This window comes from Billgrantia antri (assembly GCF_019430905.1).
GTDB lineage: Bacteria > Pseudomonadota > Gammaproteobacteria > Pseudomonadales > Halomonadaceae > Halomonas > Halomonas antri.
The window spans coordinates 112,498-226,782 of sequence record NZ_JAHYCA010000006.1 but is presented as its reverse complement, the minus strand read 5'-3'; the positions used below and the strand labels follow the sequence as shown (position 1 = coordinate 226,782).

Annotated in this window: 102 protein-coding genes (2 of these 102 cut by a window edge); 24 read left to right on the top strand and 78 right to left on the bottom strand. The window is 65.8% G+C overall.

The genetic code is table 11. The features are described from left to right. The 8 genes from KPL81_RS16390 to KPL81_RS16355 form a co-directional block, all read right to left on the bottom strand. A protein-coding gene (locus KPL81_RS16390) for a prolyl oligopeptidase family serine peptidase (protein ID WP_219793090.1) crosses the window boundary here: on the bottom strand, positions 1–1,159 show its 5' portion. Its footprint begins 896 nt before the window's first position; the window shows 1,159 of its 2,055 coding nt (coding positions 1–1,159); its start codon is at positions 1,157–1,159; its stop codon lies off the left edge, out of view. A gap of 66 nt (positions 1,160–1,225) precedes the next feature. Beyond that, a complete protein-coding gene (gene purU / locus KPL81_RS16385) occupies positions 1,226–2,092 on the bottom strand; it encodes a formyltetrahydrofolate deformylase (RefSeq protein WP_219793089.1) in 867 nt (288 codons plus the stop codon). Positions 2,093–2,186: 94 nt separating this feature from the next. After that, positions 2,187–2,837 carry a sarcosine oxidase subunit gamma gene (locus KPL81_RS16380; RefSeq protein WP_219793088.1) on the bottom strand — a complete coding sequence of 217 codons (651 nt, stop codon included), beginning with the start codon at positions 2,835–2,837 and terminating at the stop codon, positions 2,187–2,189. Beyond that, a complete protein-coding gene (locus KPL81_RS16375) occupies positions 2,830–5,880 on the bottom strand; it encodes a sarcosine oxidase subunit alpha (RefSeq protein ID WP_219793087.1) in 3,051 nt (1,016 codons plus the stop codon). Before KPL81_RS16375 ends, KPL81_RS16380 begins: the two co-directional genes overlap by 8 nt. Continuing rightward, a complete protein-coding gene (locus KPL81_RS16370; protein WP_219793086.1) occupies positions 5,877–6,269 on the bottom strand; it encodes a sarcosine oxidase subunit delta in 393 nt (130 codons plus the stop codon). The genes KPL81_RS16375 and KPL81_RS16370 overlap by 4 nt, the downstream gene beginning before the upstream one ends. Before the next feature lie 12 nt (positions 6,270–6,281). Continuing rightward, positions 6,282–7,532, bottom strand: coding sequence for a sarcosine oxidase subunit beta family protein (locus tag KPL81_RS16365; RefSeq protein WP_209475539.1), 1,251 nt, complete (start codon positions 7,530–7,532; stop codon positions 6,282–6,284). 50 nt (positions 7,533–7,582) lie between these two features. Beyond that, entirely contained in the window at positions 7,583–8,884 is a 1,302-nt protein-coding gene (gene glyA / locus KPL81_RS16360) for a serine hydroxymethyltransferase (protein WP_209475537.1), read from the bottom strand. A 294-nt stretch (positions 8,885–9,178) separates the two neighbouring features. Then, a complete protein-coding gene (locus KPL81_RS16355) occupies positions 9,179–10,216 on the bottom strand; it encodes a GlxA family transcriptional regulator (protein ID WP_219793085.1) in 1,038 nt (345 codons plus the stop codon). A 204-nt stretch (positions 10,217–10,420) separates the two neighbouring features. On the opposite strand from KPL81_RS16355, the gene KPL81_RS16350 reads away from it, so the two are divergent. After that, entirely contained in the window at positions 10,421–11,284 is an 864-nt protein-coding gene (locus tag KPL81_RS16350) for a LysR family transcriptional regulator (protein ID WP_219793084.1), read from the top strand. A 41-nt stretch (positions 11,285–11,325) separates the two neighbouring features. On the opposite strand, the gene KPL81_RS16345 is transcribed toward KPL81_RS16350, so the two are convergent. The 15 genes from KPL81_RS16345 to KPL81_RS16275 form a co-directional block, all read right to left on the bottom strand. Further along, complete coding sequence (locus tag KPL81_RS16345; RefSeq protein WP_240549334.1) at positions 11,326–12,084, bottom strand: creatininase; 759 nt, start codon at positions 12,082–12,084, stop codon at positions 11,326–11,328. Further along, a complete protein-coding gene (locus KPL81_RS16340) occupies positions 12,084–13,679 on the bottom strand; it encodes a BCCT family transporter (protein WP_219793083.1) in 1,596 nt (531 codons plus the stop codon). Before KPL81_RS16340 ends, KPL81_RS16345 begins: the two co-directional genes overlap by 1 nt. A gap of 62 nt (positions 13,680–13,741) precedes the next feature. Next, entirely contained in the window at positions 13,742–14,950 is a 1,209-nt protein-coding gene (locus KPL81_RS16335) for a M24 family metallopeptidase (RefSeq protein WP_219793082.1), read from the bottom strand. A gap of 19 nt (positions 14,951–14,969) precedes the next feature. Beyond that, positions 14,970–15,281, bottom strand: coding sequence for a hypothetical protein (locus KPL81_RS16330; RefSeq protein WP_209475528.1), 312 nt, complete (start codon positions 15,279–15,281; stop codon positions 14,970–14,972). Positions 15,282–15,501: 220 nt separating this feature from the next. Further along, on the bottom strand, positions 15,502–16,488 hold the full coding sequence (gene moaA / locus KPL81_RS16325) for a GTP 3',8-cyclase MoaA (protein ID WP_219793081.1): 987 nt from the start codon (positions 16,486–16,488) through the stop codon (positions 15,502–15,504). Then, complete coding sequence (locus KPL81_RS16320; RefSeq protein ID WP_219793080.1) at positions 16,485–16,904, bottom strand: putative zinc-binding protein; 420 nt, start codon at positions 16,902–16,904, stop codon at positions 16,485–16,487. Before KPL81_RS16320 ends, moaA begins: the two co-directional genes overlap by 4 nt. Before the next feature lie 52 nt (positions 16,905–16,956). Further along, positions 16,957–17,700, bottom strand: a complete 744-nt coding sequence (locus KPL81_RS16315; protein WP_209475522.1) for a Crp/Fnr family transcriptional regulator — start codon at positions 17,698–17,700, stop codon at positions 16,957–16,959. Continuing rightward, complete coding sequence (locus tag KPL81_RS16310) at positions 17,660–18,901, bottom strand: molybdopterin molybdotransferase MoeA (protein WP_219793079.1); 1,242 nt, start codon at positions 18,899–18,901, stop codon at positions 17,660–17,662. Before KPL81_RS16310 ends, KPL81_RS16315 begins: the two co-directional genes overlap by 41 nt. Continuing rightward, positions 18,898–19,482: a molybdenum cofactor biosynthesis protein B gene (gene moaB / locus KPL81_RS16305; protein WP_219793078.1), complete on the bottom strand. Its 585-nt coding sequence runs from the start codon at positions 19,480–19,482 to the stop codon at positions 18,898–18,900. The genes KPL81_RS16310 and moaB overlap by 4 nt, the downstream gene beginning before the upstream one ends. Positions 19,483–19,491: 9 nt before the next feature. After that, complete coding sequence (locus tag KPL81_RS16300) at positions 19,492–20,310, bottom strand: peptidylprolyl isomerase (RefSeq protein WP_219793077.1); 819 nt, start codon at positions 20,308–20,310, stop codon at positions 19,492–19,494. A 71-nt stretch (positions 20,311–20,381) separates the two neighbouring features. Then, positions 20,382–21,068 (bottom strand): respiratory nitrate reductase subunit gamma, encoded by a 687-nt coding sequence (gene narI / locus KPL81_RS16295; protein WP_219793201.1) that lies wholly within the window; start codon positions 21,066–21,068, stop codon positions 20,382–20,384. Between the two features lie 24 nt (positions 21,069–21,092). Further along, positions 21,093–21,881 (bottom strand): nitrate reductase molybdenum cofactor assembly chaperone, encoded by a 789-nt coding sequence (narJ, locus tag KPL81_RS16290; protein ID WP_219793076.1) that lies wholly within the window; start codon positions 21,879–21,881, stop codon positions 21,093–21,095. Beyond that, positions 21,874–23,436: a nitrate reductase subunit beta gene (gene narH / locus KPL81_RS16285; protein ID WP_209475512.1), complete on the bottom strand. Its 1,563-nt coding sequence runs from the start codon at positions 23,434–23,436 to the stop codon at positions 21,874–21,876. The genes narJ and narH overlap by 8 nt, the downstream gene beginning before the upstream one ends. After that, positions 23,433–27,176: a nitrate reductase subunit alpha gene (locus tag KPL81_RS16280; protein ID WP_219793075.1), complete on the bottom strand. Its 3,744-nt coding sequence runs from the start codon at positions 27,174–27,176 to the stop codon at positions 23,433–23,435. Before KPL81_RS16280 ends, narH begins: the two co-directional genes overlap by 4 nt. 197 nt (positions 27,177–27,373) lie before the next feature. Further along, positions 27,374–28,651 (bottom strand): MFS transporter, encoded by a 1,278-nt coding sequence (locus KPL81_RS16275; protein ID WP_219793074.1) that lies wholly within the window; start codon positions 28,649–28,651, stop codon positions 27,374–27,376. A 170-nt stretch (positions 28,652–28,821) separates the two neighbouring features. On the opposite strand from KPL81_RS16275, the gene KPL81_RS16270 reads away from it, so the two are divergent. From KPL81_RS16270 to KPL81_RS16250, 5 genes are all read left to right on the top strand, one after another. Further along, positions 28,822–30,714 carry a histidine kinase gene (locus KPL81_RS16270; protein ID WP_209475505.1) on the top strand — a complete coding sequence of 631 codons (1,893 nt, stop codon included), beginning with the start codon at positions 28,822–28,824 and terminating at the stop codon, positions 30,712–30,714. A 6-nt stretch (positions 30,715–30,720) separates the two neighbouring features. Further along, positions 30,721–31,389, top strand: coding sequence for a two-component system response regulator NarL (gene narL / locus KPL81_RS16265; protein WP_209475503.1), 669 nt, complete (start codon positions 30,721–30,723; stop codon positions 31,387–31,389). A gap of 285 nt (positions 31,390–31,674) precedes the next feature. Continuing rightward, positions 31,675–33,306 carry an MFS transporter gene (locus KPL81_RS16260; protein WP_219793073.1) on the top strand — a complete coding sequence of 544 codons (1,632 nt, stop codon included), beginning with the start codon at positions 31,675–31,677 and terminating at the stop codon, positions 33,304–33,306. Positions 33,307–33,375: 69 nt separating this feature from the next. After that, the gene (locus KPL81_RS16255) at positions 33,376–33,834 is read left to right on the top strand and encodes a universal stress protein (RefSeq protein ID WP_167115854.1); all 459 of its coding nucleotides are present in this window, start codon (positions 33,376–33,378) and stop codon (positions 33,832–33,834) included. 55 nt (positions 33,835–33,889) lie between these two features. Further along, positions 33,890–35,398, top strand: a complete 1,509-nt coding sequence (locus KPL81_RS16250) for an MFS transporter (RefSeq protein ID WP_209475500.1) — start codon at positions 33,890–33,892, stop codon at positions 35,396–35,398. An 81-nt stretch (positions 35,399–35,479) separates the two neighbouring features. Here KPL81_RS16250 and KPL81_RS16245 read toward each other — a convergent pair whose 3' ends face one another. The 7 genes from KPL81_RS16245 to KPL81_RS16215 all read right to left on the bottom strand — a co-directional run bounded on the left by KPL81_RS16245 (position 35,480) and on the right by KPL81_RS16215 (position 46,956). After that, the gene (locus KPL81_RS16245; protein WP_086510540.1) at positions 35,480–35,893 is read right to left on the bottom strand and encodes a type II toxin-antitoxin system HicB family antitoxin; all 414 of its coding nucleotides are present in this window, start codon (positions 35,891–35,893) and stop codon (positions 35,480–35,482) included. A 36-nt stretch (positions 35,894–35,929) separates the two neighbouring features. Continuing rightward, positions 35,930–36,112 (bottom strand): type II toxin-antitoxin system HicA family toxin, encoded by a 183-nt coding sequence (locus tag KPL81_RS16240; protein ID WP_209475496.1) that lies wholly within the window; start codon positions 36,110–36,112, stop codon positions 35,930–35,932. A 217-nt stretch (positions 36,113–36,329) separates the two neighbouring features. Then, positions 36,330–36,779 (bottom strand): hypothetical protein, encoded by a 450-nt coding sequence (locus KPL81_RS16235; RefSeq protein ID WP_219793072.1) that lies wholly within the window; start codon positions 36,777–36,779, stop codon positions 36,330–36,332. 164 nt (positions 36,780–36,943) lie between these two features. Continuing rightward, on the bottom strand, positions 36,944–37,129 hold the full coding sequence (locus tag KPL81_RS16230; protein WP_219793071.1) for a hypothetical protein: 186 nt from the start codon (positions 37,127–37,129) through the stop codon (positions 36,944–36,946). A 102-nt stretch (positions 37,130–37,231) separates the two neighbouring features. Further along, positions 37,232–37,717: a hypothetical protein gene (locus tag KPL81_RS16225; RefSeq protein WP_219793070.1), complete on the bottom strand. Its 486-nt coding sequence runs from the start codon at positions 37,715–37,717 to the stop codon at positions 37,232–37,234. Beyond that, positions 37,714–45,159 (bottom strand): two-partner secretion domain-containing protein, encoded by a 7,446-nt coding sequence (locus tag KPL81_RS16220; RefSeq protein WP_219793069.1) that lies wholly within the window; start codon positions 45,157–45,159, stop codon positions 37,714–37,716. The genes KPL81_RS16225 and KPL81_RS16220 overlap by 4 nt, the downstream gene beginning before the upstream one ends. A gap of 33 nt (positions 45,160–45,192) precedes the next feature. Further along, a complete protein-coding gene (locus tag KPL81_RS16215; RefSeq protein WP_219793068.1) occupies positions 45,193–46,956 on the bottom strand; it encodes a ShlB/FhaC/HecB family hemolysin secretion/activation protein in 1,764 nt (587 codons plus the stop codon). Between the two features lie 285 nt (positions 46,957–47,241). On the opposite strand from KPL81_RS16215, the gene KPL81_RS16210 reads away from it, so the two are divergent. From KPL81_RS16210 to KPL81_RS16200, 3 genes are read left to right on the top strand one after another with little or no spacing between them, the layout of a single operon-like run. Beyond that, positions 47,242–47,679, top strand: coding sequence for a DUF4870 family protein (locus KPL81_RS16210; RefSeq protein ID WP_209475485.1), 438 nt, complete (start codon positions 47,242–47,244; stop codon positions 47,677–47,679). Beyond that, a complete protein-coding gene (locus KPL81_RS16205; protein WP_219793067.1) occupies positions 47,672–48,253 on the top strand; it encodes a cytochrome c oxidase subunit 3 family protein in 582 nt (193 codons plus the stop codon). The genes KPL81_RS16210 and KPL81_RS16205 overlap by 8 nt, the downstream gene beginning before the upstream one ends. Before the next feature lie 40 nt (positions 48,254–48,293). Next, entirely contained in the window at positions 48,294–48,584 is a 291-nt protein-coding gene (locus KPL81_RS16200; RefSeq protein ID WP_219793066.1) for a hypothetical protein, read from the top strand. Positions 48,585–48,649: 65 nt separating this feature from the next. On the opposite strand, the gene KPL81_RS16195 is transcribed toward KPL81_RS16200, so the two are convergent. The 15 genes from KPL81_RS16195 to KPL81_RS16125 all read right to left on the bottom strand — a co-directional run bounded on the left by KPL81_RS16195 (position 48,650) and on the right by KPL81_RS16125 (position 62,030). Beyond that, on the bottom strand, positions 48,650–48,880 hold the full coding sequence (locus KPL81_RS16195) for a hypothetical protein (protein ID WP_209475480.1): 231 nt from the start codon (positions 48,878–48,880) through the stop codon (positions 48,650–48,652). Between the two features lie 12 nt (positions 48,881–48,892). After that, positions 48,893–50,836 (bottom strand): nitric oxide reductase activation protein NorD, encoded by a 1,944-nt coding sequence (locus KPL81_RS16190; protein ID WP_219793065.1) that lies wholly within the window; start codon positions 50,834–50,836, stop codon positions 48,893–48,895. Between the two features lie 48 nt (positions 50,837–50,884). Next, positions 50,885–51,700 carry a CbbQ/NirQ/NorQ/GpvN family protein gene (locus KPL81_RS16185; protein ID WP_219793064.1) on the bottom strand — a complete coding sequence of 272 codons (816 nt, stop codon included), beginning with the start codon at positions 51,698–51,700 and terminating at the stop codon, positions 50,885–50,887. A gap of 57 nt (positions 51,701–51,757) precedes the next feature. Further along, positions 51,758–53,104, bottom strand: coding sequence for a cbb3-type cytochrome c oxidase subunit I (locus tag KPL81_RS16180; protein ID WP_209475474.1), 1,347 nt, complete (start codon positions 53,102–53,104; stop codon positions 51,758–51,760). 37 nt (positions 53,105–53,141) lie between these two features. After that, positions 53,142–53,594 (bottom strand): c-type cytochrome, encoded by a 453-nt coding sequence (locus KPL81_RS16175; RefSeq protein WP_209475472.1) that lies wholly within the window; start codon positions 53,592–53,594, stop codon positions 53,142–53,144. A 437-nt stretch (positions 53,595–54,031) separates the two neighbouring features. Further along, on the bottom strand, positions 54,032–54,355 hold the full coding sequence (locus KPL81_RS16170) for a carboxymuconolactone decarboxylase family protein (RefSeq protein ID WP_209475470.1): 324 nt from the start codon (positions 54,353–54,355) through the stop codon (positions 54,032–54,034). A gap of 100 nt (positions 54,356–54,455) precedes the next feature. Beyond that, positions 54,456–54,848: a SirB2 family protein gene (locus KPL81_RS16165; RefSeq protein WP_219793063.1), complete on the bottom strand. Its 393-nt coding sequence runs from the start codon at positions 54,846–54,848 to the stop codon at positions 54,456–54,458. A 13-nt stretch (positions 54,849–54,861) separates the two neighbouring features. Beyond that, on the bottom strand, positions 54,862–56,064 hold the full coding sequence (locus KPL81_RS16160) for an NnrS family protein (RefSeq protein WP_219793062.1): 1,203 nt from the start codon (positions 56,062–56,064) through the stop codon (positions 54,862–54,864). A gap of 249 nt (positions 56,065–56,313) precedes the next feature. Beyond that, complete coding sequence (locus tag KPL81_RS16155) at positions 56,314–57,801, bottom strand: nitrite reductase (protein ID WP_219793061.1); 1,488 nt, start codon at positions 57,799–57,801, stop codon at positions 56,314–56,316. Between the two features lie 35 nt (positions 57,802–57,836). Next, positions 57,837–58,697: a uroporphyrinogen-III C-methyltransferase gene (gene cobA, locus KPL81_RS16150; protein ID WP_209475463.1), complete on the bottom strand. Its 861-nt coding sequence runs from the start codon at positions 58,695–58,697 to the stop codon at positions 57,837–57,839. 81 nt (positions 58,698–58,778) lie between these two features. Then, positions 58,779–59,978, bottom strand: coding sequence for a heme d1 biosynthesis radical SAM protein NirJ (gene nirJ / locus KPL81_RS16145; RefSeq protein WP_219793060.1), 1,200 nt, complete (start codon positions 59,976–59,978; stop codon positions 58,779–58,781). Positions 59,979–60,006: 28 nt separating this feature from the next. After that, a complete protein-coding gene (gene ahbB, locus KPL81_RS16140) occupies positions 60,007–60,540 on the bottom strand; it encodes a siroheme decarboxylase subunit beta (RefSeq protein WP_219793059.1) in 534 nt (177 codons plus the stop codon). Further along, a complete protein-coding gene (locus tag KPL81_RS16135) occupies positions 60,515–60,997 on the bottom strand; it encodes an Lrp/AsnC family transcriptional regulator (RefSeq protein ID WP_219793058.1) in 483 nt (160 codons plus the stop codon). The genes ahbB (KPL81_RS16140) and KPL81_RS16135 overlap by 26 nt, the downstream gene beginning before the upstream one ends. After that, positions 60,994–61,515, bottom strand: coding sequence for a siroheme decarboxylase subunit beta (ahbB, locus tag KPL81_RS16130; RefSeq protein WP_219793057.1), 522 nt, complete (start codon positions 61,513–61,515; stop codon positions 60,994–60,996). The genes KPL81_RS16135 and ahbB (KPL81_RS16130) overlap by 4 nt, the downstream gene beginning before the upstream one ends. After that, a complete protein-coding gene (locus KPL81_RS16125; RefSeq protein ID WP_219793056.1) occupies positions 61,512–62,030 on the bottom strand; it encodes an Lrp/AsnC family transcriptional regulator in 519 nt (172 codons plus the stop codon). Before KPL81_RS16125 ends, ahbB (KPL81_RS16130) begins: the two co-directional genes overlap by 4 nt. Before the next feature lie 228 nt (positions 62,031–62,258). Between KPL81_RS16125 and KPL81_RS16120 the strand changes: the two genes are divergently transcribed. The 3 genes from KPL81_RS16120 (at position 62,259) to KPL81_RS16110 (ending at position 64,603) form a co-directional block, all read left to right on the top strand. Continuing rightward, positions 62,259–62,603 carry a c-type cytochrome gene (locus tag KPL81_RS16120; protein ID WP_219793055.1) on the top strand — a complete coding sequence of 115 codons (345 nt, stop codon included), beginning with the start codon at positions 62,259–62,261 and terminating at the stop codon, positions 62,601–62,603. Between the two features lie 14 nt (positions 62,604–62,617). Further along, positions 62,618–63,835: a cytochrome D1 domain-containing protein gene (locus tag KPL81_RS16115; protein WP_209475450.1), complete on the top strand. Its 1,218-nt coding sequence runs from the start codon at positions 62,618–62,620 to the stop codon at positions 63,833–63,835. Positions 63,836–64,039: 204 nt separating this feature from the next. After that, positions 64,040–64,603, top strand: a complete 564-nt coding sequence (locus tag KPL81_RS16110) for a YIP1 family protein (protein ID WP_219793054.1) — start codon at positions 64,040–64,042, stop codon at positions 64,601–64,603. Here KPL81_RS16110 and KPL81_RS16105 read toward each other — a convergent pair. Genes KPL81_RS16105 through KPL81_RS16095 form a run of 3 tightly spaced genes read right to left on the bottom strand, consistent with a single transcriptional unit; the run spans position 64,545 to position 69,669 of the window. Continuing rightward, positions 64,545–67,691 carry an efflux RND transporter permease subunit gene (locus KPL81_RS16105; protein ID WP_219793053.1) on the bottom strand — a complete coding sequence of 1,049 codons (3,147 nt, stop codon included), beginning with the start codon at positions 67,689–67,691 and terminating at the stop codon, positions 64,545–64,547. The two genes, KPL81_RS16110 and KPL81_RS16105, sit on opposite strands and share 59 nt — an antisense overlap. Further along, positions 67,688–69,055 carry an efflux RND transporter periplasmic adaptor subunit gene (locus KPL81_RS16100; protein ID WP_219793052.1) on the bottom strand — a complete coding sequence of 456 codons (1,368 nt, stop codon included), beginning with the start codon at positions 69,053–69,055 and terminating at the stop codon, positions 67,688–67,690. Before KPL81_RS16100 ends, KPL81_RS16105 begins: the two co-directional genes overlap by 4 nt. Next, positions 69,052–69,669, bottom strand: a complete 618-nt coding sequence (locus KPL81_RS16095; RefSeq protein WP_219793051.1) for a TetR/AcrR family transcriptional regulator — start codon at positions 69,667–69,669, stop codon at positions 69,052–69,054. The genes KPL81_RS16100 and KPL81_RS16095 overlap by 4 nt, the downstream gene beginning before the upstream one ends. A gap of 153 nt (positions 69,670–69,822) precedes the next feature. Here KPL81_RS16095 and ubiU point away from each other — a divergent pair, with 153 nt between their 5' ends. The 6 genes from ubiU (at position 69,823) to KPL81_RS16065 (ending at position 75,062) form a co-directional block, all read left to right on the top strand. Then, on the top strand, positions 69,823–70,818 hold the full coding sequence (gene ubiU / locus KPL81_RS16090) for a ubiquinone anaerobic biosynthesis protein UbiU (RefSeq protein WP_209475441.1): 996 nt from the start codon (positions 69,823–69,825) through the stop codon (positions 70,816–70,818). Between the two features lie 8 nt (positions 70,819–70,826). After that, complete coding sequence (locus KPL81_RS16085) at positions 70,827–71,741, top strand: U32 family peptidase (protein WP_219793050.1); 915 nt, start codon at positions 70,827–70,829, stop codon at positions 71,739–71,741. Positions 71,742–71,931: 190 nt separating this feature from the next. Further along, positions 71,932–73,662 (top strand): ribonucleoside triphosphate reductase, encoded by a 1,731-nt coding sequence (locus KPL81_RS16080; protein WP_219793049.1) that lies wholly within the window; start codon positions 71,932–71,934, stop codon positions 73,660–73,662. Positions 73,663–73,725: 63 nt separating this feature from the next. After that, positions 73,726–73,890, top strand: coding sequence for an anaerobic ribonucleoside-triphosphate reductase (gene nrdD, locus KPL81_RS16075; RefSeq protein ID WP_209475436.1), 165 nt, complete (start codon positions 73,726–73,728; stop codon positions 73,888–73,890). A 57-nt stretch (positions 73,891–73,947) separates the two neighbouring features. Further along, the gene (locus tag KPL81_RS16070; RefSeq protein WP_219793048.1) at positions 73,948–74,697 is read left to right on the top strand and encodes an anaerobic ribonucleoside-triphosphate reductase activating protein; all 750 of its coding nucleotides are present in this window, start codon (positions 73,948–73,950) and stop codon (positions 74,695–74,697) included. A gap of 119 nt (positions 74,698–74,816) precedes the next feature. Then, positions 74,817–75,062 (top strand): hypothetical protein, encoded by a 246-nt coding sequence (locus KPL81_RS16065; RefSeq protein ID WP_219793047.1) that lies wholly within the window; start codon positions 74,817–74,819, stop codon positions 75,060–75,062. Between the two features lie 3 nt (positions 75,063–75,065). On the opposite strand, the gene cdd is transcribed toward KPL81_RS16065, so the two are convergent. From cdd to KPL81_RS15945, 24 genes are all read right to left on the bottom strand, one after another. Continuing rightward, positions 75,066–75,473: a cytidine deaminase gene (cdd, locus tag KPL81_RS16060; protein WP_219793046.1), complete on the bottom strand. Its 408-nt coding sequence runs from the start codon at positions 75,471–75,473 to the stop codon at positions 75,066–75,068. Next, positions 75,470–76,198: a purine-nucleoside phosphorylase gene (gene deoD, locus KPL81_RS16055; protein WP_219793045.1), complete on the bottom strand. Its 729-nt coding sequence runs from the start codon at positions 76,196–76,198 to the stop codon at positions 75,470–75,472. The genes cdd and deoD overlap by 4 nt, the downstream gene beginning before the upstream one ends. 10 nt (positions 76,199–76,208) lie before the next feature. After that, a complete protein-coding gene (locus KPL81_RS16050; RefSeq protein ID WP_219793044.1) occupies positions 76,209–77,459 on the bottom strand; it encodes a phosphopentomutase in 1,251 nt (416 codons plus the stop codon). Then, entirely contained in the window at positions 77,456–78,817 is a 1,362-nt protein-coding gene (gene deoA, locus KPL81_RS16045) for a thymidine phosphorylase (RefSeq protein WP_219793043.1), read from the bottom strand. Before deoA ends, KPL81_RS16050 begins: the two co-directional genes overlap by 4 nt. Further along, a complete protein-coding gene (gene deoC, locus KPL81_RS16040; protein ID WP_219793042.1) occupies positions 78,817–79,590 on the bottom strand; it encodes a deoxyribose-phosphate aldolase in 774 nt (257 codons plus the stop codon). The genes deoA and deoC overlap by 1 nt, the downstream gene beginning before the upstream one ends. A 40-nt stretch (positions 79,591–79,630) precedes the next feature. After that, the gene (locus KPL81_RS16035) at positions 79,631–80,902 is read right to left on the bottom strand and encodes a NupC/NupG family nucleoside CNT transporter (RefSeq protein WP_209475421.1); all 1,272 of its coding nucleotides are present in this window, start codon (positions 80,900–80,902) and stop codon (positions 79,631–79,633) included. A gap of 229 nt (positions 80,903–81,131) precedes the next feature. Further along, a complete protein-coding gene (locus KPL81_RS16030; RefSeq protein ID WP_219793041.1) occupies positions 81,132–82,136 on the bottom strand; it encodes a hypothetical protein in 1,005 nt (334 codons plus the stop codon). Beyond that, complete coding sequence (locus KPL81_RS16025; RefSeq protein ID WP_219793040.1) at positions 82,042–83,298, bottom strand: DegT/DnrJ/EryC1/StrS family aminotransferase; 1,257 nt, start codon at positions 83,296–83,298, stop codon at positions 82,042–82,044. The genes KPL81_RS16030 and KPL81_RS16025 overlap by 95 nt, the downstream gene beginning before the upstream one ends. Then, positions 83,295–83,972: a sugar transferase gene (locus tag KPL81_RS16020; RefSeq protein ID WP_219793039.1), complete on the bottom strand. Its 678-nt coding sequence runs from the start codon at positions 83,970–83,972 to the stop codon at positions 83,295–83,297. The genes KPL81_RS16025 and KPL81_RS16020 overlap by 4 nt, the downstream gene beginning before the upstream one ends. A gap of 1 nt (position 83,973) precedes the next feature. Next, a complete protein-coding gene (locus KPL81_RS16015) occupies positions 83,974–85,173 on the bottom strand; it encodes a carboxylate--amine ligase (RefSeq protein ID WP_219793038.1) in 1,200 nt (399 codons plus the stop codon). A 14-nt stretch (positions 85,174–85,187) separates the two neighbouring features. Further along, entirely contained in the window at positions 85,188–86,360 is a 1,173-nt protein-coding gene (locus tag KPL81_RS16010) for a glycosyltransferase family 4 protein (protein WP_219793037.1), read from the bottom strand. Continuing rightward, on the bottom strand, positions 86,357–87,070 hold the full coding sequence (locus KPL81_RS16005; protein ID WP_209475395.1) for a class I SAM-dependent methyltransferase: 714 nt from the start codon (positions 87,068–87,070) through the stop codon (positions 86,357–86,359). Before KPL81_RS16005 ends, KPL81_RS16010 begins: the two co-directional genes overlap by 4 nt. Positions 87,071–87,115: 45 nt before the next feature. Beyond that, on the bottom strand, positions 87,116–88,333 hold the full coding sequence (locus KPL81_RS16000) for a CDP-glycerol glycerophosphotransferase family protein (RefSeq protein ID WP_219793036.1): 1,218 nt from the start codon (positions 88,331–88,333) through the stop codon (positions 87,116–87,118). Between the two features lie 37 nt (positions 88,334–88,370). Continuing rightward, positions 88,371–88,832, bottom strand: coding sequence for an adenylyltransferase/cytidyltransferase family protein (locus KPL81_RS15995; protein ID WP_209475391.1), 462 nt, complete (start codon positions 88,830–88,832; stop codon positions 88,371–88,373). 36 nt (positions 88,833–88,868) lie between these two features. Then, positions 88,869–89,789, bottom strand: coding sequence for a glycosyltransferase family 2 protein (locus tag KPL81_RS15990; RefSeq protein WP_219793035.1), 921 nt, complete (start codon positions 89,787–89,789; stop codon positions 88,869–88,871). Between the two features lie 40 nt (positions 89,790–89,829). Next, positions 89,830–90,723: a glycosyltransferase family A protein gene (locus KPL81_RS15985; protein WP_219793034.1), complete on the bottom strand. Its 894-nt coding sequence runs from the start codon at positions 90,721–90,723 to the stop codon at positions 89,830–89,832. 90 nt (positions 90,724–90,813) lie between these two features. Next, positions 90,814–92,043 (bottom strand): hypothetical protein, encoded by a 1,230-nt coding sequence (locus tag KPL81_RS15980; protein ID WP_219793033.1) that lies wholly within the window; start codon positions 92,041–92,043, stop codon positions 90,814–90,816. Continuing rightward, positions 92,030–93,934: a polysaccharide biosynthesis protein gene (locus KPL81_RS15975; RefSeq protein ID WP_219793032.1), complete on the bottom strand. Its 1,905-nt coding sequence runs from the start codon at positions 93,932–93,934 to the stop codon at positions 92,030–92,032. The genes KPL81_RS15980 and KPL81_RS15975 overlap by 14 nt, the downstream gene beginning before the upstream one ends. 29 nt (positions 93,935–93,963) lie before the next feature. Then, positions 93,964–95,007, bottom strand: a complete 1,044-nt coding sequence (locus tag KPL81_RS15970; protein WP_219793031.1) for a phytase — start codon at positions 95,005–95,007, stop codon at positions 93,964–93,966. Between the two features lie 3 nt (positions 95,008–95,010). After that, positions 95,011–96,168: a hypothetical protein gene (locus tag KPL81_RS15965; protein ID WP_219793030.1), complete on the bottom strand. Its 1,158-nt coding sequence runs from the start codon at positions 96,166–96,168 to the stop codon at positions 95,011–95,013. 17 nt (positions 96,169–96,185) lie between these two features. Continuing rightward, positions 96,186–97,982 carry an ABC transporter ATP-binding protein gene (locus KPL81_RS15960; RefSeq protein ID WP_219793029.1) on the bottom strand — a complete coding sequence of 599 codons (1,797 nt, stop codon included), beginning with the start codon at positions 97,980–97,982 and terminating at the stop codon, positions 96,186–96,188. Positions 97,983–97,988: 6 nt separating this feature from the next. Beyond that, a complete protein-coding gene (locus KPL81_RS15955) occupies positions 97,989–100,244 on the bottom strand; it encodes a polysaccharide biosynthesis tyrosine autokinase (protein ID WP_219793028.1) in 2,256 nt (751 codons plus the stop codon). A gap of 39 nt (positions 100,245–100,283) precedes the next feature. Beyond that, positions 100,284–101,399, bottom strand: coding sequence for a polysaccharide export protein (locus KPL81_RS15950; protein WP_479688651.1), 1,116 nt, complete (start codon positions 101,397–101,399; stop codon positions 100,284–100,286). 465 nt (positions 101,400–101,864) lie between these two features. Then, positions 101,865–102,302 (bottom strand): low molecular weight protein-tyrosine-phosphatase, encoded by a 438-nt coding sequence (locus KPL81_RS15945; protein ID WP_219793026.1) that lies wholly within the window; start codon positions 102,300–102,302, stop codon positions 101,865–101,867. Positions 102,303–102,448: 146 nt separating this feature from the next. Between KPL81_RS15945 and KPL81_RS15940 the strand changes: the two genes are divergently transcribed. Further along, a complete protein-coding gene (locus KPL81_RS15940) occupies positions 102,449–103,204 on the top strand; it encodes a DeoR/GlpR family DNA-binding transcription regulator (protein WP_219793025.1) in 756 nt (251 codons plus the stop codon). Between the two features lie 85 nt (positions 103,205–103,289). Here the strand turns inward: KPL81_RS15940 and KPL81_RS15935 are convergent, their stop codons facing one another. The 4 genes from KPL81_RS15935 to norR all read right to left on the bottom strand — a co-directional run bounded on the left by KPL81_RS15935 (position 103,290) and on the right by norR (position 108,606). Then, complete coding sequence (locus KPL81_RS15935) at positions 103,290–104,045, bottom strand: ribonucleoside-diphosphate reductase (protein ID WP_219793024.1); 756 nt, start codon at positions 104,043–104,045, stop codon at positions 103,290–103,292. Positions 104,046–104,228: 183 nt separating this feature from the next. Next, the gene (locus tag KPL81_RS15930) at positions 104,229–106,340 is read right to left on the bottom strand and encodes an adenosylcobalamin-dependent ribonucleoside-diphosphate reductase (RefSeq protein ID WP_209475365.1); all 2,112 of its coding nucleotides are present in this window, start codon (positions 106,338–106,340) and stop codon (positions 104,229–104,231) included. Positions 106,341–106,377: 37 nt separating this feature from the next. Continuing rightward, positions 106,378–106,860 (bottom strand): ubiquinone anaerobic biosynthesis accessory factor UbiT, encoded by a 483-nt coding sequence (ubiT, locus tag KPL81_RS15925; protein ID WP_219793023.1) that lies wholly within the window; start codon positions 106,858–106,860, stop codon positions 106,378–106,380. A gap of 216 nt (positions 106,861–107,076) precedes the next feature. Continuing rightward, complete coding sequence (norR, locus tag KPL81_RS15920; RefSeq protein ID WP_219793022.1) at positions 107,077–108,606, bottom strand: nitric oxide reductase transcriptional regulator NorR; 1,530 nt, start codon at positions 108,604–108,606, stop codon at positions 107,077–107,079. Positions 108,607–108,754: 148 nt separating this feature from the next. Here norR and ytfE point away from each other — a divergent pair, with 148 nt between their 5' ends. Beyond that, entirely contained in the window at positions 108,755–109,411 is a 657-nt protein-coding gene (ytfE, locus tag KPL81_RS15915; protein ID WP_219793021.1) for an iron-sulfur cluster repair protein YtfE, read from the top strand. A 98-nt stretch (positions 109,412–109,509) separates the two neighbouring features. On the opposite strand, the gene hemN is transcribed toward ytfE, so the two are convergent. Both hemN and KPL81_RS15905 read right to left on the bottom strand, forming a co-directional pair. Next, positions 109,510–110,895, bottom strand: coding sequence for an oxygen-independent coproporphyrinogen III oxidase (gene hemN / locus KPL81_RS15910; RefSeq protein ID WP_219793020.1), 1,386 nt, complete (start codon positions 110,893–110,895; stop codon positions 109,510–109,512). 69 nt (positions 110,896–110,964) lie between these two features. Next, positions 110,965–112,176, bottom strand: coding sequence for an NnrS family protein (locus tag KPL81_RS15905; protein ID WP_219793019.1), 1,212 nt, complete (start codon positions 112,174–112,176; stop codon positions 110,965–110,967). Between the two features lie 51 nt (positions 112,177–112,227). On the opposite strand from KPL81_RS15905, the gene KPL81_RS15900 reads away from it, so the two are divergent. The 4 genes from KPL81_RS15900 to nosR all read left to right on the top strand — a co-directional run. After that, positions 112,228–112,650, top strand: a complete 423-nt coding sequence (locus KPL81_RS15900) for a YbaN family protein (RefSeq protein WP_219793018.1) — start codon at positions 112,228–112,230, stop codon at positions 112,648–112,650. Positions 112,651–112,692: 42 nt separating this feature from the next. Then, a complete protein-coding gene (locus KPL81_RS15895) occupies positions 112,693–113,139 on the top strand; it encodes an Rrf2 family transcriptional regulator (protein ID WP_209475352.1) in 447 nt (148 codons plus the stop codon). A gap of 160 nt (positions 113,140–113,299) precedes the next feature. After that, positions 113,300–113,611 (top strand): c-type cytochrome, encoded by a 312-nt coding sequence (locus KPL81_RS15890; RefSeq protein ID WP_240549332.1) that lies wholly within the window; start codon positions 113,300–113,302, stop codon positions 113,609–113,611. 342 nt (positions 113,612–113,953) lie between these two features. Continuing rightward, positions 113,954–114,285 carry the 5' portion of a transcriptional regulator NosR gene (nosR, locus tag KPL81_RS15885; protein ID WP_219793017.1) on the top strand. It continues 1,804 nt past the right edge of the window, so only the first 332 of its 2,136 coding nucleotides appear in the window; it begins with the start codon at positions 113,954–113,956; its stop codon lies beyond the right edge, outside the window.

Here is a 114,285-nt window from a genome sequence, read left to right as displayed (position 1 = left end):
ACACCTCGTCGCTCTCCTCGTCGTCCACCGCGCTCACGCTGACGCTACCCAGCGTCGGCACGCCGGGCAGCGGCTCGGGCTGCCACTGGCCTTCACTCGGGGTGAGCACGTAGAGCCGGTGCTTGACGTCGTCGAGCACGTTGAGGATCAGGTGGCGGCGGGTCCAGGTGACGTCGGAGAGCGAGGTGCGCTCGGTGGGGGTGAACAGCACGCGTAGCTCGCGTTGGCCGTTCATGTAGGCCTCGAAGTCGGCGATCAGCAACGCGCCGGCGGGATGGGTGGTTCCCGCCACCTCCCAGGGCTCGCGCAGTTCGATCATCAGCCACTCGCGGTGGACATGTTTTTGCGCCGAGTTGGGCACCTCGATGCGGGTGAGGCTACCGTCGGCTTTACGCAGATAGAGCTCGTTGTCGTAGAAGGCCCGGGCGCGGCTGACGAAGTCGCGCTCGAATCCCGGCGTCGAGTCGTGCCCCGCGCCTACGGCCATATCGTCGGGCTCGCCCTCGAACACCGTCTCGGCCTCGGCCAGCGGCGTGCCGCGCCGCCACTGCTTGACGATTCGCGGATAGCCGGAACTGGTCATCGAGCCTTCGCCGAAGTCGGTCTGGACGAAGACCGTGTCGCGGTCGATCCAGCCCAGGCCGCCCTTGGCCTCGGGACGGTAGAAGCCCTGCTCGACCCAGCGCCTCTCCACCAGATCGAACTCGCGGGTAACATCGGCGTCGGCGCCGCCACGCGAGAGCGAGATCAGGCAGTGGCGCCAAGGTTCGTCGGGCGATTCGGGACGCAGGCAGTGGGCGCCGTGCCACACCCAGTTCTCGCCCTCCTCGGCATTGAGTGCGTCGAGGTCTATCAGCACCTCCCACTCGGGCCGCGCCTTGCGGTACTCCTCGAGCGTGGTGCGCCGCCACAGCCCGCGGGGGTGGTCGCGGTCCTGCCAGAAGTTGTAGAAGTGCTCGCCGCGCTTGACCACGAAGGGGATGCGGTCGTCGGCCTCGAGGATCGCCTGCAGATCGTCGCGAAGCTCGGTGAAGCCCGGCACATCGGCGAGCCTGGCCTGGCTTTCGGCATTGCGCTGCTCGACCCAGGTCAGGGCGTGTTCGCCCTCGACCTCCTCCAGCCACAGGTAAGGGTCGTGATCTTCGAAGGGGGCAGCCATGCGGTTCTCCTGGTGGACCGTCGATTGCCCACCAAGCTAGCCTGCCCCGGTCGCGGACTCAATGTGTCAACGTTGGAATACCACGGTACGGTTCCTATTCAGGAACACCCGCCGCTCCACGTGCAGCGCCACCGCCCGGGCCAGGGTCAGGCACTCGATGTCGCGACCCTTGGCAACCAGGTCCTCCGGGTAGTCGGCATGGCTGACCGGCTCGACGCCCTGAGTGATGATCGGCCCCTCGTCGAGGTCATCGTTGATATAGTGCGCCGTGGCGCCGACCAGCTTGACCCCTTTTTCGTAGGCCTGATGGTAGGGCTTGGCGCCCTTGAAGCCGGGCAGCAGGGAGTGATGGATGTTGATCGCGCGGCCGGAGAGCCTGGCACACATCTCGCTCGACAATACCTGCATGTAGCGCGCCAGGATGACGAGCTCGGCACCGCTCTCCTCCACCACCCGCCACACCTGGGCCTCCTGCTCGGGCTTGGTCTCGGCGGTGATGGGGAAGTGGTGATAGGGAATGCCGTGCCACTCCGACAGCGACGCCAGGTCGGGGTGATTGGAGACGATGGCGCGGATATCGATGGGCAACTGCCCGGTGCGGTAGCGGTAGAGCAGGTCGTTGAGGCAGTGGTCGGCCTTGGAGACCATGATCACTACTGGCATCAAGCGTCCCGGCGGCGTGAGCTCGGAGCTCATCTCGAACTCGGCGGCCCGCTCGGCGAAGGCCGCCTGGAAGGCAGCGGCGTCGAAGCCGGCCTCCTCGGGGCGAAATTCGGTGCGAATGAAGAAGCGACCGCTCAGACGGTCGTCGAAGGATTGCTGCTCGGTAATGTAGCAGCGCCGCTCCTTGAGAAAGCGGGTCACCACGTCGACGGTCCCCAGGCGACTGGGACACTGCGCGGCCATGATCCAGATATCATCGTGTCGGTTCATGCTGCTCCCTCCGGCGGCTGGTGCCAAAGGGCACCATATGGAAAAAGGGCCGGGGAGACCCCGGCCAAACGCGCCTGGCAAACGAGACGCCGAGTCACTTCTCCACGCCGATGGCGTACTCCGCGCCGGCATCGAGCAGCCAGCGGTAGCAGTAGTCGGCGAAGCTGCGGCGCAGCACCAGCTCCCAGCGGGTCTCCGTGGGGCGGCGCAGAATCAGGTTGGCCTTGGCGAACACCGTGGTGACGCCCTTGCCGACCGGGAAGGCGTCGGGGTGCACGTCGTAGGGCGTCGACTTCATCAGCAGCTCGCGCGCCTTGTCGCCCTCGAGCTCGAGCAGGGTCTGGCCGCCGCTGACGTTGACGATGGCGTAGTGGGCATCGCCCAGGGCCTCGCGCAGCTGGCGCTCCAGGGTGAACTCCTCGCCACCGGGCACGATGACGAGCCACTCGTCGGGCGATAGCCACTGGATCGAGCGCGCGCCGTCATCGCTCAGGCTGAGGGTATTGGGCCGCGCCGGCAGGCCGAAGCCGAGCACACCGCGCACCGCCTCGTCGAGCACGATGGCGCCGCCGCGCAGGATCATATGCCCGGCCATGGCGCGCTCGCGCAGCACCACGCGGCTCTTCTGGCTGACACTCGGGCGGCCGCTGGTGTGGTAGGACCAGGCCAGCGGGGATTCCGCCGGCACCTCGGTCTTGGGGCGCACGTCGTAGACGTTGGCCCGGGTCGCTGTGGAATCAGACATTCTGGCGCTCTCCCTTGGGATCGTAGAAGATCGTGCCGACGATTTCCGCGGCGTGGGTCTTGCCGTCGGCCATGGGCAGGTAGACGGTCTCGCCCATGCGCTGATGGCCGCCCTTGACCACCGCCAGGGCGAAGCCGCTGCCCAGCGTCGGGCTGTAGTAGCTCGAGGTCACGTGGCCGACCATGGGCATGGGGATGGCGTGATCCGGATCGAAGACGATCTGAGCGCCCTCCTCCAGCACCACCGTGGGGTCCTTGGGCTTGAGACCCACCAGCTGCTTGCGGTCCGTACGACGGGTGTCGGAGCGCGACAGCGCGCGCTTGCCGATCCACGAGTATGGCTTGTCGTAGCCGACGGCCCACTGCATGCCGAGGTCCTCGGGCGTCACCGAACCATCGCTGTCCTGGCCGGCGATGATGAAGCCCTTCTCGGCCCGCAGCACGTGCATGGTCTCGGTGCCGTAGGGCGTCAGGCCGTACTTGTCGCCGTGCTCGAACAGGGTCTTCCACACGTGCATGGCGTAGTTGGCCTGGACGTTGATCTCGTAGGCCAGCTCCCCGGTGAAGGAGATACGGAACACCCGCGCCGGCACGCCGGCGACGTTGCCCTCGCGCCAGTCCATGAACTTGAAGGCACTGCGGTCGAGATCGATGTCGGTGATCTCGGCCAGCAGCTTGCGCGCCTCGGGGCCCGTCACCGTCATGGTGGCCCAGTGGTCGGTCACCGAGGTGAAGGTCACGTCCAGCTCGGGCCACTCGGTCTGGTGCCACAGTTCCAGCCACTCCAGTACGCCGGCGGCGCCACCGGTGGTGGTGGTCATCAGGAAATGGTTCTCGCCCAGGCAGCTGGTGGTGCCGTCGTCCATCAGCATGCCGTCGTCCTTGCACATCAGGCCGTAGCGCACGCGGCCCACCTCGAGCTTCAACCATTTGTTGGTGTAGACGCGGTTGAGGAACTCGCGGGCATCCGGGCCCTGGATGTCGATCTTGCCAAGGGTGGAGGCATCGAGGATGCCGACCTTCTCGCGCACCGCCAGGCACTCGCGGGCCACCGCCTCGTGCATGCTCTCCTTCTTGCCGTTGACCGTCTGCGGGAAGTACCAGGGGCGCTTCCACTGGCCGACGTCCTCGAACTCGGCGCCGTTCTCCACGTGCCACTGATGCAGCGCAGTGTAGCGCTCGGGGTCGAACAGCTCACGGCAGTGGCGGCCGACGATGGCGCCGAAGGTGACCGGCGTGTAGTTGGGCCGGAACACCGTGGTGCCGACCTCGGGGATCGACCGGTTAAGGCAGCGCGCGGCGATGGCCATGCCGTTGATGTTGCCGAGCTTGCCCTGGTCGGTGCCGAAGCCCATGGCGGTGTAGCGCTTGACGTGCTCGATCGATTCGAAGCCCTCGCGCGTTGCCAGCTCGATGCCTGCCGCGGTCACGTCGTTCTGCAGATCGACGAACTGCTTGGGCGCGCGCAGGGTCGGCTTCTCGTGGGGAATCTGGTAGAGCGCACAGGCCGCTCCCTCGCGCCGGGCCTCGACCTGCGGCAGCTCGATTGCCTGCACGGGACGGTTCAGGGCCTCCAGCGCCTGGGCGGCCATGGCGACCCCGTCGGCCATGCCGGCGGCCAGGTCGTGGATGCCGCGCGCGCTGCCAGCAGCGTGCACGCCCTTGACCAGGCTGGGGACGAAACCGAGGATCTCCTCGTTCCAGGTCGGCCGCGCCCCGGTGTGCGAGGCCAGGTGGATTACCGGGCTGTAGCCGCCGGAGCTGGCGATAGTGTCGCAGTCCAGCGTCTCGGCCTGACCGGTGACCTTGAAGGCGCCGGCATCGATGGTGGCGACACGCGCCCCGTTGACGCGGCTAGCTCCCTTGGCCTCGAGCACGGCGGCCCCTTCGATGATACGGATACCGCGGGCGCGGGCCTGCTCGACCCACTCGCCGTTCGGCGCCGGGCGGGCATCGACGATGGCCACCACTTCGCGGCCGGCGTCGAGCCAGTCGAGCGCGGCGCGGTAGGCGTAATCGTTGCTGGTGGAGAGCACCAGCTTGTGGCCGGGCACCACGCCGTAGCGACGAATGTAGGTGGAGACCGCACCGGCCAGCAGGTTGCCCGGCAGATCGTTGTTGCCGTAGACCAGCGGCCGCTCGTGGGCGCCGGTGGCCAGCAGCACCTGGCCGGCACGCACGCGGTGCATGCGCGAGCGCGAGGGACGGTGGCCGTTCACCAGCGGTGCCGTCTCGCCCAGGTGCTCGGTGCGCCGCTCGTGCAGCGTCACGAAATGGTGGTCGTGGTAGCCGTTGGCGGTGGTGCGGGCCAGCAGGGTGACGTTGTCCAGCCCCGCGAGCTCCTTCAGCACGCGCTCCGCCCACTGGGCGGCCGGCTGGTTGTCGACCAGCTCGCGACTGTCGAGCAGCGAGCCACCCATCTCCTCCTGCTCGTCGGCCAGGATCACCCGGGCGCCGCTGCGCGCAGCGGTCAGTGCCGCCGCCAGGCCGGCGGGGCCGGCACCGATCACCAGCAGGTCGCAGTGCTGGTTGAGGTGATCATAGCTGTCGGGATCGCGCTCCATGGGGCTGCGACCCAGGCCGGCGCTCTTGCGGATGTACTTCTCGTAGGTCATCCACATGGAGGCCGGAGCCATGAAGGTCTTGTAGTAGAAGCCCGGCGGCATGAAGCGGCCACCCACCTTGCCCACCCAGCCCATGAGGTCGTGCTGCACGTTGGGCCAGCCGTTGGTGCTGCGCGCGACGAGCCCGTCGAACAGCGCCTGCTGGGTGGCACGCACGTTGGGTACCTGGGCCGCCTCGGTGCTGCCCAGCTGGATCAGCGCATTGGGCTCCTCGGCGCCGGCGGCGACGATGCCGCGCGGGCGCGAGTACTTGAAGCTGCGATTGACGATGTCCACCCCGTTGGCCAGCAGCGCCGAGGCGAGGGTGTCGCCGGCATGGCCCTGGTAGCGCTGGCCGTTGAAGGTGAAGCTCAGCTTGCGCGAGCGGTCGATGCGCCCGCCCTCTTTGAGACGATTCGGCTGTTTCAAGGACTTGCTCATGCCCGCTCTCCCTTGACCGATGCCACGGCGGCGCCGCTGGCACCCACGGTCTGTTGTCCGCCGCTGGCGACCTGCACGTTGCCTTGTTTGTCCCCGCCCGCCAAATGCTCGGCGGTGACCGTCGGCCGTTCGCCGATCTTGTAGGTCTCGAGGATCTCGTAGGTCACGGTATTGCGCGTGACGTTGAAGAACTTGCGACAGCCGACCGCGTGAACCCACAGCTCGTGGTGGATACCGCGCGGGTTGTCACGGAAGAACAGGTAGTCGCCCCACTCCTCGTCCGTGCAGGCCTCGGGATCCTTGGGCCGCACGATGTGCGCCTCACCCTTGGGATGAAACTCCTCTTCCTCGCGGAGCTCCTCGCAGTAGGGGCAGTAGATATGAAACATGGAAGTGCCTCCTCAGTGAGCAACGCCGGCCGCACCGTGCTCGTCTACCAGAGCACCGGTATGGAAACGGTCGATGGAGAACGGGGCTGCGAGCGGGTGGGCCTGGTTCTTGGCCAGGGTCCAGGCGAATACGTGGCCCGAGCCCGGGGTGGCCTTGAAGCCGCCGGTGCCCCAGCCGCAGTTGAAGAACAGGCCCTTCACCGGCGTGGCCGAGAGAATCGGGCAGGCGTCCGGACAGGTGTCGACGATGCCGCCCCACTGCCGGTTCATGCGTACCCGCGAGAAGATCGGGAACATCTCGACGATGGCCTGCAGGGTGTGCTCCACGGTGGGATAACTGCCGCGCTGGCCATAGCCGTTGTAGCCGTCGATACCGGCACCGATGACCAGGTCGCCCTTGTCGCTCTGGCTGATGTAGCCGTGCACGTGGTTGGACATCACCACGGTGTCCAGAATCGGCTTGAGCGGCTCGGAAACCAGCGCCTGCAGCGGGTGCGACTCCAGCGGCAGACGGAAGCCGGCCATCTTCGCCAGCACACCCGAGTTGCCCGCCGCCACGCAGCCGACGGTCTTGGCCTCGATGTCGCCACGGTTGGTGTGCACGCCGTAGATGCGGCCGTCGCGGATCTTGAAGCCGGTGACCTCGGTGTTCTGCAACAGGTCGACGCCCAGCGCGTCAGCGGCGCGAGCATAGCCCCAGGCCACGGCGTCGTGGCGCGCCACGCCCGCCCGCGGCTGCCAGGACGCCCCCATGATCGGGTAACGTGCGTTCTTCGAGCAGTCCATGATCGGCACGATCTCCTGGATCTGCTCCGGGGTGAGCACTTCGCTGTCGATGCCGTTCAGACGGTTGGCGTTGACCCGGCGCTGGATGTCACGCATGTCCTGCAGCGTGTGGCCCAGGTTCATCACCCCACGCTGGGAGAACATCACGTTGTAGTTGAGATCCTGCGACAGTCCCTCCCACAGCTTCATGGCATGTTCGTAAAGCGCCGCGGCTTCGTCCCACAGGTAATTGGAGCGCACGATGGTGGTGTTGCGCGCGGTGTTGCCGCCGCCCAGCCAGCCCTTCTCCAGCACCGCCACGTTCTTGATGCCGTGCTCCTTGGCCAGATAGTAGGCAGTGGCCAGGCCGTGGCCGCCGCCGCCGACGATGATCACGTCGTACTGCTTCTTGGGCGTGGGGTTGCGCCACTGGCGCTCCCAGTTCTCGTGGTGGCTCAGGGCGTGCTTGGCCAGCCCGAATCCTGAATAGCGTTGCATCTTCTCTCTCCTCGACCGGCCCCGCCGAGCGGGGCCGGTGACAAACGGGTTCAGGCGGTGGCGGTTTCCTGGGTCGCGGCCGGAGCGGCGGCGCCGTAGACCGGATGCCGTTCGCACAGCTCGGCGACCTTCGCGCGCACCTCGGCCTCCACGGCCTCGCTGTCGTCACCCTCGGCCAGCACATCGAGGATGTCGCAGATCCACCCGGCGAGCGCCTGGCAGTCGGCCACGTCGAAGCCGCGTGAAGTCACCGCCGGCGTGCCGATGCGCAGGCCGGAGGTAACGAAGGGGCTCTGCGGATCGTTGGGCACGGCGTTCTTGTTGACGGTGATGTGGGCACGCCCCAGCGCCGCATCGGCGTCCTTGCCGGTCACACCCTGGCGGATCAGCGAGACCAGGAAGAGGTGATCGTCGGTACCGCCGGAGACCACGTCGAAGCCGCGCTCGAGGAACACCTCGGCCATGGCCTGGGCGTTATCGATCACGCGCTGCTGGTACTGCACGAAGTTCTGGCTCATGGCCTCCTTGAAGGCCACCGCCTTGGCCGCGATCACGTGCATCAGCGGGCCACCCTGCTGACCGGGGAACACCGCCCCGTTGAGCTTCTTGTACAGCTCCTGGTCGCCGTGGGCCGAGAGAATCAGGCCGCCACGCGGGCCACGCAGGGTCTTGTGGGTGGTGGTGGTGACCACATGGGCGTAGGGAATCGGGCTCGGATAGAGTCCGGCGGCGACCAGCCCCGCCACGTGGGCCATGTCGACCATCAGCCACGCCCCCACTTCGTCGGCGATGTTGCGGAAGCGCCGCCAGTCGACCACACGGGAGTAGGCGGAGAAGCCGGCGATGATCAGCTTGGGCTTGTGACCACGCGCCAGACGCTCGACTTCCTCGTAGTCGATCTCGCCGGTCTCGGGGTTCAGGCCGTACTGCACGGCGTGGTAGTGCTTGCCGGAGAAATTGGGCGCTGCGCCGTGGGTCAGGTGGCCGCCGTGGGCCAGGCTCATGCCGAGCACGGTGTCGCCCGGCTTGACCAGCGCCATGAAGGCAGCGGCGTTGGCCTGCGCCCCGGAGTGGGGCTGGACGTTGGCGTAATCGGCGCCGAACAGGCTGCAGGCACGCTCGATGGCAAGCTTCTCGACCACGTCGACGTGCTCGCAGCCGCCGTAGTAGCGCTTGCCCGGGTAGCCTTCGGCATACTTGTTGGTGAGCTGGGTGCCCTGGGCCTCCATGACCGCGCGGCTGGCATAGTTTTCCGAGGCGATCAGCTCGACGTGTGCCTCCTGACGCGCCACTTCTTCGGCGATGGCGGCGGCGATCTGGGAATCGAATGATGCGAGTCCGGCTTGGTTCATGACTGACTCCGTTGTTATGGCTGTTGATTCAGGGCTGGGTGCGTTTTAGCAATCTATCGACAACCCGGCGGCGCTTAAAATTTGAAATCCTTATGCGCGGATAACCAGCGCAAAGGGTATTCGGCCCATGCGTCGATTAAAGGCGCACGAGAGAGAGAAAGATTGAATAAATGCGACAGCTTTGCTGAATGACAGGTACCGCCGAGCTCGGCCTACCACTTTTGGCGAACGTTGCGCGCGGGGCATGGGCATATGCCTGGAGCACCCGTGAGGCGGGAGATAGCGTTATAACAGTCAGACCGCCGGACGGGATTCGATATGCAGGAAGAAAGGGTCGACCCGGTCGCTTCCCGGTTCTTCGGCACGCTTGCGCATCTCCGACGGCGGCATACCGAAAGCGCTGCGGAAATGGCGCGAAAAATGGGCCGTATCGGCGAAGCCGCAGCGCTCACCGATCTCGGTGACGCTTTTGCCTGTGTAGTGCAGCAGCCACAGCCCATAGCGCAGGCGAAGGTCGCGAGCGAATTTCTGCGGACCGACGCCCAGCGTCTCGCGGAAGCGGCGCTCCAGGTTACGCCGCGAGGTTCCGACGCGCTCGGCCAGCGCATCCATCGAGATCGGTTCACCCAGGTGCTGCTCAAGCACGGCGATGGAACGCCGCACCAGACGATCCTCGATCTTGCCGAATACCACCGGCTGCGGCTGCGGGTGAGCGCCTGCCCGGGCTTCATCGAGCAGCATGATACGTAGGCTCTTCATCGCCCACGCCTTGCCCAGGTGTCGCTCGACCAGATAGGCGGCGAGGTCCGCCCCCGCCGTACCGCCAGCACAGGTGAGGCGGTCGCCGTCATCGACGAACAGCCGATCGGCTACCGGCTCGATGGTGGGAAAGCGCTGGATCATGTCGCGGTGGTGATACCAACTGACGCAGCAGCGTCGCCCATTCATCAGGCCGGCCTGAATGAGGGCGAAGGCACCGGTGCACAGCCCGACCAGGGGCACCTGGGCATTTGCCGCCCGACGCAGGTAAGCCAGTGCCGTGGTATCGGCCCGGTCGGCATCGTCCAGCACGCCGCCGATCACCACGATATAGTCGAACTCCTGCGGGTCCCGGAAGGGCTGGCAAGGCGTGATGGACGCCCCGCAGCTGGAGGCCGCCGGTTCGCCGGTGCTGGTCATGAAGGTCCAGTGGCAGCGCAGCTGGCGGCTGCGATCCCCCTCATCGGCCGCCAGGCGCAGGCAATCGACGAAGGCGGCGAAAGGCAGCAGGGTGAAACGGTGCAGCAGGACGAAGCCGACCGAGAGGGGCTCGCCCCTGAGAGGAAGATTCATGACGGCTCCTGCGTCGCGAAGAATGCTGCCGGGCGAACGAGGCCCATCGCCTCGACTCTATCGCATTCTGCAAAGTAGGCAAGAGGCTGTGCGGCGCCCGGGAAAGTAAGGCAAGCTAGTCGCAGGCATACCGAGACGAGCCGTTAGTCGCGATCCGCCAAGTTGCCTCCCCAGGGCGATACCCGACATGACCATGGCAAGCCAATGACCAACATACCCACCGATCTTCTGCGCACCTTCGTCACCATCAAGGACCTGGGCGGTTTCACCAGTGCAGGCGAGCTGCTGGGTCGCTCGCAGCCGGCTATCAGCCTGCAGGTCAAGAAACTCGAGGAGCTGCTGAACACCAAGATCTTCCTGCGCGGTTCCAGCCTGGAGCTGACGGAGGATGGCGAGTATCTCTACGAGGCCGCACGCCAGATGCTCGAGATCAACGACCAGATCATTGCCAGGGTCAGGGGCGACAACGTTTCCGGCAAGGTCAGGCTCGGCATACCCAACGACTTCGAACTGGCATTTCTGCCCAAGGCGCTGAGGAACCTCTCGCGCGTCTACCCCAACATCGTGGTCGAAGTCGACTGCGAGATCAGCAAGGTCATCCTGCAGCGCTATCAGAAGGGGCACTATGATCTTGCCCTGGCCATGGAGTACGCCAAGGAGGACGAGGACCGGGACGCGCGCGACTACCGGCTGGAGGGCCTGGAGTGGGTCTACAAGGACAGCCGGCTCATCAATGGCTATGACGACCCCATACCGCTGATCGCCTACCCTCAAGGCTGTGTCTATCGCTCCCTGATGGAAGAGGCTCTGCAATCGCAGCAGCACCCCTTCCGCTTCATGTACACGAGCACCAGCCTGCTCGGCATCTTCTCGGCTGTGGAAGAGGGGCTGGGTATCACGGCAATGGCGAAATCGGTGATTCCCGAGCACCTGAAGCATGCCGAGAGTTCCCGGAGCCTTCCGGCACTGGGTCGGGTCTGCATCGGCCTGTATTACAAGGAGAGGGAACTCAACATCGCCTCTCGCCATGTACTCGACTTCTTGCGTTCCGGACTCGCCAACATGTAACTGAGGCATTGCCGGCCCCTTGGGCCGGCAATGCCGCCGCCTCACCCAAAGGTCCCGGCAATCTTCTCGATGCACTCGTCGAGAATCCACTCTCCCTTCTGCACCGTGGCCTTGGCCGGCGATGACAGCGTGCCCGAACTCGCCACCCAACTGGGATCCGGCGGGAAGACGTCATAGGGCGGAAACTCGGCGGGAGGAACCTCGACCACCTTCGCCATATCCACCAGCTCAGGATGGATCTTCAGCATGATCGAGGTTTCCAGCACGCCGCCGTGTTCGACCGCCCAGCCCGAGAAACCGTCCGGGAAGACCTTCTCGATGGTGGCCTCGCTGATGAAATCCCAGTAGGAGAGCAGCACAACCCGTATCTCCTTGCCGGACAGCCTGGCGTGCTTCACGACTCGATCGGCCGCCTCGACCAGGAACATCGAGTTCTCGAAATGGCCGTTGATCAGCACGAACTCCCGGTTGCCATGCGCCGCGTAGGCGAGGATCACGTCATAGGCGTACTCCTCCAGAGCGCGACCGCTGACGCAGGTGGTGCCGGGGAAGAAGTTGCCGCCTCCCGATTTCACCTGCGACTTGTAGCCGTAGGCAATGGGCGGCGCGACCAGCATGTTGCCGCTGCGCTCGGCCACGCGACAGGCGATGTATTCCGGTATCAGCACGTCCGGGTTCAACGACATGTGCGGCCCGTGCTGCTCGATGGCTCCCACCGGCAGCAGGATTCGGCAGCCGCCATCCTGCACCCGGTCGCGGTAGGTCATCCAGTCCAGCTCCGCCAGCTTGACGCTATTCATCAGGTTTTTCCCTCCGTCATGGTCTTCAGCGAGTATTCGCGTCGAAAGGCGCTATCCTGCTGCACGGCGCGCACGATCGAGAAGGCCATCAGCGCCATGATCAGGGAGAAGGGTAGCGCCGAGAGAATGGCGGCCGTCTGCAGGGTCGACAGCGCCCAGGCCCCGCCCACCAGCAGCAGCACGGCCGCGACGGCCCCCTCCATGACGCCCCAGAAGACACGATGCCGGGAAAGCGGATGCGGGTCACCCTCGCTGAGGATGGTGGTGATGACCAGGGTTCCCGAATCGGATGAGGTAATGAAGTAGGTCGCGACCAGCAGCGTGCCGAAGAACCCGGCCACTACGCCAATGACGCCGACATCCATGGCGGAGAAGGTCGCATAGAGCGCCAGCGAGACGTCCTTGGACACCGCTTCGGAGATGCCGCCACTGCCGAACAGCTCCTCGTACAGCGCGGTGCCGCCATAGGCGGAGAGCCAGACGAAGGAGAGCAGCGAGGACACACCCACCACACCGAAGATGAACTCGCGGATGGTACGCCCACGAGAGACGCGAGCGACGAAGACCCCCACGAACGGTGCCCACGACATCCACCAGCCCCAGTAGAAGACGGTCCACCAGCCCTGCCAGGAGTCCTGCCATGACGTGGCACCGTTGGCCGCCGTCGCGTTGCTGCCCGTGTAGAAGCTCAGAGGAATCACCGAACGCAGGTAATCGCCCGTTGATTCAAGCAGCCCGCCGATGATGTAGCGTGTCGGCCCGAAGGCGAAGAAGAAGGCCAGAAGCAAGAAGGTCAGCCACATATTGGCTTGTGAAAGATACTTGATGCCGCGCTTGAGCCCGGTCAGCACGGAGATCAGGGCCAGTACGGTAATCACGCCGATCAGCGCCACCTGTACCAGGCTATTGACAGGCACGTCCCAAAGATAATTAAGGCCGGAATTGATTTGCTGAACGCCCAGGCCCAGGGAAGTGGCAATACCAAAGAGGGTGGCAAAGACAGCAATGATATCGATGAGGTTACCAATCCAGCCATTGACCTTCTCCCCCAGCAAGGGATAGAGCGTATAGCGGATGCTCAACGGCTTGCCGTAGCGGTAGGCCATCAAGGCAAGGCCGAGGGCGACGATGCAGTAGATGGCCCAGGCGTTCAGGCCCCAGTGGAAATAGGCCAGCCGCATGGCGATGTCGGCGGCTTCGGCGTTGTCTACCGCCGAGGAAAAGGGCGTCCCCTGGGAGAGGTGCATGATCGGCTCGGCGATCGACCAGAAGATGATGCCGATGCCCTGGCCGGCGGCATAGAGCATGGCAAACCAGGTGAAGTAGCCGAACTCCGGCTTTTCGTGCTCCTCCCCGAGCTTGAGGCGTCCGTACTTGCTGAATGCCAGGGCCAGCAGAAAGATCAGGAAACTCGCCGCCAGGCCGACGTACCACCAGTTGAAATAGAAGGTCACGAAGGTCCTTCCCCTGTCGATCAGCGCCGTGGTGGCTTGCGGGAAGAGAATGGCCAGCGCGATGAACGCCGCCATGACGATGACCGATACCAGGGTCACCAGTGGGTTTACCCCTTTGAAGGGGCCCGAGTGCAGGACCATAGCCGTCCTCCTCTGTCGTTTGTTCTTATATGCAGAAAGGGGGCGCAGCGCCCCCTCGATACCTACTTGATGATGTTGTGCTCCGGCCCGTACGGGAAGCCGGTGATGTTCTCGGCGTCGTGTTCATTCACGACGAGGATATCGTGCTCACGGTAGCCGCCGGCCCCCGGGCGCCCTTCCGGCACCATGATCATCGGCTCCATGGAGACCACCATATTGGGCTCGAGCACGGTCTCGATGTCCTCGCGCAGTTCAAGGCCGGCCTCGCGGCCGTAGTAGTGGCTAAGGGTGCCGAAGGAGTGGCCGTAGCCGAAGGTGCGGTATTGCAGCAGGTCGTGCTTGGCGAAGATCTCGTTGAGCTCGTGGGCGATGTCGCAGCAGCGTACGCCGGGCTTGATCAGCTCCTGGCCGCGCCGGTGCACCTCGCAGTTGACCTCCCACAGGCGCAGGTGCTCGTCGGAGGCGTGCTCGCAGAACAGGGTGCGCTCCAGTGCGGTGTAGTAGCCCGAGATCATCGGGAAGGTGTTGAGGCTCAGGATGTCGCCGGGCTGCACGCGCCGGCTGGTCACCGGATTATGAGCGCCGTCGGTGTTGATGCCCGACTGGAACCAGACCCAGGTGTCCATCAGCTCGCTGTTCGGGTAGGTCTTGGCGATCTCGCGCACCATGGCGGCCTGACCGGCCAGGGCCACTTCGTACTCCGGCATGCCGGCCTTGATCGCATCGCGCACGGCCACGCCGCCAACGTCGGCGATGCGCGCGCCCTGGCGGATCAGGGCGATCTCCTCGACCGACTTGATCATGCGCATCTTCATGGTCGGCACGCCGATATCGGTGAGCTCCACCTCGCCGAGCGCGGAGAGCAGCTTCTGCTGGTTCTGCAGCGTGAGGTGGTCGAACTCGACACCCACGCGCCGCTTGCCTTCACAGAGCTGTTTTACCGCCTTGAAGAAGTTGTCCTTCTGCCAGTCGGTGTAGACGATATTATCGCCCAGGCGATTGCGCCGATAGGGCTGGCCGCCGTCGATATTGGCGGTGACGGTGGTAAAGCGATCCTGGGTCACGACCAGGCCGTAATCGCGCCCGAACTTGCAGTAAACGAAATCGCTGAAATAGTTGATATTGTGATAAGAAGTCAACACGACAGCGTCGACGTCATTGGCCGCCATGTACTCCCGCAGCCGCTTCAGTCGCCCGTGCATCTCGGCATCGGAAAAGGTCGGCGTAACCTTGTCACCGTTCGGAATTTCAATCAATGAGGGAAGCTTCATGTTGTTGTCTCCTTCGTTATCACGCGACATATGTCGCAGGTTGGCAACCGACCTTTATCGTCACACTGGGCTCATCGATTTCGGCCAGTTCACTGAACTGCATGACGGAAAGTCGGTATCGTTCTTCGATAATCCTGATCATCCGCATGACATGGTTGAATTCGTCATCCTTGGCATAAAAGTCGATACCGAATAGCGGAATGCCAAGGCACTGCACTTCGTAGGTTTCGACGACACGCAAGAAGTTGGCGACATTGCGTTTCAGCGCAGCGGCATCTTGTAATGCACCGGAATTCGAGACGCTGCGCAGCACTAACCGCCAAGTTTTCATGATCTGCTCTCCTGCTGTCTGGAGAGACTATGGCCAGCGCTGATCGGCAACACCAATGACTAGTGCAAATAGGGGCATTGGCGTCAGCAATGCCAACACAGAGAGGGCCGCGGCAAGCCAGATCCCGGCGTGAGTGGAAGCAAAGTTCGGGGAAGACCGCCAGGCGCGGCGGCCTGACGGCCGCCGCGTCAGCGAGAGACGAGGGAGAGCGGAGCCGGGGTCAGCCCCCGGTCATGTTCATGAAGCGCACCACCTGAACGTCACCGTCGGTGGTGAAGTGGTGGCGTTCGGGCTTGTTCTGCATGGCGGCGACGATGGCGGCCTTGAGCCGCTCGAGGTCGCCGGGGTGGCGGCGCATCACGCCACGCAGGTCGACAGAGTGCTCGTTGCCCAGGCACAGCAGCAGGCGGCCCTCGGCAGTGACGCGCACGCGGTTGCAGGCGGCGCAGAAGTTGTGGCTGTGCGGCGAGATGAAGCCGATCCGGATGTTCGAGTCGCGCATCCGAAAATAGCGCGACGGCCCCAGGGTGGTCTCGGTAGTAGGCAGCAGCGGATGGCGCGCCTCGATAGCGGCACGCACCGTATCGCTTCCACAGAAGGTTTCGGCGCGGTCGTGGCCGATGGCCTGGCCCAGCGGCATCTCCTCGATGAAGCTTATATCCACCCGCTCCCGCCGCGCGAACTCGACCAGGTCGAGAATCTCGTCGTCGTTGCGCCCCTTGAGGATCACCGCATTGAGCTTGATGCGCTCGAAGCCGGCGTCGCGGGCGGCACGGATGCCGTCGATGACCCGGGCCAGGTCGCCGGTACGGGTCAGGGCGCGGAAGCGCGCGGGGTCGAGCGAGTCGAGGCTGACGTTGAGCCGCTTGAGCCCGCCTTGATAGAGGGCACGCGCGTGCTTGGCGAGCCCGGCGCCGTTGGTGGTCATGCCGAAGTCACGCAGGCCCGGCAGCGCGCCGAGCTCGGCCACCAGGTCCTCGATGCCGCGGCGCACCAGCGGCTCACCGCCGGTCAGACGAATCTTCTCGACGCCAAGCTCGACGAAGGCGCGCGACAGCGCGGCGATCTCTTCCAGCGTGAGCAGTTTGGCGCGAGGCAGAAAGGTCATTTCCTCGGCCATGCAGTAGACGCAGCGAAAGTCGCAGCGGTCGGTGACCGACAGGCGAACGTAGCGCACGGTGCGGCCGAAGCCGTCGATCAGGTTCATGCGTTTTCCTCGACGCTTCCCTCGACATGGGCCGGGGCGTCCATCGGCAAGCGGGCGATCAGACCGCCGATCTGCTCGGCCACTTCACTGACGACCTCATCGTCGAAGCGCTGGCCGCGGCGCTTGCGAAAGCCCTTCTCGTAGAGCTTGACGTGTTCGGTGGCCGTCACGCCGGCGCGGGCCAGGCAGTGGGTCACGCAGTGCATCTGGCAGCCGTCGATGGCCACGATCGGCCGGCCGGCACGGGCGATGCGTACCAGGCCGGGTACGCCTCCACCGACGCCGGAAATGCACGACATCTCGGCCACACCGCTATGGTCGAGCCTTACGGCGACGTCGTTGGCCAGCTGCGCCACGTCCGAGCAGCCGGAGCAGGAGTAGACCAGGGTGTTGGGTTTCTGCTTGGTTCGGGACATACCGCCTCCCTAGGTACGACTGTACGACCGGATGGCGCGCCGAGGCGACGACTCAGTCGTCCGCCAGCATGGCGTCGCGCAGCTTCTGTTCGTCGAGCACCGTCAGGCGCTGGCGGTCGATGCCAATCACGCCGCTGTCGCGCAGCTTGGCCAGCAGCCGCGACAGGGTTTCCGGTGTCATGGCCAACTGGGCGGCGAGCCAGCGCTTGGGGATCGACAAACGCACCACCCGCGGACTTCTGCTGCGGCCCGGCGGCAACTGGCGCAGCACGTAGCTGACCAACCGCGACATGGCATCGGCCTGGGTCAGCAGCGCCAGGTCCTCGAGACGTTCGGTGAGCTCAAGCGCCAGACGACTCATGAACTCCGCACGGCAGGCGGGCTGGCGATCCATGATCTCGCGGCAGCGCCGGGCAGGTATCGCCAGTACGTGGGTGCGCCGCAGCGCCTCTGCCGAGTAGAGGTAGACCCCGGCGCTGGAGACCATGCTCAGCTCGCCCAGGGTACCGCCGCGCTCGACGCAGCGAATGGTGGCGAGCCGCCCGTCGCCGGCGCTGCGCGCCAGGCGTACGGCGCCGTTGATGACGATGTAGAGCCAGTGCGCCGGTGAGTCCTGGCGAAACAGCCACTCTCGGGTCTTGAGCGTCTTGAGTTCGGTGTCCTCGAGCAGCTCGGTGACTTCGTCTTCGTCCAGCTCGCCCAGCCACGGCACGCCCTGCACCAGCTCGCGGAGCTGCTTGGGCTTGAACAGCAGGTCAGTCGACGAACTGTCCGGCGGGTAGATAGAGGTATTCATGACCTTCCTCCACGTCGGTATCGGCGGCCATCATCAGATAGCCGTGCGCCTGGCTAGCGGCATGTAGCATGTGGGAGCCCTGACCGCCGGCGAGCAAGGCTACCGGCCCCTCGTTCTGCCAATCGAGCGTGACGCGCAACAGCTCACGCCGCCCCCGGCTGGCTCGCCGCGAAAAGCCGGCACGCACGCGATACTGTTGCAGCGGCCCGACGCTGCGCCCCTGGCAGCCCAGAACGAAAGGTCGTGCCAGCAGGTGCCAGCCCACCAGCGACGCCACGGGGTTGCCCGGCAGGCCGATCAGTGGCACGCCCGCGGGCGAGCCGTCATCCAGGTAGCCGAAGGCAAACGGCTTGCCCGGCTTGATCGCCACGCCATGGAACCGAAGCCCGCCCAGCTCGTCGAGCACGGGCCTGACGTGGTCCTCCTCGCCGACCGAGACGCCGCCGGTGCAGATCACCAGGTCGGCACCGTCGCGAGCGGCGCTGAAGGCCCTGCGCAGGGCATCGGGATCGTCGGCGATCACGCCCAGGTCGAGCACCACACAGTCGGCCCGTTCCAGTAGTGCCTTCAGCATTACCCGATTGCTGTTGTACACGCGCCCGGGGCTGAACGGCTCGCCCGGCTCGATCAGCTCGTCGCCGGTGGAGATCAGCGCCACCCTGAGGCGCGACAATACCGGCACCTCAGCGATGCCCTGGCTCGCCAGCAGGGCCAGCGCCGCGGCGTTCAGCGTCCACCCCGCCCCCAGCAGCGCATCGTCCTCGCGGTACTCTTCGCCACGACGGCGAATGTTGGCACCCGGTGTGGCTTCGCCGATGACGTGCACTCGCCCCGCTGCGTCGAGCCTGACCCGCTCCTGGGGCACCACGCAGTCGGCCCCCTTGGGGATCGGCGCGCCGGTAAAAATCCGCGCACAGCCCCCCGCGGGCAGCGCTTCGACCTCGGCCCCCGCCGGCACCCGCAGCACCACCGGCAGGCCGGCCTCGGTGAGTTCCGCGATGCGCAGGGCATAGCCATCCATTGCGCTGTTGTCGATGCCGGGCATGTCCAGGCGAGCGACGAGATCACACGCCAGCACACGGCCGGCCGCCTGCTCCAGCGCCACGCGTTCCTCTCCACGCACCGGTTCGGCGGCGGCGATCATGCGCGCCCGGGCCACCTCCAGGTCGAGCAGTCCCTTGGCCAGGGTGGCACAGCTCATGCGTGGGCTCCTTGACCACGGTCAGGCACTGTCGGCGTCTCGCGGCTGGCGCAGGCCGGCTGCTCGGGTAGCACCATGGCCACGAAGTTGCAGGGCCGGGTGCGGGCGTCGAGCTGGCTTTCGAGAATGCCGTCCCAGGCGGTGGCACAGGCCTTGGGCGAGCCGGGCATGGCGAAGATCAGGGTACGGTTGGCCACACCGCCTACCGCCCGCGACTGCACGGTGGAGGTGCCGATACTGTCGTAGGAGAGCTGGCGGAACAGCTCGCCATAGCCGTCGATGGCGCGGTCGAACAGCGGCGCGAGTGCCTCGGGCGTGGTGTCACGCACGGTGAAGCCGGTACCGCCGTTGACCAGGATGACCTGCACGTCGTCGCGCACCACCCACTTGGAGACCACCGCCCGGATGCGATAGATGTCGTCGGGTACGATACGCCGGTCGACCAGCACGTGGCCGGCCTCCGACAGGCGTTCGCTGAGCAGGTCACCGCTGCCGTCGCGGTCGAAGCCGCGGGTATCGGACACAGTCAGCACACTGATACCGAGCGGCACGAAGCGGGCGTTGGCGTGAACGTGGGACATGACTCTCTCCTATTGCATCAAGCTGCCGGCGGCATCGTCGTCGAGCTCCACGCCTTCGACACCGATCTCGGCTTCCAGCGCCAGCAGGTAGTGGCGCAGGGCGCGTCGCGTCGCCTGCTCGCGCAGGGTGTGGCGTACACGTTCGGCGACCTCTTCGAAAGGCAGGCGCTGTCCGCCGGCACGCGCATCGATGCTCACCACATGCCAGCCGTAGCGTGAGGCCAGCGGCCGGTCGTGCAGCCCTTCGGGCAGGTGCTGCAGGGCGCGGTCGAGTTCGGCCACGGTCTGCCCCTGTGCCAGCCAGCCCAGCTCGCCGCCCTCGCTCTTCGACGGGCAGGCGGAGTGGCGCATGGCGAATTCGGTAAAGCGCTCGGGGATGGCCTTGAGCTCCTCGATCAGCGTCTCGCCCAGGCGGTACTGGGCGTCGCGTGCCTCGGCATCGTCGGGTGCGGCGGCCAGCAGAATGTGGCGCACAGCGAGACGTGTCGGCGCGCTGAAGCGCTCGGGTTCGGCGTCGAAGAAGCGCCGGCAGGCCGCCTCTTCCGGCTCCGGCACGTCCAGCTCCTGTTCGAGCAGCGCGACGATGGCGGCATCGGTGTCGCCTTCGTCATCGGTCTCGGCCGTCAGACCGAGCTCGACGGCGCGCTGGCGCAGCAGCTCGCGAACCACCAGCGCGCGAGCTGCCGACAGCTTCGCCTCGTCGGCGCTCGCCGCCGGGTGGTACTGCATCTCGCGGGCGATGCTGTCCTCGTCGATCGCCTTGTCGCCGACCTTGACGAGGGGCGGCGCGTAGCGGCCCGGCAGCTGTTCGATCTCGATCATTTGCATGTCAGTCACCTCATGAATCCTGCTGCAGGCTGCGCTCGCACCGATTGACAAGCGCAGCCAGGCTCATCCTCTTACACGCCACCGGCGCGGCGACGCACGATCTGATAGCGCCGCGTCACATAGCCCATCGGTGCGCTCCAGACGTGCACCAGGCGGGTGAAGGGGAACACCAGGATAATGGTCAGGCCGATCAGGATGTGCAGCTTGTAGATCCAGCTCACGCCCTCCAGGTACGCCGCGGCGCCGCCCTGGAAGTAGACGATGGACTGCGCCCAGCCGGAGAACTTCAGCATCGCGCTGCCGTCCAGGTGGCCCAGGGTGGGCAGGATGGTGAGCAGCCCGAGCGTGACCTGCAGCACCAGCAGGCCGATGATCACGGTGTCCATGGGGCTGGACGAGGCACGCACGCGCGGGTTGGTCAGGCGACGATGGAACAGCATGGCGCCGCCCACCAGACACATGATGCCAGCGATACCGCCGACCACCACGGCCATCACCTGCTTGGCGCCGGGGGTGATGAAGGGCTCGTAAACCCAGTGCGGTGTCAGCAGACCGACCAGATGGCCGAAGAAGATGACGAGGATACCGATATGGAACAGGTTGCTCGCCATGCGCATGTTCTTCGACGACAGCATCTGGCTGGAGCCGGTCTTCCAGGTGTACTGGCCATGGTCGTAGCGCATCAGGCTGCCGATCAGGAAGACACTGCCGGCGAGGTAGGGGTAGAGCCCGAACAGCAGGGAATCGATGTAGTTCATGAAAGTGCTCATGACAGGTCTCCGTTAGTGTTTCTTGGCGGCATCGACGGGATCGAGGATGCGTACCGCCTCACCCTGGATCGCCCGCTTGCGCTCGGCCAGGCGCCGGCCTTCGGCCGACTGCAGCGCGCAGTCTTCGTCGGACTGGGCGGAGAAGCGCACTGCCTCCTCTTCCCATACCGCGTCCAGCGCCTCGGGAGTGTCGTCGCGCGTCTCGCCGACCACCGCCTCGCGCTGCGCTTCCACGTCCTCCTCGGCGCCGATCATCGCCAGCAGCGCGCGGGTCACCAGTGCCTGGTCGGCGCCGCGCTCTTCCAGGCGTGCGGTGAGCAGCGCCAGGATATGGCGGATCTCGCCCAGCCAGCGGCCGATCTCCTCCTCGCTGCGGGTGGAGAGGTACTCCAGGAACAGCGGCAGGTAGTCGGGCAGTTCGCGGGCGTCGAGCTCGAAGCCGGCGGCCTGGTATTCGTCGATCAGGTCGACCATCGCCTGGCCGCGGTCGCGGGATTCGCCGTGGACGTGCTCGAACAGCAGCAGCGAGTGGGCACGGCCCTTGTCGAACAGCGCCACGTAGTCGGACTGCAGCTCGAGCAGGTCGGCCTCGTGGATGCGCTGGCACCAGCTCATCAGGTCACCGCGCAGCGCCGCCGACAGGCGGCGCTCAACATAAAGCGCCTCGATCAGCTCATCCACCGCGCCCTGTAACGCCTCGGTGGGGTAGTCGAGCAGCCGGGCCAGCACGCGCAGGCTGCGCATGCCGACGTCGGGCTGGATCATGGCTTCCTGAGGCATCTGAAGTGCTGCATTAGCCATGGTGGGTCTCCTTGGTGCCTGTCTTCGGATCGAAGACGTCGACCGGCTTGACCAGCGCGCTGGTCTGCTTACGGCCGTTGAACAGGCTCGGCTTGCTCTCGCCGTGGCAGCCGTCGCCGAAGCTGAAGCCGCAGCCGCCGCGCTCGGGGAAGGCCTCGGTGGCCATCTCGCGGTGGCTGGTCGGCACCACGAAGCGGTCCTCGTAGTTGGCGATGGCGAGGTAGCGGTACATCTCCTCCACCTGTGCCTCGCTGAGATCGACGGCGTCGAGCACGGCGGTGTCGACCTTGCCCTCGACGTGCTTGTTGCGCATGTAGACGCGCATCGCCATCAGCCGCTTGAGCGCCAGCACCACGGGCTCCTCCTCACCGGCGGTGAGCATGTTGGCCAGGTAGCGCACCGGGATGCGCAGCGACTCGATCTTGGGCAGCACGCCGTCGTACTCGACCTTGCCCGCCTCGGCGGCGGTCTGGATCGGCGACAGCGGCGGCACGTACCAGACCATCGGCAGGGTGCGGTACTCGGGATGCAGCGGCAGCGCCAGTCCCCAGTCCATGGCCATCTTGTAGACCGGCGAGGCCTGGGCCGCGGCGATCACGTTATCGGCGATGCCGTCGCGCTTGGCCTGGGCGATCACCTCGGGATCGTGCGGGTCGAGGAAGATCTCGCACTGGCGGTGGTAGAGGTCGCGCACGTCGGGCGAGCTCGCCACCTCTTCGATGCGGTCGGCGTCGTAAAGCAGCACGCCGAGGTAGCGAATACGACCCACGCAGGTTTCCGAGCACACCGTCGGCATGCCCGCTTCGATGCGCGGGTAGCAGAAGATGCACTTCTCGGACTTGCCGGTCTTCCAGTTGTAGTAGATCTTCTTGTACGGGCAGCCGGAGATGCACATCCGCCAGCCGCGGCACTTGTCCTGGTCGATCAGGACGATGCCGTCCTCTTCGCGCTTGTAGATCGCACCGCTGGGGCACGAGGCCACGCACGCCGGGTTGAGGCAGTGCTCGCACAGGCGCGGCAGGTACATCATGAAGGTGTTTTCGAACTGGCCGTAGATGTCGGCCTGCACCTGCTCGAAGTTCTTGTCCTTGCGACGCTTGGCGAACTCGGTACCGAGGATCTCCTCCCAGTTCGGCCCCCACTCGATCTTGTTCATGCGCTGGCCGGAGACCAGCGAGCGGGGACGTGCCACCGGCTGGTGGTCGCCCTGCTTGGCGGTATGCAGGTGCTGGTAGTCGAAGTCGAACGGCTCGTAGTAGTCGTCGATCTCGGGCAGGTCGGGGTTGGCGAAGATGTTCGCCAACACCCGCCACTTGCCGCCGATGCGCGGTTCGATCTTGCCGTCGCGGCGACGCATCCAGCCGCCCTTCCACTTGTCCTGGTTCTCCCACTCCTTGGGATAGCCGATGCCCGGCTTGGTCTCGACGTTGTTGAACCAGGCGTACTCCAGACCTTCACGGCTGGTCCACACGTTCTTGCAGGTGACCGAGCAGGTGTGGCACCCGATGCACTTGTCGAGATTGAGGACCATGCCTACCTGTGAACGAATCTTCATTTCACGGTCTCCTGAACGCTGTCGTTGCCTTCGCCGTCCAGCCAGTCGACGTTCTTCATCTTGCGGATCAGGACGAATTCATCGCGGTTGGAGCCAACGGTGCCGTAGTAGTTGAAGCTGTATGAGAGCTGCGCGTAGCCGCCGATCATGTGGGTCGGCTTGGGGCACACCCGGGTCACGGAGTTGTGCATGCCGCCACGGGTCTTGGTGACCTCGGAGCCCGGCACGTTCACCTGGCGCTCCTGGGCGTGGTACATCATCACCATGCCGGCCTTGACCCGCTGGCTGACGATGGCCCGTGCGGTGATCGCGCCGTTGGCGTTGAACAGCTCGATCCAGTCGTTGTCCTCGATGCCGATCTCCTGGGCATCGGGTTCCGACATCCATACCACCGGGCCGCCGCGGTTGAGCGTCAGCATCAGCAGGTTGTCGCTGTAGGTGGAGTGAATGCCCCACTTCTGGTGCGGGGTGATCCAGTTGAGCGCCTTGGTCGGGTTGCCGTTGTCCTCGGGCATGGTGAAGCCGGTCACCGTCTTGGTGTTGATCGGCGGGCGGTAGGTCAGCAGGCTCTCGCCGAAGGCGCGCATCCAGGGGTGATCCTGGTAGAACTGCTGGCGGCCGCTGACGGTACGCCACGGGATCAGCTCGTGAACGTTGGTATAGCCGGCGTTGTAGGAAACGTGCTCGTCCTCCAGGCCGGACCAGGTCGGGCTCGAGATGATCTTGCGCGGCTGGGCCACCACGTCGCGGAAGCGGATCTTCTCCTCTTCCTTGTTGATCGCCAGGTGGGTGTGGTCGCGCCCGGTGATCTTGGACAGTGCGCCCCACGCCTTGACCGCCACGTGGCCGTTGGTCTCCGGCGCCAGGGTCAGGATCATCTCGGCGGCGTCGATGGCGCTGTCGATCTTCGGCCGGCCCTTGGCGGGGCCTTCGGTCTTGCGGTAGTTGAGCTTGCCGAGCAGCTCGACCTCGGACTCGGTGTTCCAGGCGATGCCCTTGCCGCCGTTGCCGATGGTCTCGAGCAGCGGACCCACGGAGGTGAAGCGCTCGTAGGTTTCCGGATAGTTGCGCTTGACCTCGATCAGCGCCGGCATGGTCTTGCCGGGGATCGGTTCGCACTCGCCCTTCTTCCAGTCCTTCACTTCGGGCTGGGCCAGCTCGGCGGGGGAGTCGTGCTGGTGCGGCAGGGTAACCAGGTCGGTCTCCTCGCCCAGGTGCCCCACGCAGACCTTGGAGAAGGCCTTGGCGATGCCCTTGTAGATGTCCCAGTCACTGCGTGATTCCCACGCCGGGTCGGTGGCCGCGGTCAGCGGGTGGATGAACGGGTGCATGTCCGAGGTGTTGAGGTCGTTCTTCTCGTACCAGGTCGCCGTCGGCAGCACGATGTCCGAATAGAGACAGGTGGAAGACATGCGGAAGTCCAGAGTGACCACCAGGTCGACCTTGCCCTCCGGCGCCTCGTCGTGCCACTTCACCTCTTCCGGCTTCACGCCGCCCATCTCGCCCAGGTCCTTGCCCTGGATACCGTGACGGGTCCCCAGCAGGTACTTGAGCATGTACTCGTGGCCCTTGCCCGAGCTGCCCAGCAGGTTGGAGCGCCAGATGAACATGTTACGCGGGAAGTTCTGCGGGCTGTCCGGATCCTCGGCGGCGAACGCCAGCTCGCCGCTCTTGAGCTGCTGGACAGCGTAGTCGGCGGTGGAGAGCCCGGCGGCCTTGGCCTTCTCGGCCAGGCGCAGCGGGTTGGTGCCGAGCTGCGGCGCGGAGGGCAGCCAGCCCATGCGCTCGGAACGCACGTTGAAGTCGATCAGGCTGCCGCTGTAGTCGGCCGGGTTGGCCAGCGGCGAGAGGATCTCCTTGACCTGCAGCTTCTCGTAGCGCCACTGCGAGGAGTGGTTGTAGAAGAACGAGGTACCGTTCATGTGGCGCGGCGGACGCTGCCAGTCGAGGCCAAAGGCCAGCGGGGTCCAGCCGGTTTGCGGGCGCAGCTTCTCCTGCCCCACGTAGTGGGCCCAGCCGCCACCGCTCTGGCCGATACAGCCGCACATGATCAGCATGTTGATCAGGCCGCGGTAGTTCATGTCCATGTGGTACCAGTGGTTCATCGCGGCGCCCACGATGACCATGCTGCGACCCTGGGTCTTGTCGGCGTTGTCGGCGAACTCACGGGCGATGCGGGTGACCTGCTCGGCGGGCACGCCGGTGATCTTCTCCTGCCACGCCGGGGTGTAGGGCTTGACCTCGTCCAGCGAGCGGGCGCCGTCGTCTTCACCGAAGCCGCGATCGATGCCGTAGTTGGCGCACATGAGGTCGAAAACGGTGACCGCCAGCACGTCGCTGCCATCGGCCTTCTTCAGGCGCTTGGCGGGCAGGCTGTGGAACAGCAGCTCGTTGCCGGCCACGTGGTCGAAGTGCTCGTGGGCGATGCCGCCGAAGTAGGGGAATGCCACCTTGGCCACGTCGTCGTGGTGCTCGGCCAGCGTCAGCAGCGGGTGGATCTCCTCGCCGTCGGCGTCGCGCGGCTCGAGGTTCCACTTGCCATCCTCGCCCCAGCGGAAGCCGATGGAGCCGCGCGGCACCACCAGCTGGTCGCGGGTCTCGTCCCACGCCACGGTCTTCCACTCGGGGTTGTTGTCCTGGCCCAGGTTGGCATCGAAGTCGCTGGCACGCAGCTGCTTGCCGGGCACTAAGCTGCCGTCCTCACGCGCTTCCAGCTCGACTAGGAAGGGCATGTCGGAGTACTTGCGCACGTACTCGGTGAAGTAGGCGCTGGGCTTGTCGAGGTGGAATTCCTTGAGGATGACGTGGCCCATGGCCATGGCCAGGGCGGCATCGGTACCCTGCTTGACCGACAGCCACTCGTCGGTGAGCTTGGACACCTCGGCATAGTCGGGGGTGATGGAGACGGTCTTGGTGCCCTTGTAGCGCACCTCGGTGAAGAAGTGAGCGTCCGGGGTCCGGGTCTGGGGCACGTTGGAGCCCCAGGCAATGATATAGCCGGAGTTGTACCAGTCGGCCGACTCGGGCACGTCGGTCTGCTCGCCCCAGGTCTGCGGGCTGGCCGGCGGCAGGTCGCAGTACCAGTCGTAGAACGACAGGCAGACGCCGCCGATCAGCGACAGGTAGCGGGCGCCGGAGGCGTAGCTGACCATCGACATGGCGGGGATCGGCGAGAAGCCGATGACGCGGTCGGGACCGTATTGCTTGGCGGTGTAGACGTTGGACGAGGCGATCAGCTCGTTGAGCTCGTCCCAGTCGGCGCGTACGAAGCCGCCCATGCCGCGGGCACGCTTGTACTGCTTGGCCTTGGCCGGGTCCTCGACGATGGAGGCCCAGGCGTCGACCGGGTCGCCATGCTGCTGCTTGGCCTCGCGCCACAGCTTGAGCAGCGGCTTGCGGATCAGCGGGTACTTGAGGCGGTTGGCGCTGTACATGTACCAGGAGTAGCTGGCGCCGCGCGGGCAGCCCCGTGGCTCATGGTTGGGCAGGTCCGGGCGGGTGCGCGGATAGTCGGTCTGCTGGGTCTCCCAGGTGACCAGGCCGTTCTTGACGTAGATCTTCCAGCTGCAGGAGCCGGTGCAGTTCACGCCGTGGGTGGAGCGCACGACCTTGTCGTGCTGCCAGCGCTGACGGTAGCCGTCCTCCCAGCCACGGGACTCCTCGCGGGTCTCGCCATGGCCGTTGGCGAAGGGTTCGCGCGCCTTGCGGAAGAAATTCAGCCGATCTAAGAAGTGACTCATGGTCGATCTCCAGGCTCCTTGATGTGATGCGTGGCCGCCCGGGCCACCCCGCCTGCCGGGTCGCGCGACGTGTTCGACACGACCGTCAGGCAGGTGCTTGAAGAGGATTCTGGGGGATCGAAGCGGGAATTACTGCCCGGTTACCTCCATATACACCCGCTCTACCCACAAGGTGATAGAAGGCCCCGAGAAAGGGGTTAGTCCCTTCCGTGCAGCGAGTCGGAGCGGGAGCGGTTGCCCACTTCCCAGAGCATGACCAGCATGCACACCGCGAGCGCCGCATAGAGGAACATGAAGCCGGCGGTGCGCACGCCGATCCACTCGTTGCCGAGCACGAACATCAGCGGCAGCACGGCGGCAAACAGCCCCCCCAGCGCCAGCGCAAGGCCGCCCGAGCGCACCATGTCGTCGCCGTGGTCGCGATGGATCAGGCACATCAGGCTGCCCTGACCGATGCCCATGGCCAGCCCCATCGTAGCGAGCAGCGCGGCAAAGCCGCCCAGCGGCATAGAGAAGTCCAGCGTGAGATCGCCGTGCACGCCGTGGATCTGCATGGTGAAGTCGGGATAGGAGAGCAGGAACAGACAGGCCATCACGCAGGCGCTGACCCACCAGCGCAGATCGCGAAAGTCGCGCCGGTCGGCCAAGGCCCCGCCGAGGATCTGCCCCAGCCCGCCGGGGAGGGTGAACAGCAGCGCCCACAGAGCCGCGGCCATCAGCGAGAGGCCATACTGCGCCATGAGGTAGGCGGGCAGCCACAGCGCCAGTGCCACGAAAGTGCCGTAGAAGAAGCTGTAGTAAAGCGCCAGGCGGCACGCCGCGGGGGATGGCAGCCCGCCCGGGAGCGCCGCGCCAACCCCGGCACCCAGCGCTCCCGGCTGTCGCGGCGACTCCTCGGCAAATACCCACAGCAGCAGCGCCACCAGCCCGATCGGCAGCAGGTAGAGCTTGGGCGCCATGGGCCAGCCGTAGGCCTGGCTGATCAAGGGCAGCAGGAAGTAGGTAAGCCCGGCACCGAGCATGCCGGCGCCGTAGAGCCCCAGCGCCAGGCCGGCGTGTCGCCGCGGGCACAGCGCCGCGACGTAGACCAGCCCTGCGGCCAGCGAGCCGGCGCCCACCCCCAGGCCGGCGCCGGCGAGCAGAAACTCCCAGTAATCACTGGAGTGAGCGATGGCCCACAGCAGAGGACAGATCCAAAGCAGGCAGCCGATCATCACCCGCCGGCCGCCCACCAGGCGCGCCAGCGCCGCCAGCGGCAGCGCGGAGAGCGCGCCGGTGAACATCGGCATGGCCAGCAGCACGGCGAACTGCACTTCACCGAAGCCCAGCCCCTGCTTCAGCTCGATGCCGAGCACGGCGAAAATGGTCCAGCTGGCGAACACCAGGGCGAAGGCCAGTGGCGACAGCAGCACGACCACCAGCGAGCGATAGTCAACCTGCTGGCCCACGACGGGGGCTTTTTCGGCGGACGTCATGAACGGTGGGCCTCGTGGCGTGGTCGTAGAGATTCTCGTTCGCCTACCGGACAGGGTCAAAAGGGCATGCGAGGTACCTCTTTGGTAGCAGCGTCGCACCACACCCGGTAGCATGCCGCCCCTTGGGGTATAGTGTCCCCAGGACCGACATTTGACGGAGTTCGCCCTTCTTGAAACTGCTGCAACGCTCCCTCGTGGCCCGCATCGTGGCTTCGCTGCTGGCGATCAGCGCCATGGCCCTGATCAGCATCGTGGTAACCATGGCGGTAGCCGGCGGCAGCCGCGGCGATGCCGCGGCGATCAACGTCGCCGGCTCGCTGCGCATGAATACCTACCAGATCGTCGCCGCCCTGCAGCGTTACGAGCGCCACCCCTCGATGGAGCACCAGGCGGCGGTGCACGTGCTCAAGCGCCGCTTCGAGGAGCGCCTGGAGAGCGACGAGCTGACCGGCGCCATTCCCGTATCCGAAGCCCATGACCTCAGGCGACAATACCGCCTGGTGCTGTCGCGCTGGCACAACGAGCTGGCCCCGGAGGTCAACGAGGCCGTCGACAGCCGCTCGGTGGACATCGAGTCGCTCAACCGCACCCTCGACGGCCTGGTGGGCGAGATCGACCGCATGGTCACCCAGCTCGAGCAGAACACTGAGGCCAAGATCCGCCTGCTCAGCGCCCTTCAGATCCTTTTCCTGGGGCTTACGGCGGTAGTCGTCGCCATCGCGCTGTATGACATACGCCACAACCTGGTGGCACCGCTGCGCCAGTTGATGGTGCTGGCCGGGGAGGCGGCGCGCCACAACTTCACCGTGCGTACCCGCCTCAAGGGCGCCGATGAGCTGGCACTGCTGGGCCGCACCTTCGACGGCATGGCCGAGGAGCTCGGCACCAGCTACGCCGACCTCGAGGAACGGGTCAAGCGCAAGACCCGGGAACTGGAGCGCAGCAGTCAGGTGATGCAGGTACTGCACGACGGCAGCCGCTGGCTCTACGGAGGCGGCAACGATCTGTGCGCCAGCGCCGCGCCGATGCTGCGCCAGGTCGAACAACTGCTCGAGATCGGGCCCATTCGGTTGCTGCTCAACGACCCACACGACGACCGTCCGATTCCGATCCTCGCCACACACTCAGCAAGGCGCCCCGACTACTGCCGCGATCACGATTGCCATGCCTGCCTGATCGCTCCCCGGCCCATTCGCCTCTCCGATACCGAGGAGGGCGAATGCGTGCTGCTGCCGGTGAGCGTCGGCGACGAAATGCTCGGCACCCTGGAGATCTGGTATCCCAAGGAGCAGCCGCTCTCCGACAGCGTGCGCCGCCTGCTCAATGCCCTCGCCGACCAGCTGGCCACGGCGGTCTATCTGCAGCGCCGCATCGAGGAGGAGCAGCAGGTCTCGCTGATGAACGAGCGCACCATCATCGCCCGGGAGCTGCACGACTCACTGGCGCAGTCGCTTTCCTACCTCAAGATGCAGGTGGCGCGGCTGGAACGCATGCAGGCCAAGGACGCCCCGCGCGAGGCGCAGGCGGCGGTGTTCGATGAGCTGCGCACCGGACTCAACAGCGCCTATCGCCAGCTGCGCGAGCTGCTGACCACCTTCCGCCTGAAGCTCGAGGGGCCGGGCCTGCAGACGGCGCTGCGGCAGACCACCGAAGAGTTCGCCGAGCGCATGGGCGCCCCGGTGGAAATGCACTACGACGTGCCGCCCCACCTGCTCAACCCCAACGAGGAGATCCATGTCCTGCAGATCGCCCGCGAGGCGCTGAGCAATACGCACAAGCATGCCCAGGCCCACTGGGCCGCGGTAACGGTGGATTTCCACCACGCCCGAATTACGCTGCGTATAGAGGACGACGGCATCGGCCTGGCCGATAGCGACTCGCCGCCGATGCACTACGGACTGGTGATCATGCGCGACCGTGCCCACACCCTGGGCGGCGAGCTGAAACTCTCCAATCGCACCACGGGCGGCACCTGTATCGAGGTGACCTTCACCCCGCAGACGGCGCGCCTGATCAGCCGCCAGCCCGCCGAACCATCGACCCTTCACGACCAAGGAAACTGAGACATCATGGGCCAGTCAGTCAGCGAGACCCCCGCCAGTATCCTGATCATCGACGACCACCCGCTGTTGCGCCGCGGCGTGGCCCAATTGCTCGAGCTGGAGGATGACCTCCAGCTCGTCGGCGATACCGGCGAGCCGACACAGGGCGTGCGCCTGGCCGCTGAGCTCGATCCGGACATGATCCTGCTCGACCTCAACATGCCCGGCATGGACGGTATCCAGACGCTGAAGGCGCTACGCGAGTCGGGCTACGCCGGTCGCATCGTGATGTTCACCGTCTCCGACCACGAAGAGGATCTGGTAGCCGCCCTGCGCGGCGGTGCCGACGGCTATCTGCTCAAGGACATGGAGCCCGAAGAGATGGTGCGCCAGCTGCGCCAGGCGGCGCTGGGGCGCATGGTGGTCAGCGAGAGTCTCACTGCGCTGCTCGCCGAGGCGCTGCGCAACCAGCGCGCGGCACCCGCGACGCCGGACATCCACAGCCTGACCCAGCGCGAGCGCGAGATCCTGCGCGAACTGGCCGCCGGCCTCTCCAACAAGCTGATCGCGCGCAAGCTCGACATCACCGAAGGCACGGTCAAGGTACACGTCAAGCACCTGCTGAAAAAGCTCAACCTGCGCTCGCGGGTGGAGGCGGCCGTGTGGGCCGTGCAGGAAGGCATCGATGCCCGATAGCGAGCAATGGGTAGAGAAGGTTCTGTGTGGATACCTCCAAAGACTCCTGGGCGCCGGCAAGGCGCCTTTTTCGTGTCCTTTGCTCGCACTCCGTCTTGTAAAAACAAACACTTACCTCCCTACCCCTGCTACCCCTCAAGTGGTACCTGACTGATTTTCCGGTAATTTCGAGCGGTTTCGCCCCCCTTTCGCGCGACGTATCTTTGCTGCAACCGATCCTGAATTGATCCCGATCAGGGCGGATGTCGCAAGGCGGGATCAGTCAAATCACGAAGGGGAAACGTCATGGCTAAATCGAGCGCCGATATCGGCAAGCTCGGTGCCGGCAGACCAAAGAATGCCGACATCGAGCACTGGGACGTCGAGGACGAACAGTTCTGGCAACAAACGGGCAAGCGCATCGCTTCACGCAATCTGTGGATCTCAATCCCCAGCCTGCTGATGGGCTTTGCGGTGTGGCTGATGTGGGGCATGATCACCACGCAGATGCAGAACCTGGGCTTCCCGTTCACGGTCAGCCAGCTCTTCACACTGACCGCCATCGCCGGCCTCTCCGGCGCCACCCTGCGCATTCCCGCCTCGTTCATGATCCGCATCGCCGGCGGGCGCAATACCATCTTCCTGACCACCGCGCTGCTGATGCTGCCGGCCGCAGGCACCGGCGTGGCGCTGATGAACCCGGAAACCCCCTTCTGGGTCTTCCAGGCGCTGGCGCTGCTCTCGGGCATCGGTGGCGGTAACTTTGCCTGCTCGATGAGCAATATTTCCACCTTCTATCCGAAGAAGCAGCAGGGCTACGCTCTGGGCATGAATGCCGGCCTGGGCAACTTCGGCGTCACCACCATGCAGATCCTGATTCCGCTGGTGATGACCATAGGCATCTTCGGCGCCATTGCTGGGAGCCCCATGGAGCTGCAGAGCTCCAGCGGCACCCTGATCGGCCGTATCGAGGCAGGCACCGACACCTGGATCCAGAACGCCGGCTTCATCTGGCTGGTATTCCTGGTGCCGCTGGCCTTCCTGGGCTGGTTCGGCATGAACAACATTCGCGACATCACCCCGAACCCCGGCAATCCGGTCGCCGCCTTCGGCAAGATCCTCGGCCTCTACGGCGTGGGCATTCTCACCTCGATCATCGGCGTGGTCGCCCTCGGCTGGCTCAACATGTGGCTCGCCCTGCCGCTGACCATCGGCCTGACCCTGGCCCTGCTGCGCATGATGCCCGGCCAGATCCGCACCAACATCCAGAAGCAGTTCGCGATCTTCTCCAACAAGCACACCTGGTCGATGACGGTGCTCTACATCGCCACCTTCGGCTCGTTCATCGGCTTCTCTGCCGCCCTGCCGCTTTCCATCTCGGTCATCTTCGGCAACATGATGGAAGTCGCCGCCGACGGTAGCATCACTCGCGTGGCCAACCCGGACGGCCCCAGCGCTTTGACCTGGGCCTGGATGGGACCGTTCGTCGGCGCCTTGATCCGCCCGCTCGGCGGCTGGATCTCCGACAAGCTCGGCGGCTCCATCGTCACCCAGGCCATCTCGGTAATCATGGTCATCGCCTCGGCCGCCGTGGGCTACGTGATGATGCTGGCCTACAACTCCACCGACCCCAACCAGTACTTCTGGATGTTCCTGCTGCTGTTCATCGTGCTGTTCGCCGCCAGCGGCATCGGCAACGGTTCCACCTTCCGCACCATCGGCGTGATCTTCGACCAGCAGCAGAAGGGCCCGGTGCTGGGCTGGACCTCCGCCGTGGCCGCCTACGGCGCCTTCATCGCCCCGCGGGTGATGGGCGAGCAGATCAAGATGGGTACCCCCGAGCTCGCCATGTACGGCTTCGCGATCTTCTATGCGGTGTGTCTGGTGGTGAACTGGTGGTTCTACCTGCGCCCCGGCGCCGAGATCAAGAACCCCTGATGCGGTCATCGGTGCACCGGAGCACGCTCCGGTGCACGCCCCCTACCTTGCCTTCTTCGGAGGGATGCCATGAAAGTCATGATCGCCTATGACGGCTCGCGCAACGCCAAACTGGCCCTTGCCCAGACCGTCAGCCTGTTTCGCTGCAATGCCCCCACGCTGATCCTGGTCGGCGTGGCGGAGAATCCCGGTGACGCCACCGACGCCAACGAGACGCTGTTCCAACAGGAATACGAAGAGATGAAGACGGCCCTCAAGGAGGGCGCCGACTTCGCTCACCAGGAGGGCTTCGAGGTCGACTGGGTGCTGGCCGAGGGCGACGCCCGCAAGATGCTGCTGCAGGCCACCCAGAAGCACGCCCCGGACGTGCTGGTCATCGCCCGTCACAGCAGCAAGCCCGACGGCGGCATCATCGCCCAGTCGCTGAGCTACTTCGTCGACGAGCTCGACTACATGACCTTCGGCAAGGTCAGCTCCTTCCTCGCCCGACGCGTCGAATGTCCGCTGCTGATTCTGCCCAGCCCGTGAGCGGCGATCCCGTCACGCGTGGCTAACCGAGCTCTCACTTCAGGATGATACGACCATGAAAGTCGCCGACCTATTCAAGTTTCGCACCCCCGAGATCCGGGCGCTGCACCTGACCTGGATCGCATTCTTCATCACCTTCTATGTTTGGTTCAACATGGCGCCGCTCGCCTCGAGCATGCTCAAGAGCGTCGACTGGCTGACACCGGAAGACATCAAGCTGTTCGCCATCTGCAACGTGGCGCTGACCATACCCGCGCGCATCATCGTCGGCATGGCACTCGACCGCTTCGGCCCGCGCCGGGTGTTCTCGGTGCTGATGGTGCTCATGTCGATCCCCGCCCTGGTGTTCGCCTTCGGCGACTCCATGACCCAGCTGCTGGTGGCCCGCCTGGTGCTCAGCTCCGTGGGCGCCAGCTTCGTGGTGGGTATCCACATGACCGCGCTGTGGTTCAAGCCCAAGCACATCGGCTTCGCCGAGGGCTTCTACGCCGGCTGGGGCAACTTCGGTTCCGCCGCCGCCGCCATGACCCTGCCGACCATCGCCCTCACCTGGTACGGCGGTGCCGACGGCTGGCGCTGGGCCATCGCCCAGAGCGCCATCGTCATGGCCGCCTACGGCGTGTACTACTGGTTCGCCATCACCGACGGTCCCGACGCCAAGGCGCACCGCAAGGCGCGCAAGGCGATGGCCATGGAGGTCAGCAGCTGGGCCGACATGATCAAGCTTATCCTGTGGACCATTCCGCTGGTCGGCGTGCTGGGCATCCTGGTGTGGCGCATCCAGAACCTGGGCTACCTCTCCACCACCGGTGCCGCCATCGCCTACCTGGTCATCGCTGCCGTAGTGCTCTATCAGATCGTGCAGATCCTGCGCGTCAACGTGCCGATCCTGAAGAAGGGCGTGCCGGAGGACGACAAGTACTCCTTCAACAGCGTCGCTGCGCTCAACAGCACCTACTTCGCCAACTTCGGCGCCGAGCTGGCCGTGGTCTCGATGCTGCCAATGTTCTTCGAGCAGACCTGGGGGCTTACCGCCGCCGCCGCCGGCCTGATCGCCTCCTCGTTCGCCTTCGTCAACCTGGTGGCGCGCCCCATGGGCGGCCTGGTCTCCGACCGTTTGGGCAACCGCCGCTTCGTGATGCTCAGCTACATGTTCGGCATCGGCATCGGCTTCGTGCTGATGGGCCTGCTCAACGCCAAGTGGCCGCTGATCATCGCCATCGCCATTACCATCTTCACCTCTTTCTTCGTGCAAGGGGCGGAGGGCGCCACCTTCGGTATCATTCCCTCGATCAAGCGCCGCATCACCGGCCAGATCTCGGGCATGGCCGGCGCCTACGGCAACGTGGGGGCAGTGGTCTACCTGACCATCTTCACCTTCGTCACCCCGACCCAGTTCTTCTTCATCATCGCCACCGGCGCCTTCCTCAGCTGGCTGATCTGCCTGGTGTGGCTGAAGGAACCGGAAGGGGCGTTCGACGAGGAGTACTATGTCTCCTCCGTCGACCGCATGATCGAAGAGCAGGAACTGGCCGCGGCCCAGGCCAAGCCGCAGCAAGGCTGAGCCCAAGCCTTCGGGCATCAAACAGAGCGGCGACTTCGGTCGCCGCTTTTTTTGTCGGTGGTGTGTTGTCAGGGCTAGGCTTTATTGGGCGTGACGCTCAAGTTCATGCAGTGCAGCCCGAGCCAGAAAACCGGAACGGCTCTTATAATCGCCGTGCTTCGCCACGGTGCTGTCGATACGCTTGATCAGCAGATCGGGCAGGGTGACGTTGATCTTGTGACTCTTGCCCAGGTAGGGAGTCATGTCGATCTCGACCGCGGCCCAGATCCACCCGGCGAAGTCGGGATTCTCCAGATGCTGCTGGATGGCGGTAGCGGTGGGAATGGGGTCGCCGTGCTCCGACAGGCTTTCGAGATGCCCTTCTATGGCCTCCCGGGCATTGGCGATTGCCTCGTCGAAGGTGTCGCCAGCAGAGAAGCAGCCCGGCAAATCGGGCACGACCACGCCATAAGCGTGCTGCTCGTCGCCAACCTCGATCGCAATGGGGTAGTGCATGGTGTCGCTCCTGTGTGGTGCCAGGTGCTACCGGACTCACTTGAGGCCGGCTTGTTTCCTGATTCCCTGTATCAGACCCCTTTTCAGGTCCTTCTTCGGGTGAGGCACGGTGATGGTGCCGGGCTTGTATGGATGACGAAAGTGATGATGGCTTCCCTTGACCCGGTCCAACGTCCAACCATCCGCTTCCAGCTCCTTGATCAAGTCTGCGCTTTTCACACCCGGCTCCTTGCCGTGCCCTTTGGGGTTATAGTAACCCCGCTCAAGCAGTTGCGCAAGAATTCATAACCCTGATAACTCCACAGGAGTGCTCTGAGTCTCGTAATGCGTAGGAAAGCTCGGGGGCGAGCTCTGCCAGGCCCAACCAAGGCGGCGACTTCGGTAGCCGGTTTTTTAGGGGCAGGAAAGGATAGGAACACTTGGACTACGAGATGCCCTACCCACTAGCGGAGCTGTCTTCCAGGCGGCTTGGCAAGGCGATGAACGCCATGATCAACGACGAGATGGCGCCCAGGATGAAGGCCCCCGGAAATTCAAACAGCCCAGCCTCGGAACCGGCGACAGGAAGCAGGGCCCATGCTTGAGCGCCACCACCACCGGCGAAGAAAGTGAGCAGATAAGCCCACAAGGACTTCCGCAGCTTTATCCAAACGTATATTAGAGATAGTAAAAAAGCCGGCACACCAAAGAGATAGAGTGCCGTCAATGCGGCAATGGAAGCGATCGCGAAGAACCCGCCAAACACCTCCCAGCCATCACTAAACGCCTGCCCGGTGAAAAGGGAGAACAAGAACATGGTGCTCACGATCAATAACGCCACCGCCGCTGGACAGAGCGTGAAGCCAATGATCACTCGCCAGTAAGGGTAGTTTGCCTTCTCAGTCACAACGATTCACTTCCTTGTTCTAGGCTCTCAGCGAAGGCACCACGGCTTGACCGAGCCGGGCTCCCCCGGACTCAACCAAAGCAACGCCTTGGGTCGCCGCTTATTCTGCCACCGAAACGGTAGCCGACGTATAGCATCGGCTACCGGAACAGGTCAGGCTTCGCTCAACATTTGCTGATTTCGTGGGAATATCTTGTTCTCGAATTCTCGCAGGCAAGAATCCGCAGCCGCGCCGCCTGGTAGGTCTGGTCGAGCCCGCTGGCGACGAGCAGGTCGCCGCCAGTGGTCACTTCGCTGCCGATGGCACGGGTCCGGCTCACCTCGTCGCGCTGGGTGCGACTGCCGAACATGCTACGGCGGCGCCTGCAGTGGTGGTGATCAGCACGGCAAGGTCTCTGCCATTATTCAGAACACCATTGAAAAACATTCGGCGCCCTCCAAGGGCCAAAACATCAAATATCCGAAGGAGAAGAGTCAGCGGAGTGAAACCCCACCACCGGGCCGTAGTCTTGATCCGTTGTTGATACATAGATATTAAAACGACGGCCAGGGAAACTGACACGAAGTGCCAAACCTAGGGTCTGAGCCATCAAATTCGCGACGTTATCAAACGAAGCTTCAGCTATCTCATCATCAGTAGAAAACAAGTCATAAATATGTTGATGATTGATCATTTTTTCTACTGCCGGAATCTCCCCAAGCTCCGATTTCCAACTCTCATACCCTGAAAGAGTAAATCGATTTTGGAGAAACACCCCTCCCTCGTGCTCTACAAAGGCCGGCACCAGTAAACGCCCCACCACGGAGACTACATCTGGGTGAACATAATAATTTACGTAATCAAGCCACGCGTCTTGAGGCGGGGGTGAAACCGCTTCCCCCCACAACGTAATCGCTTCAGGCTGTGACCAATTTGACAACGGATCTCTGATCTTCATGGAACCTCATCCGGGGTTACAGGTCTTGGGTTCGTTCTTGGGCTTTGAACGCGGACACTCCCATCAGGAAGCGTATTTCGCCCATATTCCAGAACATGCGGGGTCTGAATCCCATTATGGGCCGCGCCGGTAACGTCGACACGCTTCAAAATCTGCCCGTTAGCGTCGTATGTCGCGTAGCTCGTAATGTTCCCCTGATTGTCAGCCCTGAAAACCGTACCATTAGGAGGACCACTTTCAAGTTTGAAGCGACCACTCACCTGCGTCGCATTTTCCAACGGGCCGCCCTGTAGGTTTCCAACGCGCCTAGGTGATGGAACCGCTTCCACACTTGGGACAGTCGCCCCCGCCATGCCTGACCGGCTGGTGACAACATTCCTGGCCAGCCTCGGCAGGCTTGCCACCAGCCCACCTGCGCCCATCAGCATCGACTGATTTTCTAGCGCAACCCGCATTCTCAGTCTGTCGGCTTCGTCCTGCTGCCCTGCCAGCTCCAGCGCATCGGCTTGGGCCAGCTGTTCGCGGTTACTCTCGGTAATGTAGTTCAGCGGATTGTCAGCAAAGGCCTGTATCTCTTGGCCCATCTCTCGCAGTAGCGCTTGAGATTCTGCATCACCCAGCAGCGCTTGCCCAACGAGCTGCCCCATTATGATGGGCGCGTTGACAGAGTCCACCACCATTTCTGAGAGGGCTTCGGCACCAATGCGCTCCATGCGCTGTTGCTGGTGTTGACCGTACTGTCTCGCTGTATGGAGATACTCGGCAAAGACCGTGTCTCGGTCCTCTCGCCCCATCGTCACGTCTTGCCAGCTACTCATGGCAACCCGCAGTAATGAGCGCTCGTAGCTGCAGGCTTGTGCCGAGCCGCCTTGGCCACAAGCCTCCTCTAGCGCAAGATCACGAGACTGGCTGAGTGTTTGAATCGCTAGGCGCTCGTCCTCCAGCGCTTGGCGCTGTGCCGCTGTAAGGTTTTCGTCTTCCAGCAGGCGATTCAGTTCTTGTAGCCGCTTGGCTTCCGGGTGCGCCAGGTAGTTGTACCGTGTCGCCTGCGCGGCAATCTCAGCACCCTGGTACACGTCGCCGTTGACCAGCTCGGCGGCGACGATGCCCACCAGTTGCGAGGCTGTGGTCAGGAGGTGGGTTCGCGTCTCGGGATCGCTGCCCAGCCTGCTATCCAGATACTCCATCAGCGCTTCATTGGCGCCGGCCGCCATGGCGCCGGTACGGAAGTCGCCGCCCATGGCCTCGGCAGACAGGCCACCGGCCAGGGCGTGCAGGGCGATCTTCTCGGGACTGCCGTTAGCGAAGCGGTTATGGCTGAAGTCGCCCACAGCGTTGAACAGTACGCCGCTGACGACGTGGTGAACCGCGCCTTGCAGCGCGGCGTCGAGGTTGCGCTCGAAGCTGCCGCCGTTGATGGCGGTTTGCAGGCCGGCGTTGGCTAGCCCTTGGGTGGCGCGGTTGCCGGCGAAGCGGGCAATGTCGCCGAGGCTGCCCAGGTCCAATCCAGAGGTAGCGTTGGTCGTGGTGTTGGTAAACCCACCCCAGACGCTGTCAATGCCTTCGGTGACACCGGCCGTCAAGGCGGCGGTGGCGGCATTTCGCAGACTGTCCGAGGAGAAGGTGTCGCTGAGGGCGGCACCGAGGTCGCCGCGATTATTGACCAGACTGATCGCACCGGTACCGGCCAGTGAGCCGGCGGCCACGCCGCCGGCGGAGCCCAGCAGCGGGCCAATGTAATGCTGGCCCATGGCCGAGGCAACGATGGTGATCGCCAGCGCCACGCCCGACCCGAGGCCGGACTGCTCGTAGTCCCAGCTGTCGTGGATGGCCTTGACCCGGCGCCAGTCGACATCACCGCGCTGCTCCATCTCCTGCAGCCAGGCGAGGTCGGGGTTGGCGGCGACCATGGCGTCGATGGTGCGGCTGACGCTGCGGCGGTCGATCTGCTCCACGTCGATCTGGAGGCCTTCGGCGGCCTGGATGATGAGCTCGCCCTGGGCCACGAGTTCGCTCTGGCGCAGCGTTTCGCGGGTTAAGCCTTCGCCGGAGGACGATTGCCAGGCGAAGCTGCTGCTGCTGCGCTCGTGGGATTCGGTGTGCACGTCGCTGGCGGTTTCGAAGCGGATGGCGCCGCCGCTGCGCAGCTCGATGTCGCCGCCGGATTCCAGCCGCGCCGCCTGGTAGGTATGGTCTTGCCCGCTGGCAACGAGCAGGTCCCCGCCAGTGGTGACTTCGCTGCCGATGGAGCGGGTCTTGCTGACTTCGTCGCGCCGGGTGCGGCTGCTGCCGAACAGGCCGCCGCTGCTCTTCTCCTTGTAGAGCGAGTAGTCCTGCTCCTGAGCGGTGAGCAGCTCGACATCGCGACCGGCCAGCAGCGAGGCTTCGTCTCCGGCCTGCAGACGGCTGGCGGTCAGGCGCAGGTCATTGCCCGCCGAGAGGGCCAGGTTATCGCCCGCCGAGAACTCGCTACCCTGCACGCGGCTCTGGCTGTCGATGGTGTGCTTGCGGTAGTTGCGCCTTTCCTCATGACGGCTGGACTGCCCCGCTTCGATCTCGATGTCGCGCCCGGCGATAACGCCCAGGTCGCTTGCGGCGCTGACATCGGCGGCGCGGGCGTAGAGGTCCTGGCCCGCCAGCAGGGTGAGGTCGTTGCCGAACGCGAGGTTGGTGCTGACCTCCTGCTGGCGACTGTATTGGAATCTCCGGTTCCCGCTGAGGACGTTGCCCGTGGTCAGGGTTTCCAGGCTCAGGTCGCGACCGGCCGTGATCAGCCCATCGCCGCCGGCGCTGACGTCGACAGCGGTGAGGCCGAGGTCGCGCCCGGCATTGAGGGTCAGGTCCTGCCCGGCGGTCAGCGTGGCCTGGCGGTCGAGGTCTGCCCGGCTGAGCGTCGCCCTGCCGTAGCCGGTGGACTGGGTGTCGAGGGTGCTGGCGATGTCCAGATCGCGGCCGGCGGTCAGTTGCAGGCTGCCGGCCGAGTCGACGGCCGCCCCACGTATCGTCAGGTCGCGCCCGGCGCCGGCCAGTAGCTGGCCATCGGCATCGGTGACGTAAAGCCCGGCCAGACGCTCCGCGGTGCTGGCCAGGTTCAGGTCGCGCCCCGCCTGCAGGCTCAGCGATTCGCTCGCGGTGATGTCGCCGCCGAGGTTGGTGAGGTCGCGCCGGGTCTCGAGGTCGACCCGGTTGCCGCGGATTCGGCCCTCCAGATTGGTAAGATTGTCGGCGCTTATTTCCACCAGCTCGCGCCCGGCCAGGGTGCCCGAATTAAACAAATCCCCGGCAACGTCCAACTGCAGCGAGTCGCCAGCGATCAGGGTGCCATCGCCTTTGAGGTCGCCCTCGCGCAGGCGGGTATAGACCTGGGGCACCAGCACCTTGGCCGTGCTGCCGTCCTCGAGCGTCACCTTTTGCTCGACCAGCCAGACGATATCACTGGTCAACTGGGCCATCTGTTCGGCGCTGAGGGCCACGCCGGGGCGCAAGCCGTGCTCCTGAGCGAAGGTCACGGCGTTGTTCATAAGCGCGGCGTACTGCGCCTGGTCGTCGGCGTAACCTTCGAGGAAACGCTGCCCAGTCAGCTCGGTGACCTGCTCGCGGATCAGGCGCTGCTCGTAGAAGCCGTCGCCCAGGCGCTTGTGGGTCGCGGCGGGGTCGGGCGAGAGGTGGTCGAGGAGATAGTCCGAGCTCATCCACTGGCGCCGGTCGGTGAAGCGCGGATCGGTCTCGACCAGGTAGGTGGCGGTAGGGTTGGGGCGCACGCGGAACAGGCTGTTACTCGGCAGCCTGACGTTGGGCATCAGGGTGCGGATGACCTCGCCGGGCTGCGCGCCGCCCGAGTCGATGCCGGGAATTTCGACAATGCCTCTGCCGGTTTCGAGATCACCGGCACCGGAGGCGGAGCCAGAAACAGTCGTTGACTGCAAAGCGCCGATTTGCGTGCCGCTGCTTGAGACGTTTCGGTTGCCGCCGAATTCGCCCACTTTCAGGTCTGTTGTGGTTGTGCTTAAGCTATTATTATAATCTTCCCAGTCGCTCCATAACCGAGTGGTTCCAGGATTGCCATCGTGACCTTCGTAATTGGTCTTAGTCCAACTATTCCTTACCCGCCCAACCTCATAGATTATTCGTTTACCTTCTGCTTCTATATTTTCTACAGTATCTAAATTTGCAAGAACTCTGCCACCTGCTACAATCTGACTTTTATCATTATTCAGCACACCTCCATTGATATCCAGGCCCCTACCTGCCATTATCACCGCCGGCAAAGAATTAGTTACTACGCTATTATATTCAGTGATCTCTAAATCATACTCATACCAAGACCAAATCTCTTGCTCGGTAAAGTCATGTGTATATACAGGAAAGTAGGAGTTTGTCTGCTGACTCCAAAATCTACCTTCAGTAAATTCAATTAAAGGTGCCTTGTCTGTCCATCCGGATGGCTGAAGATAAGTCACCTGTTTCGGCCCGCCCCCCGACAGCTCAAGCCTAGTCTCAAAGTGCTCATTGGTATTGCGCAAACTCGCCGCGGAAATCGACAAGTCACCCAACGCCTCGATGGTGGCGCTGTTGTTGTCGACTCGCGTCGCCTGGCCGGTGGCCCGGTCGTTCGCATCGAGGCTACCGCCGATGGCCATGTCGCCGGCGCTGAATAGCAGTGCCTGCTCGCGGTTGGTCAGGCGGCGGGCGCCGATATCGAGCCGTTCGCGGGCGGCGATTACCGCCGCCCGGCCGTTCTCGACGTCGTTGGTCAGGGTAGTGGCCTGGATGCCGAGTAGGTCGCCGTAGATGCGGCCGGTGCCGAGGTTGTTCTGGGTGGTGGCGTCGATGCGCGTGGTCACGCCGTCGATCAGGCCGCGGTTGGTGAGCTGGCCGGCGCTGAGCCGGGTGGTGGTGGCAGAGAGTTCGCCGCCGGCGGTGTTGTCGATCGCGCCGGCGTCGAGGTCGAGGGTGTCGCCGGCCTGGAGTTTGCCGCGATTGGTCAGGGTGCCGGTGGTCGTGAACTGCAGGTCGCCCGCCGCCTTGAGTTCGGCGCTCTGGTTCAGGGTGAAGTCGCTGGCCAGCTGCAGCGCCAGATCGCCCAGCGACAGCACCCGGCCGTCGCCGATCAGGCGTGCCGCGGTGAGGTCGAGCTGCTGGTTGGCGATCAGCGTGCCGCCCTGGTTGTCGAGTTCATCGGTTTCCAAAGCCAGGGTGTCGAGCGACGAGAGCAGGCCGTTGCGGTTGTCCACGCGGCTGGCCGCGTCGAGTTCGAGCCGCTGGTTGGCCCGCATCGCGCCCTGGTGGTTGATGACATCATTGGCAGTGATGTCGACACTCTGGCCTTCCACGCCCTGGTCGGCACCCTGGGTGGCGCTGTTGACGACGCGGTTGGCATTGACCGTGAGCGCAGCGCCGGAGCGCACCAGGCCGCCCTGGTTGTGCAGCGCCTGGTTCAGGTCGAGGGTCATGTCGCCGAGCGACTGGAGCTGGCCGCCGGTGTTGTCCAGGCCCTGGCCGTTCAGCGTGAGTCGGTCGCCGGCCTCGAGGCTGCCGTCGCGGTTGTCGATGACGCCGGTGGTGGCGACGGTCAGGTCCTCTTCCACCGCGCCCAAGGTGCCGTCGGCATTGTTCAGCGAGGCGGCCTGCAGATCGAGGGAGCGCTGAGCCAGCAACTGGCCCTGGGCGTTGTCGAGCTCGCCGGCATCGACGCTGAGGATACCGCCGCTCAGGATCTCGCCGTTGGCGTTGTCCAGCGTGTCGGCATGCAGTGCCATGTCGCCGCTGCTGGCCAAGCGGCCGTCGCGGTTGTCGAGGGTCTCCAGCTCGAGAAGTAGCGCAGTGTCCCCGCTTTGGGAGAGCTCGCCGCCGCGATTGGAGAGATCGCGGGCGGCGATGTCGAGTTGCCCGGCCTGTACGGTGGCCGCGTCAGTGCGCAGCGTGGCGGCGGTATTGGCCGCCAGGCGTTGCTCGGCCATCACCTCGGCGGCGCTGACGTCGATATCGCCGTTGCGGGCGGTGAGTGCGATCTCCCGGGCCTGGGTGCGGCTGGCCTCGAGCGAGACGGTATCGGCCTCGGCATAGAAGCCGCCGGCGGCGAGGTTGAGACCGTTGGCCTCGATGCCTTGGGTGGCCGTGAGTTGGAGATCGCCCTGGGCGGTCGGGTCGCCGTCGCGGATACCGGCGGCCAGGGTGGCGTCCTGCTCGCTGAGAATCGTGCCGACGCTCCCCGTGGCCGTCAGGCGGGCGTCGCCGCCGGCGATGAGGGTGGCGCCGGTGCGGTTGGTGAGCGCGTCTCGCCCGGTCACGTCGAGGTCGGCGCCGGCCCGGATGGCGCCTTGGTTGTCCACGACCTGGCCGGAGATGGCGGCGTTGCCGCCGGCCTGGATCTCGCCCTGGTTGTCGATCCCACTGCGCCCGGCCAGACGAAGTTCGCCTCCACTCGACAGTTCGCCGCGATTCTCCAGGCGACCGTCGGCGGTAACGGTCAGCTGCTGCGAGGCGACCACCCGCCCGGCGTTGTTGACGCCGACGCCACGCTCGTTCGCCACCAGCCGGATCTTGCCGGCATACATGCCGCCCAGGTGAGCGACGTCGATGGCCACGCCGGGGGTGTCTCCGTCTCCCTCAATGGCTTCGATCGTCCGGAGATCGGCGCTGATGCGGTTGGCCCCGGCGACGACCTCCAGCTCCTCGGCCCACACGCCCGCCTGGATCTCGGCGGCGCGGGCGAGGATGGCGGCGTAGTCGGCGTCACCGGTATTCAGGCCGTCGCCGTGGATGCGCACCGTGCCGCCCTCGACGCGGTAGCCGTCCAGCGCGCCGTTGCGGAACTGCGGCTGACCCGTGGTCAGCGTGACACCCTGGGCGTTGATGAAGCCCGCCCCGTCGACGTCGATGCCGGCCGGGTTGGCGATCACCACCTCGGCACGCCGGCCGGCGATCTCCACCGCGCCGTGCAGCCGACTGGGGTTCGAGGAGTTGACCTCGTTGACGATGACGCGCGCTTCGCCGGCTGACAGGTTGGGGTTGCCCTGCACCCAGCCGCCGATCTGGGTTTGCGTCGCGCTGCGTGCGTTGTTGAGGATGGCGCCCCTGCCATCTACGTCGAACTGGCGATAGGCGTTGCGCGAGACGCCCTTGGAATTCGGCGTGGTGATATTGACCTGCGGCGTGCCGTTGGCGCTCTCCAGCACATGCGGGCGCTGGCTGCTCGGCGCGCTGCGATCGGGGGCGATCTGGGCCTGTGACGGCAGCGCGACCAGGCCCAGGGCCAGCAGGGTGCTCCAGGTCAGCGGCTTGAGGTTGCCCAGTTCGAAGCGGCGTGGGGAGGCTGGAGCGCCCGCTCGGCGACGGGGTGTGGTGCTGCCGTCGTGGCGATCCGTGGCAGCGGCTTCCGAGGCGACGACCAGGCGGCCCTTGGCCTTGTTGAAGACAAGGCGATAACAGTGCTTGTTCATGGCGGCAATTCCCTGCGTACGGTTGTTGTTCCCTCAAAAAGTCAGATAGAGGCTGGCCCCAACCTCGTGACTGTCGGTGCGCAAGCCCTCCGGCTCGTGAATCGGCGTGGCAACGAAGACGTCGTAACTGACGACGCGCAGCAGGCTGCCGCGCAGCCCGAGCGCCGCACCACCCAGCGAATTGCCGATCAGCCATTCGCTGCTGGGGCCGCCGACCCGGCCGTAGTCGAGCCCGGCATAGAGCGCCTGGCCGCTGTTGCCCAGCGGCACCTCGAGTTCGTTGCGGATCAGCCAGCCACGATCGGCGGAAAGGCCCGACTCGAAGCCGCGCACGGTGTATCGGCCGCCGATGGAGAAACGCTCCAATGGCGCCAGCGGGGTGAGGTTGCGCTGCCATCGCCATTCGCCGAGATAGCGCAACGGTTGCTCGCCCAGCGTGAACGGCGCGCTGAGCTCGGCGTTGGCGGAGAGGATCTTGAAGCGCGAGGTGCCTTCGTCGAACTCCTCGCCCGGCGCGGGAAGCGAGCCGAACGCCCCCGTGCCGCGCTGGTAGTACAGCCCGGCATCGAGAGTGGCACGCCCCAGGAACTCGCGATGCTCGAGACCGGTCTCCCAACCGCCCACCTGGCGGCGCTGCACGGGCAGTTCCTCACCATCGATGAGCGTGTTCGAGCGATTCTGGAAGCCGCTCAGCGATGCGGTGGTCTTGCGCGACGCATCGCGGTAAACCACCCGCGACACGGTCGCCTTGATGTTGCGACTCGAACCTTCGTAGACGATCTCCTCGAAGGCGCCGGCAATGGTCTGGTGGTAGTCGTAATCGCTGTACGTCGCCGCCAGGCTCCAGTAGCCCCAGGGTACGGAGTAGTGGAAGGTACGGCTGCGGTTGCCGCGCGGGCCGTCGTCGCCGCCGCCCAGGTCCTTGCCCAGGCTGGCGTAGAACAGGTCGTTGATACCCAGCAGGTTGTCGTAGGCCAGCGTCACGCCGCTCTGGTAGCGCCCCGTGGCATCGCTGCCGCTGTCGTCGACCGACCAAGAAGGGCGCAGCGGCCGCCCCTGGCGGTAGTCTATGACCAGGTCGCTGCCGTTGGGCATTTCCCCCGGCTCGATCTGGATATCGACTTCCGTCGACGGCAGGCGCTGGAAGTTCTCCAGCGCCTGCTCGATGTCGCGCAGGTTGAGGATATCTCCCGGCCCGGCCGGCAGGGCGTTTCGCAGGCTGGCGTGGCGACGCTGCGGATCGGCGGCGCGAATACGCTCGATACGCCCGGGTATCAGGCTGAGCGCCAGCGTGCCGTCGCTGAGATCCTGGGGCTCCACCAGCACCCGGCTGGTGATGAAACCGCGCTCCACCAGCGCGTTCTGGGCACGCGAGAGCACCGTATTGATGCCTTGGGTGCCCAGGCAGCGGCCGATGGGAGAGTCCTCGAGTTCCCCTCCATCGGTCGCCGCGAGAGCCCAGGCGAAGCGCTCCGCATCCTCCCCCTGAAGTTCGAGCCGCTCGATCACGAAGCACGGCGTTTCACCTTCGGGAAGGCGTTCCGGCGCCTCGACCGGTACCGACAGGCGCACGTCTGGGTCGGGGACCTGACGCTCTTGCTGGGCGCGCTCGCGCTCCTGCTGGCGGCGCAGGGTCTCGTCCGGCGTGGGCTCCTGCGCCCACAGCACAGCGGGCCAGCTCAGCGCCAGCAAGGCGGGTAGATAGAAATGGCGGGTAATACTGCGTTCCCTGCCGACGGTCCTGCTGCCGGTTGCCTGCGTAAGGCAGCCGACGGTTCCCTGTCGTACGGCGTCCATTGCACCACTGTCTATATCGTTTGAGTGTTATGACCGGACCCGGCACTGCTTGCTGTCCGCTCTAAGGTGGCGAGACTGGCGGAGTGCCGGGTTGAAGGAGTTATCGGCCGTCATGGCGCCAGCTTTAGGGTTAAGCTCCCTGCGACACTCCACCGCTCCTATTCCCGAGTGAAACGGTCGGGAATTGATCTACGACAAGGATGTTTTCGCCAGAGTGCGGCACATTGGGACATGCCAAACGCGGGCGAATCGGTCGCCTGCCAGCCGAACCGCCAGGAGGTGGCCATGACCTCAAACTCCGCGACCCTTCCTTCGAATGCCACCCAGGCCGACGAGCGCGGCACCAAGCTCGCCGCGGTGGTCTACATTCTCTTCCTCGGCAGCGTGCTGGCCGTGGTCACGGCGCCGGTGGGCGTGCTGCTGGCCCACTTGCGCCGGCGCCATGTCGCCGACTGGGTCGCCACTCACCTGCAGTTCCAGATCCGCACCTTCTGGCTCGGCATCGTCGGCGCAGGGCTCTGCCTGGCAGCCTGGCACGCGCTGGGACTGGTCGGTGCTTCCGCGTGGGCGCCCTGGGCGCTGGGCTACGGCTTCTTTACCGCCTGCCTGATCTGGATGGTGGGGCGCTGCGGGGTGGGCATTCATCGGCTGATGGCGGGTCGCGCCATCGACGCCCCGCGCAGCCTGTGGCTCGGCGGTGCCCGCGTGAGCCTGCATGACTGACCCCAGCCCAACCCGTACTTTGCCCAACCCGGGCTGGGGGCCGCTCTCCACCCTGCCCGGCAACCCGCTGATGTGGGTGCTGATCCTGAGCGAGGTGGTGGTCTTCACCGCCTTCTTCGCGCTTTATGCCTGGCACCGCGCCGGCGACGTCACCGGCTTCAACGCCGCCCAGCGTGAGCTCGATCCGCTGACGGGCGGACTCAATACCCTGGTGCTGCTCACCAGCGGGCTGTGCGTGGCGCTGGCCGTAGAGGCGATCAGCGCCGGTGGGCGGCGCCGAGCGCGCCGGTGGCTGGCGGCGAGCATGGGACTCGGGGTGCTGTTCTGCGTCATCAAGATCGTGGAGTACGCGGGCAAGTTCTCCGCCGGCATCACCCCCGAGACGCATCTGTTCTTCGGCTACTACTACGGCCTGACTGCTTTCCACTTCGCCCATGTGCTGTTCGGCCTGGGGCTGCTGGCGCTGGTGAGCTGGCGCACCTCGACCGAAAACGTCGAGACGGCGGCGGCCTTCTGGCACATGGTCGATCTGATCTGGATTCTGCTCTATCCCTTGATTTACCTATTACGCTGAAGGCTCTTTGTTTCGCTGAAGGCTCTCTCCCGAGGTGACCATGACCGCACTCCCCGGCACCCGCCGCCTGATCGTTACCTGGCTGATGCTGATGGTACTGACGCTGGTGGCGATGTTCTCCGCGCGCCTCGACCAGGCCAGCTGGATGCCGCTGCCGCTGTGGTCGGCGCTGCTGGTGCTCGCCGCCACCGGGTTCAAGGCCCAGCGGCTGCTGATGGTCTATCTCAACCTGCGCGCGTCAACGCCGGCCTGGAAGGGTACCTTCGTCGGGCTGGTGCTGCTGACGCTGGCGCTGATCGGTGCCGGTTATGCAGCGCCGCGGCTGATCTGAGCCGCAGAGGCGCTAAACGACATCGCCCGGCCATTCGACCGGGCGATGCGATACCTTTCTAGCGATCAGTGTCGGGAGCGGTCGCGGGTCGTGGAGTGCGGCAGCGGCGGCGGGTTGCGTGCCCAGGCTTCCAGCACCCGGGCCAGGCGCATCATGCCGTAGACGATGACGGGGACGAGCAGCATCAGCCCGACGCCCCAGTCGCGGTTGTTGATCAGCCAGGCGATCGGCAGCACCACCGCCAGGCCGATGGCGAGCCCGATGGCGACGGCGATGACGAGACGGGGATTTGCCATGAGCTTGCCTCCTCAGGAACCGATGATTTGACGATAGATGCCCGGTAGCGCCAGCGACAGGTGCTCGGGCCGGTTCACGATGGCGTAGCTGCCACGGCCGAACAGGTGCGGTACGTAGCGGTGCCCCTCGCTGTCGACGGTGACGCCGAACACCCTCACCTCCTGCTGACGCGCCTCGAGCACCGCGCGGCGGGTGTCCTCGATGCCGTAGCGTCCTTCATAGTAGTCGGTGTCGTTGGGCTTGCCGTCGGTCAGCACCAGCAGCAGACGGTGGCGATTGGGGCGCTTGGCGAGTTCCTGGGTCACGTGGCGGATCGCCGGCCCCATGCGCGTGTAGTGGCCGGGCTTGAGCGCGGCGATGCGCCGCCCCACGCGGTCGCCCATGGGCTCGTCGAAGCCCTTGAGCGTATTGACCCACACCTTGTGGCGGCGGTGCGAGGTGAAGCAGTGAATGGCGTAGTCGTCGCCGCAGCCGGCCAACCCGTGCCCCAGCACCAGCAGCGCCTCCTTCTCGACGTCGAGCACGCGCCGGTCCTCGAGCCAGGCCTCGGTGGAGAGCGAGACGTCGATCAGGATCGACACCGCCAGGTCGCGGGCCTGCTGGCGCGCCGCCAGATAGAGCCGGTCGCTCGATTCGCCGGTGGCCGCCAGGTCGCAGCGCGAGCGGATCACCGCGTCCATGTCGAGTTCGGTGCCGTCGAGCTGGCCGCGCAGGATCTCGCGCCGCGGGCGCAGCGCCTCGAACTCGCGACGCACCTTGCGGATGCGCCGCCGGGTGGCTTCGTCGGGCTCCCACTGCTCGCCCTCCTCGCTCTGCACATCGCTCAGGACCACGCAGTGGTCGGGCAGGTAGATCTGCTTGCGGTGGTGCCATTCGGGGTAGGTGTGGCGCCCATTCAGGCGTCCGCCGCTGGCTTCGTCGGGGGCCAGGTCGAGGTCGAGCTTGAGTCGCGAGGCGGCCTGCTTGCGGTTGGGGCTGAGCACGATCTCTTCGATCTGGTCGGCGGCCTCCTTGGCCGTCTCCTCCTCCTCGTCCTCGACGTGGCGGTTGAGGTTCACCATCTCGGCCCAGGAGAGCATCTTCTCAGAAGCGTTGAGCATCAGCGGGTCATCGCGGTCGGCTTGGTCCTGCTCGCGGCGATCGGCCTTGCGCTTGCCGCCATCGTCGCTCTGCTGGTCGCGCCGCACGGCGATGTCGGAATCGTCATCGAGGGCCTCGCGTTCGCCGTCACGGGTGCCCAGCGCCACCACATCGCCCCACAGCGGCACCGGCAGCGGCGGGCGATAGTCGCGCGGGACGCGGAAGTCGTCCAGCGGCAGGCTCGGATCGAGGATGGCCTCGTGCATGGCGAGCGGCCAGCCGGCCTGGGGCATCGGGCCGCCGAGTTGGGCGAGCAGCGCCGATTCGAGCGCGGCTTCCATGGGTGGCAGGCGCTTGCGCTGCGGGCGCACCGCGAGCAGTGCCCGGCACAGGCGGGCATGGCGTTCGGCCAGCCCCGGGAAGCGTTCGAGCACCGCCTGGGTGGTCCGGCGGGCAACACGCAGCGCCTGGAGGTCACGCTGCAGCGGGTCATCGGGCCTGGCCGGCAGCTCGCCCAGGGCGAGATAGGCGGTTAGCCACAGGTAGAGGTCGCGGTTGAGCTCGGCTTCGGGAAACAGGCCGATGCGCGGCGGCAGCAACAGGTGCTCCTCGTCGCGGCGGGCCTGGTCCAGCGGCTCCTCGTCCAGCCCCAGTCGCTGGCGCAGCGACAGCCGGTGATTCGAGTTGCGACGGGCGATGGCCGCCACTTCGACGCCGGACTCGCCGCCGCCGCAGCGGAAGAACACACTGAGCATGTTGCGCAGCGAGTCGAGGCGTACCGCCGCCTCGGGATGGTCGGGGTAGCTGGCCGCACTGGAGGCCCAGCGGTGCCAGCGGCGACCGACGAATTCTTCGACCTCAAGAAAGTCCAGCATGCATCGTCTCCTGGGCAAATAATCGGGGCTGATCCGGCGGCAGGCCTCTTACCCAAATGTCGCCTTGATGGCCTCGAGCAGTCCCTGCTGCACATCCTGGTCGTCCGACAGCGGCTCGACCAGGGTGGCGCAGGCGGCGTCGAGGATCGGCATGCCGGCGTTAATCAGCGTGGCGCAGTAGACCAGCAGGCGCGTGGAGACGCCCTCCTCCAGGTCTTGCCCCTTCATGGCGCGCAGGCTGGCGGCCAGGTTGACCAGCGCGGCGCAGCGGTCATAGGCCAGGCCACTCTCGCGGGCGACGATCTCGCACTCCACCTTGGGCGGCGGGAAATCGAACGACATCGCCACGAAGCGCTGCCGGGTGCTCGGCTTGAGCGACTTGAGAATGTGCTGATAGCCGGGGTTGTAGGAAACCACCAGCATGAAATCGTCGGGTGCCTCGAGCAGCTCGCCGGTACGCTCCAGCGGCAGCAGGCGGCGATCGTCGGTCAGCGGGTGCAGCACCACGGTGACGTCCTTGCGCGCCTCGACCACTTCGTCGAGATAGCAGATGCCGCCCTCGCGCACGGCGCGGGTCAGCGGGCCGTCGACCCAGCGGGTCTCGCCGCCCTGCAGCAGGTAGCGGCCGGTGAGGTCGGCGGCGGTCAGGTCGTCATGGCACGACACGGTGAACAGCGGCCGGCCGAGTTTCGCCGCCATGTGGCTGACGAAGCGCGTCTTACCGCAGCCGGTCGGTCCCTTGAGCAGCAGCGGCAAGCGCTGTTGATACGCCTGCTCGAACAGGGCGCACTCGTTGCCGACCGGCTCGTAGTAGGGTAGTTCCTGCTCGAAATCTTGGGCGGAAGCGGTAGCGATATGGGACATGGGCGTCACTCCGGGGAAGGGCTCGATGGGGCGCTTGCACGCCCCATCGAGTGACGGTCACTCAGTAGCGGCCAGGGGCCGGCTGCTCGCGGGCACTTGCTCGCGCACGGGACCGAAGAACGAGTAGATCAGCATGATCGCGGCGACGGTCACGGCCACGCCGGTACCCAGGCGCATGATGAAGAACAGGTCGAGCTGGCTCTGCACCTGCATGTAGTTCATGCCCAGCACCCGCTGCAGGTGGGTCTGTACCACACCGGCGAAGGTCAGGGTGAAGGTCATGAAGCACATGGCGGAGGTCATGATCCAGAAGCCCCACATGTTGAGCACCTGGTTGTAGGGCTGGCTGCGACGGATCTGCGGCATGGCGTAGGTCATCACGCCCAGGATCAGCATCACGTAGGCGCCGTAGAAGGCCAGGTGGCCGTGCGCGGCGGTGAGCTGGGTGCCGTGGGTGTAGTAGTTGATGAACGACAGGGTGTGCATGAAACCCCACACGCCGGCGCCGAAGAAGGCAATGGTCGGACAGCCCAGTGCCCACAGCATGGCCGCCTTGTTGGGGTGGTTGCGGCTGCCCTTCCAGAACATGTAGAAGGCGAACACCACCATGGCGAAGAACGGGATCACCTCGAGGGTCGAGAAGATGCTGCCGATGGGCTGCCAGTAGCTCGGCGCGCCGATCCAGTAGTAGTGGTGGCCGGTACCCAGCAGGCCGGAGAACAGCGACAGGCCGACAATGACGTAGAGCCACTTCTCGATGACTTCGCGGTCGACGCCGGACATCTTGATCAGCAGGTAGCCCAGCAGCGAGGCCATGATCAGCTCCCACACGCCCTCGACCCACAGGTGCACGACCCACCACCAGTAGAGCTTGTCCACCGCCAGGTTGGAGGGGTTGTAGAAGGCGAACAGCCAGAACACCGCCGCCAGCCACAGGCCCAGCATCAGCACCAGGTTGATGGCGGTCTTGCGCCCCTTGAGCAGGGTCATGCTGGTGTTGAACAGGAAGATCAGGTACGAGATGGTGATCAGCACCTTGATCCAGAACGGCTGCTCGAGGAACTCACGCCCCTCGTGGATGCCGAACTGATAGCCGACCAGGGCCGCCGCACCGGCGAAGGCGAAGATCGCCAACTGCAGGTAGGCCAGGCCCGGGCTGTGGATTTCCTGCTCGGCCTCTTCCGGCATCAGGTAGTAGGTACAGCCCATGAAGCCGATCAACAGCCACACGATCAGCAGGTTGGTATGGCTGACGCGCATGATGTTGAACGGCATCAGCTCGGCCAGGAAGTGGGGGGACACGTAGACCGTCGCCGCCAGCAGGCCGAAGACGATCTGCAGGGCGAACAGGGCCATGGCCACGGCGAAGAATGGCAGGGCCACCTTCTGGGTTTCGTATTTCATCGTTTCGTTCTCCTTGCCTCAACCCGGATTCACCGCATCAGCCGGCGGGGTGCGGGGGCCAGTTCTGGTCGTCGATGGAGTCGGTCCACTGGAGGAAATCGATCAGCGCGGTCATCTCCTCGTCGGTCAGGTCGAAGTAAGGCATCTGGCGACGTCCCGGTGCACCGGTCGGCTGGGCGCGCATCCAGGCAGTGATTGCCATGCGTGCACCCTCCGGGTTGGTATGGCCGCCATAACGCTCCCAGACGTTGGCCAGTTCGGGAGCGAAATAGGCGCCCTCGCCCATGATGCTGTGGCAGTTGATGCACATGTTCTCTTCCCACACGTGCTTGCCGAGCTCGACGGACTCGGTGAGCCCCCCCTTGTCGGTGGACTTGGTCACCATGTACCAGTGGCTGTGTGCCGTCAGTGCGGTGAACAACAGGAAGAAGAACAGCGAACCGCCATAGAAGATATTGCGGGCCGCCGCCTTGGTGAGGCCTTCGGTCATGGCCATCCCCCCTTGCTAGTGTTGGCTTGCCTACGGGACCTGCGACCGAGGTCGGCGTCCCACCCCTCTTAAAGATGCATTCATTTTGCATCTTTAGATTAGCAGCACCGGCCGGTCGCAGACATTGACCCTGGTCAATGCGCTGGTGAAGAGAGCAGCAGGCGGCGGAAACAGCGGGCTAGGACGTGCTGCGTCCCAATGTCGCACGGCGGGCCGAGGCGCCCCACCCGTGCAGAGTGAGTAAACGTACGAGCGGGATGAAGGGCAAGGCGCACGGCGCGCAGAACCGAGCGAAGCGACAAACATCCGCAGGATGGCTCCGAAGGAGCGAGAAACCGAAGGTTTCAAGTCAACCGGAGCCTATGGGGTATAGGTGAGGATTCGACCGGGCTGGCGCACCAGCACCGTGCAACAACGCCCTTCGCCCGCGCAGTCGTTTACCGTCGGGCGTCGGTGATGTCCTCGATCCAGGTAAGTGCCGCCACGCCGGCCGGCAGCCCCAGGGTGGGAATCGCCAGCATGGCCACCTGCTTGAGCGCTTCGGGCTCGATGCCCTCGTCGAGGGCGCGGCGCATATGAGAGTGCACGGCCCCCTCGGAGCCGCCGCCTACGGCCAGCGCCAGCTTGACCAGACGCCGCGTACGGTCGTCCAGCGGACCGGCCTCGGCACACGCCTTGCCCAGCGAGGCGTAAGCACGCCATACCTCGGGATAGTCGTCGGCGACCTTGCCGGCACCAGAGGGTAGTTCATGATTGGCCATGCGATGTTCCTCATCTTGTCGTGAATGATTCAGCCGGCCTTCAGTATAGAAGCGGCCCACGCGAAAAAACCTCCCTCTGCCAACGCCGTGGCGCCAAGCGCTAGTATGGAAGGAAGAACAGTGCATCCTTGGTCACGGCCGTCCCCAGCATGTAGGCGAATACCACGATCGCGGCCAAAGCCGCCAAACCGCGGGTCTTCGGCGTTCTCCCGCGCTTGATCGCCACCGTGCCCAGCAGGATGTAGCCGAACAACGCCAGGAGCTTGGCGGCAAGCCAGGGGTGCTGGTGCGGCCACATCGACAGCATCGTCATCAAGGTAAGACCGAGCACCAGCAACAGGGTGTCGTTGACGTGAGGCAGGACCCTGACCCAACGCCGCTGCAGCAGCGTGACCTCGCGTACCGACCACCAGGCCCGCACGAGGAAGAAGGCAATGCTCAGCACCGCGGTGGTCATGTGCAGGTGCTTGATCAGGGCGTAGTGTTCGATCATCGACTGGCTCCGGCTATCCCTCCTGCCCGTCCACACGGGCACGCATTAGCGGTAGCGTATAGTGAAACAGGAAGATGAGATAGGCGATGCACCAGAACAGGATGCTCAGGTTGTAGATCCAGTGGGTGATCTGCGGGAAGGCGGCGAGTACGGGTGAGCGCAGCAGGGCGGCGGCGAACATCAGCCCCAGCCCCACGCCGCCCCCCGGCAAGGTACGGATGGTGCGCCCGGTATGGCCGAGCGACACCCGCGCCATCATCGCCAGCATCATGGAACCGATGCCGCCGATGGCCAGGGCGTGCACGGCGAGTTCGACGCGAAACGCCCCCAGCAGTGCCATGGCCCACATCGCCAGGCCCACCGAGACGAAGGCATAGCTCAGGTGCAGCCCCCACAGCAGCGGCTCATGCAGCGTACGATACCCTTCCCAGCGCGCCAGGCGCACGAAGCTGGCGCCCGCCGCCACCAGCATCACCACGGCTTGCAGCACCGCAGGCACCGCCAGGCCGAACAGAACGACGAACTGCAGCACCACCACCGCCACTACCGAGCCCAGGGTCAGCTTCTCCAGCCGCGGGATCGGCGCCGGCTGCGGCCGCCCCAGCTTGCGTGACGTGAAGAAGGGGATCACCCGGCCACCGAGGAGTACCATCAGCACGGCGATCAGCAGCACCGCCAGGTAAGCGCCCTCGCGGATCCACTCGACCTTGCCCTGGGCCACGCCGAGATGCATGGCCAGGTTGGCCGTGGCCAGCAGCAGCATGACCGGGACGAACATCAAATTGCGCCACAGCTTCACCGCCAATACCAGGCGCGCCATGACCAGCGCCGCCAGCGGCAGGAAGGCCAGGTCAATGGTTGCCAATAGCCAGGTCGGCAGCCCCATGGGATACGCCAGCGTAAGCCGTGCCGCCAACCATAGCGCCACCAGCCCGAGCAGCGGCGCACCGCTCACGCTCTTGCGTCCGGTCCAGTTCTGCACGGCCGTGAGCAGGAACCCGACCACCACGGCGGCACCGAAGCCGAACAGCATCTCGTGCTGGTGCCACCACATCAGCCCGCCATGGGGCCGCAGCAGGATGTCGCCGTGCCAGAACGCGAACCACACCACCATCGCCAACACGCTGAACAGCGCGGCCAGCAGGAAGAACGGACGAAAGGCCAGCCGGGCCAAGGGCAGGCGCGGCTGGTGGGGAGCGGGGGAAGCGGTGTTCATGGCGGCATACCCGACTTGAATGCTTGGACAAAGCCATTATGGCGAGTCGCACCGGGCAGCTCTATGACCAGTATCAAGAATGCTTCTTTCTTCTGGGAGCGCTGAGTGCTGTCGCGAGCGATGATAGGCTGGCCGCTGCCGGAGCACAGCATCCGGAGTTGACTGGCTGCTCAATGAGGAATGCGACGGTCCGACGTTTCGGCACCGCCAGCGGCCAGGATATCGAGCGCAGCAAGCAATCAGTGCTTCCTAGTGGCTGGTGCCTTCCTCGTATTGTGTCTTGTTCCACACGTTGTACTTGCCCGAGGGCTTTCTCATCGGCATGCGCCCCAGTTCCTCCAGCGTGTCGGCATCGAGCCACAGCAGGTAGCCGTCGTCGTCCCAGATGCTCAGCAGCAGGGTCTCGCCGCGGCGGTCGAACTCGACGTGAGCGGCGGTCTTGCCAGGCTCGGGGATCAGCGTCTCGACGATCTCCAGGCTCTGCTTGTCGATCACGTGGACGCGATCGTGGTTGGGACCGAAGAAGACGTCGACCCAGGCGTAGCGCGAGTTCTCGTGGCTGCGCATGAAGAAGCCGGGACCGTCGGTCTCGATCTCGGTGATCAGCGACCAGTCGCTCATGTCGAACACCGAGACCTGGCCCTTGTCGATGTGCGGCATCGCCATCACCCGGCGGCCGTCGAGCTCCCAGGTAATGCCGGCCCCCAGGTGCGGCATGCCCTCGAGCGGCAGGTCAGCCACCTTGGCCTCGCTGTCCAGATCGAAGACCTGGCCGCCCTGACCGCCGCGTGCCGCTCCCACCAGGTAGCGATATTCGGGGTCGAAGAAGAAATCGTCGAGGTAGTCCGGTGCCGCCATGCGGTGCAGGGCGAAATCCCCGACCAGCGCCTCGTCGCCCGCGGCGCGCTCCTCGGGCCAGCGGATCTCCCAGACCTCGGGAATGTCCTTGAGTGCCACCACGAAACTGTTGCGTGGCGGCGCGGTGTAGACGGCGCTGACCCGCGAGGTGTCGCCATCGAGGCCCTCCACCGGGATGGACGCGATTAGCTCGAGGTTGCGCGCATCGAGCAGTACCAGGCTGTGCGGCAGGTAGTTGCCGGCCAGCACGTAACGGCCGTCGGCGGAAACGGCAATGTTGCGCATGTTGATGCCGGCGCGTACCTCGGCGGTGACCTCGAGGTTGTAGATGTCGTACTTGGTCACCCAGCCGTCGCGGGAGCCGAAGTAGACGTAGCGGCCGTCGGGCGAATACTTGGGACCACCATGCAGGGCGTAGCGGCTGGGAAAACGGGCGATGCGCTCGAAGCGGTCGCCGTCGAGCAGGCTGACGTGGTGATCGCCGATCTCCACCACGAGGAAGAGATTCTTGAGGTCCTCGACCTCGAATACCGGTTCGTCGGGGAGCGTCCCCTGATAATGGTTGACCACGTGACTGGCGAGGATGTCTTCCTCCGTCCAGCTCGGTTCGACCTCGGGCCTGGCATAGATCCACTCGGCCAGGGCGTCGACCTCGGCCTCGTCGAGCAGCGCGCCGAAGGCGGGCATCTGAGTCGCGGGACGACCGTCACGGATTACCTCGACGGCTTCGGCCGGCTTCAAGCGGGAGAGATTGTCGGGCAGCAGCGCAGGGCCGATGCCGCCTAGCCGGCCGATACCATGGCAGGCGGCACAGTGCTGGTGATAGAGCATCCCGGCGTCGGGCTCATCGGCCAGCAGCGGCACGCCGGGAAGGGCCATGCTCAGTAATATCGCGATGCACGAACGGAAGGGCTTCACAGCGCCACCCTCCCCATGGCCATGGGCGGTTCGACATCGCTAACGGCGCGGCTCAGCCGCGTCATGCCGGGTGCCAGGGTATCGGCCAGGCGCACCACCTCGCCCACCACGATCAGCGTCGGTGGCCGGAATTCCTCACGCCGGATGGTGTCGACCAGTTCCCCCAGGGTGGTCAGGACATGGCGCTGCTCAGGCGTGGTGCCGCGCTCTACCAGGGCGACCGGGTGCAGCGCCGGCAGCCCGTGGCGCTGCAGTTCGCGGCTGATCAGCGCGGCATTGGCCAGGCCCATGTAGAACACCGTGGTATGGTGCGGTACCGCCAAGGCGGCCCAGTCCAGCGCCAGCTCGCCGTCGGCCTTGGCGTGGCCGGTGACGAAGGTGACGCTCTGGGCATGATCGCGGTGAGTGAGCGGAAACCCCGCATAGCTGGAGCAACCCGAGGCCGAGGTGATGCCCGGCACCACGCGAAAGCCGACGCTGGATTCGATCAGGTATTCCGCCTCCTCGCCCCCGCGGCCGAAGATATAGGGATCACCGCCCTTGAGGCGCAGCACGCGCTGGCCCTCGCGTGCCAGCTTGACCAGCAGGGCATTGGTCTCCTCCTGCGGCAGGGCGTGGTGGCTGGAGGCCTTGCCCACGTAGTAGCGCTTCGCCTCGGGACGGGCCAGGGCCAGCACCTCGGGCGACACCAGGCGGTCGAAGACCAGGCAGTCGGCCTGCTGCAGCAGCGCCAAGGCGCGTAGGGTCAGCAGTCCCGGATCGCCGGGACCGGCGCCGACGATGGCAACCTCGCCGGGCGCCAGCGGCGCTTCGTCGAGGGCGAAACGGAAGTGTCGCGAATGGCAGTGTGTGGTCATGGTCGGCCTCTCCCCGAAGCGTCAACGCGATCTTGGCAGTCGTTTTTCTGTGCAGAATTCGTTCGTCGGCACGCGTTCGTGTCAGAGCTCTATGGCCTGAATGGCATCGAAAGGAGCTGCCACGCGACGCTGACAGCCCTGCTCGACGCCGATCTCCGCGTTGCTCAGGTAGCAGCCGGGATCCTCCTCCCAGGGATCGCCGGTCACCTTCCACGCCCGCACCCGGGTATTGCCGTTGCAGATGGCAAGGAAGCGGCACTCGGCGCAGCGTCCCTTGAGCGGCCGAGGGCGCTGGCGGAATCCCTGCATCAGGGCATCCTGGCTGTCGCGCCAGATTTCCGAGAACGGACGCTGGCGCACGTTGCCGAGATCGTGGTCCCACCAGAAGGTATCCGGGTGCACCGTGCCCAAGTTATCGATATTGGCGATGAACTCGCCCGAGGCGTTGCCGCCCCACTGGATCAGGCGCTGCTCCAACGCCTCGGCCTGATCGGGAAAGTGCTCGCGGGCCCACATCAGCAGGAAGGGGCCGTCGGCGTCGTTGTTGCCGGTGACATATTCGCGCTCGACGCCGCGCTCGAGTTCGGCCCGACAATGATCGAACAGCCGGCTCATGGCGTCGCGGGTCATCTGGTACCAGGCGTCCTGCTTGCGGTGCCGATGGCCGCGCCCACCGTAGTTGAGGTGCGAGAGATAGAACTTGTCGACGTCGTGCTCGTCGATCAGCGCCAGGATGGCGTCGAGCTGTTCGTAGTTCTGCTGGGTCAGAGTGAAGCGCAGTCCAACCTTGATGCCGTGCTGCTTGCACAGCTTGACCGCATGCATGGACTCGCGAAACGCCCCCTGGCGACGGCGAAACTCGTCGTGGGTGGCCTCGAGACCGTCGATGCTGATGCCCACGTAGTCGTAGCCGCACTCGGCGATACGGGCGATGTTGCGCTCGTCGATCAGGGTGCCGTTGGTGGAGAGGCCGGTGTAGATGCCGAGCTCCCGGGCGCGCCTGGAGATCTCGAAGATGTCGGGACGCATCAGCGGCTCACCGCCGGAGAGGATCAGCGCAGGCACCCGGAACTGCTTGAGGTCATCGAGAACGGTAAAGGCCTCCTCGGTGGAAAGCTCGCCCTTGAAGTCGATGTCCGCCGACACCGTATAGCAGTGCTTGCAGGTCAGGTTGCAGCGCCGGATCAGGTTCCATATCACCACCGGCCCGGGGGGCTTGCGGACGGGCGGTGGAGGAGTCGGCTCGAGCAGCGACTTGACGTAGCGGGTGACGCGAAACATGCAAACCTCCTCTGGCGCGAGGCAAGCCTCAGCGCGGCGGGACGGGCCGGCGGCCGAGCCGCAGGCCGGTCTTCTTGAGAATCCGGGAGCTGTAAAGGATGCGGTGGTCGCGACAGGCATCGCCGAGCCGCTCGCGCAGCGCCTCGGCCTGGCGCTCGACCTCTTGGCGCTCATGTCCGTGAAGCATGACGAACAGGTTGTACGGCCACTCTGGCAGGTGGCGCGGTCGCCGGTAGCAATGGCTCACGCCGGGCACGGCGGCGATCTCTCGTCCCAGGCGCTCGACATGGGCGTCGTCGACGTCCCAGACGCTCATGCCATTGGCCACGTAGCCCAGGCGGTAGTGATTGGGCACCGCGGCGATGCGGCGGATGACGCCGGTCTCGACCATGCGCTGCATGCGTACGCGCACCTCGTCCGCGGCCATACCTAGCGGGCCGCCTACCGCCCCCCAGGGATCCGGCACCAGCGGCAGGCCGGCCTGGGTCGCCAGGACGATGGCGCGATCGCGCTCATCCAGGCCATTCGCCGCTGCCTCAAACAGGGAGGTGGAGACGGACATGGAATTCCTCCTGCTTGGGCATGTTGAAGACCGCGAGGCCGGTGACGGTCTCGATCTCGCCGATAACCTCGGCGATGCGCTCGGGAGTTTCGGTGGCCAGCACGAACCACATGTTGAGGCGATGCTCGCGGCGGTAATTGTGCGCTACCTCGGGAAAGGCATTGACCAGCACGGACACCCGTTCGAAATCGGCCTCCGGCACCGCCAGCGCCGCCAGGGTAAGCCCGCCACCGAGGCGCTCGGCGTGGTACATGGGGCCAAAGCGACTCAGTACGCCGGCCTCGAGCAGCCGCTCCAGGCGGTAGAGCAGCTCGCCTTCGGAGAGCGCGAGCTCGTCGGCCACCGCGGCATAGGGCGACGCCACCAGCGGCAGGCCCGCCTGCAGGCGATTGACGATGCGCCGGTCGGCATCGTCGAGTTCGGTCTGTGCCGGGCGGGGTGTGCGCTCGACGCTCATATTCGTTCCTCGCGGGTATAACGGCCGCCGCGCTGCTTGTAAGCCTTGCGACAGAACAGCACGCGGTGAGGCGTCTCCTGCAAGCCGTGGCGTCCGGCGATCTCATCGAGTGCCGCCAGCACCCGTTCGCGCCGGGTGCCGTGGATCATGCAGAACAGGTTGTAGGGCCACTCGGGCAGCCGCCGCCGACGGCGATAGCAAAGCGTCACCGCAGGCTCGGCGGCCAGTTGCCGGCCCACCTCGCTCACGTGCTCGTCGGGCAGGTCCCACACCACCATGGCATTGGCGCGAATGCCCAGGGCGTGATGGCGCACCACCAGCCCCATGCGCTTGATCAACCCCTCTCGCCGCCAGCGCTCGACCCAGGCCAGCACTTCGCCTTCGCTCATGCCGCACGCCTCGGCGAGCGCCAGCCAGGGCCGCTCGGTCAACGGCAGACCGCGCTCCAGCAACGCCCTCAGGCGCCACGGTGCGGCCTCGTCCCGAGGGATCATGGTCGTTGAGGTCGGTTGTGTCATGGCCCCCCCAGCTCGGCCCAGGGAATCGGGAATCCGAGGTCGATGTGGTAGCCCTCGACCATCGGCAGGCGCAGCAGCGGCCGCTCCAGCTCCTCCTCCAGCGCCTCCAGGCGTGCCTCGAGCTGCACCTCGTCGGCGGCCGTCATCACGAACCAGAGGTTGTAGTCGATGCCACTGACCTGGCCGTCGCGGGCCAGGTCTTCACGCGCCAGGTCTTCACGTGCGTAGTTGTGATTGACGCCCGGGGAGCGATTGATCGCCGCTGCCACCGTGTCGCACTCGGCCTCGGGCACGGCCACCGCCGCCAGCAGGCTGGCCCCGGCGCGGGCGTGGTCGAACACCGGTCCCACGCGACTCAACACTTCTCCCTGCTGAAGGGTTTGAAGACGCTCCAGCACCTCCGCCTCGCTCACGCCCAAGCGTTCGGCCATGGCGGCAAAAGGGCGGGTACAGAGCGGCAGGTCGCGCTGAAAGGCATCGATGAGGCGTCGGTCGAGTGCGTCGAGTTCGGCCATGGGCAGGTACCGGGCAGGACGAAGGAAGCATGATCTTAAGCGGTATCTTACATGCCACATCAGTCCCGAATGCCGTCATCGGACGTGCCGTTGACGTAAGTCAAAAGACCCGAGCGACTTGGCGGTCACTTGATGACGGTCAAGGCGACGACTGGTGCCGGGCGGGACACTGCGGCGACGGCCCGCTCCTGGCCAGGCCCATCGTCACGCTGCTGCACGAGGTTCGAGATGACAACGTCGGTTCTGAGGTCGCTGCTGTTCGCAGCCCTGGCCGTCCCGGCCCTGGCGAGCGACGACCTGCCTGGCCCTGAGCGTCAGGCCGAACTCGAGACCCTGCTCTACCAGGACTGCGGCTCCTGCCACGGCATGACCCTGCGCGGCGGCCTCGGCCCGGCGCTGCCCCGCGACCGCATGCAGGGCTTCAGCCCCGAGGCACTCGCCCACATCATCCAGCACGGCATCCCCGGCAGCGCGATGCCGGGCTGGAAGGCCCTGCTCAGCGACGTCGAGGCGCGCTGGCTGGCCGACCATCTGCGCACCGACAACCGCCTGGAAACGCTACAGCGCGACTGACTCTGGAGATCGCCATGTCCCTTTCTTTCCCGTTGAAGCGCCTGCTCGCCACCGCGGGCCTGGCCCTGCTCGTCGCCGCCCCGGTCAGTGCCGAGACATCCGCCCCGGCCGCCGAGCTGCGCGGCACCGGCGATCTGGGCGTGGTGGTCGAGCGTGCCAGCGGCAGCGTGGCGCTGGTCGACACCACCCGCCGCGAGGTGCTGCGCCATGTCGAAGGCTTCGGCGATCTCTCCCACGCCTCGGTGAAATTCTCTCGCGATGCGCGCTACGCCTTCGTCTTCGGCCGTGACGGCGGGCTGACCAAGCTCGATCTGCTCACCGGCGAGATCGCCGGGCGCGTCATCCAGTCGGGCAACAGCATCGGTGGCGCCATCTCGCAGGACGGTCGCTTCGTGGCGGTGGGCAACTACGAGCCGGGCGGGGTGAAGGTGTTCGATACCGAAACGCTGGAGCTGGTGGTCGACGTGCCGGCCGACTACGAGAAAGCCGACGGCACTATCGCCCAGGCCAAGGTGGTGGGAGTGGTCGATGCCCCCGGCAATCGCTTCGTCTTCAGCCTGTTCGAGGCCGGCGAGATCTGGACCCTGGACATGAGCGGCGACGAGCCGGTACTCGACAAGCATCGCGACGTGGGCCGGGAGCCTTACGACGCCCTGATCACCGGCAACGGGCGCTACTATATCGCCGGGCTATTCGGCGAGGACGGCATGGCCCTGCTCGACCTGTGGCACCCCGAGAACGGCGTGCAACGCATCCTGCCCGACTATGGCCGCGGCGAGGAACGCCTGCCGGTGTACAAGATGCCGCATCTGGAGGGCTGGGCGATGGCCGGCGACCTGGCCTTTTTCCCCGCCGTGGGACGCCACGAAGTGCTGGTGGCCGACAGCGACGACTGGTCGCTGGTCGGACGAATCCCGGTGCAGGGACAGCCGATCTTCGTCATGAGCCGCCCCGACGAGCGCCAGGTGTGGGTCACCTTCGCCCACCCCGACAACGGCCAGGTACAGGTGATCGACACCCAGACGCTGGAGGTGATCCAGACCCTCGAGCCGGGCGAATCGATCCTGCACAAGGAGTTCACCCCACGCGGCGAGCACATCTGGATCTCGGCCCGCGACAGCGATCAGGTCGTGGTCTACGACACGCGCACCTTCGAGGAACTGGCCAGGCTGCCGGCCGAATCACCTAGCGGCATCTTCTTCACCCATCGGGCCCACCAGATCGGGCTGTAGACAAATGCCTGCGCTAGCGAATCGCTGCGTTGCGCGGTGCGCGGAATCCTCACATATACCCCATATGCTCCGGTTCCTGTGCTCCATGCGCCTTGCGCTTCATCTCGCTCGGCAATTTGTCCTGCGTTCATAGCTTGACAGGCTCACGCCTCGCGACTAAATCAATAAAAACAACAACTTTTCCCTGACGCGAGAGCTTTCTTGATGGATATCAACCATCTGCTGCAACTGCCCTTCACCCATGAAGGCGGCTGGCAGCAACTGCGCCGCGAACGCCCCTCCCTCAACGCGCTGATCCTGCGCGTGGTGCTACCGCTGTCGCTGCTGCCGCCGGTGATGCTTCACTACGCCATCCACCGGCATGGCGACGCCCTGCTGGAGGGCCTGGCCGAGCGCCCCTGGGCCATCATCGCTCCGGCGCTGCTCACCGCCGAGCTGCTCACCTTCCTGGTGATGGGCTGGCTGATCCACGGCGTGGCGCACGCCCACCGCCTACGACTTAGCCACCGCGATGCCTACTTCCTCGCCGCCATGGTGCCGCTGCCGCTGTGGTTCTCTGCACTGACACTGTTCGTCCCCGACATGGCATTCATCGTCTGCGGCGTACTGCTGGCGCTGATGCTGTCGTGCGGGCTGGTCTACCACGGCCTGCAGGCGCTGGCCGAACGCGAGGAGGACGACGTCATGGTCATGTCCGCCACCTACACGGTCATTGCCTTCGGCCTGATGGCTTGGGGAATTCTCCTGGCCCTGGTGTGGGCGTTGTAGGTCGCCCGCGCAGCCACCCCCAGTCGTCGAACAACACGTAGAGCGCCGGGATCGCCACCAGCACCAGCACGGTGGCGCTGAGCAGCCCGAACACGACCGAAATCACCAGCGGCTTGATGGCAGCCGCCTGGGTGCTGGTCTCGGCCAGCAGCGGCAGCAGGCCGGCAATGGTGGTGAAGGAGGAGATCAGAATGGCCCGCAGCCGGTCGCGGCTGGCCTGCCCCGCCGCCGCCGACGCCGCCATGCCCTGCTCGCGATGCGCCTTGATGAACTGGATCAGCAGGATGGCGTTGTTGACCACGATGCCGGCCAGCGATGCCGCGCCAATCAGCGACGGCAGGGAGAGGTAGTACCCCATCAGCACGTGACCCCACAGCGCCCCGATGAACGCCAGCGGGATCGACAGCATGACGATCAGCGGTTCGACGTAGCTGCGGAACTGGAACGACAGCACCACGAAGATGCCCAACAGGCCGATCAGCAGGGCGCGACGGATCGAACCGCCAGTCTCGGCGGCGCTGGCGACCTGCCCCTCGAAGAATACCTCCACCTCGGGGTGCCGCGTCTGGAAGGCCTGCAGCCAACCGCTGCTCTGCAGGTCATCGACGATGGCCTGGCCGCTGGCCTGACGGGCGTCGACGTTGGCCTCCACGGTGACGGTGCGCCGTCCGTCGATGCGGGTAATGCGCGCCCACTCGCGGCGCTCCTCCACATCGGCGACGACGGAGAGCGGCACCCGGCTGCCGTCGGGCAGCGAGAGCGTCTGGTCCGCCAGGTCATCGCGCCCGTCGCGGTCGCTCTCGGCCTGGCGCACCAGGACCTCGACCTCCTGCTCGCCGATACGCTGGGTATCGGCGATTTCGCCGAGCAGGGCCGCACGCAGTTGGCCGGCCACCTCCTCGGCGGTGAGTCCCAGGCCGTGGGCCCCTGCGGCCAGGGAATAGGCGCGCTGAGGCTTGCCCAGACGCAGGTCGTCGATCACGTTGTAGACCGCCGAGTAGCTCCCGAGGTGTGCGGTCAGCTCCGCCGCCGCGGCCTTGATGGCATGCAGGTCTTCACCAGCCAGACGCACCTCCACGGGCACCCCGGCGGGACCGAAGCCGGGCTCCTGGATGATCAGGCGTTGCAGGCCTTCGACCTGGCCGATCGCCTCGCGCCATGCCTCGGTCAGCGTATCGAGGGTAACGCTGCGCCGCTCGGCGGTCAGCAGGTCGACACTGACCGTCGCCACGTGAGGCCCCGTCTCTCTGGCACTGGGGTTGTGATTGAAGCGTACCTGGATCGCCTCGACCAGTGGAGCGCCCTCCGGCTGATCGGGCGAATAGCGCGCATCGAGTTCGCGCATGGCCGCCTCGACCCGCTCGGCCACGGCCTCGGTGCGGGCCAACGGCGTCCCTTGGGGCATCAGGATACGCGCCTCCAGCACGTCGCCGTCGATGGCGGGCATGGCCTCGCTGCCGATGTGACCACCGGCCATGAAGCCGGCCGAACCCAGCAGCACGGCCAGCATGGTGCCCAGCACCGCATGGCGCCAGCGGATCGCCCCATCGGCCAGCCGCCCCACCCCTTCGCGAAAACGGACGAAGTACCTCTCGAATGCGCTACGGAAGCGCGAGTCATGCCCCGCCTGATGAGGCGCCAGGCTGCCCTTGAGATGATGGGGCAGGATCCAGAATGCCTCGACGAGACTCGCCGCCAGGGCAGCGATCAGCACGACCGGCAACACTTCCAGCACGGCGCCCAGCTCACCGGCCAGGAAGGAGAGCGGGACGAAGACCGAGGCAGTGGTCAGGAACGACGACAGCACCCCCGGAAGCACCTGGCGGGTGCCGGCCACCACGGCCTCCAGCGGGGTGGCACTCTCCTCGGCGTGGGCGACGATGTTGTCGGTGATGACGATGGCGTCGTCCATGACGATACCGATGGCCATCAGCAGCGACACTAGGGTAATCATGTTGATCGACAGGCCGGTGAGCGCCATCACCACGAAGGCGCCCATGAATGCCGCCGGCAGCCCCAGCACCGCCCACAGCGCCAGACGGGGCCGAAAGAATAGGCTCATCGTCAGCATCACCAGCACCAGGCCCATGATGCCGTTGACGACCAGCATTCGCAGGCGGTCGCGAACGATGCCGGTCATGTCCTGGGTCAGGGTCAGCGAGATCCCCCCATCGAAGCGGCGCCGCTCCGCCGCAATCAGTGCCTCGAGGCGCGCTTTCACCGCCAGGGCATCGTCACGCAGGCTCTTGTTCACCTCCAGCACCAGCGCCGGCTCGCCGTTGAAGCGAAGCGTCTCTTCCTCGCGCTCGCCGGTCTCGGTGAGGGTGGCAATGTCGCCCAGGGTCAGTTCGCCGCCGGCGGGATCGGATAGCACCACCAGGCGCTCCAGTTCACGCAACGAGCGCCGCTGGTCGCTGAAGCGCAGCAGGATGTCGCGATCCGGCGTCTCCAGGGTGCCCAGCGGCAGGTCCAGGTTCTGGGCGGCGATGCGTCGCGCCAGCTCGCGTGCCGAGAGACCGTACTGGCCGAGCACCTCGGCGGGAACCTCCACCTGCCACTGGCGCTGGGACATGCCGTGGATCGCCACGTCGGCGACACCGGCCAGCGCCATGAGGCGCTCCTCGAGGCGCAGGGCGTACTCCTCGAGCTGGCGGGGAGGCATGTCGGCCGAGACCGCAATCGCCGCGACCGGGTCGCTACGATGCAGCTCACGCACCACTGGCGTCTCGGCTCGTGCGGGCAGTTCGGTGATTGCATCGATCTCGGTATCGATCTCGCTGAGGAAGCGCAGGGCATCGCCATCGGCCTGCATGGTGGCAGTGGCGCTGGCCAGGTTGTCCTGGGCCACGCATACGAACTCATCGAGGAACCGGACGCCGTTCACCGCCTCGTGCAGGCGGCGGCACACGGCATCCTCGACGTCGGCGGCACTCGCCCCGCGATATACCACCTCGATGCTCACCTCCACCGGCCGATAGTCGGGAAAGGTTTCGCGCTTGAGCGAGGGGATCGAGAAGAGGCCTGCAGCCAGCAACAGAATCAGCAGCAGATTGGCCGCCGTGGGATGGCCGGCAAACCAGCGGATCATGGTGCCTCTCCACGGGCCTGGGCGGCCATGTGCGCTTCGAGGTCCTCGTCGCGCCGCGGGGAGAGCCGCCTACCTTCGATCGCGGTGGTGAGATCGTCGACCACCACTCGTTCGCCGGATGCCAGGCCGGCGGCGATCACCGCCAGGTCGGCCTGCTCGAAGGCAACGGTTACCTGGCGTCGTACCAGGCGGTCGTCGTCATCCACAAGGGTCAGCTCCCCCTGGCGGACGGCGCTGGCCGGCACGGCCAGCAACGGCTCTCGGCTCGGTGTGGCCAGACGCACCCGGGTATACATGTCGCGCTGCAGCGGCGGGCGATCGGGGGGCATGACATTCTGATAGGGATCCTCGACACGAACCACCGCGCGCACGGTGCGCGTGGCGGGGTCCAGGCCGCTGGCGATGCGCACCAGCCGCCCCGTCCAGCCCACGCCCTCGGCACCGACCAGGACCACCTCGGCCTCGATCGCCGCCAGCGCCAAGCGCTCGCTCAGCTCCAGCGCGCTCGGGGGCGGTTCGAGAGGCACCGCGCCCGCCAGCAGACGTCGCATCATGGCAATGGGAATATGCGCCTCCACCTCGGCTGCTGCCAGGCTGTCGGCCTCGAGCAGCCGCTGTCCCGCCGTCACGTACTGATACCGTTCTACGGCCACCTCATCGAGGCGCAAGTCGTAGGGGGCCAGGATACGGGTGTCCTCGAGATCGCGCCGGGCCTGGGCCAGGCGTGCGGCAACTCGCTCACGCTGCGCCTCGAGCACCTCCCGCCGCGTCGGCATCAGGGCCAGGCTGTTCTCCAGCGAGGCGACTGCCTGGCGCTGATTCAGCGTACTGCGTCGCTGCTCGTCGCGCCGCGAGGTAGAGACCGAACCGTTGGCCGCCAGGCGCTCGATGCGCGACAGCTCCTGTTCGGCCAGGGTGAGCGCCTCCTGCTCGAGCGACAGCAGCCGTCTTGCGTTGTCGGCTTCGGTTTCGAGCTGCGCCAGTTCGGCGGCCAGGCTGGCCAACTCCGCCTCGGCCTCGGCGATGGCCAGCTCGTAGCGACTGGGGTCGAGTGCCACCAGCAGGGTGCCCTCGCCCAGCATGGTGCCACTCGTTAGCTCCGGATGACGCTCCACCACGTGCCCCGCCACGCTGGCCACGGCCTGCCAGGTCTCGGCCGGACGCGCGACACCGTGGCCGCGCGCCTCGAGGCGAAATTCCAGGGGCCGGGCCTCGATGACTCTCACCGGGAGGGCCGACGGCGCCTCTTCCTCGCGCTCGGGAGCCTGGCGGTTGGCCATGAGCCAGGCCAGCAGCACCGCGCCCACTACCACACCGCCGAGCACCGCCAGTGTCCGTCCCAGATACTGCCGTGAGCGACTCATGGAGCCTCCTCACACCCGGCATGGATGCCATGACAGTAGAGACCGAAAGCCCCCTGGGCCCGCTGAGCAACGTGATCCACGCTGCCGAGCATGAGCGACTGCACGACCAGCCCCTGGATGGTGCCGATGAACTGCGTGGCAGCGGCCTCGATATCCAGCCCATGGCGCAGCTCACCGCTCGCCTGGGCCTGTCTCAGCAGTTGCTCGACACGCTCGCGGTAGCGGAACAGCAGCGAGCGGACCAAACGGCGTGCCGGAGTCGGCCGCGCATGCTGCAGTTGGCCCATCAACAGGCGCGGCACGCCGGGATGCTCGACGATGAAGGCGATATGGGCATGAAACATTGCCTCCAGCGCCGCGAGGGGACCGTCGGCCTGGGCAGCGGCGGCATCCAGACGCTGCATCACCCGCTCGCCCACCCAACCGATCACCGACTCCCAGATGGCATCCTTGCTCGGGAAGTGACGAAACAGCGCGCCCTGGGTGACCCGCATGTGCTTGGCGATGGCGCCCGTGGTGATATGGGCCGGGTCGTCTCGTGCGCTCAACTCGATGACGGTCTCGATCGTGCGCTCCCGGCGGGCCTCGGCGGAGAGGCTGCGTTTGGTGGTCATGGACTTCGCCCTAAGATAGTAATTGATTACTATCTTAGGGCGAAGTCCCGTCCCCTGCCAGTGCTATCCCGCTTCGCCATGACCCTCATCAAAAGCCGCTCTCGCGTAGTCGACTAGCATGGTCGGGTTTACCCAGACTGCGAGGAGAGCGACATGGAGCTCGTCTGCCCGGCCGGCAACCTGCCGGCCCTGAAGCGGGCGGTGGATGAAGGCGCCGATGCCGTCTACTTCGGCTTCCAGAACGCCACTAACGCGCGGCAGTTCGCCGGCCTCAACTTCACCGACAAACGCGCCCGCGAAGGCATCGACTACGCCCATGCCCGCGGCAAGCGGGTGTTCTGCGCCATCAACACCTATCCGCAGCCCGACGGCTGGCACCAGTGGACCCGCGCCGTTGACCAGGCCGCCGAGCTGGGCGTCGACGCCCTGATCATGGCCGACATGGGCCTGCTCGACTACGCCGCGCGGCGCTATCCGGATCTCGCCCGCCACCTCTCGGTGCAGGGTTCGGCCACCAGCCACGAGGCATTGCGCTTCTACCACGACCAGTTCGGCATCAAGCGCGCCGTGCTGCCGCGGGTACTCTCCATCACCCAGGTGCGCGACCTGGCCAGGCAGAGCCCGGTGGAGCTCGAGGTGTTCGCCTTCGGCAGCCTGTGCATCATGGCCGAGGGACGCTGCTACCTGTCGTCCTATCTCACCGGCGAATCGCCCAATACCCGCGGTGTCTGCTCGCCGGCGGCCCACGTGCGCTGGGAGGAGACGCCCCAGGGACTCGAGTCGCGCCTCAACGGCGTGCTGATCGACCGCTACGGCGAGGGCGAGCGCGCCGGCTACCCGACCCTGTGCAAGGGACGCTTCGAGGTGGGCGGCGAGACCTACCATGCCATCGAGGAGCCCACCAGCCTCAACACCCTGGAGCTGCTGCCGGAACTCGCCGAGCTGGGCATCAGCGCGGTGAAGATCGAGGGCCGCCAGCGCAGTCCGGCCTACGTGTCGAAGGTGGCCGGGATCTGGCGCCAGGCACTGGATCGCCAGGCGAAGACGCCCGAGCGCTTCCACCCCGACCCCGCCTGGATGGCCGGCCTCGGTGAGGTCTCCGAGGGCGCCACCACCACGCTGGGCGCCTACGAACGCCGCTGGAAATAGGAGGTTTCATGTCATCCGATTCCCTGCAGCTCGCCCTGGGCCCGGTGCTGTTCTATTGGACCCGCGAGCGCTACGCCGACTTCTACCGCGAGGCCGCCGACTGGCCGGTGGAGATCGTCACGCTGGGCGAGTCCGTCTGCTCGCGCCGTCGCGACATGAAGCTCGACGACTGGCTCGGCATCGGCCGCGAGCTGGCCCAGAGCGGCAAGCAGGTGGTGCTGGCGAGCCAGACCCTGATCGAGTCCGAGGCCGACCTGCGCGACCTGCGCAAGCTGTGCGACAACGGCGAATTCAGCGTCGAGGCCAACGACCAGAGCGCCGTGCAGCGACTCGCCACCGCCGGTTTGCCCTTCATCGCCGGTGCGGCGCTCAATCTCTACAATCCGGCTTCGATCGGCGTGCTGGCCCGCGCCGGCATGCAGCGCTGGCAGGCACCGGTGGAGATGTCGCGCGACGATCTCGCCCGGCTGCTCGCCGACAGCAAGGCCGAAGGGCTCAACGCGCCCTGCGAAGTGTTCGCCTACGGCCACCTGCCGCTGGCCTGGTCGTCGCGCTGCTTCACTGCGCGGCGCCACCAGAAGCCCAAGGACCGCTGTCAGTTCGTCTGTCAGAAGTACCCCGAGGGCCTGGCGCTGCGCTCACAGGAGTCGAAGGAGGTGTTCACCCTCAACGGCATCCAGACCCTCTCCGGCGCCTGCCAGGACCTACGCTACGAGATCAAAGACATGACCGCGATGGGCGTGGCCGTGGCGCGCCTGAGCCCCCGTGCCGAGGGCATGGCCGAGGTGGTCGCCGCCTTCGACGCCGCCCGCCGCGGTGAGCTGCCCGCCGCCGACCCGCTCAGCCTGGTCGAGGCCGAGGTGTGCGACGGCTACTGGCACGGCCGCCCGGGCATGGACAACACCCGCCTGCCCGCCGGCTGAGCCGCATGCCATGAGTGCCTTTGCGGCCGTCTTCGAGCCCCGCCAATCGGCGGGGCTCGTCGTTCGCCAGCGTCCCAACTGGCCCTTTTCTGACCTGGATCATTTCCTCCCGCTGTCGAAGGCACTAGCCTTCACACACCATATGTTGTGTTTAGAAACTGCAAACGGCAGCACATATAGGGAGATAACGGTGAACGCCCCGACAAGCCAGGCCGGCTCGCGCCGCATCGACGTCGCTTCGACCGTCAACGAATACCTCGACCGCGCCGACTGGCGCGTGCACGCCAACGCCAACCAGGGCTACTCCCTGGGCGGGCTGATCCTCAACGTCTCGGGCAAGCTGATCGCCAACTACTGGCTCGACGAGGTCTACCCGGTGGAGGTCGGCACCGCCCACCGCGAGGGCGACCTGCATATCCACGATCTCGACATGCTGTGCGGCTACTGTGCCGGATGGTCGCTGCGCCAACTGCTGATCGAAGGTTTCAACGGCGTGCCCGGTCGCGCCGAGAGCGACCCGCCCCGCCACCTCTCCAGCGCCCTGGGGCAGATGGTCAACTTCCTCGGCACGCTGCAGAACGAGTGGGCCGGCGCCCAGGCCTTCAGCTCCTTCGATACCTATCTCGCGCCCTACGTGCGCAGGGACGGCCTCGGTTACCCGGCCGTCAAGCAGGCGATCCAGGAGTTCATCTACAACCTCAACGTGCCGTCACGCTGGGGCAGCCAGACCCCTTTCACCAACCTCACCTTCGACTGGGTGTGCCCGGCAGACCTGCGCGACCAGGTGCCGATCGTCGGCGGCGAGGAGCAGCCTTTCACCTACGGCGAGCTGCAGGCGGAGATGGACCTGCTCAACCGCGCCTACCTGGAGGTAATGGAGGCGGGCGACCGCCAGGGACGAGTGTTCACCTTCCCCATTCCTACCTACAACATCACCCCGGATTTCGACTGGGAGAGCGATAACGCCGAGCGGCTGTTCGCGCTGACTGCCAAGTACGGCCTGCCCTATTTCCAGAACTTCCTAAACTCCGACCTGGAGCCGCACATGGTGCGCTCCATGTGCTGCCGCCTGCAGCTCGATCTTTCCGAGCTGCTCAAGCGCGGCAATGGCCTGTTCGGCAGCGCCGAGCAGACCGGCTCTCTGGGGGTGGTGACGCTCAACTGCGCGCGGCTGGGCTACCGCTTCGCCGGCGACCGGGCAGGCCTGCTGCACGAACTCGACCGCCTGCTGGCGCTGGGCCGCGACAGCCTGGAGCTCAAGCGCGAGCGCATCCAGCAGTGGATGGACGCAGGGCTCTACCCCTATACCCAGCGTTACCTGGGCACCCTACGCAACCATTTCTCCACCCTGGGCGTGAACGGGCTCAACGAGATGGTGCGCAACTTCTCCGACGACCGCTATGACATTACCGCCCCCGAGGGGCGCCAGCTCGCCCTCGAAGTGCTCGACCACGTGCGCGCCAGGATGCAGGCATTCCAGGCCGAGACCGGCCACCTCTACAACCTGGAGGCGACCCCGGCGGAGGGCACCACCTACCGCTTCGCCCGCGTCGACGCCGAGCGCTTTCCGGGAATCCTCCAGGCCGGAACCCCGGAGGCTCCCTACTACACCAACTCCAGCCAGCTGCCGGTGGGCCATACCGACGACCCCTTCGAGGCGCTGATCCACCAGGACCCGCTGCAGACCCGCTACACCGGTGGCACCGTACTGCACCTTTACATGCGCGAGCGGCTCTCCAGCGCCACCGCCTGCCGCAAGCTGGTTCACACTGCGCTGTCGCGCTTCCGTCTGCCCTACATCACCGTGACACCGACTTTCTCGATCTGCCCGGTACACGGCTACCTGGCCGGCGAGCACGAGTTCTGTCCCAGGTGCGACGAAACATTGCTGGCAAGACGCGCCGCGGCCAGCCCGGCCTGAGCGCTTTCATCGACCTGCCGTGCGTTCAACCACGGCTCATCAACCATCGGAAGGAGCCAAGAAATGACCCACATCGACACCCTGCCCACCGAGCAACGCCAGCGCTGCGAGGTCTGGACCCGCGTAATGGGCTACCACCGCCCGGTCAGCCAGTTCAACGTCGGCAAGCGCGCCGAGCATCGCGAGCGCCGTCACTTCACCGAGCGGGACGTCGCCCTGACGCCCTGATCGCCTGGCCTGCCGGGCCCTGAGCCCGGCATTCACGCCCCAAGCCGAGGAAGCCCCATGATCGCCACCGACCTCGACCCGCCCGTTCTCGCTCCTCTCGACGGGATCCGCCTGCCCATCGCCGGCATGACCCAGATAACCACCCTGGACTATCCGGATCACCTGGCCTGCGTGGTGTTTCTGCAGGGCTGTCCGCTGCGCTGCGGCTACTGCCACAACGGCCACATGATGCCGCCGCGCCGCGGCGACGAGAGCGAGTGGCAGGCGGTGCGGGCGTTCCTGGAGGAGCGTCGGGGGCTGCTCGAGGCGGTGGTCTTCAGCGGCGGCGAGCCGACGCTGCACAACGCCTTGCCAGCCGCCGTCAGTGAAGCGAAGGCGATGGGCTTCAAGGTGGGCCTGCACACCGCCGGCCCCTATCCGGCGCGGCTCTCGCGCTTGTTGCCGAATCTCGACTGGGTGGGACTCGACGTGAAGGGACGTGGTCGCGATTTCGATCGTATCTGCGGGCGCCCCGGCATCTGGCAGCGCAACAGCCAGAGCCTGACGGCGCTGCTCGACGGTGATATCGCCTTCGAATGTCGCACTACCGTGCACTGGCGCGACTTCGACCTCACCGACGTGGAACGCCTGGCATTGACCCTGGCCGACTGCGGCGTTCGCCGCTACGCCATCCAGGTGGCCCGCACCCGGCAATGCCTCGACCCGGCCTACTGCCAGCCGGTGGAAAACGCGCCGCCGCGGGCCATGCTTGCCGGGCTGGTGAAGCGACTGGCACCGCACTTCGAGCGTATCGAACTGCGTGAGTGAGCCAAGCCGAGTGAAGCGCCACAGGGTATCGTTAGCTTCCTGACCCCGAAGGTAAAGAAAAACCCGTTGGAAACATGGACTACCCTGAAGAGGAACACTTGAGCAGTTTGGAGGTGGATATGCTGAACAAATTGGGTATCGCCCTGTATTTTCTGTTCTGGGCAGCGGCCATCGTCGTGCTCTTTGCCCTGGGAGCGGGGCTGTTCTATCTGTTCGTCATCGATCAGTACCCCCTCAGCTGGGACTTTGTCTCGGGCAGTCTGTTCTTCATCATTCTTGCGGTCATCTTCTGGATCTGTGCCCAGGCATCGAGGCACTACCTCACGGAGGGAGGGTCATCGCCACCTGACAACAGCGCATCGTGAATCTCAGTAGCCGAGATTCTCCGGGCCAAAGGCATCGGGCAATAGCTCAGCAATGGTGTAGCGCTTGAGCAGCTTCCCCTTGGCATCGACTACGTGGATGAGTGTCTTGGCATCGGCAAATTCGCGGATACGCTGGCGGCAGTCGCCGCAGGGCGAGCACAGGTGCGCGCCGGGACCGATGACGTAGACATTCCGCAGGCGCCGCTCTCCGGCGCTGATCATGGCGGCGATAGCGGAGGCTTCGGCACACAGGCCCTTATAGTGAGCCACCTCGACGTTGGCGCCGAAGTAGCGCACGCCGCTTTCGCTCTCGACCATGGCGCCCACCGGATGCCGGGAGTAGGGCGCGTAGGCGTTGCCGCGCGCCGCAACCAGCGCGCCGACGATAGCCGGATCGACGGTTTCGCTCATGCTACCCCCGTCGCGTCGTCGCGTAGCACCGTGTCCAGCGCTACCTCGACCATCTCGTTGAAGCTGCGCTCGCGGGCCTCACTGGGCAACGATTCGCCCTTGAGGATGTGATCGGAAACCGTGCAGATGGTCATCGCCCGGCCGCCGAACTCCGCCGCCACGCCGTAGAGCCCCGCCGCCTCCATCTCCACGCCGATGATGCCGTAGCGCTTCATCAGTTCGAACAGCTCGCCTTGGGGGTTGTAGAACAGGTCGGCCGAGAACAGGTTGCCCACCTTGACCGGCACGCCCTGGGCCGCGGCGGCATCCACCGCGTGGCGTGTCAGTTCGAAATCGGCGATGGCGGCGAAGTCGTGGCCCATGAAGCGAGTGCGATTGACCGCCGAGTCGGTGCTCGCACCGAGGCCGATCACCACGTCGCGCACCGCCACGTCGTCGCGCACCGCTCCGCAGGAGCCGACCCGGATCAGGCGCTTCACGCCATAGTCTGTGATCAACTCCTTGGCATAGATGGAGACCGAGGGGATGCCCATGCCGTGGCCCATCACCGAGATGTCGCGGCCGCGGTAGCGCCCGGTATAGCCGAGCATGTTGCGCACGCTGTTCACCTCGCGGGCGTCCTCGAGGAATGCTTCGGCGATGTACTTGGCGCGCAGCGGGTCGCCGGGCATCAGCACGGTGTCGGCGAAGATGCCACGTTCGCCCTGGATATGGGGAGTCGCCATGTCGAGGCTCCTATGCAGCGAGAGGGTCGGGTTGAGGTGGAGAGGCAATAAAACTCGTGCCGTCGGCCATGGGCGCCAGGCCCAGGTGCTCCGCCAGGCTCTGGCCGATGTCGGCGAAGGTCTCCCGCGCGCCCAGCGAGCCGGGGGCGAGCCCCGCGCCCAGCACCAGCACCGGCACCCGTTCGCGAGTGTGGTCGCTGCCGTGCCAGGTGGGGTCGCAGCCGTGGTCGGCGGTGATCACCAGCAGATCGTCGTCGCGCAGCCTGGCCAGCAGCTCGGGCAGCCGTGCATCGAAGGCCTCCAGCGCGGCGGCATAGCCCGCCACGTCGCGGCGATGGCCGTAGAGGGTGTCGAAGTCGACGAAGTTGGTCATCACCAGCGAACGCTCGCCGGCCTCCTCCAGGGCGGACAGGGTGGCGTCCATCAGCGCATCGTGGCCGCTGGCCTTGAGCGTGCGTGTCACGCCGCAGTTGGCGTAGATGTCGGCGATCTTGCCGATGGCGATAACCTCGCCGCCGTCGCTCTCGAGCTTCTGCAGCACCGTGGGCGCGGGCGGCTCGACGCTGTAGTCGCGGCGGTTGGCGGTGCGGGTGAAGTCTGCCGCACTCGCACCGACGAAGGGCCGCGCGATCACCCGGCCGATGTTGTAGGGCTCGAGCAAGCGCCGGGCGGTCTCGCACAGGGCGTAGAGCCGCTCGAGGCCGAACGACTCCTCGTGGGCGGCAATCTGGAACACCGAGTCGCCCGAGGTGTAGACGATGGGCTTGCCGCTGGCCATGTGCTCCTCGCCGAGCCTAGCGATGATCTCGGTGCCCGAGGCGTGGCAGTTGCCCAGCACGCCGGGCAGGTCGGCCTCGCGTTCGAGCGCCTGGAGCAGCTCCGGCGGGAAGCTGTCTTCGAGATCGAAGAAGTAGCCCCAGTCGAAGCGCACCGGCACGCCGGCGATCTCCCAATGGCCCGAGGGGGTATCTTTGCCCGAGGAGATCTCGCGGGCATGGCCGTAGGCACCGATCACCTCGGCTGGCACCTCGACGCCCTCGGCCCAGGCGCCGGTGCTTTCACGATGGGCGTGGAACAGTCCCAGCCGTGCCAGGTGGGGCAGTGCCAGCGGGCCCCTGCGCATATCGCTGTCGCACTGCCCGCGGGCGCAGGCGGCGGCAATATGGCCCAGGGTATCGGCTCCGGCATCGCCGAAGTCCACCGCATCCGGCGCTCCGCCGATGCCGAAGGAGTCGAGTACCAGTACGATGGCGCGAGTCATGGCGCCTCCCGACGCATCACGTCTTGAATGAGTGTAGGCAGTCTGACGTCGGCACCACCGACGTCGTTCACTTCGATGGCCGCATGCAGTTGGCTGGCGGCACGCTCGGCCTCCGTCTCGCTTCTGGCGTGGACCCAGGCCAGCGGGCGCTCGTCATCGACCATCTGGCCGAGGGCGGCGATACCGGTCAGGCCAACGGCATGATCGATGGCATCGTCAGGCGCACGCCGCCCGCCGCCCAACGTGACCACGGCGAGGCCCACCGCACGGGTGTCGATGCGCGTCACGCGACCGCTGCGCTCGGCATGCACGGGGCGCACGATTGGCGCCCGGGGCAGGTAGCGTTCGTGGTGTTCGAGCAGGTCGGTGGGACCGCCCAGCCCCGCTACCATGCGCGCGAAACGCTCGGCGGCGGCACCTGAGGCGAGCCGATCATCGAGCAGGGCCAGGGCGGCATCGCGATCGTCGGCCAGCCTGCCGGCCAGCAACAACTCGGCGGCGAGTTCGCGGGTGACGTCGAGCAGTCGGCCGCCGGTTTTTTCACCGGTGAGAAGCGCAATCGCCTCGCGCACTTCGACGGCGTTGCCGGCGCAAGGCGCCAGCGGCTGGCTCATGTCGGTGAGCAGCGCGGTGGTCGGCGTACCGGCAAGGCTCGCCACCTCGGCGATGGTCTCCGCCAGCTCTCGCGATTTCTCCTGGGTGGGCATGAAGGCACCGCTGCCGGCCTTGACGTCCATCACCAGGGCATCGAGGCCGCAAGCGAGCTTCTTGCCCAGTATCGAACTGACGATCAGCGGCAGCGACTCCACCGTGGCGGTGACGTCACGGATGGCGTAGAGCCGGCGGTCGGCCGGCGCCAGCTCGGCGGTCTGGCCGACGATGGCCACGCCCGCCTCGCGCACCAGAGTGCGAAAGCGCTCCCGCGGGGGAGCGATGTCGTAGCCGGGAATCGCCTCGAGCTTGTCCAAGGTGCCGCCGGTATGCCCCAGGCCGCGGCCGGAAACCATCGGCACGAAGCCACCGCAGGCGGCGATCCATGGGCCCAGCACCAGCGAGACGAGATCGCCCACCCCACCGGTGGAGTGCTTGTCGAGCACCGGCCCCGGCAGGCCCAGTTCCGAGCCCAGGCCGCGCCACGCCAGCACCTCGCCGGAGTCGCGCACGGCCTCGGTCAGTGCCACCGTCTCGGCGGCGTTCATTCCGTTGAGGTAGATCGCCATGGCCAGCGCGCCGACCTGGGCGTCGGACAGGCCGCCGTCGGCAATGCCGCCCACCAGCTCACGAATTGCCTCGACCGAGAGCGCCTGGCCGTCGCGCTTGGCACGGATCAGCTCCTGGGGAAGAGCACGGAAAGCCATCAGTAGCCCTCCGGCGAGTCTTTGTCTTGCCCGACACCCAAGGTCTCGAGCAGGCTGCCGAGCAGCCCCGAGGCACCGAAGCGGAAGTGTGCCGGCGTGATCCAATCCGCGCCCATCACCTGCTCGGCGAGGCGCAGGTAGGCGGCGGCATCCTCGGCGGTGCGCACTCCGCCGGCGGCCTTGAAGCCTACGTCGCTCCCGCTCGCCTTGATCGCAGTGAGCAGGATCTTGGCCGCGTCCAGCGTGGCATTGACTGCCACCTTGCCGGTGGAGGTCTTGAGGAAGTCGGCACCGCCGTCGATGGCCAGCATGCCGGCGCGCTCGATCAGCCCGGCCTCCTTGAGCTCGCCGGTTTCGAGGATCACCTTGAGCACGGCGTCGCCGCACTCGCGCTTGCAGGCGGCGACCAGCTCGCGGCCGACCTCGGCATCGCCGGCCATCAGCGCGCGGTAGGGAAACACCACGTCGACCTCGTCGGCTCCCGCGGCGATGGCCGCCCGGGTCTCGGCCGTGGCACGCTCGATATCGGCCTCGCCGTGGGGAAAGTTGGTCACCGTGGCCACCTTCACCTTGCCGGCCAGGCCCTGCTCGGCCAATGCCTCACGGGCAGTCCTCACGAAGGCGGGATAGATGCACACCGCCGCCGGGTGACCCGCCGGGGTATTGGCGCGGGCGCACAAGTCGCGAATGACGGCCTCGCTGTCGTCGTCGTTGAGGCTGGTGAGATCCATCAGCGCCAAGGCCTGGCGTGCGGCCTGCTGCAGTTCGGTCATGTCATTACCTATAGCGTACGGAGTGAGGTCGTGGCAGCCATCAGATCACGCCCCCCAAGGAGAGGAAGAAACCGGCGATGGCCGCCGACATCAGGTTGGAGAGCGTGCCGGCCAGCACCGCCTTGATGCCGAAACGGGCAATGTCGTGGCGCCGGCTCGGCGCGATGCTGCCCAGCCCGCCGAGCAGGATGGCGATCGATGAAAGGTTGGCGAAGCCGCACAGGGCGAAGGAGAGGATCGCCACGGTATGACCGCTCATGGCCTGGCCGGTATTGGTCACCATCGAGGTGCCCTCGACGTAGGGCGACAGGTTGATGAAGGCGACGAACTCATTGACCACCAGCTTCTGGCCGATGAAGGAGCCGGCCAGGGTCGCCTCCTCCCAGGGCACGCCGAGCACGAAGGCAAGCGGCGCGAACAGCCAGCCGAGGATCAGCTCCAGGCTCAGCTGCTCGACGCCGATCCAGCCGCCCACGCCGCCGAGCATGCCGTTGATCAGCGCAATCAGGCCGATGAAGGCGAGCAGCATGGCGCCGACATTGGCTGCCAGCCGCAGCCCCGAAGTGGCCCCGGTCGCCGCGGCATCGAGAATGTTGACCGGCTTGTCCTCTTCCTCGATGACCTCGTTGGCCTCTTCGACGTCGTCCACCGGCTTTTCGGTCTCGGGCATGATCAGCTTGGCGAACAGCAGCCCGCCGGGGGCGGCCATGAACGAGGCCGCGACGAGATACTCCATGGGGATGCCCAGCGCCGCGTAGCCGGCCAGTACCGAGCCGGCCACCGAGGCCAGCCCGCCGCACATCACCGCAAACAGCTGGGAGGGGGTCATGCGGGCGATGAAGGGGCGCACCACCAACGGAGCCTCGGTCTGGCCGACGAAGATGTTGGCCGTGGCCGAGAGCGATTCGGTGCGCGAGGTGCCCAGCGCCTTCTGCAGCGCTCCGCCAAGAATGCGGATCACCCACTGCATGATGCCGATGTAGTAGAGCACGGCGATCAGCGACGAGAAGAAGATGATCACCGGCAGCACCTTGATGGCGAAGACGAAGCCGATGTTGTCGACATCGGCCAGCCCGCCGAAAAGGAAGTCGATACCGTCGTTGGCATAGAGCACCACCTGGCTGACCCCGGCGGAGATGGTCTGCAACACCGCCTGACCGAACGGTACGTAGAGCACGAAGGCGCCGATGCCGGCCTGGATGGCGAAGGCACCGCCCACGGTTCGCAAACGAATGTCACGGCGGTTGGAGGAAAAGACGAGGGCGATGACGATCAGCGTCGCCATGCCGACCAGGCTCATGATGGCAGTCATGGGAGGGTCCTTCCGTTCGTGCTGGGTGGGCCGTGCATGGGCCGCACCCGGTTGGATGCACTTGGTTATAGTAGGAAGCGTATGGCGCTAACGCTAAGACGCAAAGACGCGCTAGATCATGCAAATGTTAAATCTATAACATTCAGTGTGACACTTCCAACATCCACGGAGCCAGACGCAACGAGGCCGCCACGCAGCGCGTGGCGGCCTCGTTGCAAGGAGGGATCGCTCAGTGACGTTCGGTCGGCGAGCCTTCCGGCATCACCTGCGCACAGGGCGCGATCTCAAGCTCGCCCGGCGCCAGCGTCGCTTCGCCGGCGCGCGCCAGGCGCGGAAAGCCTGGCGGCGGACGCCCCTCGAAGACTCGGTCGAAGATCTCCAGGGCCTGGTTCTCGGTGAAGATCCCTTGCCGCACCGATGGCCAGCTGAGGCAGTCCTCGCGACGCACCAAGGATGGTCCTCGGCGATGCGATACGTGCACCAGGGCCGGCACGCTAGCGTAACCAAGCACCGAGAGCACCGAGGCGCGGTGCTGGCCATTGGCCACCAGGAAGCGCACTTCGTCACCGCGCGCGAGCGTATCGAGCACGATGTGCTGGTGGAAATACTCCAGCCGCTGGGAGGCTTGGTAGCGGTACCCTTCCTGCAGTATGGCCCGATGCAGCGCGACCAGCTGGTTCAGGCGCCGCTCACCGAACCAGTCCGGCTTGGGCCCTACCTGACGCACCGCAGTCTCGGACACCAGCGACGACTCGGCGCCTTCGCCCTGCGGCGACAATTCGGCCAGAGTCCGCAACAGCTGGAGCTGGCGTACGTCACTCCATGGCATGAAGTCGCTCAGGGGCGGCACCCTCCTCAGCCAGGGGTGAGCGGTGTCCGACGACACACCCAGCGAGGCAGCCAGCGTCGACGGCTGCCAGTGCTGCCAGTAGGTCTCCAGACAACTTCCGCGATAGCTTCGGCACTCACCGTCCAGGTATTGGCGCAGGCTCTGCACATAAGGATGCAGCGAGTCGCGGCCGTAGGCGATACCGGTGGGTCCGAACCAACGGCAATCGGCCAGCCGACACTGGATGAGGCAAGGCAGGCCGCGATAGGCATAGAAGGCCTCCAGGGGGCCGACCGACTCCCGGCTCAGATCAGGGACGGGATACTGCCTGGGACCGACCCGCCGCCAGATCCGCCGGTACAGCCGCCGGCAGCGCTGGAGCGTCGTGGCGACCATGGTCGACATGGCTTGCCTCCTCCAGGGTATGTTCGACAGCCGAGGCGACCGCAGTCAGCTGCTCCGGTGTCTGGGCGGGATCGACCAGCAGCATCAGGCTGGTCTCGCCGAGACGCTGCGCTACCGGCAGCCGCGACGGCGGACGCAAGCCGGTGCCGTCGAAGGCACGCTCGCGGTAGATCTCGCTGCAGCCTCCGTGCAGACAGGTCACGTCAGCGGCCTGGATGGCCGCCACCACGGCATCGCGATCCCAGCCGGCACATAGCCGATCGGACTCGACGAAGGCGTAGAACTTGTACCAGGCGTGGCCGGCCTCGGGCGGCGGCTGCGGCACGCGCAGACCCGGCAAACCACCGAGCCGCTGGCTCAGGTAGGCCGCGTTCTCGCGGCGCCGTTCGAGCCATCGCGGCAGCTTGCGCAGCTGGCAGCGACCGATCGCCGCCTGCATCTCGGTCATGCGCCAGTTGGTGCCGAAGTCGTCGTGAAGCCAACGGAATCCCGGCGGGTGCACGCCCTGCACCGAGGTCCACGACTTGCCGTGGTCCTTGTAGCTCCAGGCGCGCCTCCAGACCGCTTCGTCATTGAGCAGCAGCATGCCTCCCTCGCCACCCGTCGACATGATCTTGTCGGTACAGAAGGAGAACGCGGCCGCGTCGCCGACGCTGCCGACGCGGCGACCGCGCCAGGTGGCCCCGTGAGCCTGGGCGCAGTCCTCGATCAACCACAGGTTGCAGGTATCGGCCAGCCGTCGCAGGCCATCCAGGTCACAGGGCCAACCGGCCAGATGCACCGCCACGATGGCTCGAGTCCGCGGGGTGAGTACCGCTGCCACGCTCTCGACGCAGAGATTGCCGGAGTCGGGATCGACATCGGCGAACACCGGCCGTGCACCGCGGGCCACCACGCAGGAGACCGAGGCCATGAAGCTGCGTGGCGTCACCACCACTTCGTCGCCAGGCCCAACGTCCAGCGCATGCAGCGCCAGCTCAAGCGCCACGGTGCCGTTGGCCAGGGCGATGGCATGCGGCACGCCATGGAAGGCGGCGAACTCCTCCTCGAAGCCTTGCCCCTCCCCACCGTTCCAGTAATTGACGCGGCCCGAGCGCAGGACACGCTCCACCGCCTCGCGTTCGTCCTCCTCATGGAAGGGCCATGCCTTGGGTTGAATCATTCCGGTTGCTCCTCGGATCGTGCTGCATTGCCTGAGGGAAAGAGCGTGTGCCAGAGGTAGCCCAGGTCACGGCCGAAGGACCAGTGCAGGACGTAGTCCCGGTTGAGCCGCACCTTGTCGGGAAAGATCACTTCGCGGTTGTAGCGCTCGGGGTCCGCCACGCCGGCCAGCAGGCGCTCCTCGTCGCGGTACTTGAGGGTGGCGGGGCCCGTGATGCCCGGACGCACGGCCAGGATCACCCGATCCTGCTCGTCGAGGCGATCGGCAAAGCCCGGCACGTCGGGTCGCGGACCGACGAAGCTCATGTGTCCGGCCAGTACGTTGAACAGCTGGGGTAGCTCATCGAGCTTGCTGCGTCGCAGAAGACGGCCGAACCGCGTGATGCGCGGATCGTCGAGCGTGGTCACGCTGGTCCCCGCCAGGGGGCGCATGGTACGCAGCTTGATCACGCGGAACGGCCGCCCGTCACGGCCGACCCGCTGCTGCAGGAAGAAGCCCGAGGCCCGGGTATCCCGTGCCGCGGCCCAGGCGGCCACGAGTATCAGCGGCAGCAGCAGCAGCAACAGCGCCACCGCCAGCATGAGGTCGAAGGTACGCTTGAGGAAACGCTGTGCCGGCGTCAGGCCAAGTTCGTGCGGGAGTGGCGCCTCGAGGCGCTGCTGGTACGGATGCATCTCAGCGCACCATGCCCGCTTCGACGGGATTGAGGCTATGCATGGTGATCCCCTTGGCGAGGTAGTAGAGCGCCTCGCCGCACAGCACCAAGGGGTCGTCGAGCTTGAAGTCGTCGTAGGCGTGCGCGCGGACCCCGTTTCCCCCCAGGCCATCGAGCAGCCGCCCGCGACGCAGCAGGTCCAGCCGGCGCAACAGGTCGCCCAGCAGCCAGCGCGACACCACGCCCCGTCGCGCCGGCCGGAAGTGGGCGCGGGCCACGGCCGGACTGCGAGTCTCGGCCAGGTAGAGCAGCCAGGGAAAGTTGACCCCGGCGCTCAACGCCAGGTCGATGGACCCCCACAGGCGCGGATTGATCTCGATGAAGGCGTGACGCCCGCTGGCAGGGTCGAACTTGAACTCCAGCATGGCCAGGCCATGCCAGCCCAGCGCATCGAGCAGGCGATGGGCATCGGCCTCCAGGGCAGGGTGCACGGCGCTGACGCGCAGGGTACTGGTACCGCCCGTGGCGATCTTCTCCTGCAGACGGCGATGGGTGAACGTGGCGATGCGCTCGCCGTACCAGTAGAGGCAGGAGACGCCCCAGCCGTCGCCGCCGACGCACTCTTGAACGATGGGAAGCCGCGCTGGATCCAGAGCGAAGTCGTCGATCATGCTCTCCAGCACGGCGGTTAGGGCCGCGCCGCCACGGGCAAAGCGCACCCCCTTGGAGCTGTTGCCGCGCCGCGCCCGCGCCACGTATTCGCGTGCGTCGTCGGTCCGTGCACCGGCTTCGGCCGGCGACCGGTAGTCGACGATCGGCGCCACCGGCACATCCAGGTCACGTGCCAGCCGGCTGATTCGATCCTTGTCGTTGACCCGTACCAGGTTGTCGTAGTTGGCCAGCGGCAGCGACACGCCGGCCGGCAACCGGCCCGCCTCGCGAGCCTGCGCCAGCAGCTCGCCCTCCTCGTGCCCGGGCAACAGCAGGCCGATGCGATGACGTTCGCACAGGGCAGCGATATCCTCGACGAAGCCCTCGGGATCGGCATAGGGCGAGCGATAGCGTCCGCGTCCCCGCACCAGGCGCGATGCCTGGCACATGCCCACTCTCGCCGTATCGGCGACGACCACCGGCACGTCCCGGCGCGCCAGGCCACGCAGTGCCGAATAGCTGCTGCGACACCAGCCATGAGTCAGCATTACCCTGGTCTCGTTGCCCATGCGAACCTCCTCATCTAGAGCTGAGTGATTTCGAGCAGCTGGCGGTTGACCCGGCGCACGTCATAGCGCCGCTCGACCTGTGCCAGGCTGGCGCGCGCCATGGCCGTCACGGTCGTTTCGTCGGCCTCGATCAGGGCCAGCATCGCGTCGGCCAGGGCGCGAGCGCTGCGCGGCTCGACCCGCCACCCGTTGATGCCCGGCTCGACCGTCTCGCGGCAGCCGGGCGAATCGGTGGTGATGATGGGCCGCCCGGTGGCCATCGCTTCGAGCACCGAGCGCGGGATGCCCTCGCGATACCAGGAGGGCAGGACGTAGCAGCGGCAGGCGGCCAGCGCCGCCTGAACCGATTCCAGCTTGCCCAGGTACTCGATGTCGCCGGCCGCCTGCCAGGCGGCGAGTTCGGCGGGCCGCACGCTGGACGGATTGGGGTCCAGCGCACCGGCGAGCTGGAATCGCGCCTGGGGGTAGCGCTCGTGGACGAGGCGGGCGGCTTCGACGTAGACACGCACGCCCTTCTCCACCATCAGCCGCGCCAACATCAGGAACACCGGCTCCTGGGGCAGCGGCCGGGGGGGAAAGAGAGCGGCATCGACCCCCGAGCCGTCGACGACCGCCGAGCGCGCCCCCGGCGCGAGCAGGCCGCATGCACGAAACAGCGCCTGGTCGTCGGGGTTCTGGAAGATGGTGGTGTGGGCATTGGCCAGCGAACGTCGATAGAGCCGGGTCAGCAGGGCATGCAGCAGAATGCGCTTCACACCGCGCGCCTCGGAAAAGGCGTAACCGAGCCCGGTGATCATCGGATGGAAGCGCACCCCCGGATGGTCATGCAGCGCCAACCCGGCGTAGATCACCGGCTTGGCGGTGTAGGCGATGACCACCTCGGGCGCATGGCGAGCTATCAGGGCGCGAATCGCCCGTGCGGTGCGCCAGTCCTCCAGCGGGTCGAGGCCACCCCGCCCGATGGCAAGCGGCTCGAAGGGAATCGACAGCGCCGCCAACTCGCGCCGCACTCCCTCGGCGGAGGCATCCGGGTGTGCCGCGGCGACGATGCGGTGGCCACGCTCGCCGAGCAGCTTCAGCAGCGGCCCGCGGAAATTGCTCAGCGAGCGGGCCGTGCCGCCGATCACCAGCACGCGTCGGCTGACGATCGGCAGCGCCTGCGCTGCGCCGCCGGCCATTTCGGTCATGCGCACCTGACGTCCTCCCCGACGGGGCGCTCCGCCGCGACAGTGGCAGGCCTTGGACGGAGCAGGTAGACCATGTGCGAGCGGTCCTCGGGGACCGGGTAGTGCCGCAGGCAGTCGAAGTAACGCCCGATCTCCGCGCTGACCCGCCGGCGCGAGGTCGCCGGCGAGGCATCGATCTGCCACAGCCCGCTACCTGAGGTGCGCCCTCGCCTCCGCTGCCAGGCCCGCTTGAGGGCCAGCGGCAACGGCAGCGAGAGCGTGAACGGCGAGGTGGAGGTAAGGCGCAGCAGGCAGTAGAGGCGGAAGTCGTTCACCGGCAGGGTCAGCAGGCAGTGCCTCTCGGTCAGCCGGGAGAGCATCGACAGCGCCTGGGGGAACTCATCGAACGGCAGGTGATGCAACACCCGCGAGCACAGCACCACGTCGAAGCGGCGCTCCGCCAGTGCCGGCGGGGGACGCAGGATGGAGCCGACATGGTCGGGGCGCAGGGCGGGGTTGATGTCCAGCGTCGTCACGCTCACCCCTTGGTGGCGCAGGTACGCGGTAACGATGCCGGAGCCGACACCGACCTCCAGCAGCGTGGCGGGGCGACACTCCTCGATCAGCTTGAGCTGATGCCAGTAGGCCAACATGCGCTGCTTGGAGTTGTAGCGCTGGAAACGGTAGTAGTCCCGCGACAGGCGTTCCGGAGATATCTGGATCTGGTTCATGGTGGCCCCGTCGTTGTTCGTCAGGTTGAGGAAGGGCGTCCGTGCTCAGGCGTGGCGTGGCATCGGTTGTTGGCTACAGGCGCGCAGGTGTGTCGTGATGCGCTCGCAGACTCGCCCGTCGTGGAGCGCCGCGTGGCGCGCGACGAAGCGCGCCAGGGCGGCATCGTGCTCGCCCGCCTGGACCGCCCGCCAGGCCGCAGGCAGTTGCTGCCAGCCTTCGATCACCGGACCCGGCGCATCGGCGAAGTAGTCGCCGTAGACACCGACGTCCTCGTTCAGGTAGCTCGCCAGGTCCGGCGCCATCAGTACGATCGGCCGGCGCAGGCAGGCGTAGTCGAACATCAGGCTGGAGTAGTCGGTCAGCAGCAGGTCGACGGCCGGCAGCAGCGCGTTAACGTCGGCAAAGCGCGAGACCGGCACCTCGCGCACGTGGGCCGAGCGGCGCTCGAGCGCCGCGATGCCGCTCATCTTCAGCGAGGCATGACCGCGCACCAGCAGCAGCAGGCGCTCGCGCTCCAGCCAGGGCAGCAGGGCCTCGAGCCGCTTGCCCTGGGCCACGTCGAGCCCGCCCTTGCCCTGCATGCGCAGCGTGGGGGCATAGAGCAGCACGCCAGCGAAGTTGCGGGTCTCGATGCCGGCGCCGCGCAGCAGCCCCTCGGCGTCCGTGCGGAAGGCATCCCAGCGCGGGTAGCCCAGCGCCACCACCCGCTCGCACGGCAACCCGTAGGCCGACATCATGCGCTCGCGTCCCACGCTCGACGCCACCAGCACCTGATCCGGACCGCGCTTGCCGGGCAGCAGCCGGCGCAGGTAGCGGTCGAACAGCCGAGTCGCGCCACCGATGCGCTGCGAACGGGCATGGGCATCACGCCCGAAGCGCTTGAGCGGCGTGCCGTGGGTGAGGTTGATCAGGGTGCCGCCGAGGGAGGCATGGGCGTTGACGTCCTCGGCGGAGTGCGTGACCAGAAACAGCCGTGCCCGCAGCGAGACCAGGATCCCCCGCAGCGAGTAGGCCATGGCGGCTTCCCCACCCTCCTCCTGCACCCGGCGCAGTACGTCGCGGCTGTGGGTCAGCCAGACGGCGCGCAGGTCGGGCTCGTGGGCATGGACGTGACGATAGAGAGCGCGGGCATTGTCGGCATACTGCTGGCCATGCCAGGCACCGAACACCCAGAGCCGGTCGTTGCGCGGGAAGCAGGCACCCAGGGCGCACAGCGGCAGCCAGGCGAGCTGCCACGCCAGGCGCGTCAGGTAATTGAGCATGGGAGACTCCCGGCCCGCAGGCCGATGTGAAGAGAGGTCAGCCGAAGTCCTTGCGCAGTGCCTCGAGCACGTCGAAGGCGTGCAGCAGATCCTCACGGGATACGCTGCAGAAGCGATTGAGCGAACGCTTCAGGTCGGTGGTCGAGACGCCCTCCGTGCGCGGCAGGTAGACCACCTCGCAGAAGCGGGCGAGAAAGTCGAAGTGTCCGCGCCAGTCCTCGCCGATGGCGAAGGTCGATACCCCGTAGCGCTGGACGTCGTCGATCTTCTGGTCCCAGTTGGTTTCGGGAATGACCTCGTCCACGTAACGAATGGAGCGCACGATCTCGGCGCGCTGCTCGAAGGGGATCAGGGTGCGCTTGCCCTTGCCGGCGTTGAACTCGTCGGTGGAGACCGCGACGATCAGCCGGCTCCCCATGCCGGCCAGACGGCGCAGCAGGTTCAGGTGGCCGATATGGAACATGTCGAAGGTGCCGTAGGTAATGACCGTCCCGCCCATCGTCTTCCCTCCCGCTCGTCCGAGCTTGTCATGTCGTCACTTCACCCAGCGCCTCAGCCGGTCGTAGTAGGGCTGAGGAATCAACAGCGTGGTGGCGTGGAGCCAGTGCCTGCCCTGCATCCCCAGATGCGAGAGCGCCGCCAGTTCCTGGCGTACCGGCTGACCCAGGCGCTTCTTCTCCACCGCCCAGGAGAGCACCTTGCGATTGATCGCGGCATGCAGTTGGCGCGCCTCCTCTTTGGTCAGCCGTCCCGCGTACTCCGCCAGCAGATCGACCCCGGGGTGGAGGTGCACCAGGTTGCGCTTGTCGCGAGTCACGCCGCTGTTCTCGAGCTGCCACAGACTGGTCACGCTGTTGCAGTAATGGATCGCGTCGAGTTCGCACAGCACCTTGAGCCAGAAGTAGACATCCCCGCCGCGCCGGTAGCGGTCGACCGGAAAACCGCCCAGCTGCAAAAAACGCTCGCGGCGGAGGCAGGCGCCGTTCATGTGGATGAAGTCGCTGCGGGCGAAGGCTCGCAGCGCTTCGCGGCGCGCCAGGCGACCGTCGGGCAGCCGCTCGAGCCGCGGCAGGGGCCGCCCGTCCTCCATCTTCTGATAGGCATTGACGAACAGCTCGATGCCAGGGTGGGCGACGATGGCCTCGTGCAGTCGCCGCAGATGATCGGGCCGATAGAGATCGTCGGCGTCGAGAAAGGTCAGCCACGGCGCCCGCGCCAATGACGCGCCGTGGTTCCTTGCGGCGTAGCCGCCTGGGCCTGGGCTGTTCCGCTGCAGCAGGGTGAGCCTGCCCTGCGCGGCGTGGCGCGCGAGTATCTCCATCGAGCCGTCCTGCGAGCCGTCGTCCACCGCGACGAGCTCGAAGTCCTGGCAGGTCTGGCCGTAGACCGACTCCAGCGCCGCCTCCAGCGAGGCGGCCTTGTCGTAGACCGGCACGATCACGCTAAAGAACGGCATGGCAAGCCTCTCCTCGATTGGAGCGGGGGAGTTTCGATCGTCAGCGGCGAAACCAGGACGGCGGCAACATCAGCCGCAAGGTCCGCGGCCACAGCCGTATCGGCAAGCCCGACAGCCGCAGCGAGGCCAGCTCGGTACGCACCGACTGCCCCCGACGCTTCTTCCACGTCGCCCAGTCGAGCAACTTGCGGTTCACCGCGCCCTCCAATCGCCGCCGCTCGCGTGCCGACAAGCGTCCGGCATAGCGATCGAGCAGCTCCACGACCGGGTGCAGCGATACGCTCTCCGCCTCGGGCTCGATGCCATCATCCGCGGTATTCCACAAGCTGGTGATGGTATCGTCGTAGTGGATCGCCTCCAGCTCACACAGCGCCCCGAGCCAGAAGCACGTCTCGCCACCCTGGCTCAGGTGCTCGCCGAATCCCTCCATCTCGAGGAAGCGCTCACGCCGAATGCAGCTGGCATGCGGCTGGATGAAGTCGGCGCGGGCATAGGCCGCCAGGGCGCTGCGGCGGCTGAGCACCCCGCGGCTGGGCAGGGCCATCCGCACCGGGCCCGATGGCCCCATTCGCTGGTAGGCGCTGGCGAACAGCTCGATGTCGGGGTGCCGGGTAAACGCGGCGGCCATGCGCGACAGATGGTCGAAGAGCAGCAGGTCGCGCGTATCGAAGAACATCAGCCATTCCCCCCTAGCGCGTCGGGCGGCATCGTTGCATGCCGCCAGCCGGCCGCGACGCTGACCGCGATAGCGCAACAGCCGCAACCGGCCGGCCCGCTCGTGGCCACGCAGCAGCTCCAGCGAACCGTCGCTGGAGCCCTCGTCCAGGGCGATCACCTCGACCTCCTTGAACACCTGGCGAAACAAGGACGGCAGCGACGACCTCAGGCTCTGCGCCTCGTTGAACACAGGCACCACTACCGTTATCAGCGTCATACCCGATCATTCCCAGCGTCTGCACGCGGCAGCTTGTCGTTCTTGTTGTCGTCATGCCCGTTGCGGTTGCGTGGTTACCCTGGCGCCCGCTCACAACCCCCGCCCGAGTCGACGCACGGCGTTCCAGCCGACCCGCTGCAGCCCCGCCAGCGTCAGCGGCACCAGCGCCAGCGAGCGCGTCAGCGTGAGCAGCGGGCGCGGCAGTTCATACAGGCACATGCGCCGCGGCAGTCCGGTATAGAAGAACCAACGATCCCAGTAGGGCCGGCGCCGGGCACGGGGCGGTACGTCGCCGGAAAAGTCTCGCGGTACCGGATACCAGGCGTAGTTGCCCTCGAGCGTATCGGCCACTTCCGGTCCCGGCTGGAGAAACTCGAAGTCGATGATCCTCAGCCCCTGGTAGGGGTCGTAGAGCAAGTTGCACGGGCTGAGATCGATGCACTCGTAGCCAAGCCGGCGATAGTGCAAGATCACCGCCCGCAGCCGTTCGATGACCCACAGGGGCAGCAAGCCATGACGAAAGAAGAGCGGCCGGGGCGCGAGAATTCGCGGTAGGCTGTCGGCATACCACTCGACGACCAGGTGGCACGGTCCGACCTCCAGCAGACGCGACACCTCAGGCAGGGAGGCGCCGAGTTCCCGCGCCTTGACCTCGCGTGCCAGGAACCGCTCCCTGCCCGGGCGAAAGGTCTTGCAAATGGCACGCCGCCCGTGAAAGTCGATCAGCTCGACCTTGGCCCGGCATGCGTGCTTGCTCAGGTCGGCGAGCACCGGATAGGGGGTGCGAAAGGCGTCGTTGCGCCGACGAGCCAGCTCGAGCACCGACTCGACCCGCACCGACGCCAGCAGACTCAGCCAGGCAACGGCCTGATCGGCGTCGGCCGAGGCGCTCACCGCGACACCCCCGTCGCTGCCAGCACGATGGGTGTGAAGACGCATCTTCCACTGGGCGCGAAGAACGCGTGCATTGTCGCTCGCCCCGGCCGCGTCGCCGCGGTGGCGAGACCGCCGGTCGGGATAGACATCGTGCACCGCCAGCAGACGCCGCGGCGGGTCGGCACCGAGGCCATCGGCGCCGTCCGGGTGGGCACGCTGCAGGCGCTCGGCCATCACGCTTCGGCATCGTGCATCGAGTGACGACTCGTGCAGCACGTCGAAGCCGAGTTGTGCAAGGATGTCACGGTAGGCCGCCAAGTCGCCCAGACCGCTCTCGTGCACCACGAATGCCGCCAGCCCCGGCACCGGCGCGCGGACGTCCGATATCCGATCGACAAAGCCGGCGGGGCCGGCCCACCCGGTCTCACTGTCACGATACCGCACGCATCACCTCCTCCCAGCGTGGTGTCGAGCCACCCTCGGGGCAGTAGTCCAGCGGCGCCACTAGCAGCAGTTGCCGCAGCCGGGGGTAGTCGATGGCGGCAAGGGCCTGCTGCAGCTCCTGCAGGTAAGCCTCGAGCCGCGGCCATTCCCAGAACATCTCATGCGACGTCATGATCCGGTGATGGCGCGTTTCCTTCACCACACCGCCGATGAGCAGCTCCTCGAAGAGCTTCTCGCCGGGACGCAGCCCGGTATAGACGATTTCGATGTCGCCGTCGGGGTGAGCTTCGTCCCGCACCTCGAGTCCCGAGAGGCGAATCATGTTGACCGCCAGGTCGCTGATACGCACCGGCTCGCCCATGTCGAGCACGAACACCTCCCCACCGGTAGCCATGGCACCTGCCTGGATCACCAGTTGGGCGGCCTCGGGAATGGTCATGAAGTAGCGGGTGATGTCCGGATGCGTCACCGCCAACGGGCCACCCCGTTCGATCTGCTGGCGAAACAGGGGAACGACCGAGCCGCTGGAGCCCAACACGTTACCGAAGCGCACCATGCTGAAGCAGGTCCGGCTCTGCTGCTGGGCATAGGCCTGACAGATCAGCTCCGTCAATCGTTTGGAGGCACCCATCACGTTGGTCGGCCGGACCGCCTTGTCGGTGGAGATCAGCACGAAGGATTCGACACCCGCCTTGAGCGCCGCCCGAGCCAGGGTCAGGGTGCCGAAGACGTTGTTGCGCAGCCCCTCGACCAGATTGCACTCCACCAGCGGCACGTGCTTGTAGGCGGCCGCATGGTAGACGGTATCCACTCGAAAGGCGGTGAAGATCGCACGCAGGGAATCGGGTTGCTGGATCGAGACCAGGAACGGCTGAACCCGGATACCCTCGTCACCGACGGCAGGGTGCTGCGACAGCTCGTGCTCTATGGTATAGAGCGCGTACTCGCAGCTGTCGACCAGCAGAACGGCGACCGGCCGTTGGGCGATGATCTGGCGACACAGCTCGCTGCCGATCGACCCGCCTGCCCCGGTCACCATCACCGTCTTGCCCTCGATGTTGGCCGCGAGCAGGTCGGGGAATGGTGGCACCGGCTCACGCCCCAGCAGGTCCTCCAGCGCCACGTCGCGCAGCTCACTGATGCGGGCCCGTCCGGCAATCACGTCGGCACTGCCGGGAATGGTCTTGACCGGCACCGACAGTGCGGAGAGACGCTGCAGGATCTCGCGTCGCCGGCAGCGCGGGGCACTGGGAATGGCCAGCAGCACCATTGCCGCCCGATACTCCTCCACCAGCGCCGCCAGCCTCACCGGCTGGTGGACACGCAGCCCTTCAACCAGGGCACCATCGAGACCGCGCCAGTCGTCGACGAAGGCCACCGGCTCGTACTCGCTGCCATGCCGCAGCGCGGCCACCAGCTCGCACCCCGCCGCGCCGGCACCATAGATCACCACCGGGCGGCGCTTGAGTCGCTGGCTCAACAGATAGAGCTCGCGCAGCAGGAACCTCACGCCGCCCAGCCCCAGCAGCAGTAGCAGGCCGTAGATCAGCACCACGGGCAGCGACAGCGTCACCCCCAGCCACTGGCTGACCGCCTTCGCCACCAGGGAAGAGAGCAGGACCGCCATACCCACGGTCGCCACGGTGGTATGGCTCATATAGCGAATCACCACCCGGTAGAGCCCCAGCCAGTGGAACAACACCAGGCTGACCAGGGCGACGACGATGCTTGTCTGCCACAGCCCGGGGGCGACGAACGGTGCCAAGCTCTCCCAGTGCAGGGCGCAGGCCAGCATTAAGCTGGCCACGACCAGCGTGGCATCGACCAGCACCAGCACGCGTCGTTTGACGCTGCGAGGCAACATCAGCAATGGCTGCAAGGGGATCTGCATGGGCTCCTCCCTTGAATGGCAGGCCCCGGTCACTCTCGGCCGGGAAGGTCTAGGGCGGCCGCCACCTGCGCCCAGTCGAGGTACTTGTAGTTCTGGTTCTGCGCGGCGTTCGAGCCGCTATGCACCACCATCAGTCCCGTGGCGAATCGTCTGCCGAAGCCTTGCGAACTGACCTCGATCCCATCGGTCTCGACGACGCTGTCGGCGCCGCTCTCCGGGTGCCCTTCGATACGGAAGATCCCCAGCAGAACGTAGGGAGGAGAGGCCTCGAGCACGGCGAAGCTGTCATTGCCCTGACTGGAAACGATCAGGTACTGGTCGCCGTACAGGGCGAGCCCTTCGATATCGGGTTTCAGGGGGGCTCTCGCCTCGATCACCAGCTCGCGGCAGGTAGCGGCTTCCGGCGATGCCGGCATGACCCAGACACCGACCCTCTCCTCGCCAACGAACAGCAGCGAGCGGGCGTCGTCGGCGACGCAGCCCTCGGGCTGGGACCCCAGCCGAAAGTAGCGCAGCAGTTCGAGGTGCGGCTCGCCCTGGACGATCTCCAGGCGATGCTGGAGATAGTGCCCCTCCTTGGCATTGGTGAAGACGTGCAATTCGTCGCCGTGGCGATAGAGGCAGAGGCCGTAGTTCTCCTCCAGGCCAGTGGGCACCAGGCCCATCAGGCTCACGCTTCCCTCCGCGTCGATCTCGAACACCGCCAGACGGCCGTCTTCGCGATGGGTCGCCACGGCAACATCCATGCGCCGCTGGTCGAGAGACACGTCCTGGCGCAGATCGACGTTGTTGAGCTTGCCCACCGGCAGGGACTGCAACCTTGTCCCCTGCAGGTCATAGACCTCCAGGCCGCGCTGCTTGTCGGTGCCGAGGATACGGCTGCGCTCGGGCGCCGTGGGGTGGCGCCAGATCGCCGGGTCGTCGGCGGCGTCGCCGCGGCTGGCAACCGCGACGGTTTCGCCCTGGACGCGCACCACCGGCGTCTCGGCCGCCAGCGCCGACTGCCCCATGGCGAGTCCGAGCAGCGCACCGGCCACGCCACGCCACCCCCTCCGGCCCAGACACCAAGCCATGCGTCAACGCTCCTTCACCGGCGTCATGGGAACCGCCGCCGTGCCAAGGGAAGGCCGCCCCTCGCGGCCGTTTCGATAGCAGTGCCAACAGACCGCCAGCACCAACCAGAACAGGGTCGTACGCAGGCCGTTGTGGCTGAGCGAGTAGACCAGCGGCCCCGCCATCCCCATCCAGGCGTAGAACGGTGCACGGCGCAGCGCCATGAAGAGGATGGCAAGCAGCAGGCCGAGCCCCGGGATGCCGTAGGCGAACAGCATGCCGACGAAGGAGGAGTGGATCTCGTTGCCATCATAGGGTGCGAAGCGCTGGCGCTCGCCCTCCGCCGCGCCGAGGATGGCATATTCGGGGAAGTGGGTGAGGCGATCGAAGCGGCGCTCCTCGACCATGTTCTCGACCTTCGTCGAGGCCCGATCCAGTCGGGCCTGCAGGTTACGCTGTACCTGCCCCTCCGAGTGCAGGTTCGCCACCAGCACCGCCACGAGGATCAGGGGCACGAGCAGGCTCAGTCGTGCGAAGTGGCGCAACTGCCCGGCATTGGCAACGGCCCAGCCGAGCCCGACCAGCACCGCCCCGCCCATCGCCCCCAGCGACGAAGCCGCCAACAGGTTGACCACCGCCGCCGCCAGGCCGGCCAGCATCAGCGGCCGTAACGGGGGGCGGAAGTCGTCGAGCAGCATCAGCAACAGCATGGCGCAGAGCGAGAAGAAGGCCAGCTGGTTGGGGTTGTTGAAGCTGCCGGTGGCCCGGCCGACCCCCGTGCCGAGCTGGTAGACCACCTCCATGGCGGCAATCAGCAGGGCGATGGAGAGCGCGTTGCGCACCAGCCCCCGGCCGGCCTCGCCGAACACCCGCAGGAAACGCAACAGCGCCATGCCCACCAGGAAGTTGAACAGGAAGAAGAGCGGGTAGATGAAGAAGGCGCTGCTTTGCATCACCCACGCCCAGCCAAGGCTGACCAGCAGTACCCACAGCAGCAGCAGGGCCCAGCAGAAGGCGAAGGGCGGGACCGGATGCCGCTCATCGCCCAGGGCCAACAGCGCCATCAGGCCGGCGAAACAGAGCAACACGAAGTCTGCCGGCTGGGGCAGGCCGCTGGAGAAGACATAGAGGCTCGACAGGCTCAAGCCGAAGAAGAGCAGCGCGGCGGCGATCTGGTTCATGGCTTGGCTCCCCCTCGCTAGAGATTGGCCATCATGCGGAAGGCATGGTTGCGCTCGGCCAGCTCGGCGTAGGTGCCGCTGTCCACGACGCACCCCTTGTCGATCATGTAGATGACGTCGCAGTCGCGCACCGTGGACAGGCGGTGGGCGACCATGATCAGGGTGCAGTGGCCGGCGCTCACCTCGATATCGCTCATGACCCGCTGCTCGGTGATGCCATCCAGCGCACTGGTCGCCTCGTCGAGCACCAGCACCTGCGCTTGGCGGTAGAACGCCCGGGCAATACCGATGCGCTGTCGCTGGCCGCCGGAGAGCTGTACGCCGCGCTCGCCGACGCGAGTGTCGAGTCCATCGGGCATCGAGGCGACCATGGCGTCGAGCTGCGCCATGCTCACCGCCTTCTCCACCAGGGCGGCATCGATCTCGCTGCGCGGCACCCCGAAGGCAACGTTTTCCAGGATCGAGGCATCGGCCAGGAAGATATGCTGGGGTACGAAGCCGACGCCGGCCTGCCAGCGCGCCAGGTTTGCCTCGGTCAACGTGACATCATCCACCAATAACGCCCCCTTTTGCGGTTGAATCAACCCAAGCAGTAGGTCCACCACGGTCGATTTTCCTGAACCGGATTCGCCGACCAAGCCCACTCGGCTGCCCGCGGGGATGCTCAGGCTCAGGCCGTTGAGCGCCGCCTCGCGCTTGCCCGGGTAGTGGAAGTGCACGTGATCCAGCCGTATGCCGTCGTGCAGGGGCAGAGGATGGAAAGCGCTCCCCGGCGCCATTTCTGAGGCATAGCCACGACTCGCGACCAAGTCGTCGTGGACCGCCTCGAAGGCGGCCAGGTGGCTGCGAATGTTGGAGACGGAAGCGTAGATCTTCTGATAGGCCGGCAACATCTTGAAGCCCGCCAGGGCGTAGATCGACAGTGCCGGCAAGATCGTGCCCAAATTGCCCTGATGCACGTTCAGCAAGTAGAGCACCAGCAGGATCACCGAGCCGAAGGCCACCAGCTCGATCGCGTAGCGTGGCGCATCGGAGAGCCCCTGGGTCACGCCCATGCCACGCGCGACCTGCTGGCTGGCGCGCTCGAACTGGGTGGTGAAAGTCGCCTGGCGGCGCAGCAGCAGAAGATCCTTGATGCCCCCGAACCCTTCGGTCATCAGCTTGAAGCGCTTGGCCTGGGAGCGCGACACGCGCCGGCCGTTGTTGATCAGGAAACGGCGCACCGTCTTGTACAGCAGCAGGTAGGCGGCGAGGAAGATGGCGATGCCGCCGAGCGCCACGACCGGGTTGTAGATCAGGATCGTCAGCGACATGCAGATTACCAGGACCAGCTTGGCATTGAGCTGCATGCAGGGTTGCAGGATCTTGGTGGTGACCCGCTGGGTCTCCTGGGCGACACGGTTGATCAGCCGGCTGCTGCTGCCGCTGGCATGAAACAGCCAAGGCTGATGCAGGTAGTAGCGATAAAGGCGGCTGGAGAGCTCGGCGCCCACCTGGGCACCGTAGAGCGACAGCCGCCAGGTGGTGTACATCGAGAACAGCGCGGCCACCAGCAGCACGAGCAACACCCCCAACCCCATCAGGGAGAGAAAGTGTTGCGGACTGTCGGCACCGCTTAAGCGGTAGGCCTGACCCAGCCATCCCTCGCCCTGCAAGCGGCTCATGTCGCCGACCAGGGCCATGAACGGCCCGATGGAGATGACACCGATCACCTCGGCAAAGGCCATCAGGACGATCAACCCCTGCAGTCGAAGCAGGCGGCGCCGCTGACATGGCGCCAACAGCAAGTAGAGTTCGCGAAGCTGTCGCAACATATCTTGTCACCGGTAGGCGTAGAGATAATTGCCGTAATGACCGTAATGGCTGCTCGTCGAACGCTCCAGGCCATTGAGGATGGCGCCCTTGAGCCGCACCCCGCCGCTCTCCAGGCGCCGCTTGGCGGCCTTGATCTCGGCCGGCGGATTGACGCCGAAGCGCACCACCATCAGGCTGGTGGCGGCCAGCTTGCCGACCACGGCGGCATCGGTGACTGCCAGCACCGGCGGGGTGTCGATGATCACCAGGTCGTAGCGCGCACTGACAGACTGCAGGAAGCCATGGAAGCTGCGCTGCATCAGCAGCTCCGAGGGATTGGGCGGGCGCGTGCCACGTGACACGTAGTGCAGCCCCTCTATCTCGCTCTCACGGATTGCCTCGTCGAGTTCGATACGCTGGGCGAGCAGCTCCGACAGTCCCGGCACGCCCTTGTCACGGAACGCATGGTGGAGGCAGCCACGCCGCATGTCGGCGTCGATCAGCAACACCTGTTGCCCGGCCTGGGCACAGACTGCGGCCAGGTTGGCGGCAATGAAGCTCTTGCCGACCCCGGGCCCGGCCCCGGCGATCATCAGCCGATTATTGCCCGCTTCCAGCATGGCGAAGTAGAGGCTGGTGCGCAGGCTGCGCAGGGCCTCGACGGCAACCTCCTCGGGCTGCTCCAGGGCCAATAGGCCGCGGAAGACCTCCTGGGTCGCCTTGAGGCCGGCAGGACGGACGCGCCGCGTCAGCTTGGTCTGCTCCGCCGAGTCGGGCAAGGTGGCATAGACCGGCAGGCCGATCTCCTCGAGCTGGTCGGGGCTCTTGATCGCCCGGCTGAGTAGCAAGCGCAGGATAACTCCCAGCGCCGCCAACAGCGCCCCGATCATGCCACTGACCAGCGTGATCAAGGCGATCCGCGGCGCAATCGTGCCGCTCTGCATCACGGCATCATCGAGAATGCGCACATTGCCCACGGTGCCGGCCTTGAGCAGGCGCATCTCCTGACGCTGGTTGAGCAACTGCACGTAGACCTGCTGGTTGACCTGGGTATCGCGGGTCAGCCGCAGCACCTCCTGCTGGGTTTCGGGCAGGTCGCCCACCAGGCCATTGATGCGCTCCTGTTCGGCCTGCAGTTGCGCACGCTGGCGCAGCAGCGATTGGTAGTTGGGATGGGTCGGGCGGAAGCGCTGGGCCAGGTCCGCCTCGGCCAGGGCCAGCTCGGTGAGTTGGTTCTCCACCTCCACCAAGCGGTTGAGCAGGTTCTGCGTCTCGAAGGTCAAGTCGACCGAGTCGCGCTGGGCTCGATACTCGTTGAGCCGGTTCTCGGCCTCGGTCAATTGCTCGTTGACCTGGGGAATCTGTTCGTCGAGAAAGGCCAGCTGCTTTTCGGCCTCCTCCGACTGCCGCTGAACGTTCTGGGTCAGGAACACCCCGGTGAGGGTATCCAGGGTCTGCTGGGTCAGCTCGGGATCGGTGCCGTTCAGCAGCAACTTGTAGACCCCCGAGTCCTTGCCCTGAGGCAGGATGGTGAAACGCCCCTGGAGCCGGCCTATTGTCTTGAGCCGCGACGCGCGTCTGAGCCCGAACTCGGCGCCGACGTGAGCATCGAGCTGGCTGACGAAGAGGCGGTACCCCGTTTCGCTGCTGACGGTTTCTCCGACTCGACCGGCCAGCACAAGCTCTCCCTCCAGGAACAGCTCATAGCTTCCTTCCCCGATCACCCGCAGCGTGTGTTCCATGCCCTCTCGCTCCGACGGCACCTCGAAGCGCGCGACGCGCAACGTCTCCCCCGCCCATACGAAGGGAGAGCCTTCGACACCGTCCGGGCCGGGTAGCCAGCCGATCAGGAAATTCGGCACCAGGCGCTCGAACCAGACATGCTGGAGGCCATGATGGACCAGGAAATCCCCTACCCAGGGTAGCCGCCGCGGTGCGATGTCGATCGCCAGGTCAAGGCGGTCCACGGTCGCCCCGATGACCATTCGCGACTTGAGTATCTCCAGCTCGGCCGTGGTTGGGTTGGTGACCTGATCGCCTACGGCCAAGGTCTCCAGCAGGCCCAGCATGGCCCCCCGGTTCTCGATCTGGACCAGCGCATCGGATTGGTAGATACGAGGCTGGGAACTGGAGTAGAAATAACCCGCCAGCATGAAGAGAACGGTGATGCCAGCGATGAGGAATTTCTTCTCGACGAGCATGTCGAGCAGCTTCCTCAGGCTGATATCCTCGTTCTCGGCAGGCGCCGGGGCGGAAGAAGGTGGGTTGGGAAATATGGTCATAGCCAAGACCTCTTCAGCGTAGATGAGCCCCGCTATCTCTCAAAGGTTACCCACCCTGTCGGCGGACCTGGCGGCATCACCCGGCAGCGTGACCGAAGGCAGCAGCAACGAGATCACGTTGTTCCAGCGCGCCAGCGGAGCGGAAGTGACATAGACCACATCCTGGGGGTTGAGCGGGAAGCGTGTGCCCAGCATCAGGCGAGTCGCATCGCTGATGTCCAGCTGATACACCGTTGCCAGCTTCTCGCTCTCCGGCGGGTTGCCACGCACGACGAAGATGCCGGAGGGCTGTGCACGGCTCTCGTTGACGCCGCCGGCGCGAGCCAGGGCGTCGGTCAGCGACAGGCGTTCGTTGCCCAGGGCGATGGCACCGGGCCTCAGTACCTGGCCGAGCACGACCACGTTCTGGTTCTCGGAAGTGGGTACGTGCAGCAGGTCGCCGTCGCGCAACAGCCGGTTCTGCGTCAGGTCGCCCTGTTGCAGCATGGCGAAGAGAGAGAGACGCTCCTCGCGTCCATCCCGGGTCAGAATGACGTTGTGCCAGTCGGCATTGTTACGTGCCCCGCCAGCCTCGCTGAGGGCGTCGAGCACGGTCAACGGCACGATGGTGAGCGGCTGGGCGCCCGGCCGCTCCACAGCGCCACTGACGTAGACCTTCTGCGAGCGGAAGGCAGCGATGCCCACTTCCACCTGGGGGTCGGTAATCACCTGTGAGAGCCGCCGGGTGAGCAGGCCACGCAGCTCTTCCAGTGTCATGCCGGCCACCTGCACCCGCCCCACGTAGGGATAGAACATGGTGCCGTCAGGCCGCACCCGGTTGCCGGTTTCCGCCGCCGAGCGCTCGCTTCCCCCGGGAATGGTGAGTTCCGGATGGTCGTAGACGATGACGCTGACCACGTCGCCCGGGCCGAGGCGATATTCGTACTGCTGGATTTCGCGCTGTAGCTCCGGAGGCAGCGGGCGCGAGGCAGGCTCGACCGTTTGCATACCCATCACCAGCTCCGGCGTGATCGGCTCGATGTCGACGCGGGAGTCGAGCGACTCGTCGAGCCGGCTCTCATCGATATGTCCCCCTGGAGCAAAGGCGCACCCAGCCGACACGAGCAATACGAGCAGCAGGGCTAGGGAAACGGTCAGCCGTGCTGTTGTTGCCAGCCGGGGCCGACCTTTCGACTTTACGCAGGTCCAGGTCGCTTTGTTGTCTTCAACTAACGTTGTCATTGCTCCACCCCCCACGGGATCCCAAAAGCACGCTACCGCCCCGGATGCTCTGTCATGTCATCCGTGAGCCGTCTCTTTTTTCTTATCCGGCTTCATCGTTTCGGATCGTTAATTACATTTAGTAACATCGCGAGTACATCAACCGTGACGTTATGATGAAGCCGAAGATACATTTAGGTTACATTGGCGTTTCGGCGTCACCAGATGATTTTGGGCTCAGCCTCGTGCTGAAAATCAGCGAAAAACAGGCGCCCACGAAAAGCAGCGAAAATCGGCCAGGGCGTATGGGAAAAATCAGGTAGGGAAATTAGGCGTAATTGCCCCTCGCCGAAGCGAAAGCTCGAATTACGGAAGTGCAACAAACGGTTGGATATCAGCCTTGGATAGGACTTCGGCAGCTTACAGTCGACGGGCCCATTCCCTGCTGGCCGAATCGAGCAACTGGTGCGTCCACTGGAACGCTTCCGGAGAACGTCGATAAGGATCGGGGATGTCGCAGCCCCGACCGTGTTCCAGCCAGTGGCCCAGGCGCATGATCTTGCCGACTGCCTGTGGCCAGCGCTCGGCGATCAGGCGCCGTTGCTCGTCGCTCATGACCAGGACCAGGTCAGCTTGCGTCAGGTAGCGGGCATCGAGCTGCCGGGCCCGATGACGGGATACGTCGAGTCCAGCGGCCTCGGCCAGCGCACGCGCACTGGGCTCGACGCCCTGGCCGACCAGTGCGGTCAGCCCGGCCGAACTCACACGACAGTGGGGCAAGCGCTGCTGGAGCATCGCTGCGGCCACAGGGCTGCGACAGATGTTGCCTCGGCAGACGACCAGGATGGAGCGAATCATCGACGTAGTACACTCATGAACGGGCACGGGGAGCCCTGCAGCACAAGCATAGCGCCCGGCTCGCGGGAGTGGAAAAACGTCATCGCTTGGCTCAGCATAGGTCGGCCAAAGCAACCTTCGCATCAGTGACAAGGTGGGAGCAGCGAATGAATGACCGCAGCGCCATGCGCCTGGCCCGTCTCCAGCAGGCGCTCGCCGTCAGCGGTACCCTCCATCTTCGCGAGGCCGCCCGCCTCTGCGGTGTCTCGGAAATGACCATTCGTCGCGACCTGGCCGCGAGTGACGGAGCCATGACCTTGCTGGGTGGGCGTCTGGTGATAGCCAGTCATCCGCACTATGTGCCAGCCTACGACCTCGACGTACAGCAAGACAGCCATGCCCTGGCCAAGCGCCGGCTTTGCGCTCGCGCCGTCGGCTTCATCGCCGATGGCGATACCCTGTTCATCGACTGCGGTACCACGCTGCTCCCCCTGGTGGGTCAGCTCGCCACCCGCGAGCGCCTCACCGTGGTGACCTATGCGCTCAACGTGGCCAACGCAGTCAGCCTGCTCCCTGAGGTGCGCCTGGTACTTCTCGGTGGTCTCTTCCATGCCAGTTCGCAGTCCTTCGGTAGCGACGACATGAGTGCGGCGATCAAACGCCTGGGCATCAACCGGGCCTTTATTTCTGCCGCCGGGGTGCACACCGAGCGCGGCGTGAGCTGCTTCCACTTCCACGAGGTCGCCCCCAAGCAAGCCGCCATCGCCAGCGCCGAACAGCGCCTGTTGGTGGTCGACGAGAGCAAGCTCGGCCAGGTACGCCCCGCCTACTTCGCCAAGCTGGACGACTTCGACGTGGTGATCACCGACGGCGACATGGCACCGTTACCGGAGAGCGGCGGGCCCAGAATCGTCGCCGCGTGACGTCCAGACACAACGAAGCCGGGCAATGCCCGGCTTCGTTGTGTGGTGTTGTATGGCCGAGCGCAGCCAGCTGTACAGTGCTTTCTTAGCCACACTTGGACCAGCCGCAACCCGCATAGCACGTCGGGCAACCATCCATCATGATCAGCTCACCGCGGCACTCCGGGCAGTGCCCTACTACCGTGGGCCCATCGCCTTTCTCTTCGGAAGCGTGAGCCTTGGCCTGCTGCTCGGCCTGCGCTTCCTCTTCGGGCGTGGGCGGCTGCCAGGGGTGGCCATGCGCCAGACGATGCGCGTAGCGGCTGACCAGGTCTTCCACCGGCACCTGGTTGCCGTCCTGGTCGAGGAAGCCGCGGCGATAGAGGATCTGCTGGATCGACCAGGCGATGGCGGCCACTTCGGAGTCGTGGAACATCGGCTTGCCCCAGCGGTTCATGCCGCAGCGCACCAGGCCCTTGTCCCAGGCCACCTTGCGCAGGTCGGCCACCGCCTGGGTGACGTAGCCGCCGCGGGCGGCCAACGACAGGCTGCGCATGGTGGCGGTGATCCACTGGTGCTCGCTGGAGAGCTGGCCGGAGGGGAAGAAGAACTCCACCGGGCGCTCGATCACCACCCGCTTGCCGTCGAGGACGCCTTCCACCGGCATGAAGGAGACCAGCAGGTAGACCTTCTTGCGGCCCTCGGCGCCGACGTAGGAGATCTTCTCGGAGACAGCTTCCAGGGTGCCCTCCGGGCGCGAGGGGATGCGTACCGTGAGCGGGTTCTCGTCAGCCAGCGGCGGCGCTTCCACCGCCTTCTTGACGCTGTAGGAAACGATCTTGGACTTGATTTCGACGGCCATCACGGGGCTCCTGCAGAAAAAGGTTGAACGGCACACAGCGGCTCGGGGCTGATCCGTCGACAGGCCTGCGAGGAGGCGCTGTAAACCCATCCCTGGGCGCTACCTTCGCCATCCATGGCGAAGGACCTCCTCTTCGGCCTGTCCCCGGCGCCCCTCGCTACCGGCAGTTGCAAGGGCATGGGCTTACCATTTGCCATAGGTGCCTTCCTTCAGCGCATCATAGAGATTGGCCGCGTTGTGCTCCTCGCCGTCGTAGACCACCTTCTCGTCGCCCTTGAGTTCCAGCGTCTCGCCGTTCTCCAGCTCGAACACGTAGGTGGTGTTCTTGAGATCGTCCTCGCGCACCAGCACGCCCTGGAACGCCTCGGGGTTGAAGCGGAAGGTGGTGCAGCCCTTGAGCTTGCTCTCGTAGGCGTCCAGGTAGAGATCCTTGAACTGCTCGAAGGGGAACTCGGTGGGCACGTTGACCGTCTTGGAGATCGCCGAGTCGACCCACACCTGGGCCGCTGCCTGTACCGCCACGTGCTGCTTGGGGCTGACCGCGTCGGCGGTGATGAAGTAATCCGGCAGGTCGCTCTCCACTGCGTCGCTGGCGATGAAGTGGCGGTAGGCGGCGAGCTCGAAGGAGACCACTTCCACCTGCTCCTTGGTCTTCTTGCCCGACTGGATCACATTGCGGAAGTAGCGATGCGAGAACGACGGCTCGATGCCGTTGGAGGCATTGTTGCCCAGCGACAGCGAGATGGTGCCGGTCGGCGCGATGGAGCTGTGGTGGGTAAAGCGCGCACCGTGTTCGGCGAGTGCCGCGACCAGCTCCGGCTCGACCTCGGCGACCTTCTGCATGTAGCGGCTGTAGCGCGCGTGCAGGATGCGCCCCGGCACCTTGTCGCCGATCTCGTAGCCGTCCTTCGCCAGCTCAGGGCGCTCGCGCATCATCTTCGGCGTGATCTCGAAGTCCTCGGCGAGTATCGGCGCCATGCCCTTCTCGCGGGAGAGCTCCAGCGCCTGCTTCCAGCCCTCGAGCGCCAGGTTGCGGCTCACTTCCTCGGTGAAGGCCAGCGACTCGGGCGAGCCGTAGGGGATCTTGAGCATGGTCAGGGTCGAACCGAGGCCGAGGAAACCCATGCCGTGACGGCGCTTGGCTTCGATTTCGCGGCGCTGGCCCTCGAGCGGCAGACCGCTGATCTCGACCACGTTGTCGAGCATGCGGGTGAAGATCGCCACCACTTGGCGGTAGCGCTCCCAATCGAAGCGCGGCTTCTTGCCGAAAGGGTCGATGACGAAGCGGGTCAGGTTGACCGAGCCGAGCAGGCAGGCGCCTTCCGGCGGAAGGGGCTGCTCACCGCAGGGGTTGGTGGCGCGGATCTCCTCGCAGAACCAGTTGTTGTTCATGCGGTTGACCTGGTCGATCAGGATGAAACCCGGCTCGGCGAAGTCGTAGGTGGAACGCATGATGGTGTCCCACAGCTCGCGCGCCTTGATCACCTCGACGACACGGCAGGCCACGCGGCCCTCGGCATCGACGGTGTAGCCCTCTTCGATCACCGGCCAGTCGCGGTAGATCAAATCCTCGGGCTTGACGTCCTCCTTCTCACCGGCATGCAGCGGGAAGGCCAAGGGCCAGTCGGCATCGTTCTTCACCGCTTCCACGAACTCGTCGGTGATCAGCAGCGAGAGGTTGAACTGACGCAAGCGCCCGGCTTCGCGCTTGGCCTCGATGAAGCTCTTCACGTCGGGGTGGCCGACGTCGAAGGTGCCCATCTGGGCGCCGCGGCGACCACCCGCCGAGGCTACCGTGAAGCACATCTTGTCGTAGATATCCATGAACGCCAGCGGGCCGTTAGTGCCGGCGCCGGCACCGAAAACGAAGGCCCCCTTGTGGCGCAGGGTGGAGAACTCGTAGCCAATGCCGCAACCCGCCTTGAGGGTCATGCCGGCGTCCACCACCGAAGAGAGGATGTCGTGCATGGAGTCGCGGATGGTGCGCGAGACGGTGCAGTTGATCAGGCTCACCGCCGGCTTGTAGTCCTCGGCACCGGCGTTGGACATGATGCGCCCGGCGGGGATGGCACCGTTCTCCAGCGCCCAGCGGAACTTGGGCAGCCACTCATCGGCCTTGTCGCCTTCCACCGCGGCCAGGGCGCGCGCAACGCGGTCCCAGGTCGCCGCCACGTCCTTGTCGACGGGGCGTCCATGACGATCCTTGAGGCGATACTTGGAGTCCCAGATATCGCGTGAGGGCGCTTGCATAGGCACCTCGTTGGATGTCTTGACGGCCTTGGTGGAAGTACTCATGCAGGGATCTCCAGTAAGGGTCAAAAGTTCAAGTCAATCAATGTTCCCGGCGCGCCATGCGTTCGAAGCGCGCCAGCCATTCGCCGAGTCGTCCCTGGGCCAGCCCCTCCTCGCGACCATCGAGCAGGTTCTTGACCATCAGCCCGAGCTCCGTGTCGCCCTCGATCACCAGCCGACGCTGGAAGAACAGCGCGTCGGGGTCCTCGCGCCGAGTCGCCAGGCACAGGAACTCGCGCCAGCCGCCACGAATGGTGGCTTCGCCCGTCTCCGGGCTGAGCCGGAAGCGCTCCGCTTCGAGGGTCAGCGTCAGCGCCACGCCCAGGTCCTCGATATGCAGGGCAATGCGCCGCCCCTCGAGCGCGTCGAACTCGCCCTCGGCCAAGGGTTCGGCGAAGGTGCGGTTGAGCAGCGGCTCGATCAGTTGTCGCTTCACCGCAAGCGGTACGCGGGGATCGATGGCACGAATCATTCGAGTCGGGGCCGGGGGGCGTGGCAAGCGCGACAGAGAAAGAGGAAGCATAGCGACTCTCCAGTGGAGCGAACCCATGGATTCGGTGCGGCCAGGTGGCCATGAAACCGATCATCCTAAGCTCGACGCCGCGCGCCTGCACTGATATGCGTCAAGCCTGTGCCAATGCCCCCGACCGGGGCCTTGGCTACCATATATAGCCAAGAAGCCCGGATCAAGCACCACATCTAGACTATATTTTTAACGCTAGCCCTTGCATTGCGATAACTATTTGATCCCCAAGCGACGCGCCAGCTTGTGCAGGTTGCTGGGATCAACGGCAAGCCTCCGGGCGGCATTCGCCCAGTTGTCGTCGCAGACCGCCAGGGCCTGGCGAATCGCCCGCCGCTGCGCGGCTTCGACCTGATGGCGCAGTGGCTCGCCGGTGCTCGTCTCAGCATGGGGGTGTTCGGTCGCATCACGATCGTCTTTCAACGTTTCGCCATGAGGCAGGTCGAGCCACTCCGGTTCCAGGGTGACGATGTCGTCGCGTCGAGCACCGTGACCCAGCGCCTTGATCGCCGCCCGGCTGATGACGTGCTCGAGCTCACGCACGTTGCCCGGCCAGTGGTAGCCCAGCAGCGCCGCCTCGGCTTCGCTGGAGAGTCGCAGACTGCGAACGCCGAGCCGGGCACGGTTGATCTCGAGGAAGTGACCGGCCAGCACCAGCACATCGCTGTCGCGCTCGCGCAACGGCGGGATCACCACCGGATAGACCGAGAGGCGGTGATAGAGGTCGGCACGGAAGTGGCCGTCACGCACACTCTCGGCCAATTGACGGTTGGTGGCAGCGATAATGCGCACATCGACTCGCCGCGGAGTGTCCTCCCCCAGGCGCTGCACCTCGCCGTTCTGCAGGGCTCGCAGCAGCTTGGCCTGGATCGGCAGCGGCAGCTCGCCCACCTCATCGAGGAACAGGGTGCCGCCGTCGGCAGCCTCGAAGCGTCCCGCCCGCTCCGCCGTGGCGCCGGAAAAGGCGCCCTTCACGTGGCCAAACAGCTCGCTCTCGGCCAGGGTCTCGGGCAGCGCTGCGCAGTTGACCTGCACCAGCGGCTGCTGTCGGCGCGGCGAACGCTGATGCAGGCGCCGGGCGAACAGCTCCTTGCCCACGCCGGTCTCCCCCATCAGCAGTACCGGCAGGTCCGACTCCGCCACCACGTCGAGCTCATGCAGCAGGCGCTGCAGCACCGCACTGTGGCCGAGGATCTCACTGCCCTCTCCCACTAAGACATGAGCCAGCGCATCCTGACGCGCCATGCGCAGCGCGCGCACCTCTTGCTCCAGGCGCGAAACCCGCACGGCTGCCTCGACCAGCAGCGCATAACGCTCCAGCAAGAGGCGGGACGCCTCGTCGAAGGTACCAGCCACCAGGGCGTCCAGCGTCAGCACGCCCCACGTCTCACCTTCGACATGCAGGCTGATGCCCATGCAGTCGTGCACGTGGAGCGGCTCCCCCGGCTGTTGCTCGACCAGGCCGTCGTAGGGGTCGGGCAGGGCCGAGTCCGACGGGAAAAGGGTCGAGCGGCGGCTGGCGAGTAGTGCCGCCAGGCGCGGGTGGCGAGCCACCTCGAAGCGTCGTCCCAGCGCTTCGCGTACCAGACCCTCCACCGCCACCGGCGCCAGCACGTCATCCTGCAACCGCAGCAGGCATACCGCGCCGCAGCGGAAGCTCTCACGCAGGGTACGTACCAGGCGCTGCAGGCGCACCACGCTGGGCAGGTCGGCGGCAAGGTCGGCGAGAAGCGAGTCGTCAAGCATGGTAATTATCACCCTGGAAGGTAAAAATAACCTTACTCCAGCAAGGTGAAATTTACCATTTGAACGGCAAGCCATTGATAAACAAAACCCAGATAAGTGGCACGGCGATTGCTCTGTCTGAGAGACATTCATCAATGAGGTATGCCGTATGAACCTGCAGGAACAGACCGTTGGCCGCATCGCCCTATCGCTTCCCGGTGCGACTCGTATCTTCCATGCCCATCACATCGATTTCTGCTGTGGTGGCCGCATCAGCCTGAGCCAGGCCGCCGAGCGCGCCGGCCTGCATGTCGACAAGCTGGTCGCCGAACTCGAGGCGCTGCCGGCCATCAGCGGCGAGCAGCGCGACTGGCGCGAGGCCAGCAATGACGAGCTGATCGAGCACATCCTCACCCGCTATCACGACGTGCATCGCGAGCAGCTCCCCGAACTGATCCGCATGGCGCGCCGAGTCGAGCAGGTTCACGGCGACCGCGACACCTGCCCCAACGGGCTGGCCGACCTGCTGCTGGTGATTTACCAGGAGATGGAGAGCCACATGCAGAAAGAGGAGCAGATTTTGTTCCCCATGCTGCGCAACGGCATGGGCGCCCAGGCCCAGGGGCCGATCGCAGTGATGCGCCACGAGCACGACGACCACGGCGAGAACCTCGAGCAAGTGATGCGGCTGACCGATGACATCACCCCGCCCAAGGGCGCCTGCACTACTTGGCGGGCGCTCTACACCGGCCTGCGAGAGTTCCGTGAGGACCTGATGGAACACATCCATCTGGAGAACAACTTGCTGTTCGAACGGGCCAGTTGAGGAAGCACTGCACAACTGTCTGCGCTTCCTATACACACCCGCCGAAACGCATACGGCGCCCCGTGGGGCGCCGTTTGGTTGACTGCAATTCAAGCTCGTCAAACCGTACGTGAGTAGCGGTTCTCCTCGGGCTTGAGGTAGGCGTCGAAGGCCATCGCCATGTTGCGCATCATCAGCCGCCCTGCGGGCAGCACCTCGATCGCGCCGTCACTGATCGTCAGCAGGCCGTCGGCCTGCATCTCCTCGAGCTGTGCGAGCGCATCGGCGAAATAGTCGCGGAAGATGATGGCGTGGCGCGCCTCAATGGCGGCGAAATCGATGCGCCCATGGCACATCAAGGCGTTGATCACGTCGCGGCGCAGGCGGTCGTCGTCATTCAGCCGGTAGCCGCGCATCACCGGCAGCCGCCCCGCCTCGAGACGCGCCTGGTACTGGGCGGTCTCCTTGACGTTCTGGCTGTAGCTGTCGCCGACCTTGCCGATGGAGGTGATGCCCAGGCCGATCATGTCGCAGTCGGCGTGGGTGGAATAGCCCTGGAAGTTGCGCTGCAGGGTGCCGTTTTCCCTGGCCAAGCTCAGCTCGTCGTCGGGCAGGGCGAAGTGATCCATGCCGATGTAGACGTAGCCGGCCGCGGTCAGGCGGCGAATGGTCAATTCCAGCAGCTCCAACTTGCGCTCCGGCGGCGGCATGTCCTCGGGGCGGATCAGGCGCTGGGCCTTGAACAGCTCCGGCAGGTGGGCGTAGCTGTAGGCCGCGATGCGGTCGGGGCGCAGGGCGATGATCTTCGCCAGGGTGGCATCGAAGCTGGCCACCGTCTGCAGTGGCAGGCCGTAGATCAGATCGACGCTGACCGACTGGAAGCCGGCCTCGCGGGCCGCCGCGACCAGCTCGACCACCTGCTCCTCGCTCTGCACGCGGTTGACCGCCTTCTGCACGTCGGGGTCGAAGTCCTGCACGCCGAAGCTCAGGCGGTTGAAGCCGAGCGCTTTCAGCTCATGGATCTGCTCTGGCGTGACCGTGCGAGGATCGACCTCCAGCGAGAACTCGCGCGCCTCGGGCTCGGCGAAGTGGAAGGCCTCGTCGAGGGCCGCCATCAGCTCGCCGAGCTGGGCATTGCTCAGGTAAGTGGGCGTGCCGCCGCCCAGGTGCAGCTGGGTCATGCGCCGCGTCTCGTCGAACAGCGCCCCTTGCACGCGGATCTCCTGCTTCAGCCAGTCGAGATATTCGGCCGCGCGCTCGGTGTTGTGGGTGATGATCTTGTTGCAGGCGCAGTAGTAGCACAGGCTCTTGCAGAACGGGATATGCACGTAGACCGACAGCGGCTTGGGCGCGGCAACGCGGTTGCTGCGCTCAGCGGCGGCGCGGTAGTCGTCCTCGGCGAAAGCCGTATGGAACTGGGGCGCGGTCGGATAGGAGGTGTAGCGGGGCCCCGGGCGGTCGTACTTCTCCACCAACGGGCGGTCGAACAACAGATCGTCTTGCATGATCGGAACAGCCTCTTGAATCCTCGGCATGGAGCACGCCATGCTCAATGCCCGTCAGTATGACACCGGCTACCGGTGTCGTCTCGGCAGCTCGCCCCTCTCTTGCCCCGGGTCAAGTTTGCCCTTGTCACGCTGCGTCCTGGGGATCCAGGCGGCCAGCCGCCAGGCCACCAGCAGCCAGCCCAGGCTCCAGGCGGAGGCCGACAGCCACAGCAGCGTCAGCCCCGCACTGCCGGCCTCGACCGCCCCCAGCCGCAGCACGGCCGCCACCGCGAACAGCCCGGCCAATGGCAGCAACACCGCTTCCCGTTCAGGGCGCCGCTTCGCCCGCAGGATCACGTGACGCAGCATGATGCCACTGGCAAGCGTGCCCAAGGCTCCCACGGTAAAGGCGTGCAGCGCCGTGCTGGCATGCTCCGGCGCCCACCAGCGATACGCCAGAAGGATGAGCCCGATGGCAAGCCAGGCGTAGCCCAGCATCAGCATCTGCAGGTCCGGCCTGTCGCGACACTTCATCGGCTGCCATCCACGGATGCGCCACAGCACCAGCACACCCCCAACCAGCGTGAGCAGGGCTGCCACGGGATGCAAAGCCTCCCACGGTGCCAGGAAGGCCGCCAGCCCCAGCAGCACGATCAGCGCCCCCTCGACATTGGGCTGCACGCCGGCCCGTGCCTGGCGGGAAGATGTCGTCAGGTGACCGTTGACCGCCGGTGCGATGACTCGACCGCCCATGAAGGTCATCAACAGCACCAGCCACAGTACGCTCTGGTGCATCAGCGGTGCCGTGCTCGGCATGTCGTCGACATAACGCCAAGTCAGGGTCACCAAGGCCAACAGGCAGATCATGCCCAACAGCGGCGATAGCAAACGATTGCGCCACTTCTTGGCAGCAATGAAGCGCGGCACCAGTCGTGAGGCCACCCACATGGCGAAGCCCCCGTCGGCCAACGAGGCCACGACCGCTCCAGGCCAGTCCAACACGCCCAGCCGCCCCGTCAGCCACAGCGACACCAACACGATTAGGTGCCGCCTTGGCTGGGGTCCCAGCAGGTAACCGGCAATGATCGCCAGGGCAAAGCCGAACAGCATCTCGCGGGCATGGGCGGCCGGCGAGGCCAGCTGCAGCGGCGCCCAGCCGTGAAAAAGCGCCAACAAGGAGAGCGGCACCATCAGGGCCGCGTGCAGCGCCGCCAGCGGAAAGAGCCAGCGCCAGGCGGCCAGTCGATAGGGCTCGACACCGGCTGTATCGATGGCGGGCTTGGCAAGGGCTTTAAACATGTATATAAAATACTACTTAAAGGGCGCGTTGAACACCGTCGCGAGGTCGCCATGAGAGATAACGCATCACGCCTGGCCTGGCTCATCCTGGCCTATACCGGCCTCGGCCTGGGAGCGGTCGGCGCTGTCCTGCCGCTACTGCCGACCACGCCCTTCCTGCTGATGGCAGCCTGGGCGGCACCCAAAGGCTCGCCACGCCTGGCGCGCTGGCTGTGGCATCACCCGCGGCTGGGCCCAATACTGCAGGCCTGGCAGCATCAGCGTGCCATCCCCAGTCGCGCCAAGCGCACGGCGGCGATGCTGTTGGCCCTGAGCTGGCTGGCACTATGGCTGGGCAGCGCACCTGCTCCGGTTCTGGTCGTGACAGGGCCCCTCTTCTGCTGTGTGGCTATTTTCCTCTGGACGCGACCCGATGCCACACCCCAGGGCAGAGAACGCCACGCGACGACTACTGCTATTATAAGAAGGTTTTAGCCTACTTGATTCGTTGCCTATCAAGCCATTGCCGGACTTGCCATGCACCTGACCCGCTACACCGACTATGCGCTGCGCGTGCTCATCTATCTCGCCGTCAAGGGCGAGGAGCGCTCGACGATCCATGAGATAGCGGAAAGCTTCGGCGTCTCGCGCAATCACTTGATGAAAGTCGTACAAGACCTCAGTCACCGTGGCTACATCACCACCATCCGCGGCAAGAACGGCGGCCTGTTGCTCAATCGCCCCCCCGAAGCGATAACCTTGGGCGGATTGGTACGTGACACCGAACATGAGCTCGGCCTGGTGGAATGCTTTCGCGACAGCAACGATTGCATCATTACCCCGGCCTGCCGGCTCAAGCCGATTCTCAACGAAGCCATGGGTGCTTTCATGGGCGTCCTGGACCAATATACGTTGGCCGACATGCTAGGCAAGCGTCAGCCACAGCTTGCCCGCCTGATGCAGATTCCGGCCAAGGAGGCCTAGTTTTCTCATGCCTCTTGGCCCAGATCAGTTTGGCCGGACCCATTCCGGCATACCATCGAAGCCAGTACCCGGCTCGCTGCGCAGTAGCGAACCGAGAAGAGACTGCTTCACTACAACGTGCACTGCCACCCCGTGGATTAGCATTTAGATGGAGAACACCATGAAATTAGTTGCCGCCGCCCTGCTAGCAGGCGCCTCTACCCTGGCCTTCACCGCAACCGTCCAGGCGAACGCCGACGGTGAAGCCGTCTACAACCAGGCCTGCATGGCCTGCCATATGACCGGCGCCGCTGGCGCGCCGATCCGTGGCGACGCCGACGCCTGGGCACCGCGCGTGGAGAAAGGCATCGACACGCTCTACACACACGCCATCGAAGGCTTCAACGCCATGCCGCCCAAGGGAGGGCAGATGGGCCTGAGCGACGAGGAAGTGAAGGCCGCCGTCGACTTCATGGTCGAACCGGTAATGTAAGCCAGCCGACTCCCCAACCAGGCGGAGACGCTCCCCGCTGGAATAACAGGCACCATGCCGCGACAGCGGCATGGTGCCTCCGCCGTTTCTCTCTTCGCAAGCCTCCCGCCTCTTCCTCTCGCCCGGCCGCTGCCATGCCTGCGGTCATGCAGCTCGCGACTCCTACCTCTTCTGGGTTACTCCCACGGCGCCGGCACTGGTTACTTCGGTCATGACGCATGTCAATTCCCACGCCCTGGAGGGCTGGCATGATAGGACCAACGCTTAAAGAAATATCTCCAATACCTGTTTGACTCACCCCTTTCTCACCGGTGCTAGCAGGTACGGTAACGAGGATCGCCCATGTTTCACCGGCGCCACGCTAACATGCCCGCGACTTGGTTGGTCGGTCTGCTGGTACTGCTGTTCACCCTGCCGGCCCTGGCTATCGAGCTGGAGCAGGTTCGCCCCGGTTTTCCCGAGGCGGCCCGGCTGAGCGAAGCCGAGGGCAGCCTTGCGGTAAGGTCAGTGGAGAACTCTGCAAGCGATCCGCTGGGCTACGTCTTCGAGAGCGTCGATATCGCCCCGATTCCTGCCTATTCGGGCAAGCCGGTCAACCTGCTGGTGGGCATCGATCTGGAGGGCCGCATCGTCCTGGCCGACATCCTCGGCCACGAGGAGCCCATCATGCTGGT

Bases quoted from the DNA above. Each gene is read 5' to 3' on its own strand.
- purU (WP_219793089.1), bottom strand. From the start codon at position 2,092: ATGAACCGACACGATGATATCTGGATCATGGCCGCGCAGTGTCCCAGT.
- KPL81_RS16380 (WP_219793088.1), bottom strand. From the start codon at position 2,837: ATGTCTGATTCCACAGCGACCCGGGCCAACGTCTACGACGTGCGCCCC.
- KPL81_RS16375 (WP_219793087.1), bottom strand. From the start codon at position 5,880: ATGAGCAAGTCCTTGAAACAGCCGAATCGTCTCAAAGAGGGCGGGCGC.
- KPL81_RS16370 (WP_219793086.1), bottom strand. From the start codon at position 6,269: ATGTTTCATATCTACTGCCCCTACTGCGAGGAGCTCCGCGAGGAAGAG.
- KPL81_RS16365 (WP_209475539.1), bottom strand. From the start codon at position 7,532: ATGCAACGCTATTCAGGATTCGGGCTGGCCAAGCACGCCCTGAGCCAC.
- glyA (WP_209475537.1), bottom strand. From the start codon at position 8,884: ATGAACCAAGCCGGACTCGCATCATTCGATTCCCAGATCGCCGCCGCC.
- KPL81_RS16355 (WP_219793085.1), bottom strand. From the start codon at position 10,216: ATGAATCTTCCTCTCAGGGGCGAGCCCCTCTCGGTCGGCTTCGTCCTG.
- KPL81_RS16350 (WP_219793084.1), top strand. From the start codon at position 10,421: ATGACCAACATACCCACCGATCTTCTGCGCACCTTCGTCACCATCAAG.
- KPL81_RS16345 (WP_240549334.1), bottom strand. From the start codon at position 12,084: ATGAATAGCGTCAAGCTGGCGGAGCTGGACTGGATGACCTACCGCGAC.
- KPL81_RS16340 (WP_219793083.1), bottom strand. From the start codon at position 13,679: ATGGTCCTGCACTCGGGCCCCTTCAAAGGGGTAAACCCACTGGTGACC.
- KPL81_RS16335 (WP_219793082.1), bottom strand. From the start codon at position 14,950: ATGAAGCTTCCCTCATTGATTGAAATTCCGAACGGTGACAAGGTTACG.
- KPL81_RS16330 (WP_209475528.1), bottom strand. From the start codon at position 15,281: ATGAAAACTTGGCGGTTAGTGCTGCGCAGCGTCTCGAATTCCGGTGCA.
- moaA (WP_219793081.1), bottom strand. From the start codon at position 16,488: ATGAACCTGATCGACGGCTTCGGCCGCACCGTGCGCTACGTTCGCCTG.
- KPL81_RS16320 (WP_219793080.1), bottom strand. From the start codon at position 16,904: ATGTCCCGAACCAAGCAGAAACCCAACACCCTGGTCTACTCCTGCTCC.
- KPL81_RS16315 (WP_209475522.1), bottom strand. From the start codon at position 17,700: ATGAATACCTCTATCTACCCGCCGGACAGTTCGTCGACTGACCTGCTG.
- KPL81_RS16310 (WP_219793079.1), bottom strand. From the start codon at position 18,901: ATGAGCTGTGCCACCCTGGCCAAGGGACTGCTCGACCTGGAGGTGGCC.
- moaB (WP_219793078.1), bottom strand. From the start codon at position 19,482: ATGTCCCACGTTCACGCCAACGCCCGCTTCGTGCCGCTCGGTATCAGT.
- KPL81_RS16300 (WP_219793077.1), bottom strand. From the start codon at position 20,310: ATGCAAATGATCGAGATCGAACAGCTGCCGGGCCGCTACGCGCCGCCC.
- narI (WP_219793201.1), bottom strand. From the start codon at position 21,068: ATGAACTACATCGATTCCCTGCTGTTCGGGCTCTACCCCTACCTCGCC.
- narJ (WP_219793076.1), bottom strand. From the start codon at position 21,881: ATGGCTAATGCAGCACTTCAGATGCCTCAGGAAGCCATGATCCAGCCC.
- narH (WP_209475512.1), bottom strand. From the start codon at position 23,436: ATGAAGATTCGTTCACAGGTAGGCATGGTCCTCAATCTCGACAAGTGC.
- KPL81_RS16280 (WP_219793075.1), bottom strand. From the start codon at position 27,176: ATGAGTCACTTCTTAGATCGGCTGAATTTCTTCCGCAAGGCGCGCGAA.
- KPL81_RS16275 (WP_219793074.1), bottom strand. From the start codon at position 28,651: ATGACGTCCGCCGAAAAAGCCCCCGTCGTGGGCCAGCAGGTTGACTAT.
- narL (WP_209475503.1), top strand. From the start codon at position 30,721: ATGGGCCAGTCAGTCAGCGAGACCCCCGCCAGTATCCTGATCATCGAC.
- KPL81_RS16260 (WP_219793073.1), top strand. From the start codon at position 31,675: ATGGCTAAATCGAGCGCCGATATCGGCAAGCTCGGTGCCGGCAGACCA.
- KPL81_RS16255 (WP_167115854.1), top strand. From the start codon at position 33,376: ATGAAAGTCATGATCGCCTATGACGGCTCGCGCAACGCCAAACTGGCC.
- KPL81_RS16250 (WP_209475500.1), top strand. From the start codon at position 33,890: ATGAAAGTCGCCGACCTATTCAAGTTTCGCACCCCCGAGATCCGGGCG.
- KPL81_RS16245 (WP_086510540.1), bottom strand. From the start codon at position 35,893: ATGCACTACCCCATTGCGATCGAGGTTGGCGACGAGCAGCACGCTTAT.
- KPL81_RS16230 (WP_219793071.1), bottom strand. From the start codon at position 37,129: ATGTTCGGCAGTCGCACCCAGCGCGACGAGGTGAGCCGGACCCGTGCC.
- KPL81_RS16225 (WP_219793070.1), bottom strand. From the start codon at position 37,717: ATGAAGATCAGAGATCCGTTGTCAAATTGGTCACAGCCTGAAGCGATT.
- KPL81_RS16220 (WP_219793069.1), bottom strand. From the start codon at position 45,159: ATGAACAAGCACTGTTATCGCCTTGTCTTCAACAAGGCCAAGGGCCGC.
- KPL81_RS16215 (WP_219793068.1), bottom strand. From the start codon at position 46,956: ATGGACGCCGTACGACAGGGAACCGTCGGCTGCCTTACGCAGGCAACC.
- KPL81_RS16210 (WP_209475485.1), top strand. From the start codon at position 47,242: ATGACCTCAAACTCCGCGACCCTTCCTTCGAATGCCACCCAGGCCGAC.
- KPL81_RS16205 (WP_219793067.1), top strand. From the start codon at position 47,672: ATGACTGACCCCAGCCCAACCCGTACTTTGCCCAACCCGGGCTGGGGG.
- KPL81_RS16200 (WP_219793066.1), top strand. From the start codon at position 48,294: ATGACCGCACTCCCCGGCACCCGCCGCCTGATCGTTACCTGGCTGATG.
- KPL81_RS16195 (WP_209475480.1), bottom strand. From the start codon at position 48,880: ATGGCAAATCCCCGTCTCGTCATCGCCGTCGCCATCGGGCTCGCCATC.
- KPL81_RS16190 (WP_219793065.1), bottom strand. From the start codon at position 50,836: ATGCTGGACTTTCTTGAGGTCGAAGAATTCGTCGGTCGCCGCTGGCAC.
- KPL81_RS16185 (WP_219793064.1), bottom strand. From the start codon at position 51,700: ATGTCCCATATCGCTACCGCTTCCGCCCAAGATTTCGAGCAGGAACTA.
- KPL81_RS16180 (WP_209475474.1), bottom strand. From the start codon at position 53,104: ATGAAATACGAAACCCAGAAGGTGGCCCTGCCATTCTTCGCCGTGGCC.
- KPL81_RS16175 (WP_209475472.1), bottom strand. From the start codon at position 53,594: ATGACCGAAGGCCTCACCAAGGCGGCGGCCCGCAATATCTTCTATGGC.
- KPL81_RS16170 (WP_209475470.1), bottom strand. From the start codon at position 54,355: ATGGCCAATCATGAACTACCCTCTGGTGCCGGCAAGGTCGCCGACGAC.
- KPL81_RS16165 (WP_219793063.1), bottom strand. From the start codon at position 54,848: ATGATCGAACACTACGCCCTGATCAAGCACCTGCACATGACCACCGCG.
- KPL81_RS16160 (WP_219793062.1), bottom strand. From the start codon at position 56,064: ATGAACACCGCTTCCCCCGCTCCCCACCAGCCGCGCCTGCCCTTGGCC.
- KPL81_RS16155 (WP_219793061.1), bottom strand. From the start codon at position 57,801: ATGGCCCTTCCCGGCGTGCCGCTGCTGGCCGATGAGCCCGACGCCGGG.
- cobA (WP_209475463.1), bottom strand. From the start codon at position 58,697: ATGACCACACACTGCCATTCGCGACACTTCCGTTTCGCCCTCGACGAA.
- nirJ (WP_219793060.1), bottom strand. From the start codon at position 59,978: ATGTTTCGCGTCACCCGCTACGTCAAGTCGCTGCTCGAGCCGACTCCT.
- ahbB (WP_219793059.1), bottom strand. From the start codon at position 60,540: ATGTCCGTCTCCACCTCCCTGTTTGAGGCAGCGGCGAATGGCCTGGAT.
- KPL81_RS16135 (WP_219793058.1), bottom strand. From the start codon at position 60,997: ATGAGCGTCGAGCGCACACCCCGCCCGGCACAGACCGAACTCGACGAT.
- ahbB (WP_219793057.1), bottom strand. From the start codon at position 61,515: ATGACACAACCGACCTCAACGACCATGATCCCTCGGGACGAGGCCGCA.
- KPL81_RS16125 (WP_219793056.1), bottom strand. From the start codon at position 62,030: ATGGCCGAACTCGACGCACTCGACCGACGCCTCATCGATGCCTTTCAG.
- KPL81_RS16120 (WP_219793055.1), top strand. From the start codon at position 62,259: ATGACAACGTCGGTTCTGAGGTCGCTGCTGTTCGCAGCCCTGGCCGTC.
- KPL81_RS16115 (WP_209475450.1), top strand. From the start codon at position 62,618: ATGTCCCTTTCTTTCCCGTTGAAGCGCCTGCTCGCCACCGCGGGCCTG.
- KPL81_RS16110 (WP_219793054.1), top strand. From the start codon at position 64,040: ATGGATATCAACCATCTGCTGCAACTGCCCTTCACCCATGAAGGCGGC.
- KPL81_RS16105 (WP_219793053.1), bottom strand. From the start codon at position 67,691: ATGATCCGCTGGTTTGCCGGCCATCCCACGGCGGCCAATCTGCTGCTG.
- KPL81_RS16100 (WP_219793052.1), bottom strand. From the start codon at position 69,055: ATGAGTCGCTCACGGCAGTATCTGGGACGGACACTGGCGGTGCTCGGC.
- KPL81_RS16095 (WP_219793051.1), bottom strand. From the start codon at position 69,669: ATGACCACCAAACGCAGCCTCTCCGCCGAGGCCCGCCGGGAGCGCACG.
- ubiU (WP_209475441.1), top strand. From the start codon at position 69,823: ATGGAGCTCGTCTGCCCGGCCGGCAACCTGCCGGCCCTGAAGCGGGCG.
- KPL81_RS16085 (WP_219793050.1), top strand. From the start codon at position 70,827: ATGTCATCCGATTCCCTGCAGCTCGCCCTGGGCCCGGTGCTGTTCTAT.
- nrdD (WP_209475436.1), top strand. From the start codon at position 73,726: ATGACCCACATCGACACCCTGCCCACCGAGCAACGCCAGCGCTGCGAG.
- KPL81_RS16070 (WP_219793048.1), top strand. From the start codon at position 73,948: ATGATCGCCACCGACCTCGACCCGCCCGTTCTCGCTCCTCTCGACGGG.
- KPL81_RS16065 (WP_219793047.1), top strand. From the start codon at position 74,817: ATGCTGAACAAATTGGGTATCGCCCTGTATTTTCTGTTCTGGGCAGCG.
- cdd (WP_219793046.1), bottom strand. From the start codon at position 75,473: ATGAGCGAAACCGTCGATCCGGCTATCGTCGGCGCGCTGGTTGCGGCG.
- deoD (WP_219793045.1), bottom strand. From the start codon at position 76,198: ATGGCGACTCCCCATATCCAGGGCGAACGTGGCATCTTCGCCGACACC.
- KPL81_RS16050 (WP_219793044.1), bottom strand. From the start codon at position 77,459: ATGACTCGCGCCATCGTACTGGTACTCGACTCCTTCGGCATCGGCGGA.
- deoA (WP_219793043.1), bottom strand. From the start codon at position 78,817: ATGGCTTTCCGTGCTCTTCCCCAGGAGCTGATCCGTGCCAAGCGCGAC.
- deoC (WP_219793042.1), bottom strand. From the start codon at position 79,590: ATGACCGAACTGCAGCAGGCCGCACGCCAGGCCTTGGCGCTGATGGAT.
- KPL81_RS16035 (WP_209475421.1), bottom strand. From the start codon at position 80,902: ATGACTGCCATCATGAGCCTGGTCGGCATGGCGACGCTGATCGTCATC.
- KPL81_RS16030 (WP_219793041.1), bottom strand. From the start codon at position 82,136: ATGTCGACCATGGTCGCCACGACGCTCCAGCGCTGCCGGCGGCTGTAC.
- KPL81_RS16025 (WP_219793040.1), bottom strand. From the start codon at position 83,298: ATGATTCAACCCAAGGCATGGCCCTTCCATGAGGAGGACGAACGCGAG.
- KPL81_RS16020 (WP_219793039.1), bottom strand. From the start codon at position 83,972: ATGCATCCGTACCAGCAGCGCCTCGAGGCGCCACTCCCGCACGAACTT.
- KPL81_RS16015 (WP_219793038.1), bottom strand. From the start codon at position 85,173: ATGGGCAACGAGACCAGGGTAATGCTGACTCATGGCTGGTGTCGCAGC.
- KPL81_RS16010 (WP_219793037.1), bottom strand. From the start codon at position 86,360: ATGACCGAAATGGCCGGCGGCGCAGCGCAGGCGCTGCCGATCGTCAGC.
- KPL81_RS16005 (WP_209475395.1), bottom strand. From the start codon at position 87,070: ATGAACCAGATCCAGATATCTCCGGAACGCCTGTCGCGGGACTACTAC.
- KPL81_RS16000 (WP_219793036.1), bottom strand. From the start codon at position 88,333: ATGCTCAATTACCTGACGCGCCTGGCGTGGCAGCTCGCCTGGCTGCCG.
- KPL81_RS15995 (WP_209475391.1), bottom strand. From the start codon at position 88,832: ATGGGCGGGACGGTCATTACCTACGGCACCTTCGACATGTTCCATATC.
- KPL81_RS15990 (WP_219793035.1), bottom strand. From the start codon at position 89,789: ATGCCGTTCTTTAGCGTGATCGTGCCGGTCTACGACAAGGCCGCCTCG.
- KPL81_RS15985 (WP_219793034.1), bottom strand. From the start codon at position 90,723: ATGACGCTGATAACGGTAGTGGTGCCTGTGTTCAACGAGGCGCAGAGC.
- KPL81_RS15975 (WP_219793032.1), bottom strand. From the start codon at position 93,934: ATGCAGATCCCCTTGCAGCCATTGCTGATGTTGCCTCGCAGCGTCAAA.
- KPL81_RS15970 (WP_219793031.1), bottom strand. From the start codon at position 95,007: ATGGCTTGGTGTCTGGGCCGGAGGGGGTGGCGTGGCGTGGCCGGTGCG.
- KPL81_RS15965 (WP_219793030.1), bottom strand. From the start codon at position 96,168: ATGAACCAGATCGCCGCCGCGCTGCTCTTCTTCGGCTTGAGCCTGTCG.
- KPL81_RS15960 (WP_219793029.1), bottom strand. From the start codon at position 97,982: ATGTTGCGACAGCTTCGCGAACTCTACTTGCTGTTGGCGCCATGTCAG.
- KPL81_RS15955 (WP_219793028.1), bottom strand. From the start codon at position 100,244: ATGACCATATTTCCCAACCCACCTTCTTCCGCCCCGGCGCCTGCCGAG.
- KPL81_RS15945 (WP_219793026.1), bottom strand. From the start codon at position 102,302: ATGATTCGCTCCATCCTGGTCGTCTGCCGAGGCAACATCTGTCGCAGC.
- KPL81_RS15940 (WP_219793025.1), top strand. From the start codon at position 102,449: ATGAATGACCGCAGCGCCATGCGCCTGGCCCGTCTCCAGCAGGCGCTC.
- KPL81_RS15935 (WP_219793024.1), bottom strand. From the start codon at position 104,045: ATGGCCGTCGAAATCAAGTCCAAGATCGTTTCCTACAGCGTCAAGAAG.
- KPL81_RS15930 (WP_209475365.1), bottom strand. From the start codon at position 106,340: ATGAGTACTTCCACCAAGGCCGTCAAGACATCCAACGAGGTGCCTATG.
- ubiT (WP_219793023.1), bottom strand. From the start codon at position 106,860: ATGCTTCCTCTTTCTCTGTCGCGCTTGCCACGCCCCCCGGCCCCGACT.
- norR (WP_219793022.1), bottom strand. From the start codon at position 108,606: ATGCTTGACGACTCGCTTCTCGCCGACCTTGCCGCCGACCTGCCCAGC.
- ytfE (WP_219793021.1), top strand. From the start codon at position 108,755: ATGAACCTGCAGGAACAGACCGTTGGCCGCATCGCCCTATCGCTTCCC.
- hemN (WP_219793020.1), bottom strand. From the start codon at position 110,895: ATGCAAGACGATCTGTTGTTCGACCGCCCGTTGGTGGAGAAGTACGAC.
- KPL81_RS15905 (WP_219793019.1), bottom strand. From the start codon at position 112,176: ATGTTTAAAGCCCTTGCCAAGCCCGCCATCGATACAGCCGGTGTCGAG.
- KPL81_RS15900 (WP_219793018.1), top strand. From the start codon at position 112,228: ATGAGAGATAACGCATCACGCCTGGCCTGGCTCATCCTGGCCTATACC.
- KPL81_RS15895 (WP_209475352.1), top strand. From the start codon at position 112,693: ATGCACCTGACCCGCTACACCGACTATGCGCTGCGCGTGCTCATCTAT.
- KPL81_RS15890 (WP_240549332.1), top strand. From the start codon at position 113,300: ATGAAATTAGTTGCCGCCGCCCTGCTAGCAGGCGCCTCTACCCTGGCC.